The sequence below is a fragment of the Brachyspira hampsonii 30446 genome, from assembly GCF_000316195.1.
GTDB lineage: Bacteria > Spirochaetota > Brachyspiria > Brachyspirales > Brachyspiraceae > Brachyspira > Brachyspira hampsonii_C.
In genome coordinates this window covers 1-115,343 of the sequence record NZ_JH994110.1, presented here as the reverse complement: position 1 = coordinate 115,343, position 115,343 = coordinate 1, and the positions used below count along the sequence as shown (strand labels likewise).

General features: G+C 27.4%; 106 protein-coding genes, 3 tRNA genes and 3 pseudogenes. 67 read left to right on the top strand and 45 right to left on the bottom strand.

The features are described 5' to 3' along the window. Positions 1–205: 205 nt before the first annotated feature. The 4 genes from hpt to A966_RS00665 all read right to left on the bottom strand — a co-directional run bounded on the left by hpt (position 206) and on the right by A966_RS00665 (position 4,040). Positions 206–736, bottom strand: a complete 531-nt coding sequence (hpt, locus tag A966_RS00680) for a hypoxanthine phosphoribosyltransferase (RefSeq protein WP_008721434.1) — start codon at positions 734–736, stop codon at positions 206–208. Between the two features lie 274 nt (positions 737–1,010). Continuing rightward, positions 1,011–2,030: an electron transfer flavoprotein subunit alpha/FixB family protein gene (locus A966_RS00675; RefSeq protein ID WP_008721432.1), complete on the bottom strand. Its 1,020-nt coding sequence runs from the start codon at positions 2,028–2,030 to the stop codon at positions 1,011–1,013. 40 nt (positions 2,031–2,070) lie between these two features. Then, positions 2,071–2,856, bottom strand: coding sequence for an electron transfer flavoprotein subunit beta/FixA family protein (locus tag A966_RS00670; protein WP_008721430.1), 786 nt, complete (start codon positions 2,854–2,856; stop codon positions 2,071–2,073). A gap of 35 nt (positions 2,857–2,891) precedes the next feature. Then, on the bottom strand, positions 2,892–4,040 hold the full coding sequence (locus A966_RS00665) for an acyl-CoA dehydrogenase (RefSeq protein WP_008721428.1): 1,149 nt from the start codon (positions 4,038–4,040) through the stop codon (positions 2,892–2,894). Between the two features lie 938 nt (positions 4,041–4,978). Between A966_RS00665 and A966_RS00660 the strand changes: the two genes are divergently transcribed. The 18 genes from A966_RS00660 to A966_RS00580 all read left to right on the top strand — a co-directional run bounded on the left by A966_RS00660 (position 4,979) and on the right by A966_RS00580 (position 27,421). Then, complete coding sequence (locus tag A966_RS00660) at positions 4,979–5,593, top strand: hypothetical protein (RefSeq protein WP_008721426.1); 615 nt, start codon at positions 4,979–4,981, stop codon at positions 5,591–5,593. Positions 5,594–5,604: 11 nt separating this feature from the next. After that, positions 5,605–6,444: a DUF2764 family protein gene (locus A966_RS00655; RefSeq protein ID WP_008721424.1), complete on the top strand. Its 840-nt coding sequence runs from the start codon at positions 5,605–5,607 to the stop codon at positions 6,442–6,444. A 13-nt stretch (positions 6,445–6,457) separates the two neighbouring features. Beyond that, positions 6,458–8,221 carry a V-type ATP synthase subunit A gene (locus A966_RS00650; protein WP_008721422.1) on the top strand — a complete coding sequence of 588 codons (1,764 nt, stop codon included), beginning with the start codon at positions 6,458–6,460 and terminating at the stop codon, positions 8,219–8,221. Further along, on the top strand, positions 8,214–9,536 hold the full coding sequence (locus tag A966_RS00645; protein WP_008721420.1) for a V-type ATP synthase subunit B: 1,323 nt from the start codon (positions 8,214–8,216) through the stop codon (positions 9,534–9,536). Before A966_RS00650 ends, A966_RS00645 begins: the two co-directional genes overlap by 8 nt. Before the next feature lie 20 nt (positions 9,537–9,556). Next, positions 9,557–10,156: a V-type ATP synthase subunit D gene (locus A966_RS00640; protein ID WP_008721418.1), complete on the top strand. Its 600-nt coding sequence runs from the start codon at positions 9,557–9,559 to the stop codon at positions 10,154–10,156. Continuing rightward, positions 10,153–12,021 carry a V-type ATP synthase subunit I gene (locus A966_RS00635; RefSeq protein WP_008721416.1) on the top strand — a complete coding sequence of 623 codons (1,869 nt, stop codon included), beginning with the start codon at positions 10,153–10,155 and terminating at the stop codon, positions 12,019–12,021. Before A966_RS00640 ends, A966_RS00635 begins: the two co-directional genes overlap by 4 nt. Positions 12,022–12,079: 58 nt before the next feature. Then, positions 12,080–12,547: a V-type ATP synthase subunit K gene (locus A966_RS00630; RefSeq protein WP_008721414.1), complete on the top strand. Its 468-nt coding sequence runs from the start codon at positions 12,080–12,082 to the stop codon at positions 12,545–12,547. A 151-nt stretch (positions 12,548–12,698) separates the two neighbouring features. Next, a complete protein-coding gene (locus A966_RS00625; protein ID WP_008721401.1) occupies positions 12,699–14,309 on the top strand; it encodes a dynamin family protein in 1,611 nt (536 codons plus the stop codon). 85 nt (positions 14,310–14,394) lie between these two features. After that, positions 14,395–15,969: a dynamin family protein gene (locus A966_RS00620; protein WP_008721399.1), complete on the top strand. Its 1,575-nt coding sequence runs from the start codon at positions 14,395–14,397 to the stop codon at positions 15,967–15,969. After that, complete coding sequence (locus A966_RS00615) at positions 15,969–18,365, top strand: dynamin family protein (RefSeq protein WP_008721398.1); 2,397 nt, start codon at positions 15,969–15,971, stop codon at positions 18,363–18,365. The genes A966_RS00620 and A966_RS00615 overlap by 1 nt, the downstream gene beginning before the upstream one ends. A gap of 21 nt (positions 18,366–18,386) precedes the next feature. Beyond that, positions 18,387–18,857, top strand: a complete 471-nt coding sequence (locus A966_RS00610; protein WP_008721396.1) for a hypothetical protein — start codon at positions 18,387–18,389, stop codon at positions 18,855–18,857. 2 nt (positions 18,858–18,859) lie between these two features. Beyond that, positions 18,860–19,030 (top strand): hypothetical protein, encoded by a 171-nt coding sequence (locus A966_RS13340; RefSeq protein ID WP_155800002.1) that lies wholly within the window; start codon positions 18,860–18,862, stop codon positions 19,028–19,030. A gap of 2 nt (positions 19,031–19,032) precedes the next feature. Further along, positions 19,033–22,161: an ATP-binding protein gene (locus A966_RS00605; protein WP_008721393.1), complete on the top strand. Its 3,129-nt coding sequence runs from the start codon at positions 19,033–19,035 to the stop codon at positions 22,159–22,161. After that, entirely contained in the window at positions 22,158–23,156 is a 999-nt protein-coding gene (locus tag A966_RS13110) for a DNA/RNA non-specific endonuclease (RefSeq protein WP_008721392.1), read from the top strand. The genes A966_RS00605 and A966_RS13110 overlap by 4 nt, the downstream gene beginning before the upstream one ends. 14 nt (positions 23,157–23,170) lie before the next feature. Next, the gene (locus A966_RS00595) at positions 23,171–23,449 is read left to right on the top strand and encodes a hypothetical protein (RefSeq protein ID WP_008721389.1); all 279 of its coding nucleotides are present in this window, start codon (positions 23,171–23,173) and stop codon (positions 23,447–23,449) included. A gap of 536 nt (positions 23,450–23,985) precedes the next feature. Further along, complete coding sequence (locus tag A966_RS00590) at positions 23,986–24,579, top strand: DUF1349 domain-containing protein (protein WP_008721387.1); 594 nt, start codon at positions 23,986–23,988, stop codon at positions 24,577–24,579. Between the two features lie 78 nt (positions 24,580–24,657). After that, positions 24,658–26,241, top strand: coding sequence for a DNA polymerase III subunit gamma/tau (gene dnaX, locus A966_RS00585; RefSeq protein WP_008721385.1), 1,584 nt, complete (start codon positions 24,658–24,660; stop codon positions 26,239–26,241). A 139-nt stretch (positions 26,242–26,380) separates the two neighbouring features. Continuing rightward, complete coding sequence (locus tag A966_RS00580; RefSeq protein WP_008721381.1) at positions 26,381–27,421, top strand: pseudouridine synthase; 1,041 nt, start codon at positions 26,381–26,383, stop codon at positions 27,419–27,421. A 291-nt stretch (positions 27,422–27,712) separates the two neighbouring features. Here A966_RS00580 and A966_RS00575 read toward each other — a convergent pair whose 3' ends face one another. The 3 genes from A966_RS00575 to lspA form a co-directional block, all read right to left on the bottom strand. Beyond that, on the bottom strand, positions 27,713–28,312 hold the full coding sequence (locus A966_RS00575; protein ID WP_008721378.1) for a leucine-rich repeat domain-containing protein: 600 nt from the start codon (positions 28,310–28,312) through the stop codon (positions 27,713–27,715). A 95-nt stretch (positions 28,313–28,407) separates the two neighbouring features. After that, entirely contained in the window at positions 28,408–29,397 is a 990-nt protein-coding gene (locus A966_RS00570; RefSeq protein WP_008721376.1) for an RluA family pseudouridine synthase, read from the bottom strand. A 2-nt stretch (positions 29,398–29,399) separates the two neighbouring features. Continuing rightward, positions 29,400–29,969, bottom strand: coding sequence for a signal peptidase II (gene lspA / locus A966_RS00565; protein WP_008721375.1), 570 nt, complete (start codon positions 29,967–29,969; stop codon positions 29,400–29,402). 201 nt (positions 29,970–30,170) lie between these two features. Between lspA and rfaE1 the strand changes: the two genes are divergently transcribed. Next, positions 30,171–31,178, top strand: coding sequence for a D-glycero-beta-D-manno-heptose-7-phosphate kinase (rfaE1, locus tag A966_RS00560; RefSeq protein WP_008721372.1), 1,008 nt, complete (start codon positions 30,171–30,173; stop codon positions 31,176–31,178). A gap of 44 nt (positions 31,179–31,222) precedes the next feature. After that, positions 31,223–32,353, top strand: a complete 1,131-nt coding sequence (locus tag A966_RS00555) for a hypothetical protein (protein ID WP_039955476.1) — start codon at positions 31,223–31,225, stop codon at positions 32,351–32,353. 204 nt (positions 32,354–32,557) lie between these two features. On the opposite strand, the gene trmD is transcribed toward A966_RS00555, so the two are convergent. The 4 genes from trmD to A966_RS00535 all read right to left on the bottom strand — a co-directional run bounded on the left by trmD (position 32,558) and on the right by A966_RS00535 (position 35,781). Further along, on the bottom strand, positions 32,558–33,292 hold the full coding sequence (trmD, locus tag A966_RS00550; RefSeq protein ID WP_008721368.1) for a tRNA (guanosine(37)-N1)-methyltransferase TrmD: 735 nt from the start codon (positions 33,290–33,292) through the stop codon (positions 32,558–32,560). A 288-nt stretch (positions 33,293–33,580) separates the two neighbouring features. Continuing rightward, a tRNA-Gly gene (locus A966_RS00545) sits at positions 33,581–33,655 on the bottom strand. An 85-nt stretch (positions 33,656–33,740) separates the two neighbouring features. Further along, positions 33,741–34,652 carry a hypothetical protein gene (locus tag A966_RS00540; RefSeq protein WP_008721367.1) on the bottom strand — a complete coding sequence of 304 codons (912 nt, stop codon included), beginning with the start codon at positions 34,650–34,652 and terminating at the stop codon, positions 33,741–33,743. Positions 34,653–34,791: 139 nt separating this feature from the next. Further along, on the bottom strand, positions 34,792–35,781 hold the full coding sequence (locus tag A966_RS00535) for a hypothetical protein (RefSeq protein WP_008721365.1): 990 nt from the start codon (positions 35,779–35,781) through the stop codon (positions 34,792–34,794). A gap of 657 nt (positions 35,782–36,438) precedes the next feature. Between A966_RS00535 and A966_RS00530 the strand changes: the two genes are divergently transcribed. Further along, the gene (locus A966_RS00530) at positions 36,439–36,939 is read left to right on the top strand and encodes a type 1 glutamine amidotransferase domain-containing protein (protein WP_039955394.1); all 501 of its coding nucleotides are present in this window, start codon (positions 36,439–36,441) and stop codon (positions 36,937–36,939) included. Between the two features lie 57 nt (positions 36,940–36,996). On the opposite strand, the gene A966_RS00525 is transcribed toward A966_RS00530, so the two are convergent. From A966_RS00525 to A966_RS13670, 3 genes are all read right to left on the bottom strand, one after another. Continuing rightward, positions 36,997–37,299 carry a hypothetical protein gene (locus A966_RS00525; RefSeq protein ID WP_008721361.1) on the bottom strand — a complete coding sequence of 101 codons (303 nt, stop codon included), beginning with the start codon at positions 37,297–37,299 and terminating at the stop codon, positions 36,997–36,999. A gap of 46 nt (positions 37,300–37,345) precedes the next feature. Next, a complete protein-coding gene (locus A966_RS13905) occupies positions 37,346–37,477 on the bottom strand; it encodes a hypothetical protein (RefSeq protein ID WP_008721359.1) in 132 nt (43 codons plus the stop codon). 193 nt (positions 37,478–37,670) lie between these two features. Then, positions 37,671–37,946: a hypothetical protein gene (locus tag A966_RS13670; RefSeq protein WP_008721356.1), complete on the bottom strand. Its 276-nt coding sequence runs from the start codon at positions 37,944–37,946 to the stop codon at positions 37,671–37,673. A gap of 845 nt (positions 37,947–38,791) precedes the next feature. On the opposite strand from A966_RS13670, the gene A966_RS13665 reads away from it, so the two are divergent. The 4 genes and pseudogenes from A966_RS13665 (at position 38,792) to A966_RS00510 (ending at position 40,174) form a co-directional block, all read left to right on the top strand. Beyond that, the gene (locus A966_RS13665) at positions 38,792–39,007 is read left to right on the top strand and encodes a hypothetical protein (protein ID WP_008721355.1); all 216 of its coding nucleotides are present in this window, start codon (positions 38,792–38,794) and stop codon (positions 39,005–39,007) included. Next, positions 39,004–39,264 (top strand): annotated as a pseudogene (locus A966_RS13660) (class I SAM-dependent methyltransferase); the annotation flags it as partial. The gene A966_RS13665 and the pseudogene A966_RS13660, both read left to right, overlap by 4 nt. A 15-nt stretch (positions 39,265–39,279) precedes the next feature. Then, the gene (locus tag A966_RS13655; RefSeq protein ID WP_008721353.1) at positions 39,280–39,609 is read left to right on the top strand and encodes a hypothetical protein; all 330 of its coding nucleotides are present in this window, start codon (positions 39,280–39,282) and stop codon (positions 39,607–39,609) included. Between the two features lie 491 nt (positions 39,610–40,100). Beyond that, positions 40,101–40,174 (top strand) — tRNA-Ala (locus A966_RS00510). A gap of 91 nt (positions 40,175–40,265) precedes the next feature. On the opposite strand, the gene A966_RS00505 is transcribed toward A966_RS00510, so the two are convergent. The 3 genes from A966_RS00505 to A966_RS00495 form a co-directional block, all read right to left on the bottom strand. Continuing rightward, positions 40,266–40,703 carry a PepSY-like domain-containing protein gene (locus tag A966_RS00505; protein WP_008721351.1) on the bottom strand — a complete coding sequence of 146 codons (438 nt, stop codon included), beginning with the start codon at positions 40,701–40,703 and terminating at the stop codon, positions 40,266–40,268. 60 nt (positions 40,704–40,763) lie between these two features. After that, the gene (locus A966_RS00500) at positions 40,764–41,876 is read right to left on the bottom strand and encodes a hypothetical protein (protein ID WP_008721348.1); all 1,113 of its coding nucleotides are present in this window, start codon (positions 41,874–41,876) and stop codon (positions 40,764–40,766) included. 99 nt (positions 41,877–41,975) lie between these two features. After that, positions 41,976–43,823 (bottom strand): methyl-accepting chemotaxis protein, encoded by a 1,848-nt coding sequence (locus A966_RS00495; protein WP_008721346.1) that lies wholly within the window; start codon positions 43,821–43,823, stop codon positions 41,976–41,978. 376 nt (positions 43,824–44,199) lie between these two features. Here A966_RS00495 and A966_RS00490 point away from each other — a divergent pair, with 376 nt between their 5' ends. The 5 genes from A966_RS00490 to A966_RS00470 all read left to right on the top strand — a co-directional run bounded on the left by A966_RS00490 (position 44,200) and on the right by A966_RS00470 (position 51,317). Then, on the top strand, positions 44,200–45,234 hold the full coding sequence (locus A966_RS00490; RefSeq protein WP_008721345.1) for a 2-oxoacid:acceptor oxidoreductase family protein: 1,035 nt from the start codon (positions 44,200–44,202) through the stop codon (positions 45,232–45,234). 14 nt (positions 45,235–45,248) lie between these two features. Beyond that, entirely contained in the window at positions 45,249–47,513 is a 2,265-nt protein-coding gene (locus A966_RS00485; RefSeq protein ID WP_008721343.1) for a thiamine pyrophosphate-dependent enzyme, read from the top strand. Between the two features lie 167 nt (positions 47,514–47,680). After that, on the top strand, positions 47,681–49,102 hold the full coding sequence (locus A966_RS00480; protein ID WP_008721340.1) for an AAA family ATPase: 1,422 nt from the start codon (positions 47,681–47,683) through the stop codon (positions 49,100–49,102). A 3-nt stretch (positions 49,103–49,105) separates the two neighbouring features. Beyond that, complete coding sequence (locus A966_RS00475; RefSeq protein ID WP_008721337.1) at positions 49,106–49,612, top strand: hypothetical protein; 507 nt, start codon at positions 49,106–49,108, stop codon at positions 49,610–49,612. Between the two features lie 304 nt (positions 49,613–49,916). Beyond that, the gene (locus A966_RS00470) at positions 49,917–51,317 is read left to right on the top strand and encodes an L-cystine transporter (RefSeq protein WP_008721334.1); all 1,401 of its coding nucleotides are present in this window, start codon (positions 49,917–49,919) and stop codon (positions 51,315–51,317) included. A gap of 2,374 nt (positions 51,318–53,691) precedes the next feature. Here A966_RS00470 and A966_RS00465 read toward each other — a convergent pair. Beyond that, positions 53,692–56,094 (bottom strand): tetratricopeptide repeat protein, encoded by a 2,403-nt coding sequence (locus A966_RS00465; RefSeq protein WP_008721332.1) that lies wholly within the window; start codon positions 56,092–56,094, stop codon positions 53,692–53,694. A 227-nt stretch (positions 56,095–56,321) separates the two neighbouring features. Here A966_RS00465 and A966_RS00460 point away from each other — a divergent pair, with 227 nt between their 5' ends. The 5 genes from A966_RS00460 (at position 56,322) to A966_RS00440 (ending at position 60,879) form a co-directional block, all read left to right on the top strand. Further along, positions 56,322–56,555: a 4Fe-4S dicluster domain-containing protein gene (locus tag A966_RS00460; protein WP_008721330.1), complete on the top strand. Its 234-nt coding sequence runs from the start codon at positions 56,322–56,324 to the stop codon at positions 56,553–56,555. Further along, complete coding sequence (vorB, locus tag A966_RS00455) at positions 56,555–57,613, top strand: 3-methyl-2-oxobutanoate dehydrogenase subunit VorB (RefSeq protein ID WP_008721327.1); 1,059 nt, start codon at positions 56,555–56,557, stop codon at positions 57,611–57,613. Before A966_RS00460 ends, vorB begins: the two co-directional genes overlap by 1 nt. Then, entirely contained in the window at positions 57,610–58,344 is a 735-nt protein-coding gene (locus A966_RS00450; RefSeq protein ID WP_008721325.1) for a thiamine pyrophosphate-dependent enzyme, read from the top strand. Before vorB ends, A966_RS00450 begins: the two co-directional genes overlap by 4 nt. A gap of 12 nt (positions 58,345–58,356) precedes the next feature. Next, the gene (locus A966_RS00445) at positions 58,357–58,911 is read left to right on the top strand and encodes a 2-oxoacid:acceptor oxidoreductase family protein (protein ID WP_008721324.1); all 555 of its coding nucleotides are present in this window, start codon (positions 58,357–58,359) and stop codon (positions 58,909–58,911) included. Between the two features lie 1,326 nt (positions 58,912–60,237). Further along, a complete protein-coding gene (locus A966_RS00440; RefSeq protein ID WP_039955472.1) occupies positions 60,238–60,879 on the top strand; it encodes a hypothetical protein in 642 nt (213 codons plus the stop codon). Positions 60,880–60,931: 52 nt separating this feature from the next. Here A966_RS00440 and A966_RS00435 read toward each other — a convergent pair whose 3' ends face one another. From A966_RS00435 to A966_RS00425, 3 genes are all read right to left on the bottom strand, one after another. After that, a complete protein-coding gene (locus A966_RS00435; protein WP_008721320.1) occupies positions 60,932–61,552 on the bottom strand; it encodes a cyclase family protein in 621 nt (206 codons plus the stop codon). Positions 61,553–61,558: 6 nt separating this feature from the next. Further along, positions 61,559–62,557 (bottom strand): PIN/TRAM domain-containing protein, encoded by a 999-nt coding sequence (locus tag A966_RS00430; protein WP_008721318.1) that lies wholly within the window; start codon positions 62,555–62,557, stop codon positions 61,559–61,561. A 63-nt stretch (positions 62,558–62,620) separates the two neighbouring features. Then, positions 62,621–63,208, bottom strand: coding sequence for a CarD family transcriptional regulator (locus A966_RS00425; RefSeq protein WP_008721315.1), 588 nt, complete (start codon positions 63,206–63,208; stop codon positions 62,621–62,623). Positions 63,209–63,450: 242 nt separating this feature from the next. Here A966_RS00425 and A966_RS00420 point away from each other — a divergent pair, with 242 nt between their 5' ends. Then, positions 63,451–64,845, top strand: coding sequence for an MATE family efflux transporter (locus tag A966_RS00420; protein ID WP_008721312.1), 1,395 nt, complete (start codon positions 63,451–63,453; stop codon positions 64,843–64,845). A 450-nt stretch (positions 64,846–65,295) separates the two neighbouring features. Here the strand turns inward: A966_RS00420 and A966_RS00415 are convergent, their stop codons facing one another. The 8 genes from A966_RS00415 to A966_RS00380 form a co-directional block, all read right to left on the bottom strand. Further along, a complete protein-coding gene (locus A966_RS00415; protein ID WP_008721310.1) occupies positions 65,296–66,012 on the bottom strand; it encodes a DUF4241 domain-containing protein in 717 nt (238 codons plus the stop codon). A gap of 106 nt (positions 66,013–66,118) precedes the next feature. Beyond that, positions 66,119–66,478 carry a DUF1667 domain-containing protein gene (locus A966_RS00410; RefSeq protein ID WP_008721307.1) on the bottom strand — a complete coding sequence of 120 codons (360 nt, stop codon included), beginning with the start codon at positions 66,476–66,478 and terminating at the stop codon, positions 66,119–66,121. A 30-nt stretch (positions 66,479–66,508) separates the two neighbouring features. Then, entirely contained in the window at positions 66,509–67,783 is a 1,275-nt protein-coding gene (locus A966_RS00405) for an NAD(P)/FAD-dependent oxidoreductase (protein WP_008721305.1), read from the bottom strand. Positions 67,784–67,847: 64 nt separating this feature from the next. Then, positions 67,848–69,287, bottom strand: coding sequence for an NAD(P)/FAD-dependent oxidoreductase (locus tag A966_RS00400; RefSeq protein ID WP_008721303.1), 1,440 nt, complete (start codon positions 69,285–69,287; stop codon positions 67,848–67,850). A gap of 131 nt (positions 69,288–69,418) precedes the next feature. Next, on the bottom strand, positions 69,419–70,903 hold the full coding sequence (glpK, locus tag A966_RS00395) for a glycerol kinase GlpK (protein ID WP_008721301.1): 1,485 nt from the start codon (positions 70,901–70,903) through the stop codon (positions 69,419–69,421). Positions 70,904–70,954: 51 nt separating this feature from the next. Next, a complete protein-coding gene (locus A966_RS00390) occupies positions 70,955–71,695 on the bottom strand; it encodes an MIP/aquaporin family protein (protein WP_008721298.1) in 741 nt (246 codons plus the stop codon). Positions 71,696–71,763: 68 nt separating this feature from the next. Beyond that, on the bottom strand, positions 71,764–72,261 hold the full coding sequence (locus A966_RS00385; RefSeq protein WP_008721296.1) for a rubrerythrin family protein: 498 nt from the start codon (positions 72,259–72,261) through the stop codon (positions 71,764–71,766). A 301-nt stretch (positions 72,262–72,562) separates the two neighbouring features. After that, positions 72,563–73,765, bottom strand: coding sequence for an MFS transporter (locus A966_RS00380; protein ID WP_008721294.1), 1,203 nt, complete (start codon positions 73,763–73,765; stop codon positions 72,563–72,565). Positions 73,766–73,872: 107 nt separating this feature from the next. Here A966_RS00380 and A966_RS00375 point away from each other — a divergent pair, with 107 nt between their 5' ends. Continuing rightward, on the top strand, positions 73,873–74,118 hold the full coding sequence (locus A966_RS00375) for a hypothetical protein (protein ID WP_008721291.1): 246 nt from the start codon (positions 73,873–73,875) through the stop codon (positions 74,116–74,118). 17 nt (positions 74,119–74,135) lie between these two features. Here A966_RS00375 and A966_RS00370 read toward each other — a convergent pair whose 3' ends face one another. The 3 genes from A966_RS00370 to A966_RS00365 all read right to left on the bottom strand — a co-directional run bounded on the left by A966_RS00370 (position 74,136) and on the right by A966_RS00365 (position 75,636). Then, a complete protein-coding gene (locus tag A966_RS00370; RefSeq protein ID WP_008721290.1) occupies positions 74,136–74,852 on the bottom strand; it encodes a patatin-like phospholipase family protein in 717 nt (238 codons plus the stop codon). Next, on the bottom strand, positions 74,824–74,982 hold the full coding sequence (locus tag A966_RS13985; RefSeq protein ID WP_008721289.1) for a patatin-like phospholipase family protein: 159 nt from the start codon (positions 74,980–74,982) through the stop codon (positions 74,824–74,826). The genes A966_RS00370 and A966_RS13985 overlap by 29 nt, the downstream gene beginning before the upstream one ends. A 63-nt stretch (positions 74,983–75,045) precedes the next feature. Continuing rightward, the gene (locus A966_RS00365; RefSeq protein ID WP_008721286.1) at positions 75,046–75,636 is read right to left on the bottom strand and encodes a GDSL-type esterase/lipase family protein; all 591 of its coding nucleotides are present in this window, start codon (positions 75,634–75,636) and stop codon (positions 75,046–75,048) included. 97 nt (positions 75,637–75,733) lie between these two features. On the opposite strand from A966_RS00365, the gene A966_RS00360 reads away from it, so the two are divergent. Together A966_RS00360 and fsa are read left to right on the top strand one after the other, a co-directional pair. Continuing rightward, positions 75,734–76,591 (top strand): aldo/keto reductase, encoded by an 858-nt coding sequence (locus A966_RS00360; protein WP_008721284.1) that lies wholly within the window; start codon positions 75,734–75,736, stop codon positions 76,589–76,591. A 75-nt stretch (positions 76,592–76,666) separates the two neighbouring features. Beyond that, a complete protein-coding gene (gene fsa, locus A966_RS00355; RefSeq protein WP_008721282.1) occupies positions 76,667–77,320 on the top strand; it encodes a fructose-6-phosphate aldolase in 654 nt (217 codons plus the stop codon). A 413-nt stretch (positions 77,321–77,733) separates the two neighbouring features. Here fsa and A966_RS00350 read toward each other — a convergent pair whose 3' ends face one another. Continuing rightward, positions 77,734–79,104 (bottom strand): phage terminase large subunit, encoded by a 1,371-nt coding sequence (locus tag A966_RS00350; protein WP_008721280.1) that lies wholly within the window; start codon positions 79,102–79,104, stop codon positions 77,734–77,736. 298 nt (positions 79,105–79,402) lie between these two features. Between A966_RS00350 and A966_RS00345 the strand changes: the two genes are divergently transcribed. The 4 genes and pseudogenes from A966_RS00345 to A966_RS00335 all read left to right on the top strand — a co-directional run bounded on the left by A966_RS00345 (position 79,403) and on the right by A966_RS00335 (position 81,495). Continuing rightward, the gene (locus A966_RS00345) at positions 79,403–80,176 is read left to right on the top strand and encodes a DUF7021 domain-containing protein (RefSeq protein WP_008721278.1); all 774 of its coding nucleotides are present in this window, start codon (positions 79,403–79,405) and stop codon (positions 80,174–80,176) included. 445 nt (positions 80,177–80,621) lie between these two features. Beyond that, positions 80,622–80,948: a tetratricopeptide repeat protein gene (locus A966_RS13105; protein ID WP_008721275.1), complete on the top strand. Its 327-nt coding sequence runs from the start codon at positions 80,622–80,624 to the stop codon at positions 80,946–80,948. Between the two features lie 12 nt (positions 80,949–80,960). Further along, positions 80,961–81,191, top strand: a pseudogene (locus A966_RS13100) (tetratricopeptide repeat protein); the annotation flags it as partial. A gap of 16 nt (positions 81,192–81,207) precedes the next feature. Beyond that, the gene (locus A966_RS00335) at positions 81,208–81,495 is read left to right on the top strand and encodes a hypothetical protein (protein ID WP_008721270.1); all 288 of its coding nucleotides are present in this window, start codon (positions 81,208–81,210) and stop codon (positions 81,493–81,495) included. A 168-nt stretch (positions 81,496–81,663) separates the two neighbouring features. On the opposite strand, the gene A966_RS13900 is transcribed toward A966_RS00335, so the two are convergent. Beyond that, a complete protein-coding gene (locus A966_RS13900) occupies positions 81,664–81,789 on the bottom strand; it encodes a hypothetical protein (RefSeq protein ID WP_008721268.1) in 126 nt (41 codons plus the stop codon). A gap of 77 nt (positions 81,790–81,866) precedes the next feature. Between A966_RS13900 and A966_RS00325 the strand changes: the two genes are divergently transcribed. The 4 genes from A966_RS00325 to A966_RS00310 are packed head-to-tail and all read left to right on the top strand — an operon-like array spanning position 81,867 to position 85,165. Further along, positions 81,867–82,064, top strand: coding sequence for a hypothetical protein (locus tag A966_RS00325; protein WP_008721266.1), 198 nt, complete (start codon positions 81,867–81,869; stop codon positions 82,062–82,064). Between the two features lie 52 nt (positions 82,065–82,116). Then, positions 82,117–84,108 carry an NAD-dependent DNA ligase LigA gene (gene ligA, locus A966_RS00320; RefSeq protein ID WP_008721264.1) on the top strand — a complete coding sequence of 664 codons (1,992 nt, stop codon included), beginning with the start codon at positions 82,117–82,119 and terminating at the stop codon, positions 84,106–84,108. Between the two features lie 5 nt (positions 84,109–84,113). Beyond that, entirely contained in the window at positions 84,114–84,626 is a 513-nt protein-coding gene (locus A966_RS00315; protein WP_008721262.1) for an ASCH domain-containing protein, read from the top strand. Between the two features lie 14 nt (positions 84,627–84,640). Then, positions 84,641–85,165 (top strand): AAA family ATPase, encoded by a 525-nt coding sequence (locus A966_RS00310; protein ID WP_176719992.1) that lies wholly within the window; start codon positions 84,641–84,643, stop codon positions 85,163–85,165. Here A966_RS00310 and A966_RS00305 read toward each other — a convergent pair. Continuing rightward, positions 85,152–85,727, bottom strand: coding sequence for a GNAT family N-acetyltransferase (locus A966_RS00305; RefSeq protein ID WP_008721258.1), 576 nt, complete (start codon positions 85,725–85,727; stop codon positions 85,152–85,154). The two genes, A966_RS00310 and A966_RS00305, sit on opposite strands and share 14 nt — an antisense overlap. Position 85,728: 1 nt before the next feature. Further along, positions 85,729–86,637: a hypothetical protein gene (locus A966_RS00300; RefSeq protein ID WP_008721255.1), complete on the bottom strand. Its 909-nt coding sequence runs from the start codon at positions 86,635–86,637 to the stop codon at positions 85,729–85,731. A gap of 735 nt (positions 86,638–87,372) precedes the next feature. On the opposite strand from A966_RS00300, the gene A966_RS00295 reads away from it, so the two are divergent. Beyond that, the gene (locus A966_RS00295) at positions 87,373–89,784 is read left to right on the top strand and encodes an alkaline phosphatase family protein (RefSeq protein WP_039955391.1); all 2,412 of its coding nucleotides are present in this window, start codon (positions 87,373–87,375) and stop codon (positions 89,782–89,784) included. A 224-nt stretch (positions 89,785–90,008) separates the two neighbouring features. On the opposite strand, the gene A966_RS00290 is transcribed toward A966_RS00295, so the two are convergent. Beyond that, positions 90,009–90,482: a hypothetical protein gene (locus A966_RS00290; RefSeq protein WP_008721252.1), complete on the bottom strand. Its 474-nt coding sequence runs from the start codon at positions 90,480–90,482 to the stop codon at positions 90,009–90,011. Between the two features lie 134 nt (positions 90,483–90,616). On the opposite strand from A966_RS00290, the gene A966_RS00285 reads away from it, so the two are divergent. After that, complete coding sequence (locus tag A966_RS00285; RefSeq protein WP_008721250.1) at positions 90,617–90,991, top strand: hypothetical protein; 375 nt, start codon at positions 90,617–90,619, stop codon at positions 90,989–90,991. Between the two features lie 44 nt (positions 90,992–91,035). Here the strand turns inward: A966_RS00285 and A966_RS00280 are convergent, their stop codons facing one another. Then, positions 91,036–91,857, bottom strand: coding sequence for a hypothetical protein (locus tag A966_RS00280; protein ID WP_008721249.1), 822 nt, complete (start codon positions 91,855–91,857; stop codon positions 91,036–91,038). Between the two features lie 387 nt (positions 91,858–92,244). Further along, the gene (locus A966_RS00275; protein ID WP_008721247.1) at positions 92,245–93,426 is read right to left on the bottom strand and encodes an AGE family epimerase/isomerase; all 1,182 of its coding nucleotides are present in this window, start codon (positions 93,424–93,426) and stop codon (positions 92,245–92,247) included. A 179-nt stretch (positions 93,427–93,605) separates the two neighbouring features. On the opposite strand from A966_RS00275, the gene A966_RS00270 reads away from it, so the two are divergent. The 4 genes from A966_RS00270 to A966_RS00255 all read left to right on the top strand — a co-directional run bounded on the left by A966_RS00270 (position 93,606) and on the right by A966_RS00255 (position 96,113). Continuing rightward, positions 93,606–94,478, top strand: a complete 873-nt coding sequence (locus A966_RS00270) for a DUF438 domain-containing protein (RefSeq protein WP_008721245.1) — start codon at positions 93,606–93,608, stop codon at positions 94,476–94,478. 94 nt (positions 94,479–94,572) lie between these two features. Further along, complete coding sequence (locus tag A966_RS00265; protein ID WP_008721243.1) at positions 94,573–95,280, top strand: EcsC family protein; 708 nt, start codon at positions 94,573–94,575, stop codon at positions 95,278–95,280. A gap of 16 nt (positions 95,281–95,296) precedes the next feature. Continuing rightward, on the top strand, positions 95,297–95,683 hold the full coding sequence (locus A966_RS00260) for a DUF1232 domain-containing protein (RefSeq protein ID WP_008721241.1): 387 nt from the start codon (positions 95,297–95,299) through the stop codon (positions 95,681–95,683). A gap of 22 nt (positions 95,684–95,705) precedes the next feature. Next, entirely contained in the window at positions 95,706–96,113 is a 408-nt protein-coding gene (locus A966_RS00255) for an A1S_2505 family phage non-structural protein (RefSeq protein ID WP_008721238.1), read from the top strand. Between the two features lie 120 nt (positions 96,114–96,233). On the opposite strand, the gene A966_RS00250 is transcribed toward A966_RS00255, so the two are convergent. Together A966_RS00250 and A966_RS00245 are read right to left on the bottom strand one after the other, a co-directional pair. Further along, a complete protein-coding gene (locus A966_RS00250) occupies positions 96,234–97,028 on the bottom strand; it encodes a flagellar hook assembly protein FlgD (protein WP_008721235.1) in 795 nt (264 codons plus the stop codon). Positions 97,029–97,076: 48 nt separating this feature from the next. Further along, the gene (locus A966_RS00245) at positions 97,077–98,690 is read right to left on the bottom strand and encodes a flagellar hook-length control protein FliK (protein ID WP_008721234.1); all 1,614 of its coding nucleotides are present in this window, start codon (positions 98,688–98,690) and stop codon (positions 97,077–97,079) included. A 98-nt stretch (positions 98,691–98,788) separates the two neighbouring features. On the opposite strand from A966_RS00245, the gene A966_RS00240 reads away from it, so the two are divergent. The 13 genes from A966_RS00240 to A966_RS00190 all read left to right on the top strand — a co-directional run bounded on the left by A966_RS00240 (position 98,789) and on the right by A966_RS00190 (position 110,412). Continuing rightward, a complete protein-coding gene (locus A966_RS00240) occupies positions 98,789–99,883 on the top strand; it encodes a hypothetical protein (RefSeq protein ID WP_008721232.1) in 1,095 nt (364 codons plus the stop codon). 4 nt (positions 99,884–99,887) lie between these two features. Further along, positions 99,888–100,148 (top strand): EscU/YscU/HrcU family type III secretion system export apparatus switch protein, encoded by a 261-nt coding sequence (locus A966_RS00235; RefSeq protein WP_008721229.1) that lies wholly within the window; start codon positions 99,888–99,890, stop codon positions 100,146–100,148. A gap of 14 nt (positions 100,149–100,162) precedes the next feature. After that, positions 100,163–101,395, top strand: a complete 1,233-nt coding sequence (locus A966_RS00230; protein ID WP_008721226.1) for an HD-GYP domain-containing protein — start codon at positions 100,163–100,165, stop codon at positions 101,393–101,395. A gap of 9 nt (positions 101,396–101,404) precedes the next feature. Then, positions 101,405–101,770, top strand: a complete 366-nt coding sequence (locus A966_RS00225) for a YraN family protein (RefSeq protein ID WP_008721224.1) — start codon at positions 101,405–101,407, stop codon at positions 101,768–101,770. A gap of 10 nt (positions 101,771–101,780) precedes the next feature. Then, a complete protein-coding gene (locus tag A966_RS13895; RefSeq protein ID WP_008721223.1) occupies positions 101,781–101,909 on the top strand; it encodes a hypothetical protein in 129 nt (42 codons plus the stop codon). Positions 101,910–101,939: 30 nt separating this feature from the next. Then, a complete protein-coding gene (locus A966_RS00220; RefSeq protein WP_008721218.1) occupies positions 101,940–102,902 on the top strand; it encodes a KpsF/GutQ family sugar-phosphate isomerase in 963 nt (320 codons plus the stop codon). Between the two features lie 903 nt (positions 102,903–103,805). Continuing rightward, a complete protein-coding gene (locus tag A966_RS00215) occupies positions 103,806–105,206 on the top strand; it encodes an McrB family protein (protein WP_008721215.1) in 1,401 nt (466 codons plus the stop codon). A 67-nt stretch (positions 105,207–105,273) separates the two neighbouring features. Next, positions 105,274–106,608 (top strand): McrC family protein, encoded by a 1,335-nt coding sequence (locus tag A966_RS00210; RefSeq protein WP_008721212.1) that lies wholly within the window; start codon positions 105,274–105,276, stop codon positions 106,606–106,608. Positions 106,609–106,962: 354 nt separating this feature from the next. Then, on the top strand, positions 106,963–108,141 hold the full coding sequence (fabV, locus tag A966_RS00205) for an enoyl-ACP reductase FabV (protein ID WP_008721210.1): 1,179 nt from the start codon (positions 106,963–106,965) through the stop codon (positions 108,139–108,141). A 901-nt stretch (positions 108,142–109,042) separates the two neighbouring features. Beyond that, positions 109,043–109,117, top strand: a tRNA-Asp gene (locus A966_RS00200). Between the two features lie 29 nt (positions 109,118–109,146). Next, positions 109,147–109,410: a 30S ribosomal protein S20 gene (gene rpsT / locus A966_RS00195; RefSeq protein ID WP_008721208.1), complete on the top strand. Its 264-nt coding sequence runs from the start codon at positions 109,147–109,149 to the stop codon at positions 109,408–109,410. Positions 109,411–109,675: 265 nt separating this feature from the next. Next, a complete protein-coding gene (locus A966_RS13505; RefSeq protein WP_008721206.1) occupies positions 109,676–109,825 on the top strand; it encodes a hypothetical protein in 150 nt (49 codons plus the stop codon). Between the two features lie 128 nt (positions 109,826–109,953). Continuing rightward, positions 109,954–110,412, top strand: coding sequence for a PepSY-like domain-containing protein (locus tag A966_RS00190; protein WP_008721204.1), 459 nt, complete (start codon positions 109,954–109,956; stop codon positions 110,410–110,412). On the opposite strand, the gene A966_RS00185 is transcribed toward A966_RS00190, so the two are convergent. Then, positions 110,409–111,413 carry a tetratricopeptide repeat protein gene (locus tag A966_RS00185; protein ID WP_008721202.1) on the bottom strand — a complete coding sequence of 335 codons (1,005 nt, stop codon included), beginning with the start codon at positions 111,411–111,413 and terminating at the stop codon, positions 110,409–110,411. The genes A966_RS00190 and A966_RS00185 overlap by 4 nt on opposite strands. Before the next feature lie 492 nt (positions 111,414–111,905). Between A966_RS00185 and A966_RS00180 the strand changes: the two genes are divergently transcribed. Continuing rightward, entirely contained in the window at positions 111,906–113,246 is a 1,341-nt protein-coding gene (locus A966_RS00180; protein ID WP_008721200.1) for a CoA-disulfide reductase, read from the top strand. Positions 113,247–113,707: 461 nt separating this feature from the next. On the opposite strand, the gene A966_RS00175 is transcribed toward A966_RS00180, so the two are convergent. From A966_RS00175 to A966_RS14045, 3 genes and pseudogenes are all read right to left on the bottom strand, one after another. Then, positions 113,708–114,196, bottom strand: a complete 489-nt coding sequence (locus A966_RS00175; RefSeq protein WP_008721198.1) for a rubrerythrin family protein — start codon at positions 114,194–114,196, stop codon at positions 113,708–113,710. 178 nt (positions 114,197–114,374) lie between these two features. Beyond that, the gene (gene ribH / locus A966_RS00170) at positions 114,375–114,845 is read right to left on the bottom strand and encodes a 6,7-dimethyl-8-ribityllumazine synthase (RefSeq protein ID WP_008721196.1); all 471 of its coding nucleotides are present in this window, start codon (positions 114,843–114,845) and stop codon (positions 114,375–114,377) included. A gap of 386 nt (positions 114,846–115,231) precedes the next feature. Beyond that, positions 115,232–115,343: pseudogene (locus A966_RS14045) on the bottom strand (Rpn family recombination-promoting nuclease/putative transposase); the annotation flags it as partial.

The following is a 115,343-nucleotide window of genomic DNA, read 5'->3' as shown; positions in this document are numbered from 1 at the left end:
TTCTCATTCCCCACCCTTTAGAGTTTGTTATTTTACTTTGGATTTTAGTTTGATACTGTTTTAAGATTTAAATAACATCTATTAGCCCCCGCCCAAGTTTTTATTATATTTAAAATTTATTTAACGCACGGTAAGCAAAATTTATAATATAATAAAAATTTGAATTGCAAATAAGTTTATATTTTTAGTTTTATTCTGCGTGCGGTTATTCAACTACTCCAATGTATGGAAGATTTCTATATTTCTGAGCATAATCAATTCCGTAGCCTACAACGAACTCATCTTCTATATCAAAACCGTTATAATCTATTTTTATATCAACTTTTCTTCTTGAAGGCTTATTTAAAAGTGTGCATATTTTTAGCGAAGCAATATTTCTTGTTTTTAATATTTCACATATTTTTTCTAAAGTATATCCTGTATCTATGATGTCTTCTACTATGATAACATCTCTTCCGGTGAGAGGTATATCAACATCTTTGAGTATTTTAATTTCAGAACCTATTTTATTGTTTCCGTAACTTGATACTATCATAAAATCAATCTCTACAGGTACATCAATATACCTAGATAAATCAGCAATGAATATAAATGAACCTTTAAGAAGTCCTATAATGCATGGTATATTTTCTTTATTTTTAAGATCATTAGAAATTTGTTCTGCTAATTCCTTAACTTTATTATTTATATCTTCTTCTGAGATAAGTATCTTTGCTATATGATCATCTTTTTTCATGAATTATTCCTTATTAATTTTTTATATATTATCGTATATAAATAAGGATTTAATTAAAAATATATTTATACTATTACTATGCATTTTTTAATAATTATAATTTATATGCATTAATGATGATTTTTTAATTTATATTGTTTGTTAAAAATTATGTTATTTGATATAGTTTATAACTTGATAAATAGAAAAAATGTATATATAATTATAGAGCCAATAGATAAGCGATTTTTATCCATTGGCTCTATTCTTATAAAAAATAATCTAAGTTTTTAAATTAATTAGATTTTTTAGCTTCTATTGCTTTAGCTAATTCTTCAGCTAATAGAGGAAGTATTTTATTTACATCGCCTACTATTCCCAAATCAGCAATGCCAAACATAGGAGCATCTTTATCTTTATTTATTGCAATTATGAACTCTGATTCTTCCATACCAGCCATGTGCTGAATAGCCCCAGATATACCGCAAGCGAAGTATATATCAGGTCTTACAGTTTTACCAGTTTGTCCAACTTGTCTTGATTGTTCTATAAATCCAGCATCTACAGCAGCCCTTGAAGCAGAAACTTCAGCACCTATTTTTGAAGCTACAGCCTCAAGATTTTTGAAGTTTTCTTTAGAACCTACGCCTCTTCCTCCAGATACTAAGATTTTAGCTTCTGTAATATCAACTTTTTTAGAAGTTTCTTTTACTATATCTAGGATTTTTACTTTCATTTTAGAAGTATCTATATTTACAGGAAGTACTTCAATTTCACCTTTTCTTCCTTCTTCTTTAGGTAGTTTCTGCATAACCCCAGGTCTTACAGTAGCCATTTGCGGTCTGTGATCAGGACATACGATTGTAGCCATTAAGTTACCGCCGAAAGCAGGTCTAGTCATACCGAAAACATTTGTAGTTTCATCTATATCTAGTTTTGTACAGTCAGCAGTAAGTCCTGTATTCATTCTTGAAGATACTCTAGGAGCTAAGTCTCTTCCTAAAGTAGTTGCTCCCAATAGTACGATTTCAGGTTTTTTAGCTTCTATTACTACTTTAAATGCCTGAGCATAAGCTTCAGTATCATATTGTTTTAGATGTTCATTATCTATTACTACTACGATATCAGCACCATAGTCTATTAAAGTTTGAGCTAAATTTTGTATATTATATCCCATTAAAACTACTGTTACAGGTGTTTTTAATTGTGCTGCAAGTTTTTTTGCTTCTCCGATTAATTCCAAACCTACATTTTGAAGTACACCGTCTCTTTGCTCAGCAAATACTAATATTCCTTTATAATCACTTAAATTCATTATCTATCTCCTTTTTTCTAAGGTTCTTTGTTAATTAAAATTAAATAACAAATTTTTCTTTTAATTTTTCAATTATGATATTAACAGCTTCTTTTGTATCAACTTCAAATACTTTACCAGCTTGTTTAGCTCCTTTAGTAAATGATTTTTTTACTTTAGTAGGAGATCCAGGAAGTCCTATCAATGAAGGATCAATTTTTATAGTTTCAGAAGACCATATTTCAATTTCTTTATCATAAGCTTCTACTATTCCTTTAACTCTCATGTATCTAGGGCTGTTAGCTTCTGATAATACAGTAACTAAAGCAGGTAATTGAACATTTAATAGATAATATCCGTCTTCTACCATTCTTTTTACAGTTAATGATTTATCAGCTTCGTTGTATTGTATTTCTTTAGCATAAGAAATCTGAGGTATTTGTAAGTGTTCAGCTGTTTGCGGACCAACTTGAGCAGTATCACCGTCTATAGCTTGTCTTCCAGAGATAATAAGATCATATTCTAAAGTTCTTAAAGCAGCTGCTAATGTATTAGAAGTAGCTAGAGTATCAGCACCTCCGAATTTTCTATCAGTTATAAGAATAGCTCTGTCAGCACCCATAGCAAAAGCCTCTCTTAAGATAGCTTCAGCTTGAGGGGGACCCATTGTTATTACTGTAACATGAGCACCATATTTATCTTTTAATTTTAAAGCTTCTTCTAATCCACCTTTATCGTCAGGGTTCATTATACTAGGAACACCCTCTCTTATTAATGTACCTTTAACAGGGTCAAGTCTAATTTCAGTTGTATCTGGAACCTGTTTTACACAAACTACTATTTTCATTTCTATTCCTCCATAAATATTTATTTGCTAATTAATTATTTTTTAAAAAGGCTTCCTGCTATTACCATTCTTTGAACTTCTGAAGTACCTTCATAGATTTCTGTAATCTTAGCATCTCTCATCATTCTTTCAACAGGATATTCTCTAGTATATCCGTATCCGCCATGAAGCTGAACAGCTTTAGTTGTAACTTCCATAGCAGTTTCAGAAGCAAATAGTTTAGCTCTTGCAGCATCTACAGAGTATGGAAGATGATTGCTTTCTTTCCAAGCTGCTTTATATACTAGAAGTCTTGAAGCTTCTACTTTTACTTCAAGGTTAGCTAATTGGAATTGAGTGTTTTGGAAATTAGCTATAGCTCTTCCGAATTGTTTTCTTTCTTTTACATAAGCTACAGTTTCATCAAGAGCACCTTGAGCAATACCTAAAGCCTGAGAAGCAATACCTATTCTTCCTCCGTCAAGAGTCATCATAGCAATTTTAAATCCTTTGCCTAATTCTCCTAGTAAGTTGTCTTTTGGTATTCTTGCATTTTCAAATATTAATTCGCAAGTAGCAGAACCTCTAATACCTAATTTCTTCTCTTTTTTACCGATAGAAAATCCAGGAGCAGTTGATTCTACGATGAAAGCAGAAATACCTTTTAATCCTTTTGATTTATCAGTCATAGCAAATACAATATATACATTAGCATATCCAGAGTTTGTTATGAATATTTTAGAACCGTTAATAATCCATTCTTGACTAGCTTCGTCTAATACAGCAGTTGTTTGCTGACCTGCAGCATCAGTACCAGCATTTGGTTCAGTAAGACCGAAAGCACCTAACCATTCTCCGCTGGCTAGTTTAGGCAGATATTTTTGTTTTTGAGCATCAGTACCAAATTGTAATATAGGCCAAGTACCAAGTGAAGTGTGAGCAGAAAGTATAACACCAGTAGTACCGCACACTCTTGATAATTCTTCAACAGCCATAGCATACATTATATTGTCTCCACCTGCACCACCGTATTCTTTAGGAATAGGTATTCCCATAAGTCCGATTTCAGACATTTTTTTTACAGTTTCAACAGGGAATCTTTCTTCCTCGTCAACTTCTGCAGCTAAAGGTTTTACTTCTTTTTCAGCAAATTCTCTGATCATTTGTCTGAAAAGTTGATGTGTTTTAGACAAATTAAATTCCATTCTCTAAAATCCTCCTACTAATAATCTTTAAGTAAAATATAATATATTTTTTACTAAAAATCAAATCATAAACATAATATAATAAGATATAATATGATAAAAAATAACTTTTTCTTTAATATTAAAACTAAAAATACAAAAAATTGCTAAATAATGTATTCTTGCAGAGTTATATTTATCAAGTTTTTATAAGTTTTTTATAATACTAATCCAAGATTTAAGAAAGTTATAGAACTTTTTTATATATAGAATTATATATAGATTATTAAATTTGAACAGTTTGATATACTTATGAAGTTATTTTTATATGTTTTTTATACAATATATTTTAATATATATAATTTTAAGTGATAATTAAACTTTATAGTGTTGCTTATAATATTATAAAATAGTTTTTGTATAATATTGTTTCATTGCAGCTGAGAATAAATTTTTATTTTTATAATAGATTTATTATAAAAATAATAAATAATATACTAAGTATTTCCAATTGGGTTTTAATATTTTTTATGATTCATTATTTTTAAATAGTTTTGTATTTAATTTTACAAATATTTTATACATTTGAAATATTTCTATTAAAAAAATTAATTTTTTTATAAATTGTTAAAAAGATGTTGTATAAACAAGGTAATAATATAATAAAGAAATTTTTGTAAAATTATACTATTGATGTATTTTAAGTTTTAGTAATAGTTTTTAATGTTATTTGCAGTATTATTTTATTATTAGTTATTGTTAAAATATGTTTATAAATGTATTTTAACTAAAAAAAATAGTACCTATATATCCTATATGCCAAGAATAAGATATTGTGGTATATTTATATTTATTTTACTTGATTTTTTTAAAAATACTGATAGACTATAAAGATAGTGTTTTTGGAGAAAATTTTAAAATTTCTATAAATCAATTTATAAAAAAGTCAAGGAGTTATTATGGCTGAAGAGAAAAAATTAGACTCCCTTCTTGAACGCATATATCAAGACGGTGTTGAAAAATCCAACAAAAAAGCTGATGAAATAATCTCAAATGCTAAAAGCGAAGCTGACAGAATTATAAAAGAAGCAGAAGCAAAATCGGAAGAAATTATAAAAGAAGCAGAAAGAAAGTCAGAAGAGCTAAAGAAAAATACAATAACAGATGTTCGTATGGCAGGCGAGCAGTCAATCAGTGTTTTAAAGCAAAGAATAAAAGAATTAGTAACTGCTAAGGTATTAGAAGACGGCTTGAAAGGAGCTTTTGCAGATACTTCATTCTTAAAAGATTTAATTCTTGAAGTGGTAAAAAAATGGGATATTAATTCAACTGATTCAGATGTAACAGTATATTTCCCAGAATCAAAGAAATCTGATATAGATGCCTCATTTGAGAAATCTATAAAAGCAGCTATAAAAAATGCTGATATAAACTTTGATAAAAAATTATCTAATGGTTTTAAAATTGTTCCTGAAGGTGGTAATTATCAATTACAGTTTACAGATGAGGATTTCGTAGAGTTTTTCAGTGATTATATAAAAGCAAAAACGGAAGAAGTGATTTTTAGTAAATAAGAGGGGTGAGTATGGGATCATATTATTATCTTATCTCAGGTCTTCCAGAAGTGAAACTTTCTGATGCTAAGGCTAAGTATGATATTAATGAAATTACTCAAAGCATATTATCTAGTTTAAATGCTAAAGATTCTAAATTTTTTAAGTATCTTATTTATCAAAATGATAATAAAAATTTAGTAAGTGCTATAGCAAAGCAAAAGGGATTATTTACTCCTTATATAGGACATATAGAACCATCAATATTCTCTAAAGAAGAGATGCAGAAGTATGCAAGCATATCAAATTTACCATTGTATATGAGTAAGTTTTTAGAAGACAGTAAGAATATTGAATGGGAAAATGCCAGACATATAGAAAATACACTTTTAAATTTGTATTATGAAGAGATGATACAAAATGGTAATTCATTTATAAAAAATTATGCTTTATTTATGAGAGATATGAAAAATGTTCTTGCTGCTTTAAATGGAAGAGCTTTAGGTTTCTCAAGCGATGCTATAGCAAAAGAGCTTATAGGCGATTATTCTTTGATATCAGCATTGACAAAATCTACAGCTTCAGATTTCGGAGTAGGCAGAGAGATACCATATATCAATACTATTATTGAAACATTCAATTCATCAGATAAAGCAGATCCGTATAATATGGAAAACATAGAATGCTCTTTGGTAAGAGAATTTTTAGACAGATTAACTTCTATAAAATCTTTCACAACAGATAATGTTTTTGCTTATTATATAAATCTCACTTATGCTGTTAGTATAAACGGAAGGAATGAAGAGGAAGGTAAGAAACATTTAGAGACGCTAATAGGTTCTTTGAAAGAAAAGGCGTCTGTGTATAATTAATTAGGAGATAGAAATGACTAAAGGTAAAGTAACTGCTATTATATCAAACCTAATTTCAATAGAGGTAGACGGTCCTGTTTCACAAAACGAGATATGTTATGTATCTTGCGGTAATGCGAAACTTATGGCTGAGGTTATTAAAATATCTGGTACTAGTGCTAGTGCTCAGGTATTTGAATCTACTAGGGGTGTAAAATTAGGTGATGCCGTAGAGTTTACTGGTTCAATGTTAGAAATTGAATTAGGACCTGGACTTTTAGGTAAAAACTTTGACGGACTTCAAAATGACCTTGACAAATTACAAGGCGTATTCTTAGAAAGAGGTAAATATAATGATCTTTCTGAAGATAAAGAATCAGCTTATGACTTTACTCCGATAGCTAAAGTTGGAGATGAAGTACAAGCTGGAGATTGGATAGGTGCTGTTAAGGAAGGTTGGATTGACCATAAAATAATGGTTCCTTTCAAGTTTCAAGGAAAAGGCACTGTTGAAAGCGTAGCTTCAGCAGGAACTTATCATTTACAGGATACACTTGCTGTAATAAAATCAGCTAACGGTGAAAAAGTTAATGTAACTATGGTGCAAACTTGGCCTGTAAAACTTACTATTAAAGCATATAAAGAAAAACCAAGACCATTTAAATTATTGGAAACAGGTGTTAGAACTATAGATACATTCAACCCTATAACTGAAGGCGGTACAGGATTTATTCCGGGACCATTCGGTGCAGGTAAAACAGTATTACAGCACGCTTTGGCTACTAACGCAAACGCTGACTTGATTATAATGACAGCATGCGGTGAAAGAGCTAATGAGGTAGTAGAAATATTTACTGAGTTCCCAGAACTTATAGACCCAAGAACTGGAAGAAGTTTGATGGAAAGAACTACTATCATATGTAACACTTCAAACATGCCGGTAGCTGCCCGTGAAGCTTCAGTTTATGTAGGTATGACTATTGCTGAATATTACAGATCAATGGGACTTAAAGTTCTTCTTCTTGCTGACTCTACTTCTCGTTGGGCTCAGGCTTTAAGAGAGATGTCTAACCGTCTTGAAGAATTACCTGGTCCGGACGCGTTCCCTATTGACTTGCCTGCTATTATTTCTAGTTTCTATGCTAGAGCAGGTTTCGTATACTTAAATAACGGAGAAACAGGTTCTATTACATTCATAGGTACAGTATCTCCTGCAGGCGGTAACTTGAAAGAGCCTGTAACAGAATCTACTCGCAAAGCAGCTAGATGTTTCTACGCTTTATCACAAAAACGCGCAGACAGTAAAAGATATCCTGCTGTTGACCCATTAGATTCTTATTCTAAATATATTGAATATCCAGAGTTCATAGAATTCTCAGATACTAATATAGAAAAAGGCTGGTCAGAAAAAGTTATCAGAGCTAAAGATATTGCCAGAAGAGGACAGGAAGCTAATGACCAAATAAGCATTCTTGGTGATGACGCAGTACCTCTTGAATACCATCAGCGTTTATGGAAAGCTGAGCTTATAGACTTTGTATTATTACAGCAAGATGCTTTCGATAAAGTAGATAAAAACTGTCCTATAGAAAGACAAAAAGAATTATTAAATCAAGTTATGAAAGTTGTAGAAGCTGATTACAGATTTGATGATTACAGCGAAGTAGGTACTTATTTCAAAAGACTTATCAACGCTTTCAAACAGATGAACTATTCTGTATATCAGTCTGATGATCATAAAAAATACACAGCTGAGATGGAATCAATATTTGCTGAAAGGAGTATAACACATGCCTAAAGCATTTCAAAAAGTATATACAAAATTGGTACAGATTACTAAAGCAACTGTATCTTTAAGAGCAGAAAATGTCGGTAACGATGAGATGGCTCTTGTAGCAGGAAGACCTGCTCAGGTTGTAAAAATGATTGGAGATATTGTTACACTTCAGGTTTTCCAAGGTACTGAAGGCATACCTACTAATGCTGAAGTAGTATTTTTGGGAAGACCTCCTAGACTTAAAGTAAGCGAACTTCTTGCTGGAAGATTCTTTAATGCTTACGGCGAGCCTATTGACGGCGGTGCTGAAGTTGAAGGTAAAGAGGTAGAAATCGGAGGACCTTCTGTAAACCCTGTTAGAAGAAAACAGCCTTCTGAACTTATTGCTACTGGTATTGCTGGTATTGACCTTAACAATACTCTTGTAACTGGACAGAAAATACCGTTCTTCGCAGACCCAGACCAGCCTTATAACGCAGTTCTTGCTCAGGTAGCATTGAGAGCTGAAGCTGATAAAATCATACTTGGCGGTATGGGACTTTCTAACGATGACTATTTATCATTTAAAAATACATTTACTGAAGCCGGAGCTTTAGATAAAATTATATGTTTCATCAATACTACTGATGACCCTCCTGTAGAAAGACTTTTGGTTCCTGATATGGCTTGTACAGCTGCTGAATATTTCGCAGTTGAGAAAAAAGAGAAAGTGCTTGTTCTTCTTACAGACATGACTCTTTATGCCGATGCTTTGGCTATAGTATCCAACAAAATGGACCAAATTCCTTCTAAAGACTCTATGCCTGGTTCTTTATATTCTGACCTTGCTAAAATATACGAAAAAGCAGCTCAGTTCCCAGACGGAGGTTCTATTACTATTATTGCTGTTACTACTCTTAACGAAGGTGATATTACTCATGCTGTACCGGACAACACTGGTTACATCACTGAAGGTCAGCTTTATTTAAGAAGAGACTCTGATATAGGTAAAACAATCATCGACCCATTCAGAAGCCTTTCTCGTTTGAAACAGCTTGTTATAGGTAAGAAAACTAGAGAAGATCACCCTGCTGTAATGAACACTTTGGTTCGTCTTTATTCTGATGCTGCTAATGCTAAAATGAAAAAAGAAAACGGTTTCGACTTAACAGAATACGATGAAAGATGTTTGAAATATGCTGCTGAATATTCTGAAAGACTTCTTGCTATAGATATTAACATCAAAATTGATGAGATGTTAGAAACAGGCTGGGAATTAATGGGTAAATATTTTAGTAAAGCAGAAGTTGGTATTAAAGATTCTTTAGTAGAACAATTTGGAAAATGGAAAAACTAATTTAAAAAGTAGGTAAAAATATGGCATTAAAGTTTCAATACAATAAAACGGCTCTTCAAAACCTAAGACGTCAGCTTACTATTCGTGAGAAAGCATTGCCTACTTTGAAAAGTAAAGAGGCAGCTCTTCGTCTTGAGGTGAGAAAGATTACCGCTGAGATTGAATTACTTAAAGAAGAATATCAAAAATTAGTTAAAGAAAATCAAAACTACAATGGATTTTGGACTGATTTCCCAGAGATAGTAAAAATCAAAAAAATCAATTCAGAATTAAAAAACATTGCGGGTGTTAAAGTTTCTATACTATCTGATATAGACTTCGCTATCGAAAATGTCAGCCTTTTTAATATGCCTTCTTGGATTAGACTTGCTATCAGCATGTTTGAACGCCTTATGACTATTCAGGTAAAAATTGAAATGACTGAGGCTAGACTTAATGCTTTAGCTTATGCTAGGAAAAAAACTACTCAGAAAGTTAACCTTTATGAGAAAGTTCAAATCCCAGAATATAAAACTGCTATAATCAAGATTAAAAGGTATATGGAAGACGAAGATAATTTAAGTAAGTCTTCTCAAAAAATAGTTAAAGAAAGAAACAGAGCTAAGGAGGCGTCTTTATGATTAGAAAAATGAAGAAACTCTCTCTCTTTGTCTTTCATGAGGATAAGGAAAAAACTTTAAATGATTTAGCATCTCTTGGGCTTGTGCATATAGAAATTGCAAGCGGTGTTTCTAGTGAAAATATAGATAATATATCCGCTAAAAAGAATGATGCTTCAAGAGCTAAAACTATTATTAATAATGCTCTAGCTGATGCTAAAAAGGCTAAAAAAGATGTTTCCAATGTTAAAGCTGAAAATACTTCTAAAAAAGCATATGAAGTAATAGAAGATGTTATTAATATTTCTCAGGCTTCTGATAAGTTAAGAGCTGAAAGAGATAATTGTAAAAAAGAATTGGCTATAGTTGCTCCTTTCGGTAATTTCAGTTTTGATAAAGTTCATAGCTTAAAAGAAAAAATCGGATATGATGTTGTATTCTATAGTGCTAATGCTAAAGAATATAATGACTTTAATTTTTCTGAAGTTAAAGATATATTCACTTATCCTATTAAAGAGGAAGCTGGAAAACTTTATTTTGTTGCTTTCAAGAAAGACGGAAGTGAAGAGACTATTCCTTTTGATATTATTAATATGCCTAGTCAATCTTATGATGAGATAAATGAAAAAATAGCTGAACTTGATAAGAAAATCGAAAATAATGAAACAGCGATTATTAAAAATCAAGTATATATAGAAGCTATTAATAAAGAAATAGATAATCTCAATATAGAAAATAATTTTGAAGAGGCTAAAGAGAGTTTTATAGCTAGCGAAGGTACTGAAGGTAAAATACTTTATGTAGAAGCATATTTGCCTAAAGATAAAGAAAGCGAAGTAAAATCTTTATTAGACAGCAAAAAAATAGCTTATATATTAGAAGATCCTTCAAGAGATGATAAAGTACCTGTTGAACTTAAAAACAATAAATATTCAGGTGCTTATGAGCTTATTACTAAATTATTCCAATTACCGAATTATTTTGAGATAGATTTAACTCCTATGATAGCAGTTTTCTATCCTATATTCTTTGCTTATTGTTTCGGTGATGCGGGTTATGGTATAGTATTAACTATAGTGGCTCTAATTGGTTTATTTACTGTATTAAAAGGACAATTAAGAGGTGTCGGCATACTTGCCCTAACATTGGGTATATGTACTGTTATTATGGGTATTATTAACGGAGGAAGTTTCTTCGGTGTAAGCATACCTTCCAACACTCAAATACCTATATTTGCAACTTTAAGCAAGTATTTGATAATTACTGATATCAAAGAAAATTGGTTCTTAACTCCGTTTAATACAGCATTGCTTATAGGGGTTCTTCATATATGCTTTGCTTTATTAGTAGGCGTTATAGACAGAATCAAAACTAGCCCTATAGGAGATATACTTGGTGCTATTGGTAAACTTCTATTTATACCGGGACTTGTTTTATGGTTCTTGGGCGATATGCAGAAAATGGAAGTGATTAAACAATTCAGCACTGTATATTATGCTTTAATAGTTGTTGGTTTAGTATTCTTAGTAATACTTTCTAATGTAGGCAAAAAACCTGATGTACTAAACTCTATACTTGGTGTGTACTTTGCGGCAACTGGTATAATGGGTGATACGCTTTCTTATATTCGTTTGTTTGCTTTAGGTGCATCTGGTTCTATATTGGCATTGGTAATAAACCAAATAGGTATGAGTTTCAAAGCTATACCTGGTGTTGGCGTAGTGATAATGGTAGTATTCCTTGTAGTAGGTCATATTGCTATATTCTTACTAAACATACTTGGTGCTTTGGTACACCCTTTGAGATTGACATTTGTAGAGTTCTATAACAATGTTGGTTTTGAGGGCGGCGGTAAAGAGTATAAGCCTCTTAAAAAAGCGGCTTAATAGTTTATATAAAAAATAAAATTAAAAAAGAAAATAATCTAAAAAAGGAGATTTTATTATGGGTTTTACAATGAACACAGCACTTTTATTAGGATATTTAGGTGCGGGCTTAATGGTAGGTATGTCTGGTATTGGTAGTGCGGTTGGTACTTCTATTTCTGCTATGACTACAGTTGGTGCTTTAAAGAAAAATAAAGATGCTTTCGGTAGCTGTCTTGTTTTAAGTGCTTTGCCTGGTACACAAGGTCTTTATGGTTTTGCTGCTTTCTTTATTATGCAGCCTTATTTGACTGCTGATATAAGCATATTCCAAGGTGCTGCTATATTAGGTGCTGGTATTGCTGTTGGTTTAGCTTGTATGGTTTCTGCTATATTCCAAGGTAAAGTTTGTGCTAATGGTGTTGAAGCTATAGGTAATGGTTATGATGTATTTGGTAACACTATCATCGTTGCTGTATTCCCAGAACTTTACGCTATCGTTTCTTTCGCTACAGCATTCTTAATCAGCGGTGTTTTAGGTGCTTAATTAATAATTAATAAAAGTAAATAAATATAAATCCGTAGGAGTGATAATACTCTTACGGATTTTTTATTTTGAGTTTTTTTATTTGATTTTTTATGTATATATTGTATAATATTTGAACTATATTTTGACTGTTTAATTGTGAGTATTAATAATGAAAGAAATTTATTTTGAGTATAATCCTTTCACATTGGAGTTTATAGTAAAAGAGAACGGAGAAAAATTTGATCCTGAATCTAAAATTTATGAATATATAAACAATAAGAAGAGACTTCAGTTTTGGCTTGATCAATTAATTGCTATACTTTATGAAGAGATTAATGATAACTTTAATTTAACTTTTAAAGGTACTATACTAGATTATGAGGATTTACTGCTTGAAGTTAATAATTTTAATAAAGTTAATAATACAAATATTAATTTAGTACATGAACAAGTGCGTTCTGTAGGTAACAGATTAAAGGAATTAAAATATTTATTTAGCTATATGATAGATACAACTCCTTTTGAAGAATTAAAAGAAGAAAAAATTATTGAGCAGTTCAATGAAGATATAGGAAAGGAATTTGAACTTGCTGTAGTAGCTACTATGAGCAGCGGAAAATCTACACTTTTAAATGCATTTTTGGGCAGAGAATTAATGCCTTCAAAGAATTTGGCCTGCACTGCTACAATAGTAAGAATTAGAGATGTAGACGGTATGGAAGGGGCTTCTGTTATATGTAGAGATGCTGATGAAAATATTATAATTGATGAAGTTTCTAATGTTACAGTGAATGATATGAGTGAGTTTAATGATAATGAAAAAGTATCATATATAGATATAAAAACAGATATTCCATTTGTATCATCACATAATTTTGATGTTGTTTTAATTGATACCCCAGGACCAAATAACTCAAGAGATGAAAGGCATAAAGAAAAAACATATAAAGTTATAAATGAAGCAGATCCTTTAGTATTATATGTACTTAATGCTACACAGCTTTCTACCAATGATGATAATTTGCTTTTATCTTCAGTTTTAAGAGCAATGGAAAAGGCAGGTAAACAGGCAAAAGACAGATTTTTGTTTGTAGTAAATAAATTAGATAATTTTGATCCTTCTGAAGGTGAAAGTGTAGAGAGAGTATTAATAGATGTAAAAGACTATTTAAGAAGTCATGGAATAGTAAATCCTAATATATATTTAGTATCTGCTAGAACTGCTTTAGCTGCAAGGCTTATAAAAAATAATTATAAACCTACATCAAGACAAGAAAGGTACTTATATGAATTTAAAGAATCTTGTGAAGAATTTGATGAACTTCATCTCTCCAAATATGCGTCACTTTCAAAGAGCGGACATGATAAAATAAATGTTATGCTAAAAAATGCAGAAGATGAATTAGATATATTATTAGTTCATTCAGGCGTACCTGCAGTAGAAATTGCTATAAATGATTATTTAGAAAAGTATATAATGGTTGATAAAATAAGAAAAGGTGTAAATACTTTGATTGGTTATATTAAAGAAAGAAATATTGAAAATAATATTGCTGCATCTCTTCTAGAAAATGAGATTAAACTTAAAGAGTTTAATAGAAGAATATCAGATGAAGTTAAGTTAGTAGACAAATATGATGATATTTATGAAAAACTTAATGTACTTAGAGGTATTATCAGAAATGCAGAAAGTATAGAAAACCGTATAAAAGAAATTAAAATTAATAAAATTTGGCTTGATGATTTTATTAATAAAGTTATACATATAATAGAATTATAATTTTTTGTATGTAAAAATGTATAAAATAGCTTGTATTATTTATATTTTTATGTTATTATAATGGATATTTATTTTAAGGTGGTTTATGAATATAATCAATTCAATTATGCTCAATAATAAGTTGATGCTCTTTAGAATATCGCTTAGAAATTTAAAATTATTATATTTCAATGATAATATAAGATTTTCTTTTATTAATTTACTCTCATACTATTTAAAAGACATGGATATTTCAGAAAATAGTTCATTATATTTGTTTCTTCATTCTTATGCTAATCATTTAAATTTTAAAGATTATAATTTTCCTAATAATAATCAGATTGATAATTATTTAAATACCATTTTGAATGGTTATAAAGAGAAATTAAAAACTGGTAATTTCCTTATTGATATAATTCCATTTTTAGGTATTAAAAAATATGATTTTAGAATATTTTTTTTATTTGAATTATTATTTATAAGGTATTTGATTATAGCTATTGATGACAGAAAAAATATTAAAACTCATATTATAAATGAAGATATTAATAAACTTATCACTTATTTTAAATTAAATAAAGAAGAAAATATATTATTTGAAAAACTAAAAGATATTTTATGTACATGTAATTTTAAAGAACTAGGAACACAGTTAGAAAATTTGATAGTAAACTCTAATAATAAAAATCTAATAGAATTGTCTGATGATTTGCTTAAGAATGTGAAGATAATAACTAACTATATCTCTCTTCCGGTTTATAATGTAGGCGTATTTGCAACTATGAGTGCAGGAAAATCGACTTTTATCAATGCATTATTAAATAAAGATTTTATACCTTCAAAAAATGAAGCATGTACTGCTAAAATTACTTCTATAAGTGATAATGACAGTATGGAAGATAAAATATTCGGAGGCTGTTCATTAGATGATAATAAGTCTTATATATTCTCAAATGAAATCACAAAACAAGTAATAGAAGAGTGGAATAATAATGATGATATAGATCATATATTTTTAGAAACTGATATTAAGTATATACATTCAAAAAAAGGAATATTAGTTATTCATGATACACCCGGAGCCAATAATTCAAGAAATGAAAAACATGGAAATATAACAAATCAGTTTTTAGAAAGCAGTAAAATAGATTTATTTATATATTTAATTAATGCTCATAATCCTACTACAAATGATAATTATGCTATGATGAATAATGTGTATGAAGCATATAATAAAAACAAGAACACTAAAATATTATTTTTGATAAATAAAATTGATGATTGTGATTTTGACAGTGGAGAAACTATAGAAGAAATAATGGATACTGTAAAAAAAGATATTGAAAATGTTGGTTTTGATTCTCCTATAATAATACCTTTATCAGCTGATGCTGCAAGAGTATTTAGAAAAATATTGAAATCTGAAGAGCTTACTATTAAAGAGAGAGGAGCTTTTAATACATTTTATAATATTTTTGAAGATGAGAAAATGAATCTTCCTTCATATTATAAGGATTATAAATTACATTATAATATTGATAATAGTATAAACACTGAAGAAGAACATATTATCATAAAGAATAATAAATACAGCACTAAAAAAATAAATGATATGCTTAATAAGACATCTATTAATTTAATTAGGAATATAATAAATAAAGAAATAAATGGGAGTGAATAATGAAAGAAATTTATTTTGAGTATAATCCTTTCACATTGGAGTTTATAGTAAAAGAGAACGGAGAAAAATTTGATCCTGAATCTAAAATTTATGAATATATAAACAACAAGAAGAGACTTCAGTTTTGGCTTGATCAATTAATTGCTATACTTTATGAAGAGATTAATGATAACTTTAATTTAACTTTTAAAGGTAGTATACTAGATTATGAGGATTTACAGCTTGAGGTTGATAATTTTAACAAAGTTAATAATACAAATATTAATTTAGTACATGAACAAGTGCGTTCTGTAGATGACAGATTAAAAGAGTTAAAAGAGCTATTTGGCTACATGATAACTACTAGTCCTTTTGAAGAATTAAAAGAAGAAAAAGTTACTGAGCAGTTCAATGAAGCTATAGGAAAGGAATTTGAACTTGCTGTAATAGCTACTATGAGCAGCGGAAAATCTACCCTTTTAAATGCATTTTTGGGCAGAGAATTAATGCCTTCAAAGAATTTGGCCTGTACTGCTACAATAGCAAGAATTAGAGATGTAGACGGTATGGAAGGTACTTCTGTTATATGTAGAGATGCTGATGAAAATATTATAATTGATGAAGTTTCTAATGTTACAGTGAATGATATGAGTGAGTTTAATGATAATGAAAAAGTATCATATATAGATATAAAAACAGATATTCCATTTGTATCATCTCATAATTTGGAGCTTGTTCTTCTTGACACACCTGGACCAAATAATTCAAGAGATGAAAGGCATAAAGAAAAAACATATAAAGTTATAAATGAAGCAGATCCTTTAGTATTATATGTACTTAATGCTACACAGCTTTCTACCAATGATGATAATTTACTTTTATCTTCAGTTTCAAAGGCAATGGAGAAGGCGGGCAAACAGGCAAAAGACAGATTTTTATTTGTAGTAAATAAATTAGATACATTTGATTTAGAAGCTGGAGAGTCCATAAAAAAAGTATATAATGATGTTGTTTCATATTTAAAAAGTCATGGAATAGTAAATCCTAATATATATTTAGTATCTGCTAGAACTGCTTTAACTGCAAGGCTTATAAAAAATAATTATAAACCTACATCAAAACAAGAAAGGTACTTATATGAATTTAAAGAATCTTGTGAAGAATTTGATGAACTTCATCTTTCCAAATATGCGGCACTTTCAAAGAGCGGACATGATAAAATAAATGCAATGTTAAATCATGCCGAAGATGAGTTTGATACTTTATTAGTTCATTCAGGAATACCTGCTGTTGAGATTGCTATAAATGATTATTTAGAAAAGTATGCAATGGCTGAGAAAATATCAAAAGGTGTAAATACTTTCATTGGTTATATTAGAGAAAGAAATATGGAAAATAATATTGCTGATGTTCTTGCAGGCAATGAGGCTAAACTTAAAGAGTTTAATGAAAAAATAGCTTATGTAAGTAAGCAGATTGCAGACGGCAATAGAGGAAAAGAATATAAAAAAAGGATAGAGGAACTTGATATATCTAAAAAAATAAATAATGAATTAAATAGAATAGTTGGAGATGTTGGAGATAGATTGTATAATGAAGTGAATTATATTGTTGAATCTATTGTTGGTAAACCTTTACCTACTTTAGCTAAAGCAGCAGCTGCCATACCGGCTTTAGCTGCTATACCTGCTGCACTTGCTTTCGCTCCATTAGCAGCAGTGGGAGCAGCATTAGGTATAGGCGGTATTTTTGGGGCTTTGGCAGGAAATAATGATCCATATATTGTAAGTAAGTCAAAAGGTGAAGAATATGTGAGAAGATTTGAAGAAATAGTAAAAGAGATATTAATAAGCTTTTCTGCGGAAATTGAATCTCAAATATATTCTGATATAATAGAGTTTTCAAATACTATGATAGATGAATACAGAAAAGAAATAAATTCTTTATTAGAAGAAATCGATATAGATGGATTTGAAAGAGATAAATCTGATTTCCAGTTTAATGATTTATTTGATTCTTCAATTAATGATATTCGTTCTGGTATGGATAAGCATATCAAAGGCAAGGGTGTAAGTTTCAAAAAAATTGGTATAATTCCTTTTATTAATATAAGTATTACTGATAAATTTGATATATTAGAGTATAATAATGATATATTAACAAAAATATTTGATAATGTACAGAAAGAATGTGTTAGAATAGAGAAATATGCAAATGAAGAACTTGTAAATGAAATAAAGCAGAAGTTTTTATCACAGATTGATGAGCTTGAAATTGTAGTTTCAAAAAAGATTGATTCTTTGAAAAATATGACTTCTTCAAAGGAACAGGTAGAAAAATTTATAGCTGAAAACAAGAAGAATAAATTATGGCTTGAAGATTTTATTAATAAATTAAATTCTGTAATAGAATTATAAAAAATTAAGGAGGAAATAAATATGAGTAATTTTAAACCTAGTGATACTTTAAATGAATTTATAGCAAAAAGGGATGTAGAAGGAATAAAGAATGCATTGTATATAGCATTAAATACAGATAGATCTTTTTCTATAGATAATTTTGATAATATATTAAATTATGCTAAAGAAAGAGTGCCTGAATTTATATCAGCAGATAAAGGCGAAACATTTAAACCTGAAAGTGAATGGACTGAAAACTATTGGACAGAATTGGCTGTAAGTTTAAGAAATGAATTTACTATGGAAAAAGTAAGACAATTAAAGAAGATGAGTGCTAAACTTTATCCTCCTAGAAATACACAACATTATAGAGATGAAAGTACATTTACTAGAGGAAATCAATCATCAGGAGGAAGCAGTGAATCCCCAAAGATCAATCCTATCGCTATAGCAGTGGGGGCGGCAGTGGTGATAGGTATAATAATAATAGCAATAGCCGCTGGAAAATGAACATGGAAGATTATGAGAAAAAAGGAAAGTCGGCAGTAGAAAATGTTTTCAATTCATTTGGTGATTTTTTTGAAGGGCTTGAAGAATTTGGAAAAGGGTTTGTTAAAGCCACAGGAAAATATATTCATGAGGTGAATGAAATCCGCAAAAATAGTTTTAGTAAAAAGGATTAATAATGTCTGATATAATAACTCAAAATAAAACAGAGATGCTTGATAATAGAAATCAATCGGAATTAATAGAGGCTTTAGCAAAGGTTGATACCGTTGTAATGAAAAAGTATCTACCTAATTTGACTGCTTTAAATGTTGTTCCTTTGGATAACAATATAAGCAGAAAAGAAGCAGGGGAGTATTTAAGATTCTATAAAATTAACAGCATTGTATTTGAAAATAAAGAGAATAATCAAGTAAAATTATCTTCAGTATTTCATTCTATTTATAATACAAATTCATCTGTTATTACTATTATAGAAAGTGACGGTGAGAAAACAGATTTTTATATAGGGGTAAAATCATTTGAAAAAACTTTATCTAGTTCAAGCAAAGTGCTAGAAAGATCCATAAAAGGAAATTTCTTTGGAAGTGATATAGAAAATCTTGACAATACTAGGATAAAAGAATTAACTGATAAATATTACGGGGATAATAAAATAATTTCTTCATGTTCATCTATTGCAGGTGTAAAAAAGAGTGATTATGAAGACGGAAAAAATGATTTTGCTCAAGGTATAGAAAAGCTCATAGATTCTATGAAAGGGGAGAAATATTCTGTTATCATTATATCAGACCCTGTAAGCCCTAATGAAATATCTGTTATAAGAAACGGATATGAAAGTATTTACAGTCAGCTATCTCCTTTTAGAACAACGCAATTAAGTTTTTCAAGCAATGAAAGCGATGCTGTAACAAAAACTCTTACAGAGGGTATTTCTCATTCTGTATCAGAAAGTGTGTCGCATACAGAAACTAAATCAAGAACAACAACTTTTTCTGCAGGTACTTCTATTGGAGCCAATGTGGGAGCTTTTATTAGTGCAGGTGTCAGTGCTGGTATAAGTGCCTTTGTTACTGCCAGCACTTTTTTATCAGGCGGATTAAGTGCGGGTTTATTTGGTGCTTTGAATTTTGGATTGGCGCAGTCTTTCGGAAAATCTAAATCTGATACTACAGGACATAGCGATACTAACACTACAAGTTCTTCTACTTCCGAAGGTACTACAAAAACTATAGGCTCTGGTAAAACTTTACAGATTACTTCTGAAAATAAGATGATAACTAATATCTTAGCAGAGATAGACAAACAATTAGAGCGTCTTAATGAATGCGAAGATGTAGGTGTTTGGAAAAGTTCTGCTTATTTTATTACAGGAAATGCTCAGACTAACAGAGTTGTTTCAAGTATGTATCAGTCTTTAGTAAGAGGTGAGGGTTCTTCTGTTGAAACAGGAGCAATTAATTTATGGAATAATGATAATACTAATAAAAAAGAGGTTTTAAATTATGTAGCAAAGATGCATCATCCTCTTTTTCAGCTTACAAATGATTTGCCTCTAATTTCTCCTGCGGTTACAGTAAGCAGTCTTGAAATGGCTATACAGGCAGGACTTCCTCAAAAAAGTGTTGCTGGTGTTCCTGTTATTAAATATACTCCTTTTGCTAGAGAAATAGTTTCTTATGATAATATTGATAATTCTAACAGCATCAATTTAGGAAAAGTATTTCATTTGGGAGAAGAAGAAAATACAGAAGTTAATCTTAATGTAAAAAGTTTAGCTTCGCATACATTCATAACAGGTTCAACAGGTGCTGGAAAGAGTAATGCTGTTTATAAAATCATAGAAGGTTTCTATGCTAAAAATGTTAAATTTCTTGTAATAGAACCTGCTAAGGGTGAATATAAAAATGTATTCGGTCATAGAAAAGATGTTCATGTATTTGGTACGAACCCTTACTATACTGAGCTTTTAAGAATTAATCCTTTTAGTTTTCACAAAAGCATACATGTGCTTGAGCATATAGACAGACTTATAGATATATTTAATGTTTGCTGGCCTATGTATGCGGCTATGCCTGCAGTTTTAAAAGAAGCTGTTGAAAAATCTTATATTGATACTGGCTGGGATTTAGATATGTCTGTCAATAAATATGGAGATAATATATTTCCTAATTTTGTAGATGTTTTGAATAATTTAAGAAATGTTATAGACTCTTCTGATTATTCTCAGGAAGTAAAAAGTAATTATACTGGTTCATTGGTTACAAGGGTAAAATCTCTTACTAATGGTATAATAGGAAGAATATTTTCATCTAAAGAAATAGAAAATGAAATATTGTTTGATGAGAATGTTATAGTTGATTTAAGCAGAATAGGTTCATTAGAAACTAAATCAATGATAATGGGTATATTAATAATGAAGCTTTCTGAATACAGAACATCATCTCAGAAAATGAATCAGGAATTAAAACATGTTACTATATTAGAAGAGGCTCATAATATCTTGAAAAGAACTTCTACTGAACAAGTTAGTGAGGGTGCTAATTTAGTAGGAAAATCAGTTGAGATGCTTTCAAACTCTATTGCCGAAATGCGTACTTATGGAGAAGGATTTATTATAGCGGATCAATCACCTTCAGCAGTGGATATATCAGCCATAAGAAACACTAATACAAAAATTATTCTAAGACTTCCTGAATATTCAGATAGAGAAGCTGTAGGAAGAGCTGCCGGATTAGATGAGGATAAGATAGATGAGTTATCCAGACTTCATACAGGAGTTGCGGCAGTTTATCAGAATAATTGGACTGATAGTGTTTTGTGTAAGGTTGGTTATTATAATGTTATTGAAGATGGAAAATTATATAAAAGAGAAGATAAAAACTTTATAGAAAATAAATCTAGTAATGGTAATATACTCAAGTGTTTATTACAAAAATCATTGAATGAAAATTTTGATAAGAATATTATTGATTCTTTAAATGATGTTAATGTTGCCGAATCTACAAAAATTAAGATTAGAGATATTTTTAATGATAAAAGTGTAGATAATGCAGAAATATCATCTGTTATATTTGATATGATAAATGGTATGAACATATTAGAAACTCATAGAGGTGAGAATTTGGATATTTGGAACAATAATATAAAAAAAGATATTTATAGTATATATAATGAACTTGATGATAAATATTTGTTAGAAACTATGAATTTAGTTTTTATGCATGCAATTAATCATAGATTATTTAATGATAGTGTATATACTGATTGGAAAAATAATTTCTATAAAATAGGAAATATATTATGATTAATGAAACTTCTAAACCAGAATTATATGATAAAAAATCATTTGAAGATAAAGGTTTGGGTCCTAATACTGAGTATGATGGCAGATCATCTAAAGATAAAGGTTTGGGTCCTAATGCTGAGTATGATAGAAGATCATCTGAAGATAAAGGTTTAGGTCCTAATGCTGAGTATGATAGAAGATCATCTGAAGATAAAGGTTTAGGTCCTAATACTGAGTATGATGGCAGATCATCTAAAGATAAAGGTTTAGCTCCTTTTACAGATATGAATGAATATCTTACTAAAGATGAAAATAAAAATAGTCCCTATGGTATAAATGATATAACTCATAAGACTGACGATAATGGTGATGTATATTGTAAAGATGGAAAATTAAAACCAAATAATACTTACATTATTAATGGCAATAAATATACTACTGATCATAATGGCAGGATTATAAGTGTAGAAGCTAAACCTATTATTAATCCTGAAAATGCTCGTAATAACAGTGAACAGACTCAAGTTGGCGGAAAAGATAGAAGACCTAATGATCAAGGAGGGCATATAATTGGACGCGATATGAATGGAGATGGAGGTATTGGTAATCTATTGCCAATGGATGGTACAATTAATCAAAGCGATTATAAGCGTATGGAAAATGAAGTCAAGAAAAAATTAGAAAATGGAGAAGATGTAACTACAAATACAAAAGTTATCTATAACGGAGATTCTAGTAGACCAGATGAAATTATTACAACTATTGAAGTAGATGGTAAAAAGGATACAGTATGGAAGTTTGATAATAACATTGATGGGTCGCTTATGAAAGAAGTTCCTGAAAATGGAAAAGACATAGTTCAAGATAAGGCAAATGAAACAGGAGGAGAAATTTCTTCCATTAAAGAAAAATATGATGAAAAAGGTAATCTTGTAGAAACTACAGTTTATATAACATATAAAGATGAAAATGGAAATAATAATAAAGCTAGCGTTATTATAGAGAATAAGTAAGGAGTAAATATATAATGAAAGATTTAGAAAATTTTATATCGGAAAATATAAAGAAACTTGTTCCACATTATGATATTATTGATTTAAAGGCAACTGTAACTTCATCAAGTTTATCTGTGGAGTTTTTTGCTACAGTAAATGGTAAAAAAAATCAATGTTTTCAGATGATAGATGATGGTTTATTCACAGAAGAAGATTTCAATAAATTTTCAAAAGATATTGCAAATTATGCTAGAAAGTTACCTGATTTTAATAAAGAAGGTCTTAATAAATATAATATTATATTAAAATAATTATGTTTTTCTAATTTATATACTTTTTTATTAGATGAAATATCTAATAAAAATTATTTTTATTATTTCTATACTAGAATAATTAATAAAAATTATTCTAGTATATTATAGTATTAATAAGTATAAATTTATTTTGTAGAATTATTGTTTATATTTTTTATAATATTTAATTATTTATTTCTCATTAAAAATATTCAATATGGTATTAAAGAAGATGAAAAATTATTAGATAAATATTATAAAGATTTTTCTAAATAATTAATTTGTTTTATAAAATCCGTAGGAGTGATGATACTCTTACGGATTTTTATTTTAATTGTTTAATTTATTTTTTAAGTAAATCTATTATTTTTTTTAATGTATGTAAATTTTTTAGTATTTAAAAAACATAAATTTATGCACAATGTATTTATGAGATTATAAAGCTATATTAAAATAGTAAAAACGAAAAATATCTGATAGTTATTAATTATTGAATTCTAATAAAATAAGATATATAATAGTTCTATATTTTATTTTTATTTAGAGTATAAATCATGTATAAAGAATTTTTAAAAGAAAAGTTATTTTGGATTAGAGAACCTAAGAATATATTAATTGATGATAAAAAAGTAGAAATATATACAGAGCCTAATACAGATTTATGGCAGAGAACATATTACGGTTTTAGAAACGATAATGCACCAATACTTCAGATAAAAATAAAAGATAAATATTTTTCTTTCACAGTAAAAACTATATTTGAAAGCAAACGCCGTTTTGACCAATGCGGAGTAGCTATTTATATAGACAGTGAAAATTGGTTTAAGGCTTCTATAGAATATGAGAATGAAAATTATCAGCGTTTGGGAAGTGTTGTTACAAATAACGGATATTCTGATTGGGCTACTCAGGATATATCGGCTTCTATAAAAGAGATGTATTATAGATTAAGCAGAAGAGAAAGTGATTTTTTAATAGAATACAGCGAAGACGGAGAAAATTTCAAGCAAATGAGAATATTTCATTTATTTAAAGCTGATGATGAAATCCTATTTGGAATATATGCCTGCAGTCCAGAAGATTCATCTTTTAAGGCTGTATTTACCAATATGTATATAACAGAGTGCAAATGGCAGGAGCATAAATAAAAATTGACAAATAAATATAGTCTGTTAAAATAAATTAGTTAAAAATAATAAAAATAAATATAATGGAACACTATAAATATGGCAGAAAACTATAAAGTAATAGCAAGAAAATACCGCCCTCAAACCTTTGAAGAGGTTATAGGTCAGGAGCATATCACTAAAACTATATCAAAAAGTATAGCCCAAAAAAAGATAGCACATGCATATCTATTTTCTGGGGCTCATGGTGTGGGTAAAACTTCTCTTGCTAGAATTATAGCCAAAGCCTTAAACTGTGTTAATGGTCCTACTGATAAGCCTTGCGGAGTTTGTCCGTCATGCACTCAAATAGAAAACGGAACTCCTCTTGATGTTATAGAAATTGACGGTGCAAGCAATAGAGGTATAGAAAATATTAGAAGCATTATAGAAAATGTGCGTATATCTCCTGTAGCTGGAAAATACAAGGTATATATTATAGATGAGGTGCATCAGATAACTAATGAGGCTTTTAATGCACTTCTTAAAACTTTGGAAGAGCCTCCTGCACATGTTGTGTTTATACTTGCTACCACTGAGGCTGACAGGGTACTTCCTACTATAAGAAGCCGATGCCAGCAGTATACTTTTAAATCTTTAGGTATAGAAGATTTGGAGAAAATATTAAAAGGAATACTTGATAAAGAAAATATTAAATATGATGAAGAGGCAATATTTTTAATAGCAAAGCAGGCTAGGGGTTCTGTAAGAGACAGTGAAACTATATTAGAAAAGATGATAGCTTACACTACCGATAAAAAGTATATAACTAGTGCTGATGTTAATGCGGTTGTTGGCGGAAATAATTTTTCTTTTGTTAAAGAGTTTTTTGATATTATAATGTCTGAAAATAAAAAATCTTATTTTGAGTTTGTAAAGAAATTATTTGAAGATGCAGTAGACCCTAGAACATTTATAAACAGCGTAATAGAGTATATGCGTGTTGTTCTTATGATAAAAAGCGGTATTGATGATACAAAACTATTAGAGATTACTGAAAATGAGAGAGATGATTTAAAAATTTTTGCTAATCATTACAGTGATGATGAGATAGAGAGAATACTTGATTATGTATTACTTACAGAAGAGCGTATAAGAAATGCTTCTAATCCTAGAACTATATTTGAAATGCGTATGCTTCTTTTACTTAATACTGACAATTTGATTCGTCCTGTTGATATAATAGCTTCCAATATGCAGGCTGTTTCTTCTGTAAATGATGATTATGGTTTTGAAAGTGCAGCTAATAACAATATAACTAGTAATAATACCAATAATAATATTTCCGTAAATCAGACTAAACCTCAGTATGATGTGCCTTTAAATCCTAATGATAAAAGACGCATATTCTACAATAAAATACTTTCATTTATAGAGTCAGAAAGTCCTACTATATACTCTTTATTATCTCAGGGAAATCCTATAGAAAGCAAAGGAGCTGTTTTAATAGTTGCACTTCCTGATCATATATATGATATGACACAGACAGATAAAAGGATAAATGATTTGGTGGCTAAGGCTATACCTCATTTTACTAAAAATAAAGATGTGGCTATACAGTTTCAGAAAGCAGTTGAAGGAAACATGATAGATAAATTAAAGAGCAAACTGCAGGCTACAGAGGTAGATGAAAGTTCCTTATAATTTTTAATAGAATTTATCATTTTTGTATATAGTAAATAATTATATGCATAAATATACTAATAAATAATATGCGGTTGACAAACTTAGAAATTTTCAGTATAGTATAAAACTTATAAAATTCAAAGGCTAGTATTAAACTATGAAGAAGCAACAAAATGAAGAAGCTGTTAGGCTTGTAAAAGTGATATTAGAATCTGGTTTTGCAAGCAGGAGAAACTGCGAGAAGGCTATAATGTCAGGCAGAGTTAGGGTGAATAATCAGGTTATACTTGATCCTGCTTATAGGGTTAAAGAAGATGATTCTGTTTCCATAGACAGAGAATTAATAAAAAGACAGACTAAAAGGTATATGGCATTATATAAACCTATAGGCGTTGTAAGCACTACAAAATATTTACCGGGAAGGCGAATAATTACAGAGTTTTTCAAGGGCATTAAGGAAAGACTTTTTTATGCTGGAAGGCTTGATTCTGAATCAAGAGGCATAATGATAATTACTAATGACGGAGAGTTCGCTAATATTATTACGCATCCTTCTTATGAGATTTTAAAAGTTTATGATGTTACTGTTAATGGAAAAATAGATTCTGAAGCTCTTTTGAATGCAAGCAAGGGTATTACTATTAAAAATGTTTCATATTCGCCTTTTAAATTTAAAATATTATCAAAAGGAAGAATACAAAGCAAAATACGATTAACTATCAATGAAGGAAAAAACAGAGAGATAAGAAAAATATTCGATTATCTTGGATACAAAGTTATAGATTTGGAGAGAATATCTGTAGGATGTGTGAGCAAATATGATGAAGTTTCAGGAACTTTAGAGGCTGGTCATATAAGAGATTTAACCAAAAAAGAAATAGATTTCTTCTTTAAGCAAAAAGATAAAAAATTAAAAGATATTGAAACTATATTTGAAAATATTCCTGATGATATAGAAGATGAAATATCTAGTGAAAGTTATGAAGATAATATTTTAAATAGTGATAAAAAGGAAACTAAGGTTCATGATAAATCTAAATGGGCTAAAGCTAAGCCTAAGAAAAAAAGATTAGTTACAAAAAAGTCTTCTTCATATAAAGCTAAAATACAGAAAAAAAATAGTAAGTCTGAATTGTCTAAAAAATCTGCAGGTAAAAAAAGTATTAGGAAATCAGACTTTAAACCTAAAAAACGCTAGGGTGGGTATGCTTTTTCTAATTCAGCATACTATATAAATAAAATTTTTAATGCAGATATAGCTTTAAATATAAAAGGGCGGGGTATGTAATTAAATTTTAAAACTTTGATTACATTTTCCCACCCTTTATCTTTTTTATATAATTTGTCATTTTTATGCTGATTTTCTTTTTAGCTGTAATCAGTTATTTTTACTGCCCACCCAGGATTTTTTTAATTTATAATGCATTCACTGCCTACATAGCTAAGATGTAAGAATAGAGATACAGATTTAAACATAAAAGTGTGGGATTTAAAAAATTGATAATATTTTTAATTTTTTCAAATCATTTATTTCTTTAGGGATTCTTTTTAATTTATTTGAATCAATAATTAACTCCTCTAAATTTTCTAAATTCTTTATTTTTTTATCTATACTTTTTATTTTATTTACTGATATATCAAGAAATTGAATATTATATAATTTAAATATTCCCTTAGGAAGAGATGATATATTACAACTGCTTATATCTAATTCTTTTAAGTTTATAAGTTTTTCTATATCATTATTAATTTTATCAATATAATTATTGGACATATTTAAATATTCAAGCATTTCTAAATCAAATATTTCTTTAGGTATAAGTTTTATATTATTAGCAGATATATCAAGAACTTTTAATTTTTTTAAGTTTTTTATTTGTTTTGGTATTTTTTCTATGTAATTCAAAGATAAATAAAGTTTTTCTATATTTGTAAGTTTGAAAATTTCTAAAGGAACTTTTTCAATATCCAAGTTGCTTAAATTCAATTCTTTTATTGAAGTTATTTGTTTTTTATTCATACTTGCTATATGATATGCATCATTTTTTTTAGCCCATTTAATTAATTTATCAAAATCATTATCAGTCATTTCTTATATCCTCTATCATCATAACAATATATTAATATATAATGATGACAAAAACTGACATTTGTATGTATTTTTATATATATATTTGCATATTATTATATATTTTTAGAATATAAGAAATTTTTGAAATAATCAGGATAATCTATTTCAAAATCTAATATTTCTTTAGTGATTGGATGTAAAAACTCTATTTTTTTTGCTGCTAACATAAGACCAGAATATTTATTGAAACTTTTAGAATATATTTTATCTCCTGCTACAGGAAAACCTTTATATGATGAGTGAACTCTTATTTGATGAGTTCTTCCTGTTTTGAGATTAATTTCTATAAGAGTATGATTATTGAATCTTTTTAACACTTTTATATGAGTAAGAGCTTCTTTACCATCATCTCTTACGGTCATTTTTTTTCTGTATGTATGATGCCGTCCTATAGGAAGATTTATCTCTAAATAATTATCCTTTAAAACTCCTATAACGATGGCATGATAAATCTTTTTTATGCTTCTGTTTTTAAATTGCTCTTGAATGCTTGATACTATATTTGCATTTTTACCAATAATGATAAGTCCGGAAGTATCTTTATCAAGTCTATGTATAATTCCTGCTCTCTCTTTATTACCAACAAAATCAAAATCTTTTATTTTGTATAGAAGTGCATTAACTAAAGTGCCACTCATTTCAGAAGGAGAACAATGCACACTCATACCGGCAGGTTTGTTTATTACAAGTAAATATTTATCTTCATAAATTATATCTAAATCAATATTTTCAGGCAGAGGGTTTGATGTATCTTTTTTTTCTTTAAAAATATTATCTAAATTTATTATTATATTGTCATTTAATTTAAGCGAATATGATAATTTTTTTTCAGCATTATTAACTATTATAGAAGTTAAATAATTTTTTACTTGGCTTCTAGTGATATTTAATTTATCACTTATAAATGTATCTAATCTTTTTCCTATATCATCTTCAGATATAATGAATGATTTTTTATTGTTTGAATTATTATCAGAGCTTTCTAAATCTATTTCATCATCTTCTATTTCTTCTGTATCAATATTTTTATTATCTAAGTTCATAATTAATTATTTTCATCATTATTTGATTCTATATTTTTCTTTTTGTCGAAATCTTCTTTAAAAAAGAATACACCTATTGCTATGATACATATACCTATTGTAATAGAAGCATCAGCAATATTATAATTATATGGAAATCTTATAGTTTCATTAAATCCCATGCTTATAAAATCAGTAACATATCCTCTCATAATTCTATCAACTAAGTTTCCCATAGCCCCTCCTAGAACCATAGTAAAACCTATCATAGATAATCTTTGTTTTTTTACATTGATAGAAATCATTATAAAGAAAATGACAATCATAGCAATAAATACTATAACTTTTAATAATTCCGGTATTATATGCTGAATTGTTTCCGGTACATTATTTAGGAATCCGAAAGATACACCGTAATTTCTTGTATATATAAATATTAATATATCTCCTATTACTCTTTTAATAATAGTCTCCTGCAAATATTTATCTATAAAATATTTAGATACTGTATCTGCTATAAAAATTAATAGAGCTATTAAAAAATATATTTTTTTTTGTTTAATTTCTTCTTTAATTTTTTTTAATTTTATCATATTTATTTTCATCTTTTAAATTAATTGTTATATATAATAAGTTTGCATCTTTTGAGTTTCATAAAAAATAATAATAATTTATATTCGTAAAAATTACAAGCTATTTTAATATTCTAATAGTATGTAATTTAATATATTTACTTTTTTTTATAATTTATGTTATAATTAAGTAAATTTTAGTTTATAGGAATTAAAAGTTATATGGACTTAAAAGATAAAGCCAAAAAAATAATAGATGCTAAAGTTCTTGTTATAGGCGATTTAATGCTTGATAGGTTTACTTATGGAGATGTTATAAGAATATCTCCTGAAGCTCCTGTTCCCGTACTTCATGTAAATCATGAGGAAAATTATTTAGGTGGAGCTGGAAATGTTGCGAGAAATATATCAGCTTTACTTGGAAAAAACAATAATGATAACATATTTATGATAGGCGTTATAGGAAAAGATAAGTCTGCAGATATTATAATTGATAGTATGAATCATTCTAATATATCTGTTAAAGGAATAATAACAGATGATACAAGATCGACTATAACAAAAACAAGAATAGTAGCAGGTACTCAGCAGATAGTTAGAATAGATGAAGAAAATACTAGTCCTTTTTCTTCTGCTATTGTAAAAAATATAGAAAAAGTATTTATTGATAATGTAGATAATTATAATGTTGTTATAATAAGCGATTATGCAAAAGGTATAATTACAAAGCAGTTATCAAAAAAAATAATAGATACTTGCAATAAAAAAAATAGGCTTGTATTAGTTGATCCTGCTATAAAGCATTTTTCATTTTATAAAAAAGCTACACTTATGACTCCAAATTTGAAGGAGGCTGTAGAAGGTGCTGAAAGTAAATCTCCTTTTTATGAATTTGATGCAAAGGCTATAAATATTTTAGGAGAAAACATTATAAAAAAATTAAGTTTATCAAAATTAATGATAACTTTAGGTGCTAATGGAATGGCTTTATTTGATAATGAAATAAAAAACAAGTATAAAAATTCCCCTTATATAATACCTACAAAAGCAAAAAGTGTATTTGATGTTTCAGGTGCTGGGGACACTGTTATATCTGTACTTGCTATGTGTTTATCGGTGGGATTATCTTTTAAAGATTCTTCTGAGATTGCTAATGCAGCTGCTGGTGTTGTTGTCGGTAAAAGAGGAACTTCTACTTTAACTTTGAAAGAATTAATTGAAGTATTATAAAATAGGTAAGTGTTTTATATATGTCTAAAATTTTAGAAACTGTTATGAAGAGAAAAATATTTTTGTTATTATTTATATTGATGTTTTTAATTTCCTGTCTGCCAAAGCCTTTAATAGTTCCTGCTAAGGTGGTTACAGAGCTTTCTCTTGGTAATGATATAGGAATTTACAGCAATGAATTTGTAGATTTGGATAGCCCTAAAATATATAAAGTTGATAATGAATATTATTTCGGAGAATTTTATAGGGTAAAGAATGATACTGTTTATGCATTAGATTTATATAATTCCAGAATGGTAATAGCTTCAGGCAGTAATGTAAGATATTTTCCATTAGAATATAAGAATCTTGAAACTTCAAAAATATCTCTTATAGATTCCAACTCCAATATATACATAACAGGATATAATTTAAGATATGTAGGCGATGTTGTAGTAAGCAATGTGATGATGTCTTTACCTTCTGAAAGTCCTTCCACTGAAGGAGATGATGCACCTCAAATAGAGACATATACGGTTAAAGTAACAAATACTAATTATACTAAAGTGGGATTAGTATCTTTAAATAAAATATCTCCTGAAGGAAATACGCTTTATAGTATAGATACAATTATAGATAATGAGTATGAGTCTTTAGTAAAATTATTAACATTAACTAATCATAAATTTGCTGTACTTAAGAGAGATAAAGATAGAATACCTTTGCTTGATATATATGATATGAACAGCGGAAAAATGGAAAATAGATATTCACTTAAAGAAGTTGAGTATATGGATGCGGGTAAAATGTCATACAGAGAGATAGTTGATTGTGTTTATGTTGCTGAGAGAGAGGTTCTTGCTATACTTACTATGAATATAGTTGATGGCAAGCATCAGGAAGATATTGTATATACTTCAAAACTTGATAATTTTGAATTGAAAGAATCTTATAAAATACCATGCCGGGATAATTCTTTGGCGGTTGGCATATCTAGTACGGGAGGAGTTACATATACAGGCATGGACAATGGAATGTATTTTTTTATAAGGACTAATCCTTTTTTATCACAAAATCATATTAAAGAGTATTTAGGTACAGATGGTTTTAATAAATTAAGAGGAATACATATGTTTGATGATTCTGTTTATGGATTTATGGTAGAAAACGGAGTTATTAAATTTCATAATTATTAAACTTTTTAGAAATACTAGTATTTGTAGTGCGGCAATTTTTAATTAAATGCTGAACTATTTAAAACATTATTTTTGAAATATGATTACATTAGCATTATAGATATAAAGCCTGTATCACTGAAACAATAACAAAATAAGTTTGGTGTGTACTCATAGTTAATAAATAAAAAATTTAGTTTTAAAACAAGTATAAACTCTATTTTATTATTCTTTATTATTTTCTTTTAAATATTCAAAAATATTTTCTACATCTTTTTTATTAAGATTGATTTTTGAAAATAAATCTTCTCTATTTTTAAAAGTTTTTATAATGCTTCTTTTTCTTCTATATTCATTAATATTTTTATGATTTCCGGAAAGGAGTATTTCAGGAACTTTCATATTATCTATTTCAGGAGGTCTTGTATATTGCTCATATTCTAAAAGTCCGCTGCTGTTTTCTTCAAATGTGTCGCTTATTACAGATTCTTTATTATTCATAACATCTTTATATCTTGAAATAGCATCTAATAATAAAAGGGCAGGTATCTCTCCTCCGCTTAATACATAATCACCTATACTCAAAGCCTCATCTGCATATTTTTCTTCAACTCTATAATCTATTCCCTCATAATGCCCTAGTATCATTGTTATATGTTCTTTATTTGATAATTCTTTTATTTTTTTCTGAGTAAGAGTTTTTCCTGATGGTGAGAAAATAATCGTATATCCTTTTTTATGACTGTCAAAATATTTTTTAAATATATTATAAGTCATAATCATTCCAGGGCCTCCTCCGTAAGGATAGTCATCGCATTTTTTATAATTGCCTTCTCCGTATACTCTCATATCTTCAATATTTAAATCTATTTTTTTATTATTGACTGCCATTGATATAACACCAAAAGAAATTGTGCTTTCATAGAATTTGGGAAAAAGTGTAAGAATATCTATTATCATTTTAGCATTATACTTTATAAAAACTATATATCAAGTGATTTTAAAAATTTAATTACATTCCCCGCCCTTTAGGTTTTTTAATATTTTCTGTTAATCAAATTTTATTTTTCTTTTTTATTTTATTAAGTTATTTCAGCAGCCCACCCAAGATTTTTTCAAATTTACTGTTTATTTCTCCGCACGCTAAATGAAGTTAAATATAATAATATCTTTGAAATAAAAAAGTGTATCATATATTATATGAATTATCTAACCGTGCGTATAGAGGAATATCTTTAGAAAATAAAATGGAGCGGGCGAACGGAATCGAACCGTCATCTTTAGATTGGAAGTCTAAGGTAATAACCATTATACGACGCCCGCGATTGAAAAGAACTTACTTTTTAAGTGTTAGAATTATAGCATAATAAAATAAAAAAATCAATAGCTATATTATTTTTTTTGTTTATTAAATATTAAGCAGTTTTATTCCGTATTCATTAGAAAGATCTTCATATTTTTTTTCACATTCTTTATTATCACCTATAGCACTGCTGCAATTCATCATTATATTAATAGTTTCGGTTATACTTTTATCATTATTGTATATCTCACAAAACTGCTTCACGCTTTCATAAACGCAGTAGTCTTTAGCTTCTCCGCATATATATATCTTATCAGCATTTGTAATATCATAAACCCAAGAAGTATCATAATTTTTTGTATATTCTGTAGGCACTTCCGGTCTTATTACACCATACATCTCACTGAAAGAATCCTGACCTTTTAATATTTTATTTATATAGACTTTTCTTGAAGCTTCAAAGAATAAAAGCATATTTGCAAGCTGTTTATCTATAAGCCAGCCGTCTGTAGCATATATACAATGATAAGGCCATATCATTAAATTTTGAGCATTCTTTTCTTTTAATGCCTTCACATAATTGATTTGTATATCTTCATCATAGGTTGGTATTATTTCATCATTCTCTATCTTTTCTAAAGTGATTTCTGTAAAAGGAGCTACAGGCTTATCATTATAATCATTCCACATAATAGAATGAAATATAGAATCATATCTATGAGTATCTAAAGTAACATAAATACTTGAAATACTTTCCATATTATCATATATAAATCTTATTATATTTTTAATATCATTAACAGCACCATTTACAGGCAAAGCACCTTTCTCCATATCTATAAAGTCTCTTTGAGGATCTACTATAAGAAGATTGATGCTTTCATCTTTAAACTCTTTGATAACTTTGTTGCTATATTCTTCTGCTATTTTATAAATCTCCTGCTGATTAATAGGATTTACTTCTTTTCCAATAAAATCTTCATTTACTATTTTCTCGTATGGTATTTTTACTGACATAAAAAATCCTCATTTATTACTTTTAAGATATTATATAAAAATTTTATTTAAAGTAAATTATTTTTATGTAATTTTTATATAAATTATATAAAAAAAAGAGCCCCAAATAATTGGGACTCTTAATAAATATAAAATATGTTTAATAATCTGCTTTTTCTTGAAGGAAGTTGCCGTTTCTATCTATATAAAGCCTCATATTATTTGCCATTCTAACCTCATAAGTACCTATCTCTTTCATTTCTACATCCAATATCTGAACATTTGGATATTTTGAAGCAGCTGTATCTAAAACTATTTGAGGCACTTTGAAAGGAGTATAAAAGTTTTGAATATATAATGGTGCATTTTGAGTATTTTCTGCGGTGGCATTATTATTATTTAAATTAGCATTAGGAGTATAAGCATTATTTGAGTCTTGCATACCATTTGCTTTTTTAGTTAATTCTTCTGCTGCTTTTATTAAAGCTTCAGCAGCTAGCTGATAAGGATTATCTGAGATATTATTATTATTTGTCTGATTATAATTTTGAGAAGCATTATTATTGTAGTATTCACTTGGCATATCATAAGCATTATAATAGTCATTTTGATAAGCATTTTGAGCAGTATTATCATAATTATTATAATTTTCATAATATCCATTTTGATTTGCATTAGGGCTATAATAAGGACTATTAGGGTTTTGAGATTCTGTTTCCAACATTTTCATTAATTCTTCATACGGATTTGTGTAATTTACAGTATCATTATATCCTTGATTATTATAATTATTATAGCTGTTATTGTAATAAGGATCATTATTATAGCTTTGAGAAGCCCAATTCATAGCATTCATAGTATCCTGATACGGATTTCCCTGCATAGCATTATAATTGTTATATTGTTCGTAAAATCCCGGATTGTAATAAATACTATTAGGATTATTTGCCTCCTGAGATAAAGTTCTCATAAACTCCTGATAATAATTATTATAGTAATTGTTTGCTGGAACATTATAGTTTTGATATGCATTATAATTATTTTGATAATTATAATTGTTCTGATAATTATAGGAATCATAATATTGAGCAAACAACATACCTGAAGATATTATCAAGGCAGGTATTGCTTTAAAAAGTATTTTACTCATAAACATATCCTTTGTAAATATATTGTAAATTTATTATTTACTGTATTTACATTATAATACATTTATGATTTAATGTCAATTTTTTTTACAAGAAAATTTAAATAAATTTACATTTTTAAATTTAATTGTACTTGATTAATTGACCAGATGTTACTGAATTGTCCTCATTAACTATATTAAGTTATAATATATTATCTTTAAATGTAAATGTATATTTTTTTAAGCCGATAAAATTTTGTTCGGCACTATAACTGTTATCTGAAATTTTAGTGATATTTCCTTTTGATAATTCAATATTTTCTGACGGAGAGCCTCCATAGTAAGTTATTAATCCTGTTAAAGAGCCGTCATTATTAATTGTAAATGCAGCTTTTGCTAGCTCTATATTACCGTTTTGGTATTTTCTATTTATTTCTGCCGAATATTTTCCTGCATATTTTGTATCTATACCATCTCCTGTTTTTGTTACATCATTTGATCAAGATATAGATAACATGCAGAATATAATTGCAGAGATATAATAGATTGTTTTTAAAAAAGTTTTCATTTCTTATCCTATATTTTTTATTTGATCTTTATAAAGATAACAAAAAATATATAATATCAAAAAAAATATTATATTTATATATAGAAATTTATAATATAAAGGAGTATAAAATGAAAGCATTAATTATTACAGACAATTTATTTGAAGATTCAGAATTGTTTTATCCATATTTCAGACTTATAGAAGAGGGCATTGATGTTGATATAGCGGCTTTAAACAAAGGAGAGATTAAAGGAGAATATTTTTTCAAAGTAGAAGCAAAATTAAATTTCTCAGAGGTTGATCCTTCAAATTATAAAGCATTAATAATACCCGGAGGAAGAGCACCTGAAGCTATAAGAGGTAATGACGATGTAAAAAGAATCATAAAATATTTCGTTGATAATAACCTCACTATAGGTGCAATATGCCATGGACAGCAGACTTTGATATCAGCTAAAGTTTTGGAAGGCAAAGATGCTACATGCTATATAAGTATAAAAGATGATTTGATAAATGCTAAAGCTAATTATAAAGATGAAAAAGTAGTGGTATGCGGTAATATTGTAACTTCAAGATGCCCAGACGATTTGCCTTATTTTGCTAAAGAGATAATAAAGAAATTGAAATAATATTTTTATATTATAAATAAACCTCATGCTTAAAAAACATGAGGTTTTTTATAATAATTATTTTACTCTGGCTCCTTTTCCTCTTATTTTCATTTTTGTAGAAAAACCTGTTTTTACTATTTCATATCTAGGCATAATAATAAAATCATAATTTGTATCTTTTAAAGCCTCAGCTATTAACTGCTCTTTTAAAGTTTCATCTTTTGAATTATAAGGAAGTTCTGCAGTTAAAACTTCTCCCACTTCAATATCATCTCCTGTAAGCTGCAAACTTTGTGGAATACTTTCAACTGTTGCTATAGTAGAACAGCCCACCACGGCAAATATTGATATTATAATAACACCGATTATTTTTTTCATTTTTTCCCCATTTTTTATTTAACTAAAATGTTATTTATACTTTAAGTTATTTTTTTTGATTAGGATTTAATTGTTTTCCTCTATTACCTTGATTTTTATCATAAGTAATATTAGTTCCTTTGCTGCCTTTATTGGCATTGCTTATGTCTGCTTCATGATTATTTCTTTTATTACTCATATTTTACTCCTTTAAATTGTAATAATGTTTATTTAAGAATATGATTAAGTATACTAAAGAATATAAAAAATGCATTTGAAGTATGTAGTTTTTTAAATACCTCAATAAAATATATAAAAAACATCATACTATTTAAGCATGATGTTTTTATTGATTAATCTTTAATTAAAAAAAAGCTATTTTTATTGTCTTTTTAAAGTACCAGAACCGCATTAAAAGAATAAGGCATTATTAATAAATATATCCTCATACTTTTGACATCTCTAAAATCAAGATTTTTTAATTCATTTAAAAGTTTATAGTCTTTTTTATTTTCTTCTGCTGAGCGGTATAAATACATTAAAGATGAAAGCAAAGAATCAAGTATATCTTTGTAGCTTTTTAACGTATAAGGATTAAAAAAGTACATGCTCTCTGCTATATAGAAAAATGTATTTATATCATCTATAATAGAATCTATATTATGCATTTTTTTATTGCCGTACTCTTTACTTTTTATATTAGAAAATACAATATCTTCTCCATTTTCAACAATATCATAATCAGTTCTAAACCTTATAAATGAGCATAAAAATTTGAGAAAATCATAATTATTTAGAATTAAACTAACATAATGATGTCCCTAATTTAAAATGGATTTGAATTTATTTTCATTTTCAAAATAATTTTCTATGTCTTCCGAAAGACACTATTAATTTTTGTAATTTTTTTTAAAAAATCATTCCGCACGCAGAGCAGTATTAAAAATATAATATTTCACTTATAAATTAAAACTTTGTTAATAATTAAAAATATTCTAACCGTGCGGTTGTATGCATGAAATACCTAATAAAAACTTGGGTGGGTGCTGAAATTTCAGATTAAGCTATAAAGATAGTTAATATGAAAAATCAAAATATATTTATAAGGAATAAAGGGTGGGGTATGTAATAAAAGTTTTAAAAATTAATTACATCTGCCCGCCCACTAAATTTTTAGTATTATTTTGCAATTTCTGTATTATTTTTCTTTTCTGCTTTAATTTGTTATTTTTATTTCCTGCCCAATATTTTTTTAAATTTATTGTTTTTTATTACCGCACTTAGAATTAATTTAATTCTTCTTATTTAATTTGTTATTTAAATTTCATTTTATTATTAAAAATTTATAACAGTGCTTTAAATAAATTAAAAATTTAACTGATGATTTATTTGTATGTATAAACACAATCTTAAATGTATGGAAGTATAAATATATTTTAGGAATTTGACAAAAAATATAAAACATATATAATACCAAATATTAGAATAATCTAACATTTAAAGAGGCTATATTATGAATATTAATTTAAATGGAGTATCTGAGACTTTATTAATTACACTATGGGCGAAAGCAGAAGAAAGTAAAAGAGAAGATTCAATCATCAAAGATTATAAATCTATAGAAATATTAAAAGAAATAAATTATGATTTTTCAAAGTTTAAAAATTCTAATGGAACTCAAGTAGGAACCTGTGTAAGAACAAAAATAATAGATGATATAATGATATAATAAAAGATATTATTGAAAAAAGTGCAACAGAATTTTTTACCATTATAAATTTAGGAGCAGGTCTTGATACAAGAGTAAGCAGATTTATAAAAGATAATATTTATTGGTATGATATAGATTTTGAAGATGTTATTTTTTTAAGAAGACAATTTTTTAAAGAACTTGAAAATAATAAAAATTATGAATGCATATCATCATCTATACTAGATTATAGGTGGATAAAAAATATTAAAGTAAGAGGTACTATTATAATAATATCTGAGGGTGTATTGATGTATATAGAAGAAAGTTATATAAAAGAATTAATTGAAAAACTATCTGCCAATTTTATTAACTGTCATTTTATATTTGATACTATACCTACAATTTCAGCTAAAAATACAAAACTTCATGAAACTGTAAAAGAAACAAATGCGGTATTTAGATGGGGATTAGATATACCATCTGATATAGAAAAATTAAGCAGTCATATAAGATTTATAAACAGTTACAATTATTCTGATTATTTTAAAAATAGATGGGGATTCATAGGAATATTAAGACATTTACCTTTTGTAAAAAAGATTATAAATTTTAATACTCTTCATATAAGACTTGTTTAAAATATTTATGTATTTATAGTTATAAATGTATGAATGTCTATAGTAATAGTAATTTATTTTTAATAATATATATTAGATTTTTAGTATATGTATTTAAATATTTTTTATTTATTTTAAAAAATTAATTACATTTGCCCACCCACTAAATTTTTAGTATTATTTTGTAATTTCTGTATTATTTTTCTTTTCTGCTTTAATCTGTTATTTTTATTGCCCGCCCAAGTTTTGATTAGATTTTGAATCTTTATAACGCACGAAGAATTCATCTTTTAACATAGTAAAAATTAAATTTCTATTATAATTATGTTTTAAATTTATTCACCGTGCGGTTGATAGATTATATATAAAAAAGTTTAAATATTTTTTAGATTTTTAAATTTATTGTTTTTATTAGCAAGCATTAAATATTATTATAAAAGATTATTTTAAAGAGTAAAACAATACGATTGACTTTTCATTAAAAATAATTTAGAATGTGCAATATTAATTAAGGGGATATAGCTCAGCTTGGGAGAGCATCACAATGGCATTGTGAGGGTCGTGGGTTCGAGCCCCATTATCTCCAATTTCTAATAGTAAAGTTATAATAATAGTAAAAATGAAAAAGTACAAACATTATAATTATATGCTTGTACTTTTATATGTTTATTACAAAGTTAATCTCTCCATTTTTTAGTTATATTTCCTTCAAAATCTACAACTATTTTTCTTCTGCTTTTAAACTCTATGCTATAATCTTTTCTATTTTTTTGTATATTCACAACTTTTTCATCAGGGAATTCTTTTTTGATTGAATTTTTAACTTTATCTTCTATATAAGCTATAGGTATCTCTTCACCACCTCCGCTTACACTTCTCCATTCGCCATAAGAATTAACAAATATTTTAAGCCCACCTTTGAATATCAAAGTATAAGAACCGCCCAATTCAGTTGCTCTGTACAAATAATAATCAGAGAAATATTTATCAGCAAAAGCTATAGCCTCATCAGGCACTTCGCTTAAAGCTACAGAACCACCGTATGCATATATTGATAATATAGATAAGGTTAAGATTGTATATATTATTCTTTTTAGAATTCTTTTCATTTTCATAGAAGACCTCCTTAAATTATTATTTAATATTATATATTATAAGGAAAATACTACAAGTTATTAGAATTTCACATTTCCTGCAATATAATATCTTCCGTCTGTAGAACCTTGGAAACCAACATTAAATTCAGCAGGACCTGCTTTAAATTTACCAAATATAGCATATTCTAAATATAACTTAGCATTTTTATCTTTTATATGAACCATCTCTCTCAAAGCAATGTTTAGCATATACCATTCAAATCCCTGCTCTAAACGGACATAATGAGCATCATTTTCTCTCCAAGTATATTCAGCAATAGCATTAAGCCAAATAGTTTCATTCATAAGCGGGAATCTAAATGTTGCAGAAGCCTGAACCAATGATTCAAATAAACTTATATGATAATTCTGAGGCTCTATTCTGTTTTCATGTTCGTATAGGAATCTAAACTCAATATTAGGTATATTAAATCTGAATAAAAAAGCCTTAGGTATACTGTGTCTGAAATCTCCTTGAGAATAAGCTATCTCATAATGATTTCCTATAAATCCAACTCTGATACCTGGACCGTTTAATACTTGAGGTATATAATAATCAGGTGTATCAATATTTGCAGGATTCAATGTAGTATCATAATAATGCGGCATAAGCATAAAAGTAGTAGTATTAATATCAAAAGTAGCTCTTCCTCTGGCTGATACTAGTATTCTATCAATAAATATAGCCTGTACTCCTCCGTCATAAAGTCCTGCATTTCCTTTTATGTATGGATATTGTATATCTGGGTTATGAGTATCAAAATATCCGAATGCTGTTATAAATCCTGTAAATTGTATATATTCATTATGAAATGTCTGTCCAATAGTAGCAAAAGTATCTCTCAAATTAAAAGTATTGGTATGAGCAGCATAAGAAAAAGCAGCAGTTAAATGAAATTCTATAGGGTATTTTTGAAAGAAACTTAAATTTGTATCATTAGGATTTGGAAGTTTTCTTTTATAATCATCTCTAAAGTAATCAGGTTTTATATATTGCGGAAGTTCATTATTTCCTTCTCTTCCGATAAACATATCGAATGCATTTGGAAGTTCTGGCATTATTGCATTTGTATATTTTTCCTGAGCATTTAATAAATAAGGCAGCAGTAAGAATGTAATAGAGGTTATTACTATTTTTATATAGTTTTTCATAAATAATCCTAAGATGAAAATATCAGCTATGATAATTTAAATTATACAAAAAGTAAAGAATTTCGTAAATAAATTTCATAGCTGATAATAAAATAAATATTAATCCATTTTAAAGAAAGTCATAATACTTTTTAAGTTTTCTGACTGTTCTAATAATTCTTTTGCATAATTTGCAGTTTCATCAACTAAAGCAGCATTTTGCTGAGTTATTCCATCTATTTTAGATACCGCTACATTTACCTGATCTACACCTGTCTGCTGTTCTACTGCTGTTGTACTTATCTCCTGCATTATTTTTGCTGTTCCATCTATTTTTGATTGTATATCATTGAATATAGATTGTGATTCTCTTGCAGTTTCAGCTGATTTATTAATTTTTTCATATATATTTTCTATAAGCAATGTTATGTCTTTAGCAGATGACTGTGAATTTTGAGCCAAGTTTCTTACCTCAGAAGCTACAACAGCAAAACCTCTTCCCTGATCTCCAGCCCTAGCTGCCTCTACGGAAGCATTTAAAGCAAGTATATTAGTCTGAAAAGCTATATCTTCTATTGTCTTAGTAATGCTTTTTATTTTTTCGCTTGATTCATAAACTTCTTCTATGTTTCTAGTAGTTTCAGAAATTACTCCCGCTCCGTTTTCTACAGCCTTTTTAGAAGCTATCATCATATCATTTCCTTCCACAGAGTGCGAAGCAGAAGATTTTATAGTAGAAGCCATTTGCTCTATAGCGGAAGCAGTTTCTTCTAAACTAGATGCCTGAGCTTCTGTTCTAGCTGATAAATCATCGCTGCCATTTGTAAGATTCAAAGCGGCATTATTTATTTTTTCTGAAGTTTCATTAACTTCATTAATTATTTTTGATAAAGCATTTCTCATATCTTTAAAAGAGTATGCTATATCACCAATTTCATTATACTTATTAAACTTGAATTGTCTCAGTATAAACTTACCTTTAGACATCTCTTTAGCTTCTTCTACAAGAACTTTCAAAGGACTCATAATATTTTTTATATATAAGAATCCTATAATAGAACTCAATATTATTCCTATGACTCCTATCATAATTCCAATCTTTAATATTTTACTGCTTTGCTGTTCGATAAAACTCAAAGGCATAGAAAAAGCTACATGCCAAGGCTGATTTTTAATGCTTGTATATAGGCAAACTTTAGTCATACCGTCATTTTGGAATTCCAATTTTCCTTCAGTATTATTAACAATCGTTTTTACTTCAGCAGGAGCAAGTTTACCAACCTCACTAGGTACATTATGCATTACAAGTAAAGTATCTTTATTAAATACCCATAATCTTATCCAATGAGTAAGAACTTCGCCTGCAGTTGAAGATACTTCATCTATAACTTTCTGCCAATCTAATACTACCAGCAATGCTCCCAAATATGTATTATCAGTTCTTGAAGTTATTGGTGAAATTATAGCGGTAATCCACTTTCCGTCAGTTGTCTTATATATAGAGTCAGATAGAGTAGGTTTTTTAACAGCATCATATTTTCTCCAAAGATCCTGATAGAGCTGATTTACATTTTTTCCTACATCAGTATTATCTCCGTTTGAGTTATTTAGTATTGTACCGTCTTTTTCTACTAGTGCTAAACTTTTTACATACGGATTTTTAGCAGACATTAGCTTTAATACAGTAAGCATATTAGCTTCGCCTTCAGTATCTCTATTTTGCATATAATTTATAACAAATGTAAAAGATGAATATGTGTCCGATAATATTAATTGATTTTCAACTAAAGAGTCGAAAAAAGTTGCATATCCCTTTATTGTAGTTGCAAATCCGTCATAAGAGGCTTTATCTATAGCCTTTTTTGACATTTGTACCAAAGTAGATATTGAGACAATTAAAAGAACCGCTATAAATGTATTAACTACTATTGGTATTTGAACATTTAAACTATTGAACTTCTTTTTCATAAATATACCCCAAAAAATTATTTATAAAATTAATTTTTTATATAAAAATTTAATAGTATTCTTGGATAAGGCTCAATTCTTATTACTAATAGTGAAATTAATTATTATACTACATATAGTATAGTAATTAAAACATAGTATGTCAAATGTTTTATTAATCATACATTTGTTTATTAAGTTTTATAGAAATAGAACATACTTTTTTAAATAAAAATATACACATGATTTATTAAAATAATGATAATTAGTTTGACTTTTATCTTATTTATAGTACAATATATAAACATTGACAGTATATTAATTTAATAAAATTTTAGTATGCTTTTAATGTTTATTCCCAAAATCTCATTTTAATTAAATAAAGGAGAAGAAAATCGTGAAACTCCCAAAAGTCAATGATTTAGGCTTTTTCGAGATTCGTCTCGAAAGTATAGGCGGAATGGGTGCTAATAGTGCCGGTAAAATGCTTGCAGAAGTAGGCGTTTTATCACAAGGATTCTATGGTGCTGCATTCTCTAGTTATGGTTCAGAAAAAAAAGGTTCTCCAGTAAAATCTTTCGTAAGATTTTCTGAGAATGAAGTTAGAGTAAACTCTACAGTAGAAGAACCGCATGTTGTGGCAGTGTTCCACATGAATCTTCTTAAAAATCCTCTAACATTAGCAGGTGTTAAAGAAGATGCTATCGTTATTTTCAATACTAATAAAACTCCAGATGAAGCAAGAGACTTTGCTAAACTTCATGGCGGTAAAGTAGTTTGTGTTGATGCTATAAAAATCGCTAATGATTTAAAACTTCCTTCACAAGCAGCTAATACTATCATCATGGGTGCTATGGTTAATCAGCTTGATTTCATAGATTCAGCTAAATTTGAAGAGCAAATTAGAAAACAATTCGGCGGTAAAAAAGCTGAATTAGTAGAACCTAATATTGAAGCTTTCAGAAAAGGCGGAAGCGAATCTGTAGTTAAAGATTTCCCTGCAGACGGAAAATATCCTTATATACCTTATAAAAAACCAGAACCTGTATACGGTAAAAATAACCAATTAACAGGCGGTTATATAAGTGCAGCTGGTAACTCTACTTTAAAAGATTTACAAGTAACACGTACCGGTCATATTCCTGTATTCAATCCTAAAAACTGTATTGATTGTGCTCAATGTGAATTAGTTTGTCCAGATCTTTGTGTTGTTTGGGAAAAAGGTCCAGACAGAAAAGATCCTAATAAAATCGCTATGAACATGATGGGTATTGATTATCAATATTGTAAAGGCTGTTTGAAATGCGTTAGAGCTTGCCCTAAAGGACCTTATGCTCCTAAAGCTTTAGCTAAAGAAGATCAAGCTTTAAGAATAGAAGTAGAAGCAGAATGTAATGTTCCAGAACTTACATACAGTCGTTATAATAAATAATAAGGAGCGAATAAATGGCTAACAAATATAATCTTGCTGAACAAGAAAATATACTTGAAAGTGGTAATGAATTAGCAGCCATTGCAGCCGCTCAAATCAATTATCACGTTATGGGTTATTACCCAATTACTCCTTCTACTCAGATTGCTGAGTATTTGGATGAAATGAAAGCTAATGGAAGACATACTGTTTGCATGATCCCTGGTGATGGTGAACATGGTGCAGCTGGTATATGTTATGGTGCTACTACTGCAGGCGGTAGAGTATTCAATGCTACTTCTGCTAACGGTCTTCTTTATGCTATGGAACAATTACCTGTACAATCAGGTACTAGATTCCCTATGGTATTAAATGTTGTAAACAGAACAGTTTCTGGTCCATTAGATATTAAATGTGACCAATCTGACATAATGATGGCTCTTAACACTGGTTGGATTATCATTATGGCTCATACTACTCAGATGGTTTATGACTTCAATATCTTTGCTTTAAAAATCGCTGAAAGAGCTAAATTACCTATTATAGTTTCTTCTGACGGTTTCTTTACTTCTCACCAAAAGAAAAAAATTCACCTTTTCAAAAATGATAAAGATGTTCAAGACTTCTTAGGTACTTATACTCCTGAAGTTACTTCTATTGAACCAGGAAAAAATCCTGTTACAATAGGACCTTACATGAACGAAGATGAATTAACAGGAAGTAAATTACAACTTTCTCAGGCTTTAGAAGATTCTCGTGCTATTATATTAGATGTATTTGAAGAGTTTGCTTCTTTCTCTGGAAGAAAATACTCTCCTATAGAAACTTATAATATGGAAGATGCAGATGTAGCTGTAATGATCTGCGGATCTGCTTATGAAACTCTTACTTTAGCTGTTGATGAAATGAAAAAAGCTAATCCTAGTCTTAAAATAGGTGCTTTTGCTATTACTCAAATTCGTCCTTTCCCTGAAAAAGAATTACAAAAATTACTTACTAATGTTAAAGTTGTAGTAGTAGGTGATAGACAAGATACTTATTCTGGTATGGGCGGTAACATGTCTACTGAAATCAGAGCTGCTCTTAAAAATGATCCTAATAATAAAACTTCTATTATAGATAGAGTATTTGGTCTTGGCGGTACTGAGTTTACTTTAGAAAAAGCTAAAGAATTGTTTGATTTAGGTTTACAAGAATTAGCTAATCCTGGTTCTGTTGTAAAACACTCTTACTTAGAACAATATATGGGTGATCCTAATGTTCAAATGAAACCTATACATGAACCTCTTACTTTGGAAAGCCAAAAATCTGGTATCGTTGTTACTATGAATGAACAGACTCATAAACTTGATGTTAAAGTTCCGCCTCTTAGAGAATTAACTGGTAAAGCTTATCGTTATGCTCAAGGTCATGGTGCTTGTAACGGCTGCGGTATATTCTCTGGTATTAATACTTTCTTAAAAGGTATTGAAGGTGAAGTTGTTCTTTTAGTACATACAGGCTGTTCTATGGTTGTTACTACAGGTTATCCTTACAGCTCTTACAGAACTACTTATGTTCACAACTTATTCCAAAACGGTGCTGCTACTCTTTCTGGTATCGTAGAAATGTATCATGAGAGAAAAAGAAGAGGTGAAATCGAAGGACCAGAAGATCCTACTTTCATAATGATTACTGGTGACGGCGGTCATGACATAGGTATGGGACCTTCTATTGGTGCTGCTATTAGAAATCACAAAATGATTATATTAGAGTACGATAATGAAGGATATATGAACACTGGTAACCAATTATCTTTCTCTACTCCTATAGGACACAGAACTTCTACTTCTAATGTTGGTAAAGCTGAAGTGGGTAAACAATTCAATCACAAAGATGTAGCTCAAATATTTGCTGGATGTCATATCCCTTATGTTGCTACTGGATGTGAGGCTTATCCATTAGATTTGGTTAAAAAAGCTGCTAAAGCTCAATGGTACGCTAATCATCATGGTACTGCTTTTGTTAAACTTCTTATTGCTTGTCCATTAAACTGGAAATCTCCTGATGATATGGGTAAAGATGTTATTAAAGCTGCTGTTGACTGCTGTTTCTTCCCATTGTATGAATCTGAACATGGTATTACTACTATTACTAATATGGTAGCTGATGATAAAAAACAGCCTGTTAGCGAATGGCTTAAAATGATGGGTAAAACTAAACACCTTCTTAAACACCCAGACCTTCTTGAAGCATTCCAAAAAGAAGTTGATAGAAGATGGTATCGCTTAAAAGCTATGCATGAAAGTCCTCTTCTATAATAGTTAAAAGCTAGAAATAGAATAAGATTATATATGATAACGGTTGTTAATCTTTAAGGTTAGCAGCCGTTATTTTTTATCTTTTTATATTCCAATCATTGACAAAGTATTATTATATGATAAAATTTTTTATAAAATATTAATAATAAAATGTATTAAAAGTAATTATGTCTGAAAATATTAAATATCCAACTCTATATGTAAAAAATTTTGCGAAAATCAAAGAAGCTAAAATTGAATTATCTCCGTTTACTTTATTTATAGGTGATAACAATAGCGGAAAAAGTTATTTAATGACTTTAGTTTATGGGTTAATAAAATATACAGCAATAATAATTAATATAATATTTAAAGATAAGAAAAATGTTGAAGAATTATATGAATATAAAAAAGCAAAATCTATTATAGAAAATTATATTAAGAATTTAGATTTTGATAAAGAAGTTGAATTGCCATTTGAGGAAATAGAAATTTTTATAGAATTATTCAATTTACTTTTAAATAAATATTCTAATGAAGTAATAAATTATATATTTAATTCTGATAATGAAATAAAATTAGAAAATATAAAATTAGTATTTAATAATAATAAAATAAAATTTGTATTTGAAAAATCTAAAAAAATTCAGAACAATAAAGAAATTAATGAGTTTTATATACATGTACAAATACAAAATAATGTCAAATATGGAGTAGGATTTGAGCTTAATAATGATGATATTAATTATAATATGATAATTATTGGAATAATTAATTTTATAATAAATAATTATTTTTATAATGGTCTTATTCCATTTATTTTTAGTAATAGGGAAACATTTTTACCTGTATCAAGAACTGGTTTTTTATTATCAAGAAATGATATATCTGCTTCTGCAAGAGCTTCAAAGTATGATAGATATGCTGAAAAAAATAATCAGTATTTATCAAGACCTATTATGGACTTTTTAGATAATTTTGATGAATTATCAAAACAAAAAAACGATATTGAACATATGACAAAAAAGTTATATTTAATGTTAGATTTCATTGAGAAAAATATGCTCTTTGGTAAGATAATGATAAATGAAGAAACTAAGAATATATATTATAAACCTGATAATACAGAATTAGAGTTTCAAATGTATTTATCATCGGCTGTTGTAACAGAATTGACACCTTTATATTTATTTTTGAAATATGGATTTATAAAAAGAAAATTACTTATGGAAGAGCCTGAAATATCTCTGCATCCAAAGCTGCAGCAGCAATTAACTAGGCTTTTCATAAAGTTAATTAATTCTGGCATTAATGTAATGATAACTACTCATAGCGATATTATTATTCAGCATATAAATAATATGATTAAATTAAATAATAACAAAGAAGATGTGAAAAAAGAATTGATGGAAAAATATAATTATGATGAAGATGATTTAATTTCAGAAGATAAAGTGAGAATGTATCAGTTTGATGTAAAAGAAGATGGATTTACTGAAATAACAGAAATAAAAGGAAGTAAATACGGATTTCAAGCTCCTACCTTTCATAAATATTTAATGCAGTCATCAGAAGAATTTGAGGATTTTATTGAAGATTTGGACGATTAAAATATGATAGAGCTATACAAAAAAATAGAAGAGCTAAAGAAATATTATAATGATTTTTTTAATTTTGATATTGTAGATAGTAGGAAGTTTATTTATAATGAAAATATTGATAATATTGATGTAAGATATAATATTAATATTCCTTATAATGAATGTATTTTAATAAAAAATATTGAAGGAGATAATAAATTTAATCATTTATCATTTAGAAAATCATCGGATATTATTTTAATTTCTAAAAATATCAATGGATATAAACTAGATATAATAGAGATGAAATCTGCTATAACAGATAATAATATTAATAAATTAGCATATCAGTTAATAAATGGATATTTAAGAATAATGACAGTATTATCTCCATTACATTTAGATATTAATAAAATAGATTTATATGTTTCTTTTTATGATGACAGTAGTTTAACTAAAAATCTTTCAACACTTATTACTCCAAAGCAAAAACGGATGAAGTATGATATTGATAATTGGAAACAAAGTCAAATATATTAAAAAAATACCATTCCAAATAATTTTTTTAACAGTAATAAACTTAATATAATTAAATTAAAATATAATGATTATAGAAAAAATAATTATGAAACTACTATAAATATTGACTATTAATTTTTTATTATATATATTGCTTTATAAATTTTATTATAGCATTTTTATATCTTTAATAGTAAAGTCATCTGTTATTTTTTATCAATTAAAAAATAAATAAAATATATTCATAGTTAGTTTTATACTATCAATTTTTTTAAAACTATATTATATTAGAATGCATTAAAATATTAAAAGGAAGTAATCATATATGGGACTTTATGTTGTAATTAACATTGTAGTGCTATTGGTTTTAATAGGACTATTGTATTTTATGCAGAAAAAACATTTGAATTTTACTATCAGAGTATTATCTGCTTTAGTTTTAGGATTAGCTTTAGGATTTATACTTAGAACAGTTTATTCCTCAAATATGGAAATAGTAAATCAAAGTATTGTTTGGTATAATGTAGTTGGTAATGGTTATGTAAGACTTCTTCAAATGCTGGTTATGCCTTTAATTTTTGTTTCTATTACTATGGCACTACTTAATATAAAAGGCAGTAGCAGTAACTTGGGTAAAATGACTATTATAATTATAGGCATATTGATGATAACTACAGGAATATCTGCTTTGGTAGGATTTTTAACAGCTAAAGGTTTTGGGCTAGATGCTTCTAAACTTCAATCTATAGTAGGAGATATTTCTCAGGGTGCCTCTAACTATGAAGGTAAATTAGAGCAGTTTTCTTCAAGACCTGTGCCTCAGCAGCTATTGGAGATTATACCTACTAATCCTTTTGCTGCTTTAGCTGGTATGGGAGGTTCTCCTACACTTTCTGTTGTGTTTTTTGCAGCTTTGGTAGGAAGTGCAGCTTTAGGTATTAGAAAGAAAAAACCAGATGTTTTTGAGTTTTTCTTGAAAATTATGCAGGCTTTGCATGATGTTGTAATGAAGATAGTGGCATTTGTAATGAAATTGACTCCTTATGGAGTATTAGCACTTATGGCTAAATTTATGGCCACTAGTGATTTGAATGCATTTGCTCAATTAGGACAATTCTTATTGGCTTCTTATGTAGCCATAATAATTATGCTTATAGTACATAGTATAATACTTATAATATTCGGATATAACCCTATAAAATACTATACTAAAGCATTTACAACTTTGGCATTTGCATTTTCATCTAGAACAAGTGCTGGAACTTTACCTCTAACAGTTTCTACATTAAAAGATAAAATGGGAATATCTGAAGGCGTTTCAAATTTGTCTGCTTCGCTAGCTGTTACAATAGGGCAAAACGGATGTGCTGGTATTTATCCTGCAATGGTTATTGCTATGATAGCCCCTACTTTGGGAATAAATCCGCTCGAACCAGCTTTTCTTATAAAAGCAGTTGTAATAATTGCTATAGGAAGTTTTGGTATTGCTGGAGTTGGAGGAGGTGCTACCAATGCTGCTTTGATAACTCTTTCGGCTTTAGGTTTTCCTGTAGGATTAGTTGCTATACTCTTGGGAATAGAGCCGCTTATTGATATGGGCAGAACTATGCTTAATGTTAATGATGGAATGATTACCGCAGCAGCTACAGGTAAAATATGCAAAGAAGTAGATATGGACAAGTTCAATTCTAATGATAGAAACTCTTCTGAAGCTGAAGTTATGTAGAATAGTTTTTTTACAATATTTCAAATAATAGGTATTCCTTTTTTGGGATACCTATTTTAGTATAAATTATTTAAGTAAATAAAACTAAGATGGGAATTAGTAAAAGTCAAAAATTTAAAAACTTTTTCTTGCTTCCCTCCCTTTATTCTTTATTACTATATTTTGAATTTTAGTTTCAATTATATTTTGAGTCTAATTAAAAATTAAGATACCCGCCCAAACTAATTTAAATTTATAGTCTATCAGCCGCATGGTAAATGAAATTATAAAATATAAATTAATTAACAGTACAATTTTAATTAAGTTTCAAAATTTGTTCTGGAGGCGTTAAAGAAGTTCTAAACCTAATTACATTTTGGGTGGGAGTTAAAATACATAATAAAGTAAAAAGTCAAATAAAATTTTTATTACAGGATAAAACAATAAGCCTATAGGGTGGGAATTAGAATAAATCCAAAAAATTAAAACTTTTCTCGCTCCCCGACCTTTAAAGTTTATTATTTTATTTTGAATTTTAGCTTCATATTATTTTGTAATTTAAATAACATCTGTTAGCACCCGCCCAAGCTAATTTAAATTTTTAGTCTATCTACCGCACGGTAAACGAATTAAAAATTATAAAACGATTAACAATACAATTTTTTCTATGTTAAAAAATAAGTTATGCGTGCGCTGTGAAGGTTTTAAAGCTAATAAAAACTAGGGTGGGATTTAATAAATTAGAATAAAGTATAAAAACAAATAAAATCTTAATTTCAGAATTAAATAATAAACCTATAGGGTGGGAATTAAAATAAAACCACAAATTTAAAAACATTTTCTTTCTTCCCGCCCTTTATTCTTTATTACTATATTTTGAATTTTAGTTTCAATTATATTTTAAGTATAATTAAAAATTAAGATACCCGCCCAAGTGTTATATAAATTGAAAAACTATTTAACGCACGGTTAATAAAATTTATAATATAATGAAATTTGAATTACAAATAAATCTATATTGTTAATTCTATTTTGCGTGAGTTGTAAAGATTCAAAAACCTAATTAAAACTTGGGTGGGCAGCTAAAATTACAGAATAAAATAAAGAAGAAATAAAGTATAAAAATGACGGTATTAAATAAAAAGCCTATAGGGTTGGAATTAGGATAAAGCCAAAAAAATTAAAAACTTTTCTCGCTCCCCGCCCTTTAAACTTTATAGCTTTACTTTGAATTTAAGCTTTATATTATTTTGTTATTTAAACAACATCTATTAGCACCCGCCCAAGCGAATTTAAATTTATAGTACATTCACCACACGGTAAACGAAATTATAAAATATAAATTAATTAAAAGTACAATTTTTATTAAGTTTCAAAATTTGTTCTGCGTGCGGTAAAAAAATCATAAATATAATTAAAACTTGGGTGGGCAGCTAAAATAACATGTGAAAATTAAAAATAAATAAAGTACAAAAATGACAGTATTAAATAAAAAGCCTAGAGGGTGGGAATTAAAATAAAGCAAAAAAATTAAAAACTTTTTCTCGCTCCACGCCCCTTAGAGTTTAATACTTTACTTTGAATTTAAGCTTTATATTGTTTTGTTATTTAAACAACATCTATTAGTACCCGCCCAAGCATATTTTAAATTTATAGTCTATCCGCCGCACGGTAAAAGAATTAAAAACTATAAAACGATTAACAATACAATTTTTTCTATGTTTAAAAGTAAGTTCTGCGTGCGTTGTAAAGATTCAAAACCTAATTAAAACTTGAGTGGGCAGCTAAAATTACAGAATAAAATAAAAAAGAAATAAAGTACAAAAATGACAGTATTAAATAAAAAGCCTAGAGGGTGGGAATTAAAATAAAGCAAAAAAATTAAAAACTTTTTCTCGCTCCACGCCCCTTAGAGTTTAATACTTTAGTTTGAATTTAAGCTTTATATTATTTTGTTATTTAAACAACATCTATTAGCACCCGCCTAAGCATATTTTAAATTTATAGCCCATTCACCGCACGGTAAACGAAATTATAAAATATAAATTAATTAAAAGTACAATTTTTATTAAGTTTCAAAATTTGTTCTGCGTGCGGTAAAAAAAATCATAAATATAATTAAAACTTAGGTGGGAAGCTAAAATAACATGTGAAAATTAAAAAGAAAAATAATTTAGAAATTACGGATAATGTTTGAAAGCCTAAAGGGTGGGCAAATGTGATTAAAGTTTAAAACTTAATTTACATACCCCGCCCTTTTACTTTTATGATTATAATATGTAATTTTTAACTTATTTATGTTTAAAGATTAATTAGAAATTAAAGCACCCGCCCAAGTTTTTATTAGATTTTTAATTTATTTAACATAAGATTTAATTTATATTTTTAATACGAATTAAAACTCTATATTATTTTTAATACAAAACTCTTCAGCAGTTTTTATTTTTTCTTTAGCTAAGGACACAATACATTTTTTTATTAATTTTTTATCATCTTTTTTGGCAAAACTGTAAGCATTAGAAAAATATTCATACGCATCTTTATTAAAAATATTATACTTATTATTCATTTTATCTAATTGTATATATATGTATGCTATGCTGTTATTAGCTAAAGCATGCTTACTATTTAAATTTAAAGCCTCTCTAAAACATAATAAAGCATCATTATAATATTTATAAGCATTATCATAATCTTTCATTGACATATATATATTAGCTAATTTAGTTGTACTGTATCCCATACTGTCATAAATAGAAGCATTATTTAAATTATCATCTATTTTTAATGCCAATCCTTTTTCATAATATAGTAAAGCATCTCTAAGTAAATCTATAGCTCTCTGAATACTGCCGTTTTTAAATTCATTGTTAGAATATTTTGTCTTTGAAAAACCTATTCCATTATAAGCATTAGCATATTTAGGATTAATTTCCAAAGCTCTTATATAATCTTCATAAGCCTCATTATAAAGTTTTAACCCCACTTTACTTAATCCTCTGTTATAATAAGCATCAATAGAATAATTATCAGTTTCAATTACTTTAGTATAGCATTCAATAGCTTTTTGATATTCTTTTAAATAATCATAACATATACCTATATTGAAATAAGCATCTATTATATTACTATCGATATCAATTACTTTATAAAAATCTTCTATGGCTTCATGGTATAATTCCATTTCAATTTCTGCTAAAGCCCTATTATAAAATGCATCAGGAGTATTCGGCTCAAGTTCAATAACTCTTGCATAATATTTTAAAGCTGTTTCATATTCTTCTAAAGCATCATAAGATAAAGCTAAATGATAATTAGCGTATACATTTTCATTATCAAGCTCTATTACATTTTTGAAGTCTTCAATGGCTGAATTATAATTGCTATTTCTATAATTTATAAGCCCCCGTTCATTATATGCATTAATATACTTAGGATCTAATTCTATAGCTTTATTTATATATTTTAAAGCTTCATCTAATTCATTTAAATATGAGCTAGTAAGTCCTCTATAATAATAAAACTCACTGTCGCCTTCATATATTGAAATAGCTTTATCAAAATCTTCTATAGCCTCTTTATATAAATGCATTCTTCCTTTTAATAAAGCTCTATTATTGTATAAATAAGCATCATCTTTCTCAAGCTCTATAGCTTTATTATAATCTTCCAATGCCTCATCATACATCTGCATTTCATTTTTTATAAGCCCTCTATTATTATATGAATAAGTATCTTCAGGATTTAATTCTATAGCCTTATTATAATCTTCTAATGCATCTTCATATAATTGTAAAGATTCTTCAGCTAATGCTCTATTATAATATGAATAATATATATCATCATTAATTTCTATCATTTTAGTATAATAATTAATAGCATCTCTATAATTTCCTAATTTATATTCAAGAAGCCCCATATCATTATAAATATTGATAATATTTTCATCATCTGCATATTCTAATGCCTTTTTGTAATCGTCCATAGCATCTTTATATAATTCTAAACTGTTTTTAGTAAGCCCTCTAAAATAATAAGCATTAGAAAAATGATTATCCAATTCAATAGCCTTGTTAAAATCATTAATTGCATCTTCATATAATCCTAGAAAAAATTCTGTTAAAGCTTTGGAATAGTATGAATCACTGTCATCATATCTTAATTCTACAATTTTATTGAAATCAGATAATGCTTCTTCATACATATTGAGATATCTTTTAGAATGCCCTCTATAATAGTATGCATCATCAATTTCATCATCTAGCAGCAAAGCTATATCAAAGTTTTTTATAGCTTCCTGATATTTTCCGCAATAAAAATATCCTAATCCTATATAGTATATAGCTTCAGCATCATCTTCATTAAATTCAAGAACCTTTTTGAAATCTTTAATCCCTTCTTCATATCTTCCCAAATATGATTTCGAATGTCCTCTATTATAGTATGCATTAGATTTTTCCGGAGACAATTCTATAACTTTATCAAAATCTTTAATAGCCTCCTCATAGTTTTTCAAATTAAAATATGATAGTCCTCTATTATAGTATGCATCTACTAAAGTATCATGGGTATTGTTTATTTCTTCATCACTTATATTTTTGCCTTCTTCATCATCTTCATTATCATAAGAACTGCTGTATATGATAAATTCGCTGTCTGAATATGCAATAATATATTTATTGTATATATCTATAACTTCATTTAAATATTCTATTGATTTTTCATAATCTTTGCTTATGAAGGCATGATGTCCCAAATCAAATAATCTTTCTATATTCCTTTTATCATCTATATTCATTAACCATAACTCCAATAATACATTACTTTTATAATTATATACAAAAATACAATAATTACTATATATAATAGTTAATATTATTCATAAATAATAGTTAATATTACTCATTGATTTATTTTAGTTTTTATATTAAATTTTGACAAACGAATATTTTTGAATATAATATATACAATATTGTACCAATATTTTTTATTATATTAAAGTTTAATATCAATGAAGGAGGATATATGGCTAAAGGCAGAGTTACTATTGATAGAGAACAATGTAAAGGATGCTCTAACTGCATATCGGTTTGTCCGACTAAGATACTGTATTTAGATAAAGAAAATATGAATTCTTGGGGGTATTATCCAGCAGCTGTTACTGATATGGAAAAATGTATAGGCTGTTCTAATTGTGCAATGATGTGTCCGGATATATGTATAATGGTTGAAAGGCTAGACAAAGAGGAGAGTAAATAATGGCTAGAACATTGATGAAAGGAAATGAGGCTATGGCTAGTGCGGCTATTGCGGCAGGATGTAAATGTTTTTTTGGGTATCCTATTACACCGCAGAATGAGATACCTGAATTTATGTCAAAAGCTATGTATGAATCAGGAGGGGCATTTGTGCAGGCAGAAAGTGAGGTTGCAGCAATTAATATGGTTTATGGGGCAGGAGGAGCAGGAGTGAGAGCTATGACTTCTTCTTCTTCTCCGGGTATAGCTTTAAAACAGGAGGGTATATCATATCTTGCAGGATCTGAAGTGCCTGCGGTAATACTTAATGTTATGAGAGGCGGACCTGGACTTGGAAGTATACAGCCTTCTCAAAGTGATTATAATATGATGACTAGAGGAGGAGGAGATGGGGATTATAATTGCCCTGTTTTAGCACCTGCCAATTTACAGGAGGCTGCTGATATGATAATGGAAGCTTTTGATATAGCAGATCATTATAGAACTCCTGTTTATGTTGCTGCCGACGGATATATAGGTCAGATGATGGAGCCTGTTGAGATTATTTATAAGCCTAAATATGAGATAAAAGAAAAGACTTGGGCTGCTTGCGGAAAGAGAGGAAAAAGAGAAAAGAATAATATAATTAACTCTTTGTATTTAGAGCCTGAATTACTTTATGAGCATAATATACATTTACAGAAAAAATATGATGAAATAAAGGAAAAAGAAGCAAGAGCAGAAAAATACTTTACAGATGATGCTGAACTTATATTTGTTTCTTATGGCACTATGTCCAGAGTTGTAAGAGGGGTTGTTGATAAGTTTAGAGAAGAAGGCAAGAAAGTTGGTATGATTCGTCCTCAAACTTTATGGCCTTTTCCGGTTAAAGCATTTGATAATCCAAATTGCAAAATGTATGTAAGTATTGAGATGAGTATGGGTCAGATGATTGATGATATAAAGCTTGCAATAGAGTGTAAAGTTCCTGTTAAATTTTATGGAAAGGCTGGGGGATTAGTACCTACTGCTCATGAGATAATGGATAATGTTATAAGTTTGGCAGGAGGTTTAATATGATAGTATTTGAAAAGTCAAGAGGATTGAGCGATGCTAGGACACATTATTGTCCTGGCTGTATGCATGGTACTGCTCAGAGAATAATAGCTGAATGTGTAGAAGAACTTGGCGTATTGGAGAAAACAGTTGGTATAGCTTCTGTAGGATGTTCTGTACTTGCATATAAATATTTTTCATGCGATATGCAGCAGGCAGCACATGGAAGAGCTCCGGCTGTTGCTACTGGTATAAAGAGAGCCATTCCAGACAGTGTAGTTTTCACACTTCAAGGAGACGGAGATTTAGCTGCTATTGGTACGGCTGAAATAATACATGCAGCAGCACGTTCTGAAAATATCACTGTAATATTTTTGAATAATGCCATTTATGGTATGACAGGCGGTCAGATGGCTCCTACTACTTTGGAAGGTCAAAGAACTACAACAACTCAGGCTGGAAGAGATTTTCATAAAGCTGGCAAACCTATAAGAGTATGCGAGATGCTTGCTACTATAGAAGGTGCCACTTTTGTAGAGAGGGTTTCTTTAGATAGTCCTGCTAATATTAGAAAGGCTAAAATGGCCGCTAAAAAGGCTTTTGAAAATCAGATTGCTGGAAAAGGTTTTTCTATAGTAGAGATGCTTACTAGCTGTACTACCAACTGGGGTATATCTCCTACAGATTCGCATAAATGGATAAGAGATTATATGATACCTCATTATCCGCTCGGCAATTTTAGAAATGATGCTTAAAAAGGAGTATTTATGAGTACAGAGAGAATAATTTTTGCAGGTTTTGGCGGTCAGGGTGTTATGTCTATGGGACAGATGATAGCTTATGCTGGAATGATTGAAAATAAACATGTTACTTGGTGTCCTTCTTATGGTCCTGAAATGAGAGGAGGAACTGCTAACTGTTCTGTTGTCATAAGCGATGAACTTGTCGGATCTCCTATAATTTCTCATGATGCTAATTCTGCTGTAATAATGAATCTTCCTTCGCTTACTAAATTTGAAAAGGATATTTTACCTAATGGTATACTGCTTATAAACTCATCTCTTATAGATAAAAAGGCATCAAGAGACGATATAAAAGTAGCTTATGTTGAAGCTAATAAAATTGCAGGTGAAATAGGAAATCCAAAATCAGCAAATATGGTAATGCTTGGTGCTTTGCTTACGCTTCATAATGTGGTATCATTCGACAGTGTACAGCAGGCATTTTTAAAAGTATTCGGCGAACGAAAAAAAGAGTTTTTACCTAGTAATGAAAAGGCTCTTAATGCAGGACGAGATGCTGTTCAAAATTTAGTTTCTTAAATTATATAAATTAAAAAATAACAAACTTTAAATCTCTGTACTTATAAAAGTGCAGAGGTTTTTTATATAAATCAAGCATCGCATGTTTAATAAATCCTTTCAATGAATTTCACTATAATTAATAATCAAATTATATTATTTATATTCGCTTATCATGCGTTAAACTAATTTTTAAATCTAATCGACACTTGGTCGGGTGCTAACAGATGTTATTTAAATAACAAAACAATATGAAGCTAAAATTCAAAGTAAAGTATTAAACTCTAAAGGGCGGGGAGAGAGAAAAAAGTTTTTAAATTTTTTTGACTTTTACTAATTCCCATCCTATAGGCTTATTATTTTATTTTATTTTGTAATAAAAATTTTATTTGCCTTTATATTTTATTTTCATTTATTAACTTCCACCCAGGTTTTTATTAGGTTTTTAATCTTTACAACGCACGCAGAACAAATTTTGAAACTTAATAAAAATCGTATTGTTAATTAATTTATATTTTATAATTTCATTTACCGTGCGGTGGATAGACTACAAATTTAAAATAGACCTGTTGCAATTTTGTAAATTTATACAGTTAACTTAAAAATATAGGATATGATTTTATTTACAGTAATTTATATAGTATTTTTTGTTTTAAATGTAATATAACTTTATATAAATAAGATATAAAAATGCAGTCTTTTTGCTTCTTTGGGTCACCACCGAGTAGGTGCCTATTCGGCAAAAGAAGTGGGGTTTGGCACGAATGTGTACTTCGTAGGCAAAGCCCCAATTATTAAAACTATAAATATTATTTTTATATTTATTATGTATAATATCACTATATGTATGTACAAAATTGCAACAGGTCTAATATACTTTGGCGGGTTCTAACAGATGTTATTTAAATAACAAAACAATATGAAGCTAAAATTCAAAGTAAAGTATTAAACTCTAAAGGGCGGGTAGCGAGAAAAAGTTTTTAAATTTTTGGATTTATTCTAATTCCCACCCTCTAGGCTTTTTATTTAATACTGTCATTTTTATACTTTATTTCTTCTTTATTTTATTTTGCAATTTTAGCTGCCCACCCAAGTTTTTTTTTAATTTACAGCATATTTACCGCACGCAGAATAAAACTTAAAATATAAACCTATCTATAATGCAAATTTCATTATATTATAAATTTTATTAACCGTGCGTTAATTGAAATCTAAACTTGTTTTTATAATTTGATGTTACACTAAAAATTATTATCATTATTAAATAAATAATAGTTGAAAAAAAATAAAATATTTATATCTTATGAAGAGAATCAATTTTATTTTAATAAAGAGAGTATTAATAATATGAAAAAAAATTTATTGCTAACTGTAATATTAATAACAACTATCAGTGCAAATCTTATGGCAAAAAGCGGTTTTGGCGTTGATTTGACTGTTCCTTTGGGAGCTGGAATAGGTTTTTATCTTGAAGATGGAAAACAAAGCCAAACAATAAAGCCAGACGGAGGTTTTGAATTCGGAGTTCATCTTAAACCTAATTATTATTTTGATTTGAGTATTTTATCTCTTGGAATATCATTAGATTTAGGATATCAGAGAGATGTATTTGCTTATAAATCAGATTTGTCTAAGGGTAATGTTACTTTCGATAGTTTATTTGTAGGTATTATGCCTAAAATAGATATATTATTTATGTCTATAGGTGTCGGAGCAGGAGTGAAATTTCCTCTCGGAGGAAGCAGCTATTCTAAAGAAAACAGTGGCAGTGAAATTACAGAACAATATAATCTAAAACAATTACAGGATAAATTTTATAATTGCTATATACCTTATCTTAAAGCAAGTTTGGACTTTTTACTTCTTTATAATGTAACTTTAGGAGTTTATTTATCTTATGATTTTCCTCTGCTTGAATATAAAGAAAGTTCTCCTAAAATTAAGACAGGAGCTCTTGATATAGGCGGACAAATAGGAATAAGATTCTAGTGAAATTGAAAAAATAAAAACCATGCTTATTTATTAGTCATGGTTTTTTATATTAATCTATAATAGCATAAGCTCTTACAGGAGATCCTTCACAGTTTCTGATTTTTAAAGGTGCTGCACTAAAAAAGAATTTTTTATTAGTTAGTTTTTCTAAATTCGTAAGATTTTCTATAATACATATATCATTAGAAAATAGAGTATTATGTATTAAATTATTATTTGAAATTGAATCTACTGAAGGAGTATCTATTCCTATAGTTTTTATTTTTAAATCTATCAATTTATAAGCAAAACTTTCACTTAAATATGGAAAATTTTTATAATAGTTTTCTGTATTGATATTATTATGCCAATATGTATTAATAAGAAGTATACTGCATTCTTTTATTATATCAAAATTGAAATTATCATTAAAATTTATTTTATTATCTTTATCCGGTATTATATCAATACAATAGGCATTTCCAATAAAATAATTTAAATCTATACTAGCCGTAGAGTCTTTACTTTTTATGCAATGAAGAGGAGTATCAATATGAGTTGCAGTATGCACGCACATAGATATATTTGTGATATTAAAATATTTATAGTTTTCAGCTGAAATTTTCACATCAATATCATCAGGATAATGAGGCATATTGTTATATATTTCAGCTGAAAGGTCTATTATCATATTTTTTTAATTCTGTTTATTATCATGTCTTTTTTTATTATTATTTTTAGAGTTTGCAAGAGAGGCAAATATTACTCTTCCTGCTTCTTTAGGAAGTACATTATCTATTTCTATTTCAACATTTTTCCCTATTAGATGTTTGGCATTATCAACTACTATCATAGTTCCGTCTTCTAAATATCCTAAAGCCTGTTTATCTTTTCCTTCTCTTATAAGATCTATATTTATAGTCTCACCCGGCAAAACAACGACATGAAGAGAATTGGCTAAATCATTAATATTTAATATGTCCACTTCATGTATAGATGCCACTTTCATCAAATTAAAATCATTTGTTATTACTTTAGCATCCATTTTTTTTGCAAGTTCTATAAGTTTTAGATCCACCTCTTTTATATTAGGAAAATCTATATCAGTTATAGAAAGAAGTATATTCTTAGAAGATTTCATTTTATTTAATATCTCTAAAGCCCTTCTTCCTCTTATTCTTTTCTGAGGATCTCTTGCATCACTTAAAAACTGCACTTCTTTTATAACAAACTCAGGCAGTATAAGAAGTCCGTCAAAAAATTTTTTTTCAGCAATATCATATATTCTTCCGTCTACTATAACAGAAGTATCCAATATCTTTGAAGTTTTCATTTTATCTTTATTTGTAAGTTTAAACATATTTGATATGCTTGGTATAAAAGCTATAATAATACCAAAAATTAAATATCCCTCTATAAAAAGAATAATTAATTTTTCATTTAATGATAATGATATTCCTACAATATTAATAGTAGTTATAGTCAAAAGTACAGTAATTAATGTTAGAAAGAATGATATAAAAAAAGCTAATATAATTTTAGAAGATTTCTTTCTAATAAACATTAATTCAAATAAAAATACCAATACTGCACTTATTATAAATACTGTTAATGTCTTATAATTAAAATGTTTTAGTATAAAATAATCTAAAGCCAGCACTATACAAGATAACACAAAATATACTACTCTCCACATAATTTCCCCTTACTTTTATTTATACGCATATTATATTTTTAATGTAATAAACTAGATAAATTATTATTCTTTAGAAATATCTTTTTTCTTTCTTTTTCCGTTTTTAGCGGTTTCTTTTTCTTCTTTAACAACCTTCTCTTTTTCTAAAGGCTTAGTTTTGAATTTTTTTGCGGATTTTTCCAAAGCATTTGATACTATATCTTCTATTTCATCTCTATCTTTTTTTAAAGCGATACTAATTTCATTAACTATAAACATATATGCTTTTTCATATAGACGCTTTTCGCTTGCTGAAAGTTCTTTAAGTTTGTTTCTTGTGAATAAACTTCTTGCCACCTCTATTGTATCTTTGATATCTCCGCTTCTAAGTTTTTCCTCATTTTCCTGATATCTTATTTTCCAATTATTTTCTATATCATGAGGTTTTGTCTGCAATATATTTAAAAGATTATCAGCTTCTGATTTAGATATAATCTTTCTTATACGATATTCTTTAACTCTATTTATAGGCACTTTTAATGTAATATTTTCACTTTCGCATTCTAAAACATAACATTCTACAAGATTAGAATTAACTTTGTTATTTGATATACCCATAACTTTACATATACCATACATAGGGTATACAACATAAGTATTCAATTTATACATATCAGCCTTTTTATTAATAGTTTATTATGAAAAAATATAATAATATACCTCATCATATTATATGTTAAAATTATAAAAAATCAAGTATTTTATTACAGTAGTGATGTTGTGTTTGTATGATTAAATAAAAGATTTATTATATGCTCGATGAATAAACTGATAAAATTTACATATATATAGCTTGATATATTTAAATATATAGTATACTATATATTGATGATAATAAAAGGAGGTACTAACACATGACAGATCAAAAAATAGAATTGTTTGAAAATTATCCTGTACATAAAGCTCTAATGACGCTAGCACTTCCAACTATATTAGGAATGTTAGTAAATGTTTTTTATAATATGGTAGATACTTTTTTCGTAGGACAAACAGGAGATCCTAATCAGGTGGCTGCTGTATCACTTTGTATGCCTATATATTTACTTCTTATGGCTTTTGGTAACATTTTTGGTATAGGCGGAGGATCTTATATATCAAGAAAATTAGGATTAAAAGATTATGATAGTGTAAAAAAGATTTCTTCTTTTTCATTTTATGCAAGCATTATAATAGGATTTATTTCTATGGCTGTATATTTGATTTTTATGAAGGATATACTAAAAATATCAGGTGCAAGCCCTAATACTTATCAATTTTCTAAAGATTATTTAGTAATAGTAGCGTTTGGGGCACCTTTTGTAGTAAATCAAATGGCTATGGGACAGATTGTACGCTCTGAAGGAGCTTCAAAAGAGGCTATGATTGGTATGATGATAGGTACTGTAGTTAATATAGTATTAGATCCTATAATGATACTTTATATGGAGATGGGGGTTGCAGGTGCTGCTCTTGCTACAATAATAGGTAATGCATGCTCTACTTTCTACTATATATATCATATATTAAGAAAAAAATCTTTCCTATCAATACATTTTAAAGATTTTTCTTTGCATAAAGATATACTTTCTAATGTATTTGCTATAGGCATACCTGTTTCTATAAATAATATACTTATGAGTGCATCAAATGTTCTTATCAATAATTTTGCTGCAGGATACAGCGACAATGTAGTAGCAGGACTTGGAGTAGCTCAGAGGATATTTATGCTTGTTGTACTTGTATTTATAGGGCTTTCTCAAGGTCTTCAGCCTTTTGTAGGTTATAACTTTGCTTCTAAAAACTATAAAAGAATGAATGCCGCTATCAAGTTATCATGTGTTGTAAGTGTAATAATAGGATGTTTACTTTTAGGGCTTTCACTAATATTCGGAAGATTGTCTGTAGCAGTATTTATTAATAATGAAGAGGTTATTGATTACGGAGTGAAATTTTTAGTAGCAAGTTATGCTATAGCTCCTATTATAGGATTTCAATTTGTATTTATGTCTACATTCCAAGCATTAGGAAAATCTATACCTTCTCTTATACTTTCTTTAAGCAGACAAGGTATAGCATTTATACCAACAATACTTATAGGTACTAAATTATTTGGCATAAATGGTATTATATGGTCTCAGCCTATAGCGGATATTGTAAGTGTGGCATTGGCTACAGTTATGTATATTTATATTTATAAGAAAATGAAGAAAAAAGCATTGGAAGAAGAAAACAATAGAGATAATTCAGAACCTGCTTATGCAAATGTATAATATTTAAAAAATCATAAATCTAGCATGCATTTTTATCTTTTAAAAGTGCATGCTTTTTTATAATAATCTAATTGCATTTAGAATATATCTAAGCGCACGCTAAATGCATTTTTATTATAAATTTACTTCAAATTAATAATAAACTTTATATTTCTAATATCACTTTGCGTGCGTTTAATAGCATAATAAATTTAAATATAGCTTGGGTGGGTGCTTAAATATATAATAAAGCATTAAAGAAAGTAAAAACAGAATTATTTATATAAATAACAAAGAATAAAGGGTGGGGTATGTAATTTAAGTTTTAAAACCTAATTACATTTGCCCGCCCTCTATATTTATAGTTTTAATATGCAATATTAATTTTACTTTTTCTTGTTATCGAATTAGATTTTTTAGCTGCCCGCCCAATGTTTTTTTTATTTATTGCGTATATAGCGCATGATAAAATTATTCATCATCATTTAAGTCTATAAATATGGTATATAAAGCAGATATATTGTCATTTTCATCATAAGCAAAATAAGAAGGGTAATAACCATCACCATAACCGCTCGTAAATAATACTATATTGGAATCACTTTCAGGTATATTCCAATTAAGCCAATCACCATATTCAGATTGATACTTAGGATTCTTTTTTGCATTATCTTCTAATAAATCAGCGAATAAATCATCATATCTATTATCAAAATCACCATTACTTTCTTTTTCTAGTTTATCTTCATATTCAAAATATTTTTCAGCTGCCTCATAATCGCAAAAACAACCCATACCGGCATCCACAGGATATCCGAAAAACTCGCCTTCTTCTACTTCAGACAAATCCTCTTCTCCTGTAACAGCAAGTTCATATCTTTTAGGTTCATTATTAGAAAAAGAAATTTTAGACATAGCAATTCTCTCTTCATCTTTTATTATAAGAAGCGAAACTTTATATTTATCAGGTTTTACAGTTTGAATAAAAGGAGATACTTGATTCTCAAACATATATGCTAAAGGATCGCATGCTATTATTTTTCCTGTTTTTAAAAAAACTTCTCCTATATCTAAAATATCAAGCTCTATATCATTAAATGTTTTTTCTCTAAAAGGCTTATCCAAATCAAAACTAGGCACTAAAAGATGTTTTACTTTATCGAATTGTTTTTTGAAATTTTTGTCCATATACTGCTCCAAATAGTTTTTATTAATATACTATAAAATATAAATAAAAACAAATAAAAGGCACTGTTTATATAAACAATGCCTTTTTAAATTATTTAATATAATGTTAAAGAGCTTCTATATTTCTAGTAGCCACTATATCAACACCAGCAGCATTATGAAGCACAACATCTCCAATATGAACAGGAGCATTAACTTCTACAGTTTTTAAAGCCTCTAAACATTCATTAATTCTTGATTTGTCTACAGGATCTTTAGTTTTAACGGGAAGCATTTTTAATTTTCCATTTTTTATTTTTACTATAGAAGTAACCATTCTTACAGGACGAACAACCTCATCTCTGGCATAAGTGTCTCCTCTCTTGCAGGTATTACCGCTTATGCTTACAACTTGATTTCCTTCCATCTCCACAGACAAAGCACAGCCCATAGGGCAGCATATACAAGTTAATTCTTTTTTTTCCATATAATAATCCTTGAATAACACTTAATATTATTAATTATCCTCTATCTTAAACTCAATATTTTTAAGACCTTCTTTTGAAAGCATGGATTTATCTAGTTTAACAGTCTCCATTTCACCGGGAGCAAATATCAAATGCTTTTTATGTATTACTCTCTCTCCGTCAAAATATACATTTAAGAATTTGTTTTGGAATATATTGCTTACTCTGAATCTCACCATAACATGATCATCTACATTATGAGCATTAATCATAGAAGGCACAGTATATCTCACACCATTAGAGCCTTTTAGTAAAATAGAATTAGTATCATCTCTTCTTTTGTTTTTAAGTACATACTCAGCAGCACTTTTTCCAGCAGTTTCAGCCTCTTCAGAAACAAAGTCTACCAAGTCATGAACATGAAGAACATTACCGCAGGAGAATACTCCGTCAATATTAGTCTCCAAACTTTCATTAACTACAGCACCAGAAGTTATAGGGTTAATCTCAACACCAATCTCTTTTGAAAGCTCATTTTCTGGTATAAGCCCAACAGACAAAAGCAAAGTATCGCATGAATAATATTCTTCAGTACCTTTAATAGGCTTCATATTCTCATCAACTTTAGCTATTGTAACTCCTTCAAGTCTGTCTTTACCTTTTATGTCTATAACAGTATGACTTAATTTAAGAGGTATATTAAAATCGTCCAAACACTGAACTATATTTCTTTTAAGTCCTCCAGAAAAAGGAAGTATCTCAGCAACCACTTTAACTTTAGCCCCCTCAAAAGTCATTCTCCTAGCCATAATAAGCCCAATATCTCCAGAACCAAGTATAACAACTTCCTTACCAGGCATATACCCTTCAATATTTACTAAATGCTGAGCAGCACCCGCAGAAAATACTCCAGCAGGTCTGAAACCAGGTATATTCAAAGCCCCTCTTGAACGCTCACGGCAGCCCATAGCTAGTATCACAGCTTTAGAGCTAATCTGCACCAATCCTTCTTCTTTATTGATATAAGTAATTATTTTTTCTTTACTATCATTAAGTACAATATCAAGCACCATAGTATTGAGTTTATAATTAATATTTAAATCATAAACTTTTTCTATAAATCTGTAAGCATATTCAGGACCAGTAAGCTCTTCGCCAAATCTATGAAGCCCAAAACCATTATGTATACATTGATTGAGTATGCCTCCAAGCACCTCATCGCGTTCCAACATAAGCAAATTATCTATGCCGTTTTCTTTAGCAGAAACAGCAGCAGCAAGCCCAGCAGGACCTCCGCCTATAATAACAACATCATAAGACTGCATTTTTACTCCTTAAATAAAAACAAATGATTATATTGTTTTTAATTAAATACTAATAATCTCTAAATCAAAAAGTTTCCTTATCATATCCAATAACTATTTCAGAGCCTTTACCGCATTTAGTAATAGTTAGAGGAGAAACATTAAGTTCTCTTGCTAATATCTCTATTATCTTAGGAGAACAGAAACCGCCCTGACATCTTCCAAGCCCAGCACGTACTCTTCTTTTTACTCCGTCAATGGATTTAGCTCCTATAGGACTTTTTATAGCTTCTACAATCTCACCCTCAGTTACCTTTTCACATCTGCAAATTATATGTCCGTATAAAGGATTTTCTTTTATAAGTTTATTTTTCTCTTCATTAGAGAGTTTATTAAAATGAGTTATTCCTTTTCTTTTTTCTATAAAGTTTTCTTTTTTCTCGAAGTTTCCTTTTTTGCTTACAATATCGGCAACCATTACACCAATTGCAGGAGAAGAAACAAGACCAGGTGATTCTATACCAGCACAGTCGAAAAATCCTTCGCAGTCTTCTAGCTCTTTTATGATAAACTCATGATTATCTTCATGAGGACGAAGCCCGCAGAATGAAGTTATAACTTTGTTATACGGAATATTTTTTACTGTTAGTTTTGACTTTTCTATAATCTGAGCAAGTCCTTCTGCTGTGGTATTTAAGCCCTCTTTATCTTCTATATCAATAGCAGTAGGTCCAAGCATTATATTGCCATGAGCTGTAGGAGTAACTAATATACCTTTACCCAATTTTGTAGGAAGAGCAAATATTGTAGAAGTTACTAGATTGTCAACTTCTTTATCAAGCAATATATAGTCTCCTCTTCTTGGAGTAATATGTATTTTGTTTTGGCTCATCATATTATGAAACTTATCAGCATAAACTCCAGCGGCATTAACAATATATTTAGCTTTTATAGGTCCGTTATTAGTTTCTGCTTCAAAAGTACCGTCATCAAGTTTTTTTATATTGATAACTTCAGTATTGAACTTAAACTCTGCACCATTAGCATAAGCATTTTCAGCATAAGCAATATTTAATATAAAAGGGTCTACTATACCTCCTGTAGGAGCATACAAAGCACCGCATACATTGTCATTTAGATTAGGCTCTTTTTTATGAACTTCTTCTCGGTTTAATATTTGAAGTCCTTCTACTCCGTTTTTTATTCCTCTGTCATATATAGTCTGCAAATTAGGCATATCCTCTTCATTGGTACAAACTACCAAAGATCCATTCTGTTTAAAAGGCACATCAAGATCTTCTGTTATTTTAGGCATCATTTTATTGCCAAGAACATTTAACTTTGCCATAAGAGAACCATTTGCCGCATCAAAACCTGCATGCACTATTCCGCTGTTGGATTTTGAAGTGCCTGAGCAAACATCTTCGCCTCTCTCTACAACACATATACTAGCTTTATATCTCGATAATTCTCTAGCTGAAGAAGTACCAGACACACCTGCACCTATAATCAATATATCATACATAATATATATTTCCTTTATTTATAAATTTAAAACTATTTTGAAAACAATATAATAGATACTAGTTTATACATGCATATTAATATTCATTATATTTTTTATAGAATATTAATATGCATAATATAAATATTTTATTATAAAGCCCAGCCTCTTGATCTTTCAACCGCTTTTTTCCAGCCCATATATTTTTTATTTCTCTCTTCTTCAGAAATTGAAGGAGTAAACTCTCTCTCTAATTTCCATCTATTTGCTATCTCATCTTTATCCTTCCAGAATCCTACAGCAAGACCAGCTAAATAAGCAGCTCCTAAAGCAGTAGTTTCTATTATTTGAGGACGAAGAACTTTTGTATTAATAATATCAGCCTGAAACTGCATTAAGAAATTATCACGGCATGCTCCGCCGTCTACTTTTAATGAAGCTAATTTAACACCGCTGTCAGCAACCATAGCATCAATAACATCTTTACTTTGATAAGCTATAGCCTCTTCAGCTGCCCTTATTATATGACTTCTATTAACCCCTCTTGTAATACCTACTAAACAGCCTCTAGCATACATATCCCAATAAGGAGCACCAAGACCAACAAATGCAGGTACTAAATAAACTCCGTTAGTATCTTTTACTTTAGTAGCGAAATATTCAGTGTCTTTTGCATCATGAAGAAGTCTTAATTCATCGCGTACCCATTGTATAACAGCACCAGCTATAAATACAGAACCTTCCAAAGCATATTCTATTTTTCCATTATATCCTATACCTATAGTAGTAATAAGTCCGTTTTTACTTAATATAAAATTCTCTCCTATATTCATAAGAATGAAACTTCCAGTACCATAAGTATTTTTTGTGTCGCCCTTATTAAATCCAGCCTGACCGAATAATGCTGACTGCTGGTCTCCTGCTATTCCAGATATAGGTACTTCTTTACCGTTAATATTAGCATATCCGTAAACACAAGAAGAATCTTTTACCTCTGGAAGCATGCTCATAGGAATGTCTAATTCTCTTAAAATGTTTTCGTCCCATTTTAAATCTTTGATATTATAAATCATAGTCCTTGATGCATTAGTATAGTCTGTAACATGAACTTTACCGCCTGTAAGTTTCCATACAAGCCAAGTGTCTATTGTACCAAATAGTAATTCTCCTTTATTGGCTTTTTCTCTAGCACCAGGAACATTATCAAGTATCCATTTTATTTTTGTACCAGAAAAATAAGCATCAACAACTAAACCTGTATTTTCTCTTATATAAGTATCAAGTCCTTTTTTCTTTAAATCATCGCAAATAGGAGCAGTTCTTCTACATTGCCATACTATAGCATTATAAATAGGCTCTCCAGTATTTTTATCCCATACAACAGTAGTTTCCCTTTGATTTGTAATACCAATAGCAGCTATCTCTTCAGGCTTAACTCCAGCAATCTGTATAGCTTCCTGCAAAACTCCAAACTGAGTAGCCCAAATTTCAGCAGCATTATGTTCAACCCAGCCTTCATGAGGATAAATCTGTGTAAACTCCTTTTGAGCAACTGAAACCATGTTCTGATCATAATCAAATACTATAGCTCTGCTGCTTGTTGTTCCTTGATCTATTGCAACTACATATTTTGACATACTAAAACTCCTTAAATTTTTATTTTTTATACCTTTGTTTATTGCCTTTTATTATTTCTTTGCAAATATTTTACCTATAGTAAAATCATAAAGAACAGCTCCTAAAACTCCTCCTATTATAGGTCCTATTATAGGAACTATCCATACATTGCTTCCATCAGTAAGTCCGTTATTTTTAAAGCCTGCAATGACAGCAAAAAGTCTAGGTGCTAAATCTCTTGCTGGGTTTATAGCATAACCATGCATAAATCCAAATGATGTACCTATAACAACTATTATAAGTCCTACTATTATAGGTCCTAAATTAGCACCTGCAGGAGTATTATTAGCATCTCCTGTAGCAAGAATTAAAAATACTAAAAGAAATGTACCTACTACTTGATCTATAAATCCAGGCCAAAATCCAGGTACTGCAGGAAAAGTAGTAAATACTCCGGCTGTAGTTTCAAAGTTAGGATCAACTTCTATCCACTTTCCATAATAAACAGCAAATACTATAGCAGCCCCAATAAAGAAACCTATCATCTGAGCTACTATATAATACCAAACTTTAGACCATTGAAATCTTCCTGTAACAGCTAATGCTAAAGTAACAGCAGGATTAAGATGAGCACCGCTTATCTTTCCAGATGCATATATACCAAAAGTAACAGCAAGCCCCCAAGCTATATGTATATTAATAGCTGTTCCATTATTACCTATAAGAACAGAAGCAACTACTCCGCATCCAAATAAAGCTATCATCATAGAACCTATTACTTCTGCTAAAAACTCTGATTTCTTACTATACATTAATTACCCCCATAAATAAATTATTTTCTTGATTTTTTAATATAATGTTTTTATATAATTTTAATTTTTTAATTTACTCCGCCTACTCTATACTGCTCGCATACAGGGCATCTTTTAGGTGCCTCAGAATCTGTATGTATATAACCGCATTTACTGCATTGCCATTTGTCTATACCTGCAACATTGCTGCCTAAGTATTTTTCAAACATCTTTTTATGTCCATCTTCTATTTTGGCAACATGCTCAAAAAGTATGGCTATATCATTAAAGCCTTCCTTTCTTGCAGTTTCAGCAAATTTTAAATACATATCTTCAGATTCGTAAGTCTCACCCTTAATAGCGTCCTTTAAATTCTCATCTTTTGATAATATACCATGGTATCTTTCAAACCATAATTTGCCATGTTCCTGCTCATTTCTGGAGGCTTTTTCGTACGCCAATGCCAAATTCTCCATACCCTCTTCCCTAGCTCTCTCAGCATAGTACATGTATTTGCACCTTGCTATTGCCTCCCCAATGAAAGCTGTTTTTAAATTTTCATTTGTTTTTGAATCTTTTAAATCCATATTCTATTACCTCCATATTTTTTTATTCGTATATTAACTAGTATAGAAAATTTATTACTGAAATATACAAAAATAAAAAAAAAAGAGATTTTCACTATTATTTTAAATAAAAAATTATAATATTAATTATCTATTTTTTTGACTATTTAAAGATATATACATATACCCGGTAATCCTATAATTATGTTTTTTATATGAAAAATAAATGATTCTAATAAAAAATATAATTATTATAAACAAAGTACAAATACCATGTATATGTATTTTTAACATAAAGATTCTGTTTATAGTATTTTACATATTATACATTATTATTCGTCTTATAAAGATTCACTATGCAGATAAAAGCTAAAACAGAAAGAACAGCACCGCCAAATCCAACCCATCTTATTCCAAAATTATCAAATATACTGCTTCCTACAAATGATCCCAAAGCTATACCAAAGTTAAATGAAAATGAATTATTTGATGATGCCAAGGTTAAACAAGAAGGATACTCTTTTTCTGTAAAATCTAATATATTTAATTGAACAGGAGAATTCATTAAATACATTAAAAAACCTATTATTAATATGACGATAGAAGAACTTACAGCATTAAGAAGAGCAAAAGGCAAAACTATCATACATAAAAACTGCATCATAAATACATATCTTAATCTATAAATTCCATTATGTTCAGCTAATTTTCCTGAAAGAAGATTACTGAAAAGAACAGTAACTCCAAATACTAATAATGCAACACTGATATATTTATTAGGTATATGAATATAATTAAGAAAAATAGGCTTTAAATATGTATAAAGTACATAAGAAGAAGCAGCACCGAAAAGTATTGTAAAAGTGCTTAATAAAAATCTAGTATCTCTAAATAATATAAATTGTCCGAATATTTTAACCTTATGAGAAGGTGTATTTTTTGGAAGCGTAATAAACATTAAGATAAGCATAACAGCACTGAATACGCATATAAATATAAAAGAAGCTCTCCAGCCGAAATAATAACTTATACTAGTGCCTATAGGTACTCCGAAAATGGAGGCTATACTAAATCCTGAATAAATCCAAGCTACTGCCATAGGTCTTTTTTCTTTTGAAGATACATAAGGGGTGAATGATATTGAAACTGATATTAATGCTCCTGAAATTACAGCTATAAGCATTCTAATTATAAGCAAAAATATATAATTTGAAGCTAGAGAACATAAAAAATTAAGAATGATAAATATTATGCTTGCAAATATTATAAAATTAAATCTATTGAATTTACCGGCAAAAGCTGCAGAAAAAGGCGTACATACGGAATAGGATAAAGCAAACATAGATACAAGTCCGCCAGCTTTGACTTCCGTAATATTAAAACCTTCTGCTATATCTGTTAATACTCCTATAACTATAAATTCGCTTGTACCTAAGGCAAAACTTAAAAGAACCAAGGATATTATAGCTAATAATTTATTTTCTTCTTTTTTTACTTCAGATATACTGCTTTCTAACACTGACATATTTTTTTCTCTAAAAAAATTACTATTAATGATATATTATGTTTTAAAAAATTCAATTGCAATGTATTATTTTTTAATAATTTTTTATATTTTTATAGGATACTTATATGAAACCTAAATATAGATTATATTTTGATAAGGCAAAAGAAAAAGAAGAGGCTGGTCTTTATGAAGAAGCATTAGAATATTATGAAAAGGCATTGGAAGAAGATGATGAGAATATAGAAGCATACTTTAGTATTAACCTTATAAAATCGTATATTGAAATTGAAAAAAATACTCAAGACAGAGAAAAACAAAATAAACATACTAAACTTTTTAATATATTTAATGAATTTTTAGATGAAAAATAAAAAACAAAAAACGAAACTTATTTTAATAAACTTAAAGCATCAATATAGCCTTGATGCATACATTTTTTTATAAAATTACTAGAGAAATTTAAAGTACCGTCAAAAAAATTCCCTAAATCTTTTCTGGGATAAAGTTCATATACATTGGTATTATTATCTAATTTATTTTTTAAAATATTTGAATTACTATTGCTAGTTAAATGTACAACTATTATATCCGTAAATTTACAATTTTTTAAAGCTGTTATTGGGGAATTATCACTTATGCCTCCGTCAATATATAATGTACCTTTTATATTTTCAGGCGGAAATACTGCAGGTATTGCAGATGAAGCTAAAAGTATTTTTTTAATTGTCTTTAATGAATAATTGTTTAATTTGAAATAATGTGGTTTTAAATTATAAATACTAGTACATGAAACATATATATTTATTTTTTTGATAGTTTCTTCATGTAAATATTTATCCATTATTTCTATGATACCGTCTCTTGAAAATATGGCTGAAGTTGATAAAAAATTAATAAATGGAATCAATAAAATATTATCATCATCTAAAAAATCAGATATTATTGCATTTACAGCATTCTTAATATAGTTTTTTCTTATTTTTAATAAAGAGTTTATAACTTTATTAGGATTTAAAGTTAATATTTTATCTTCAACTTCATTAATCCATATATTTTCTACTATTTGAGAGTTTAAATTATATATTGGAAATAGACATGCATTCACCTGATATAGCAGTGATGTATTTGATTATATCAAGTTCTTTTAAAGCTTTAAAAACTCCTATATGATATGCTCCTTTAGCTCCGCCTCCGTCTAATACTAAAGCTATTTTTTTATTATTATTTTTATTCATAATTAGTACCCAATAATTAAGATACTATTAATTTAACATGTCCTTATGACAGATTTTGTCCGATTAGATATATTTTTTTAATTCTTTATAAATTTCAGAGGCAAATACATTATGTCCGTTTTCGCTTAAATGTACCCCATCAAAAAATATATCATAATAATTATTTTTCTTTAATATTTTACTTACAAATAAATTATACACATCTATACTTTTTATATTATTTGTTTTTGTATAATCATTTATAAAATTAACATACTCCTTTAGAACACTATCAAACTCTTCTATATTATTTGATTCAAAAAAATCAAATGCCTCCTTAACAAAAGCAATAGGAGTAAATACTATTATATCAATATTATTTTCCAAAGATTTATTTACTATGCTTATTAAATTATTTTTTATCTTTTCTAAAGGTTTGCAGGTAAATATATCATTAACTCCTCCCATTAAAATGACAGTGTCAGCATTTTCTCTTATACAATCCATATCAAAACGAATAAGCATGCCTGAAATCATATCTCCATTAATACCTTTATTTATAAAAGTAAAATTTTTATCTTTAAATTTATCGTTTAATATTTCAGTCCAAACCTTATCCCTTGACACCATATATCCGTAAGTGGTGCTGTCGCCTAAACAAACTATTCTTTTCATAAAATTAATTTCCAAAATTTTTTTATGTATAATATTTTTATTTATTATATAATAATAGTATAAATATTTAAACAAAAATTATTACGGAGTATATATAATGAACGATTTTAAAAGTCTAAAAGATACATTCACATTAAGCAATGGATATAAAATTCCATGCATAGGATTTGGTACTTGGCAGGCTCCGGACGGAGAAACTGCTGTAAATGCTGTAAAAGAAGCAATAAAATTAGGATACAAACATATTGATACAGCTGCAATTTACGGCAATGAAAAAAGTATTGGTAAAGCTATTAAAGAAAGCGGCATTAATAGAGAAGAACTTTTCATCACAAGCAAGGTATGGAATAAGGATAGAGGATATAAAACAACATTAGCTGCTTTTGAAAAAACTCTTAATGATTTGTCTCTTGATTATCTTGACTTATATCTTATTCATTGGCCTGCCTCAGTAAACAAATTTAACGATTGGGATAATATTAATTTGGAGACTTGGAGAGCTATGACCGAACTTTATAAAGCAGGTAAAATAAAATCTATAGGAGTTTCCAACTTTATGCCTCATCATTTAAAATCATTAATGGAAACAGAAATTAAACCTATGGTTAATCAGATAGAGTTTCATCCTGGGTTTATGCAGGAAGAAACTTATAAATACTGCAATGATAATAATATATTAATAGAGGCTTGGAGTCCTTTGGGTACAGGCAAAATGCTTGATAATGATACGCTAAAACAAATAGCTAAAAAATATAATAAATCAGCAGCTCAGATTTGCATAAGATGGTGTATTCAAAATAATACGCTTCCTTTGCCTAAATCTGTAACTCCTTCCCGTATAAAAGAGAATACTGAAATATTTGATTTTGTTATAAGCGATGAAGATATGAAAACAATAAATGCTATGGAATACTTTGGAGGATCCGGACATCACCCTGATAAGGTTAATTTCTGATTATATTATTTATATATTGATAAAATATGTTTTAAGGTATATAATAACGCAAAAATTTATTAAGGGGATTTTTTAATGAAATTTTTTATAGATACAGCAAATGTTGATGAAATTAGAAAAGCTAATGATATGGGTGTAATTTGCGGAGTTACAACAAATCCGTCTCTAATAGCTAAAGAAGGAAGAGATTTTAAAAAGACTATAGAAGAAATTACTACTATAGTTGATGGTCCTATATCAGGAGAGGTAAAGGCTACTACTGTTAAAGCGGAAGATATGATTGCTGAGGCAAGAGAAATAGCTAAAATACATAAAAATATGGTAGTAAAAATTCCTATGACAGCAGAAGGTCTAAAAGCAGTTAAAGTACTTTCCAAAGAAGGAATTAAAACTAATGTTACTTTGATATTCTCTGCCAATCAGGCTCTTTTAGCAGCAAGAGCAGGGGCTACTTATGTTTCTCCTTTCATAGGAAGACTTGATGATATATCTTCTGATGGTCTTGAACTTATTAGAACTATATCAGAAATATTTGCTACACATGCAATAGAAACAGAAATAATATCTGCAAGCGTAAGACACCCTATACATGTTACAGAATGTGCATTAGCCGGTGCTGATATTGCTACAGTGCCTTATAATGTTATAGAGCAGATGACTAAACATCCATTAACTGATCAAGGTATAGAAAAATTCAAAAAAGATTACGAGGCTGTTTTCGGAAAATAATTAATAATTTATTTTTATAAAAGGGCAGTGTTTTATTAATACTTCCCTTTTATAATTTCTTATATAATCCCGCCCTATATGCTTTCAGTATTATCCGAATTTATAAATGATTTTTTTATTTATAGTTTTAACTGATATTAAAGCATCCACCCAATATTTTTTTAAATTCATAGTTTATCTGCCGCACGCAGAATAAAATTAAAAATATAAATTTATTTTCAATTATAATTTTATTATATTTTTAAATTTTATTTACCGTGCGTTAAAAAAAATTTAATTTTAAATTAAAACTTGGGTGGGTGCTTATATTTATAAATGAGCTTTAAATGTAATTAATAATTTAAAATTATAATATTGCTGTAAAAATAAAAGGGCGGGGATTAGATGAAAGTTTTAAATATTTAAATAAATTTTTATTCTCCAAAAATAGCATTAACTAAATTTAATTTATCATCATTTTCTTCATAAACAATATCTTCAATGCCAAATAATATTAAACTAGATAAAGCATCTGGAAAATCTAAATAACTAAATACATCTCCTTTAATGCTGCTTCCAGAAAGAGAATCATCAAAATTAAGCAGCTGCCTTAAAGCTATATAACCCCGTCCATTATTTGTTTTAAGCCATTTATCAGTATCTGAGCCGTCCGGTACTTTCTGCCAGCTTTTCGGAAAATAAACTTTATCATATATCAAATAACTTGCACTAACTATTCTCTCGGCTTTATTCTTATGTACATAAAAAGGCGTTACTTCAAAATGTTTTTCTAATCTTTTTACCAATTCTTTTTGAGCAAAGTTGCTTTCGCATAATATTTTTTTTATATTTTTATTTGATAAAAAATTTATTATGCTTTCATCTGTTGTAGAGTTAGAATCATTTCTTATAAGTCCTGAATCTATTAAATAAATATCTTCGCCTATTTGTGTATATATTATTGCTGAAGTAAAACAATTATATTCTCCGAATGCAGGATCAACTATTGCTTTATGTTCTGAAGAATAAATTTTTTCTTTTATAGTATTTAAATTATCATCATAGAATTTTAATTTTGAATATATAAATATTTTTCCTTGTTTATTTTTGATTTTACCAAGCCAAATATGATCATACATTTTTGGCATGAGTTTTAAAGTGGAAAGTCTTGATTTATTTAATATATCGCTGAAATAATAATTGCCGTCATAATTAATAAAAGTTATTAAAATGCTGCTGTCTTCGTATTCTTTATAATTGTATTTATTATTATTTTTATCTGTATAAAATTTATTTTCTAAGTTAAATTTTATTACTGTTTTATAAATGAAATCCGTTTCAAATCTAGGATTAAATGCAATCCATATTTCACTTTTTTCTGCTCTTATTGAAGGCTCTAATATTTCATAGCTTCTTTGAGTTAGAGTTTGAGCTTCTTCTATAAAACATATTCGCACATTATAAATAGACTTAATTTCCTCAATAGAACATTCTCTAATACCTAAAAATATGAATTTGCAGTTTGTAGCTTTATTAATGATTTCATTTCTTTTTATATTAAAAAAATTTTCTAGGTGAAGTTCTTTTATAATACTTATTAAAAGAGGGTATGTTGAATATGAAATTGATTTTTGTATTTCTCTTGAGCATAGTATTACTCCGCTTTTTTCAAAACTTTTAGCTATTAAAATTCTTGCTATTGATTCACTTTTTCCTCCTCCGCGTCCTCCGAATGCTATTTTTAATCTCTTTTCAGTATTAGCCCATTTTTCAAATGGTTTTAAAATATTAAAGTCAATAGTCATAATTTTTTCTCATAATTTATTTTAGTAATATCTCCATATAAAAAAGCAAAAATTATAAGTTATTATAAGTGAAATTCATTTTATGAACATTAATTACTTAACCGTTTTTTAAATAAATTTTTAAACATTATAAAAACATGTGTGTAATACTATATTTTCTCTACTAAACATTAAAATAAGTAATACTATCAATTCAAAATAAATCAGAAAATATATAGGTCTGGGTATGTAAATTAAGTTTTAAAATTTATTATTGATATTTTATCTTAGCATATTAAAATATTAATAGGATATAAAAATGGATAAAGAAATTAGAGACTTTAATAAAGATTTTGATGATGAAATTTTTGACATAGCATTCATACTTAAAAGATCATGCTGCAAATACGGTAAATTACCTTGGGACAAATATGATACTTTATTCGTTTCTGCTATAGCTTTAAAAAATATTGCTGCTAATGAAATTATAGAAAATACTCATATTATAATTCATAAAAAGATTGAAAAAGTTCAAGAATATGTAAAAATATTCAAAGATGAAAGCATAGTAAGATTAAATGTTAGAAAAGAAAAAGATCCTGATGACTTTTATATTAATTTTTTACTTGAAGATATAGTTGATAATGATTATAAAGATGATGATTTAAATATCATATTAGAAAAATATTCGGATGTTATTTATTATAAAGATGAAGAATTAGGCGATGTTGAACTTAATAAGGATATAAACAGTTTTAAGAAAGAGATGCCTTGGACTAACAATAATATTTTAATCTTTTTTGATAATATTGATGAAGAGTTTAATAAAAGAAGTGTTAATATAATCAAAAAAATATTTGCTAATAAAAAAGATATTGATAGAAGATTAAAAGAGTGTGCGGCAGAGAGTATATTTAAGCCTTGTAATATAGAAAGAGAAGAATTCATAAAATCAATAAGTTTAGAATCTATAAGTATATATTGTGAAAACTGTATAACATTTTATTTTAATGACGGTGATAGAGTAACAATACCAGTAAATAGTGATTGGGATTTTAATTTTAAACAGATTACTCAATTAATGTTTTTTTAAATTTATATCATACTCACCGCACGCTAAATAAAGCTTAAAATATAAGTTTATATATAAATTCAAATTTTATTGTATTATATAAATTTGTTTACCGTGCGTTAAATAAATTCCAAACTTAATAAAAACTAGTGTGGGTGCTGAAATTTCTAATTAAGTTATGAAGATATTTAATATTAAAATTTAAAAGTTAGTTATAAATAATAAAGGGTGGGTAATGTAATAAAGTTTTAAAATTTAATTACACTTGCCCACCCTCTAGGTTTTTTATTGCATTTTAAGTTTAATTTGTTCTGTTATTCTAGCTGCCCACCCAAATTATTTTTATAATTTACAATCTATTTTTTAGCTAATATATAATTAATAAAAATAATATTTAATAATTTTTATAATACTATATAATTGATAATTAAGTTTATATTTATAATAATATAGGATTAATTAAAATATGTCTGATTATGTTATTATAGAATTATACAATAAATCAAAAGAAGCATTTTATGATAATAATTTTGAATTATCTATTGAATATCTTGAAAAAATTTTATTTTATCAAGGAGATAATTATGAAATATATCATTTTATAGCAATAAATCGAAATCATTTAAAACAATATAAAAAAGCTATAATAAATTTGAATAAAGCCATAGAATTAAATAGTACTGACTGCCTTATTTATTCTGAAAGAGCTTTTTCAAAATATCGTTTAGGATTATATGAAGAATCTATAAAAGATTTGGATAATGCTATAAAATTGAATAATAATTATTTATGAGCTTACTTTAATAGAGGAAATGCTAAATTAGATTTGAAACAGTATGAAGAAGCAATAAAAGATTATAATAGAGTTATAGAATTAGATAATAATAATTTATTGGCTTATTTTAATAGAGGAAATACTAAATTAAAATTAAAACAATATGAATGGGCTATTGAAGACGCTTGTAAATGTATAGAAATAGATAAAAACTATATAGATGCTTATAATCAAATAGGTAAATATAGAAAAATCTATTGAAATATGTAATGAATGTTTGGAAGATTTTTATAAAACTATAGAATTAAATAAAGAACATGATTATGCTTTAAACAGTATAGTCTACATTAAAAATATGCTTGCCAATATTCAAAAAGAAAGTATTTCTGAAGAAGAACATAAAAAATTAAAATCTGAAGCTTTAGAAAATTTTGAAAAAGCGTATAAAATAGCTAATGATAAATTAAAACCAAAAATGGAAAAATACTTAATAAAGCTTGCAAAAGAAAATGACAGTATGGGTATAGAGTTATGTACTAAAAATGGTATTGATTATAGTAAATAAGTTTATATGTTATTTTTATAAAAAATTAATCATCATAAATATTTTTTCTATGTACAATTTGAAATAATATTTTTGACAAAATAAAATGATATCATAGTATATTTAAATCTTTTTTTACTTCATCAATAGAATATAATTCTTCGCATTTTTGTAATCTTTTTTCTGCTTCTAATCATAATAATCTTCCAAATATTCTATAATGGCATTTTCTATCAATTTACTTTCAGATATATTTTTTTCTTTAGCAATATTTTCTATATTTTTTTTGAGTGTTGGAGAAAGTTCTAATAACATATTTATCTCCTAAATTTAAGTATTGAATTCAATATATTTTATATTATAATAGTATAAATTACAATATAGAGGTTTTAATGGACAAAGATTATAAATTTAAAGTAGATGAATTATTAAAAGACGGCAAAGTTAAATTAGTAGAAGTTACAAAATCAGATGATGGAAAATCTTTTGAAGAGAATGATATAAATTTGAATGAACGAGATACAGATGGATATAAACTTTTAAAATTAATGCTCGAAGATTTAATAATAAGATACGGAGTAAAAAAATAAATTTATATAAATTAAATATTTTTGTTTATTTAATGAAAAATAAGGAATAATTATGAATAAAGAAGAAGCTAAACAAAAAATAGAACAATTAACAGAAACTATTAATTATCATAATAAACTTTATTATACAGATGACAATCCCGAAATAGAAGACTATGAATATGATAAACTTTTTAGAGAATTAGAAAATCTTGAAAGAGAGTTTCCAGAATTAAAAAAAGAGGACAGCCCTACAAATAAAGTGGGAGGCACCATATTAGAAAAGTTTGAAAAGTTTGAGCACCCAATTGCAATGTATTCGCTTTCTAATGTTATGAATGAAGAGGAGTTTTTGGATTTTGATAATAGAATGCAAAGAGAACTTGATGCTAGTAATATAAAATACACTGTTGAAAATAAATTTGACGGACTTGCTTTAGAGCTTATTTACGAAAAAGGAAAACTCACAGTTGCAAGCACAAGAGGAGACGGACAAGTTGGAGAGAATGTTACTAATAATGTTAAGATGATGAGCAATGTTCCTAAAAGCATAAAAGAGAAAAATAAACTCATTGTAAGAGGAGAAGCATTAATAACAAAAAAAGATTTTGAGGCCTTAAATAAAGAAAGAGAAGAACTTGAAGAGATACCTTTTGCCAATGCAAGAAATGCTGCTTCCGGAGGATTAAGACAATTAGACAGTGCAGAAAGTAAAAAGAGAAGATTAAAATTCTTTGCATATCAAATAGCTAATTATAAAGATTTTGATTTAACTAATGAATATAAATCAATGGAGTTTTTATCCGATTTAGGATTTACAGTGGAAGGAGTGCATCAAAATATTGATGCTAAAAAAGTATTAGAAACTTACTACGATATACAAGAAAAAAGAAGCAAAATGGATTATGAGATTGACGGTCTTGTAATAAAAGTTGATGATGTGAAATATCAGGAGAAATTAGGATTTTTATCTCGTGCTCCAAGATTTGCAGTAGCTTTTAAATTCAAACCAGAAGAGAAAGAAACGGTTTTAAAAAATATAGAAGTACAGGTTGGACGCACTGGAGCATTAACTCCTGTTGCTAAATTAGAGCCTGTTCAAGTTGGAGGCGTTACTGTTTCAAATGTTACACTTCATAATCCTAATGAAATAAAATCAAAAGATATAAGAATCGGAGATACTGTTGTAGTTATACGTTCAGGTGATGTTATACCAAAGATTACAAGAGTGGTATTAGAAAAGCGTCCTAAAGACAGCAAGCCTTTTGAGTTTCCTAAAAAATGTCCAGTATGCGGAGGCGATACTGCTGTAACGGATGGCGATGTAATAGTAAGATGTATTAATGAAGAGTGTCCAAGTAAGATTACAAGATATATAGAGTATTTTGTTTCAAAGCCTGCTATGAATATGGAGCGAATAGGTAAAGAATGGATTGCTGTATTTACAAAAAGCGGACTTGTAAAAACTCCGGCAGATCTTTATAAAATAACAAGAGATGATTTATTTAAGTTTGAAAGAATGGGCGAAAAATTAACAAGCTACATGCTTGAATCCATTGAGAACAGTAAAAACACTACATTAAAAAGATTTATATATGCATTGGGTATTCGTCAGGTTGGAGAAACTACTGCAGACTTACTAGCAAAATATTTCACTTCTATAGACAATTTCAAAAAAGCAACTATTGAAGATTTACAAAATATTGAAGGAATAGGAGAAATTAGTGCTAAAAGTATTTATGATTTTCTTCATAATGAAAAGACATTAAAGTTAATAGACGATTTACTTGCAGCAGGAGTTAATCCGGTATTTGAAAAAGTAGTAACAGTAGAATCCCCTCTCACTGGAAAGAATGTTGTAATAACAGGCTCAATAGAAGGTTTTACAAGGACTTCAGCAAAAGAGACCGCAGAGAGATTAGGAGCAAATGTTCAGTCTGCGGTATCAAAAAACACTGATATTTTAATAGTAGGAGAAAAGGCTGGAAGCAAACTTAAAAAAGCTCAGGATTTAGGCATTCAGATAATGGAAGCCGATGAGTTTATAAAGCTTGCTAATGGATAAAAGGTATGAAAGTATTGACTGTTAAAAATCCATTTGGATATTTAATTTGTTATGGTATAAAAGATGTAGAAAATAGAACTTGGAATACTAAATATAGGGGCACTATCCTTATACATACAAGTTCTAAAGAATACTGTAGTATTTTTAGTATTAAAGAACAATTACCAATAATAAATTATATGTATGAAATTATATATAATAGGAATTATTATATAAAATCAGAATATGTTGATTTTATTGGTAATAATTTTATTCTTAATGAAATATATAAAGAAGATAAAAATGTTTTATCAGAGTTTAGATTACTTAATGATTTATACAATAAATACATTAAAAAAGAACCTTTGTTATTGACAAGTTCTATAATTGGTAAGGTAGATGTTGTAGATGTAATTGTTGATAGTAAATCAAAATGGGCTCATAATAATTCATTTCATTGGATTTTAGATAATCCTACATTATTTAACACTAGTATTAATAATATAAAAGGTAATTTGGGATTATGGAATTATAATTAATAATGGAAATTGTAATGAATAAAATAATTTTTATTTCGGGAATACATGGCGTTGGAAAAGATTATATTGCTAATATTTTAAAGAAATATTCAAAAATTAATGTGTATTCTGCCAGTGATTTAATAAAGAAATATTCAGAAATGGATACAGATATTGATAAAAAAGTATTAAATATTGAGTCAAATCAGCAAAATTTAATTACTTCTATAGATACATTTGTAAAAGATGAATTATTTATATTGTTAGGACATTTTTGTTTATTTGATAAGCATTATTATATAAAAAAAATTGATAAAGAAATATTTTTTAAATTAAATTTAAAAAAAATTATTTTGATTGTTGATAATACATATAATATACAGTCTAGATTAAAAAAAAGAGATAATATATTTTTTAATCTAGCATTACTTGATAAATTTCAAAATACAGAAATAGAATATGCCAATGAAATTGCTTCTATATTAAATATCCCTATATTAAAGATTAATAATGATGATAATAATAACTATGATGATATTATAAATTTTATAAAAAGGTAGAATATACTAACTTATTTGTTTCTTTTAACAAAATTTTTGTATCGTATTTTTTATAATTTATATTATAATATAAATTATTAGTATTTATATTATAAATAATATTCATATTGGTATTTATAAATTTATATCTCTCATAAGATAAATTATCAGTAATACTATTAAAAAATAATTCTTTTGAATATTTATTATAACAATTTATTTGATCTTTTAATTTGAATCCAAAATAGTTAAATAAATATTTAAATTGATATATTTTGTTTTCATTTACAGTTATCAATGGTTTATCGTCTTCAAGCCATTCAATACCTAATTTTATTAGAGATTTTCCTATACCATTATTTCTATATCTTTTATCAACTCTTAATGTAGATATTTTTTTTTCTGAATTTGATTTCTTTAATATAATTATACCTGCTATATCATTTTTATGTGTGCATATAAAAATTTTTCTATTATTGTTTAGTTTTAAGTTTTTATCAAACAAATTCCTATACCAATATGAAAAATTTGGATATTCATTATTAAGAAAGTATAAATAATTATATAATTTATAATAAAACATTTTATATATCCCTAAAAAATAAAGAAGAAATTAATTTAATGATTTTGGGTATAGAAGTTGATATTATACCTGAAATAATTCCTATTGATATAGTTATAATTAAATATCTTATTGTGAGAATAAAATCAACTTTATTCCTTAATATTTTTATTAATATACTTAATTCATTTCCATCTATTTTAAAATGATAAGCTATTAGTTTGGATAAATCTATATTATATGGTTCTAAATATTTTTTCCAATTTTCTTCTAATACTCTTGATTCATATTTAGAAGTTGATAAAAAATTTATATTACTGTATATATTATCCATTAATAAAAAATGTATTTTATTAAAATCTAATAATTTTCTATCATCATGGTTATCTATTAAATTAATATAATCAAAATTTCTTTTTTTATTTACTTTTAAATCTATTAAATTATATATTTTGTAATATGGGTTAAATATGTTATTTAAATTATTCTCCTCACGTATAATATTATCTTTTAAACTATTGGCATTTAACCTAAATCTCAAATATATATTATCTAATTTTTTATATTTTTTAGATATTGTTATTTCTAGTAAATTATTTTTTATATTTTTATTATCTTCATCTACATTTATAATTTTATAATTTGTATTATTAATTTCTATATTATTTTCTGATATTTTGCAGTTTTCATTAAATATTAAATTAGTTATATTTAAATTATCTAATAATATATTTGATAAATTTGATACTCTATTTATTTGAAAGGGAAAATATACATATATGGTATCAATAGATTCTGCTTTTTCTATTTTTATACCTATATCAATTAATATGGTTGAATTTAGAAACCATAAATTTATATGTAAATCTGCCTTATTATAAACATTGGTTAATGTATTATCAGTTTTATAGAAAAAAGCAAAACTTTCCATAATTTTCCTACCTATGTAAATTATAAGATTTTAGAATATATTATACTATATATCTATAAAGTACACAATATATACTTCAATTTGTTAGAATTTACATGTCAATTATCATTAATTATGACATATAAAAAAATGAAGCTTTTAAATCTAAAATTGAGGGAATGTAAATTAAGTTTTAAAATTTATTCTCACTTCCCGCCCTATAAATTTTTTAATATTATCTGTTATTTATAGCTTGTTTTTACTTTTTTACCATAACTGTAATTTAAGCACCCACCCAAGCTTTTTTTAATTTATAATATTTTTAACGCACGGTGAACTTTATTCTTATACATAATAAAATTAGAATCATCAATTAAGCTGTGTTAAAAAATACATACTGCGTGCGTAGAGGAAAGTGCAAATTTAAATATATTTTAACTCCCACCCCCTAAATTTTTTAATATTATCTGTTATTTATAGCTTATTTTTTCTTTATTTACATTAACAGTCATTGAAGTACCCACCCAAGCTTTTTTTAATTTATAATATTTTTAACGCACGGTGAACTTTATTCTTATACATAATAAAATTAGAATTATTAATAAATCAGTATTAAAAAATCTGCTCTGCGTGCGTATATGACTGCTTTTGAGTTTTGTATATTTTTTATTAAATATAGTGTGCTATTATATCATCAATTTAACTTAAATTAATAATTTTTGTTATAATATTAAAATTAAAATATAAAAAATATAGATGAAACAAAATAAAAAAATATTCTTATTATCATATTTAGTATTTATATCAGCAGTAATTCTATTTATTGTAATTTTTTCTATTTTAGGAAATATGGAGAGAGTAGGGTATTTATCAAATTTCAATCATATATTAGAAAATAAATATTATTTCACATTAAAATTTAAAAGCAAAATTTTTAAGAATAATAAAATATATAGAGTATACCCAAATACAAATGAAATACCTGATAATGTTACAAATATAAGATGGAGCGGAAGTTATTACGGTAATTTAGTTCTTGATGATTCAAGTATACAATTAAAAGAAAATGATAAAATAGAAAATGTTAAATATAAACTTAAAATACAAAAGAATGTATTCTTATTTTTATTATTTATAATAATAGTTTTTCCTGCAATTTATTTTTATGTTATACCTAATATATATTATCATTATAAATCTTATATTTTCTTTTTTGTGCTGAATTCTTTTTTGTATTTAATAACTTCAAATTTAATAATGCCTTTGTTTTCTATGATGAAGCTTGATTTTAATATATATGATTTTTTATATACTTATATATTTGTAATGACAGCTTATAATTTGCTTTTATATTATCCATTTAATTTAGGCAATATAAAAAATATTAGAATAATACTTACAGCTTTATTTTCTGTTATATCAATATTTTCATTTATTGTTATAGAGTCAATAAGTTTAACTGTACTTAATATGGTTATATTATTTTCAGATATGCCGAACCTTTATTCATCACTTATTACAGTTCTTCCTATGCATCTAAAAATTATAACTATCATTGTGAGTATAATATATTTTTCTTCTTTGTTGGTTTTTTCTATATTATTTATTTTTAATATATATAAAATGTTTATGGAGAGAGGTAAAGTATCATCTGCCGCGATGACAGCTTTTATAATATTTGCTGTATTTTATTTATTTTTAAAGCCTAAGAATATAGATATATGGAGCATAGACTTTTTAAGAAATGCTAAAAGAAATGGAATCATAAATACACTCAATTACAGGATAAATTATGACCGATTAAATGAAATAAAACCAAGTTCAGAATTAGTATCGGACTCTATAAAAATATTAAAAGAATATGAATCTAAAAGAGATATTTCAAAACTTTATTTGAAATCTACAAAAAATATTTTTGATAATATAAAGAAATTAGATGATAGTATGCATTCTATATTGATTGAAGCACCTAGTAAAAATAGTAACTTTATATACAATAATGAAAATATAGATTATGAATATATAGAACTATTAAAAAGCAATTATCATGATATATATACTAATTTAGAAATATCAATTACAAATGATTTATTAAAAATAGAAGAATTAAAAAAATCTTTAAAAAGAGATGTGTATTTAATATTCTTAGAATCTTTTTATGATTATTCACATTTTAAAAAATTATTTAATAAAGATCCTTTCCCTAAAGAATACAGAAAATGGGCAGACTCATCAAGAAAAATAGCTCCTAATGTTAATAACGGAAGTTTTTATGCAAGACTTTCCGGACTTACAGGCTCAAGTCCTCTTTATCCTAAGACACAATCGGAAAAAATAGAAAATACTTTGCCGGATCTACTTTCAAAAAATGGATATAATACAATAGCTTTGGAAGAGGCATTGAATACTTATAATTTAAAAACTTTTTATCCTTCAATAGGTTTTAAATCTCAGGTATTTGGATTAGGTACTACAAATATTAATACATATTTAAGTACGAATATTGGTAATTTAGGAACTCCTGTATTTGCTGCGGGTTTTACTATTTTAGGGCATACAGATTCTCATTTATCTAATGATTTGAACTTCGCTGGAAATAATAAAAACTTTTTGGATAATTTTGAGGGTAATGATAAACTTCATATAATAGAAACTATTGATAATTCTGCAATGACTGCAATAAACATTATAGAGATAAGAGACACCATTTTAAAACATTCACCTAATGCAATTATAATATTTAAGCATGATCATCTTTATCCCTATTTGAAAGCCATAATAGAACGTTCTAGCATAGATGAGAATATAAAAACTAATTTTTTGAATGATTATAAACCTTCTCCTATACTCATTTGGGACGGTACTAACGGAGCATACAAAGCACCTGAAAATTTTACCCCTGAAAATATACCATTATTTATAGCTGTTAATTTGAATATAGATTATACAAATAGTGTTATATCTCTTTTGTACAAAGAAGAAATTGATGATACTATCAGTACTTATAATAGGTTTTATTATACAACAAATGATTCTATTATCGATAATAGCGAAGTTTCAAATATGACAATATTTAAATATGAAAATGCTCAAAGAATATTATCGCAGGATATTTTTCAGGGAAAGAAACATTATTATAATTTGATAAAAGGATTAACTAATAATTAAAATTATTTTTATTAATTATCAAAGCGACTCTGATATTTATTTTTTTTATTATTGCTAAGCAATAAACTCGCTTATAATTATCTAACAACTAAAGTTATCATCTGCTCGTTTATTGCTTTAATTATCAAAGCCCACTCTGATATTTATTTTATTTATTATTGCTAAGCAATAAACTCGCTTATAATTAGCTGACAACTAAAGTTATCAGCTGCTCGTTTATTGCTTTAATTATCAAAACCCACTCTGATATTTATTTTATTCTCTTCTTCTTGAATCTTTCTTTTTAATTCCCTATTTTCCAATTTTTTATTATTTCTGATTTTTAAAATTTCAAAGAATACTATAATAGCCCTTTCACTTGGAGGATTATATTTATGTATTATTCTTCTAGTTTTTGACTCTTTGCCTTCCTTATCAGTTTTTATTTCACTTATGATTTCCTTACTGTAATAGCCTAATGCTTTTTTTATCAAGGCATTTTCTATTTTTATTTTGGCATCTTTAAAATATTCTTCTTTTGCTTTTCTTATTTTTTTTACTAAGCTCTTTTTATATTTTTTACTTGATTTATTAATATAGTCTTTTAAGTCATTATAGTTTATATTTAGTTTTTTACTTATTTCTTCAAATGTAGGATTATATTCTTTTACAATTTCGTATATTTGTTTTTCTGTTTCTTTATTATATTTTTTATTCATAAAAATATCCTTTATAAATTTATGCTATAAAATAATCAAAAAATATAAGTTATTATGAGCATTTTATAAAAAACTATTGCTATAAATAATAATTACTATATAATAAAAAATATCAATATATTATGGGTTATATGATGATTAAAAAAATTGCAGTATTATATTTATTTTTATTATTTTTAATATCTTGTAATGCTGATAGTGATGCTTATACATCTGCATCTTCAAAATACAAAGAAGCTCCAAGAGAAAGTAAAGGCTTAACTAATTTTACAGGTATTTGGCAGGCGAAATTTCCAAATAATAATTGCAGTATTATAGTAGAAAGTACAGGAAATGTATTATATAATGATTTTTTAGCTTCATCTATAGAAGATTTAGGAAATGATAGATATAAAATGAATATATCTGCAGATAAAAATTTTTCTATTACATTGAAATTTAAATCTGATACAGAAGGAACAGTTGAAGATGATAATTTTGGAATTGGAGTATTAACAAAATCAGAATGATAAAAAAGTTTATTTTAGTATTGAATCTTTTACACTAAATATTTTTATTTTTCTATATTGTTTTCATCATTTTCTTCTTCATTATTATATTCATCATCATCATCTTCTTCTAGCATATTGCTTGATACATAATCTCTATTTAAGAAAAACAATGTTATAATAATCTGAAAATATGTGTTGAATATATATAGAACTATCATAGCAATAAAATATGATAATAATCCCTCTCTGTTTTCTGTAGAAGCTGGAAAAATAGTCATGGCGAATACTTGCTGAAATAAAAATATAAATCCCAATAAAAATAAAGTTTTAAAGAATTTAGGTTTTACTAAATAAAAAGAATATTTTAAAGCATCTATTCCCCAAGTATGTCTTAAAGTACAAATATTTTTAATGAAAACAAAAAATACTATAAAAGCAATACCAGGAACAATGAAAAAAGTAGCCCCTAAAAATACCAATATAAAATATATAAAAGTTGTAAATATAGTAGGCAATAAAAATTTAAAACTTCTTATTATAGCCCAATTAGCACTTTTAATATTTCCATAAATTAATCTTTCTACCAATAATGATACGGATATGGCAGAAATAGTGTCTAACAATAAAGAAAGAAATATATTTACATAGAATCCTATAGTAACATCATTTTTGAACCAATTAATGAGATCCTCATAGGTTTTTAACTTTTCCGGATCAAATGTGCTTATCGGCAAATAGATTCCTGTCAATATCAAAGGCAGGCAGCATATTAAAGAAAGTATAATAAAATTAGTAAAATTGTGTTTAAATAAAGAAAAAGAAATAGTAAATAAATCTAAAGTTTCAAAATCTCTTTTCTTTAATTCATTTCTTAATGAAAACATATATTTCCTTATAAAATTAAAAATGTACTTCTTATTATCGTATAATTATATATAAATTAAAATTGTAACATGATTTTAACCTATAGTAATTTAAATTACAAATATATTTTGGAATAATAATACGCATAGCATCGGCAAAGAAGTGGGTGCGGAAAGATGGTGTACTTCACAGGGCTAGTCCCCATAAAATTATAAAAAAATTAGTTTTGAAAGGAATCTATTATATAAAATTAAAAGTTTAGTTATAAATAGATATATAACCTTTTATTTTTTATAGCTATATTACCCCGCCCGCCCGCCCCTAAGTTTATTTAAAAAAGCATGCAGATAAAAAGACTAGGCTTCATTTAGAAAACCTAGCCTTTATTAACAATAATATTTTAAGAATTATTTTGCATTAATAGCATCTATTATTTCAACACATTTCATGTACATTCTAGGAATATGAAAAGGTCCTTTATACATATTTCCTTTTAAGTCGGTGGATATTCTTCCGTCTCTATGAAGATATCCGAACCATTCACCGTATTCTGTATCAATGAATTTTTTAGTATATTCTTTTACTGTATCATGCTTTTCTAAATATTTATCATCTTTAGTAAAGTAGTAGCAGTATAAAGCGGCAATAGCAGCTTCAGTCTGAGGCCACCAGAATTTCATGTCATGATGATATTCGCTTTTAGGCTTTCCAAGTACATCCATATACTGAATAATACCGCCGTACTCTTTATCCCAGCCCCATTCCCACATCCAGTCAAATATTTTTAGTCCTAGGGCTTTTAATTTTTCATCATGTCCTCTTTCTATAGATTCTCTTAATATAAACCAAGATGATTCTATAGCATGTCCAGGGTTCAATAGTCTTCCTTCAAAGTGATCCTGCAAAGTACCATCTGGATTGCATTGTTCTAATACTGCTTTTTTCTCTTCATATAAGAATAATTGTATATTAGAAAGAAGATTATCTATATATTTATTGTAATAATCCTTATTTTCCGGATCAGCTTTTCTCAATTCCTGAACAGTAGCAAGCATTATCATAGGAGGTCCGAAAGCTATAGTAGGTCTGTTTATAGGGTTTACTTTAGGAATTAAAAGTCCTTCTTTCTGATATCTGTCTATATTATCAAGTATTTCTCTAGCCTTTTTAGCATAGCTTTTATCTCCGCTTGCTCTTGAGTATGCTGCCATAGCTATAAGACAGAATGTTTCTGAGTAGTAATATCTTAATCTTTTTATGATAGGCTTACCATCTTCAGTAACTCTGAAAAACATTCTTCCGTCGCCTTCTTTATCAAAGCAGTATTTTTCCAAAAAGTCTATTCCCAATTTTGCCGCTTCTAAATACTCATCTTTTTTTTCAAAATCAGCATAAAGAGTAGATAATACCCAAGCAAATCTTCCCTGAAACCATACGGATTTATCACTTTCTATTAAATTTCCTTTTCTGTCTAAAGCAGTGTAGTATCCGCCATGCTTTTTATCAAGACCGTTTTTAAGCCAAAATGGTATAACATTGTCTTTGAGCATGTGAAGATACTCATTTTTTACTTCGTTTAAATTGCTCATAAAAAATTCCTTAAAATCAAAATAAGATTTTCTTAAAAATAATATGTTAATATTAACAGATTGGTATTATAAAATCAATAATAAAAAACATTTTTATTTGATAAAAGTTGACTATTTTTTAGATATAATATACAATAAGTTAGATTTATCTAACAATATAAAAATAGGAGTAAACATATATGACAACTTTAGAATATATTAATACAAATGAAACTATATATAATTTATGCACTAAATATCCGCAAATTAAGGAAATTTTATTTGATTTAGGTTTTGATAAGATAAAAAATCCAATAATGTTTAATACGGTGTCCAAGGTTATGACTTTGGATAAAGCTATCAAAATGAAGAGTATTGACATAGAGAAATTAAGAAAAAAATTTAATGAGCATGGTTTTGATTTTGAAAATGATAGGAATGAGATATTGAAATCACTTATAGTAAAACTTCATTGCGGTGAAAATATAGAAAAAATTAAGAGAGAATTTGAAAATAAGTTAGTTAAAGTATCTGCTGAAGAGGTACATAATGCTATGCATGAACTTGTCAATAATGGCATGAGTATAGATGAGGCTAAAAGATTTTTTTATATAAGAACACTTGTGTTAAAAGATGCTATGGATAATAATACCGAAATTGATTATAAGGCTATAGATATATTGAAAGAAGAAAATAGATATATAGAAAAACTATTAGATGAAATTATAGTGAATGATAATATTAATTTATTAGAAGAGCTTTATAATAATCTTAATAGACATTATATCAAAAAAGAAAGTTTATTTTTTACAGCTTTGAAAAAACATGGCAATGATGAGCCTTCAAAGGTAATGAGTAAAGTTGATAGAGATATATTAAATGAGTTAAAAGATATTATTTCTTATTATCAAAAAAATAATAATCAAATTAATTTTGAAAGTATCAAATTATTAAAAGAGCATATTTCAGATATGATTTTCAAAGAAGAAAATATATTAATACCTCTTTCAGTTTCTGTACTTACAAAAGAAGATTTTGATGATATAGAAATTAAGTACGGTAGAAATAGTTAATATTTTTTGTATATTCTTTTTTTATGAATAATAAATATTTAATTGACTATTAATATATATACTATATAATTTGAACAGTTGGAGTTTATTATTTATGGAAGAGAAAAGTATTTTATCATTTATAAAAACAGTATCTAATATGCCTCTTGTAAAAATAGATAAGCATAAATATTTGGTTAGTACATTTGCTTCAGAATATCCTTCTCTTCTTAAGGACATCTTGGAGAAAGGAGCTTATGATGCTGGGGTGCCATTAAATATAATAGAGGAAAAATCAAGAGAAGCTATTAATTATGAAATAGGTAAATCAGCAGCTATATCATTTGTTTCAGGGCTTCCAGGAGGTATTATCGGTATAGGAGCAGTTCCTGCAGATACGGTACAATTTTTGATGCATGCTTTAAGGATAGTACAGAAGCTATGCTATATATCAGGTCTTCCAAGTTTTACTTTAGGCGATTCAATGACAGATGATGATGCTTGTCTTGCTGCCGTATATATTGGGGCAATGTTTGAAGATAAAGAGGCTATACTTGCTTTAAACAGTATATGGAAAGCTATAGCTGAAAAGAGTATGAGAATAGGTTTTAGAGTAACTTCTGTGGTTGGATATGCTGTTGTTTCTAGTATATTAAAATCTATAGGTATAAAAATAAGTTCTAAAGGGTTTATGAAATCTGTTTCAAAGGCTTTACCTCTAATCGGCGGAGCAGTATCGGCAGGTTTTACATATACTAGTTTGCAGAAAATGTCTAACAGACTTTATAATAAAATTAAAGAAAGCAAGCATTCAATAAGCTGATTTTAACGGATAATTTATGATAAATGATAAAAATAAGAAAGAAGATTATATAGAAATAAATGAAGAAGATATAGAAATATTGGGTGAAGACGGAATATACAGAAAGTATGAGGTATATAAAAGGCATCAAAATAAAGATAAGATTAAATTAAGATATTGGCTTCCTTTTATTGCAGCGGTTATTTATACTTTATCTCCAATAGACTTAATTCCCGATAGAATACCAATAGGAAAATTAGATGATATACTGCTTTTGGTGATATCATTTATTTACGGCATAAAAAAGGCTAATTTCTCTTACAATCCTATAATAAATGTAATTATTAAAAATATTATATTATCAATAACTATTACGGGATTTGTTATGATGATTGTCATATATATTCTTGCTGTATTATTATAATTAAATTAAGGAGTTCTATATTATGAATAGAATATCATCAAGTAATATAACAAAATTAGATGATAATGAAGTATTTGTATTTGGAAGCAATACTCAGGGGGCACATGGAGGAGGTGCTGCGAGATTTGCTATGAATTTTGGTGCTGTATACGGACAGGCATTTGGACTTCAGGGTAAAACATTTGCTATACCTACAGTTGATTATACAAAAAGCGGAAAGATGTCTGTTTCTGAAATAAAAAAGTATGTTGATAAGTTTTTAGCTTTTACATTAGAGCATAAGGAGTTAAAATTCTTAGTAACAGAAATAGGATGCGGCATAGCTGGATTTAAAGTTGAGGAAATGGCAGATCTTTTCAGAGAGGCTTTAAAAGATGAGTATAGTAATGTTTATCTTCCCAAAAGGTTTGCAGAATATTTAAATTCATAATAATATATATTACTTTAGTTTTGAAACAGTTAATATACAAAAATAAAGCCCACAGAATATAATTAAATATTATGATTCCATAGGCTTTTATTTATCAACAATCTTATTTCTTTAAATGTATTATTTCTTAATACTTTTGTTTCCGCCTTCTTTACTATTCATCAATGCTTCTTCTGCTTTAAGCATTCCCTGTGTTTTTTCAATTTTATTAAGATTGGCATTATCAGTTTTTGAAACTTCGCTTTGAACAGCAGAATTTATTTCAGCTTCAATAGCAGATCTCATATCTCCAAATTCATTATTAATACCGTCAGCATTATCTTCATCACCTGAAGGTCTTATAATCTGAGCTTTATTAATCAAAGAAGATTCAAATACTTTAGCAGCCTCATCTTCGCTTTGTGCCTCTCTAACCTGAGAAACAGCAGCAGCCTCAGAAGCCATTAAATCACTGCTGGAATGTACTATCATAACATCTTCAGGACGAACAGTTATAAGTCCGCTTTCAGTTCTAACAGCAAGTGCCACTCCTGTATCATTTTCCATAACCATTTCAACAGGTCCTAAGAATCTGTTTCCAGCCTCATCCATAACTTCAACACTCTTTCCAAGCATAGAATATCCTGTTTGGCTTGAATAAAATGTTTTCATAGAATCAAGATTTTTATTAACCTCAGTCATTTGTTCAACAGATGAGAATTGTGCTAATTGTGCAATCATATCTCTGTTGTCCATTGGAGAAAGAGGATCCTGATGGCTCATTTGTACTGTAAGGAGTTTCAAGAAAGCATCTTTACCCAAAGAATTTTGTGTAGGATCTCTTTGAAAATTATTCTGCAAATTGAATGCTCCTACCTCTTGTTTTAATATTTTTATTTCTCTCTCTGACATTTTTAATGCATCTGCTGATATCATTTATACACTCCTTGCAAAATTATTTCTCACATTTATTTTTAGAAACTATTAAATAAGTAAATTCAATTTTCTTTCAGGCACTATATATGCTTTTATATCGGCTTTTACCTCTTCTACATTATCAATATTTTCAGAAGCAAATCTGTTTCCAATATTTTCTAATTCTTCTCCAAAGCCTCCGTCATTAGGCATATCCTGTCTAAGCATTACATCAAAACCTTCTATATTAATTCCTATTTCACTTAATGAAGTTATAACAGTATCTAAATTTTTAGTGAAAATATCTTTAACATCTGCATTATCTACAAATATTTTACCTATTAAATTGTCTCCGTCCATACTGATTTTTAATCTTACTTTTCCAAGATATTCAGGATTAAGACTCATTAATACTTCGCTTTTACCGTTATTAACAGCAACTTGGGCTTTTTCTACCAATTTTCCCATTAAGTCTTGGAATTTTATCATATTATCAGTAAGATTTGTGCTGTTATGAGTTTTGGATACATTATTGTTATAATGATTATATCCTTTTAAGTTAGTACCATCAGCAGAATCTTTCATATTGATAATAGTAAGTTCTGCTCCTTTATCGTCTGATATAGTATTATTTACAGTGCTGTTATTATTTTTCATTTCAGCAGCATCTTTTTTATCTGCATATTTATTTTCTATATTGTTCATATCAATATTAGCATCTGCCATAACATTATTATCAATCTGCATAGCATTGTCTTCAATACTGATATCATTAATATCTTTTGTTTCTATATTCTTATCATTATCTTTATTGGAAGCTATTTTTATTTCTTTGATATCATCTGAATTATCAATATCTTTTACTTCAATATTGTCTTCATTATTTTCAGTTAAAACCTCTTTTTTATCTTCGCCGCTGTCATTTTCTATCATAGCCTTTAATGCTTCCAAAGAATCAATTAAGTCTTCTAATTCTTTTTTATCTTCTTCGCTTAATTCTTCAGCATTCAAAGATTCTATTTGTTTTTTTATATTTTCTATTTCTTCAGTCTTTTTTGTATTTTCTTTTTTATCAGCTTTAGCTAGGATATTTTCTTTAGCATCAGCTGTATTAATATCTTTTGCATCAGCTTTTTTATCATTAGAAGTATTTTGTAAAAGGAGTTTTGCTTTTTCTTTTGTTAGAGCCAATTTTTCTTTAGATGATGCATTTTCATTGCCTGCAGCTAATTTTTCTGCTTTTTCTTCTATTATATCATCTTTATTAGATGAAGCATTTAATTCTTCTGCTTTATTTTCTGCTTGTTCTTCTTTCGCATCATTTACTTGTTTTGAATCTTCTGCCTTATGATTATCTGAAGCGGTATCTGTCTTTTTTAAGGTACTTTCATCAGATGAAGAAGACTTTTCAGTATTTAAATTATCATTAGCATCGTATTCATTATAATCATTATAATAATCATCATAACTATTATAATTATTTTCTTTATAATTTTCTTCAGTATTTAAATGTCTTTCTATTTTATTAGAAACACTTGAAGGAGCAGAATAATCTGTCTGCGTTTTATTCAGCATATTAGCAAAAGAATCATCGTAGCTGTAATTATTCAAATTATAATGGCTATTGTTAGATGATACATTAGTATCAACAAAAGATAATAAATTGCCTAATCCATTTACCATAATTTACTTCCTAATTATTAGTTTATTACTATATTAATATTCGGAAGTATAAAAATTTACTTTATAAAAAATAACATAATATTTGAAAAATTATTTTTATGTTTTATAATATTAATATGCTTAATATAAATAATAAATATTTAAATCTCATAACAAATAAAAACAATACTCAAATCAAAGATGGAGATGTAGTAAGATACTCTATAATGAGAAAATTGGATAATGATAAAGCATTAATAAATGTTATGGGCAATAAATTAGTAGCATTATTTAAAAACGGTATGACAGATAAAGGATTCGCCTTGGTCAGTAAAAAAAATGGCGAAGTAACTTTAACAATACTTAAAAATGCTGAAAGTTTGAAAGAAGCAAGAGAAAGCATACAGAACAAGAACAGCTCTAATGTTTTACTTAACATAACAGAGAATAATTCTGAAATTTCATCTATGCTGTCTCAAAAAGGTATAAAGCCTAGTTATGAAAATATAAGATATTTTGAAACTCTGCTTAAATACCTTCCGGATTTAGACAGCGATAAAAAAAAGTTCATATTAAATGCAATGTCTAACGGAGTATATTTAACGGTAGAAGAAATAAACTCTTTAGGAAATATTTTTAAGCAGTTTAATGATATAATACGCTCTATAAAAAACTCTAACAAAAATACTGAAATAACCGAAATATTACTAATGCTTGCTAATAGTGTTATTCAGGGGTATAATAATGACCCTAATCATTCTATTGCAGAAAATTTAAATAACTATATAAATACAAATGCAGGTTTTAATATATGGTTTATGCTCTTTGATATGCTTCAGGGCGAATTGTCTTCAGATAATTTTAATATGATGATGCTTATGCTGAAAATCCTATCTGCAAATAGAAAAAACAGAAATTTTCAGGAAAATGCATTTATGATTCCTATACCATTTATTATAGACCAAGAAATTAAAGATGTATTATTATATATAAGCAAAGATGAAAATAATAAAAATAGATTAACATTTGTTATTTATGATGATAATAAAGAACTATGTAAAATAGATATAATTAAAGATGAGTATGATAATAAATATTTGATTACGGTGAAATTATTTGATAAGAAGTTGTTTAATAAATTAAATAGTGTGAAAGAGAATATAGATAAAGAGTTAAGTATTTTTGACAATATAAAAATAAATTATGAAGGCTAAGTAAATGAATAAAAATAATAAGGATATAAAAAATGCGGCTGCTTTATTATACAATAAAGAAATGCATAATGCTCCTATACTCATATCGAAAGGCAGCAATTACTTAGCAAAAAGAATGGTTGATATTGCAAGAAAGCATAAAGTACCTGTGGTTTCCAATGAGGATACTGCTAAGCATTTGATGCAGTTGGAAATAGGGGAGGAGATACCTTATTCGCTTTATGAAGCTGTGAGTATAATATTAAAATATATATATATAAATTAAAGGCAGAATAAATAATGGCAAAATTAACTAAAATAAATACTCAGGATATAAAAGCAAAAGCTGAAAAGAAAGATATATATTTGTATAATGATTTTCTTGCTTCTACAGGGTATGTGGATTTCAAAGAAGATGATATGCAAAGGCTTAAGAAATGGGATATTAATGAAGTATTTATAGAAGATAATACTTCTTTAGATATGGAAGTATCTGCAGATTTCGATAAATTTTTAAGGGAATATAAAGTATTTAAAAAAATATATTTCAATGTCATCAAAAAAGTTAGAAATAATTTAGGCGGATACAAAAATAATAATTTAGTTAATATTAACGAACTAAATGAAATTTTAGATGAAGTATTGGATATAGCTAATAGAAATTTGAGTAGTGTACTTCAGCTTTTTAATTTAACAAATTTTCCTAAATCTGATGAGTATTATGTGAGATCATTAAATGTTTCTTTAATATCAATGATTATTGGCCGTGCTATGAAGTTTTCTGAAAATAGAGTAAAAAAATTAGGAATAGGTGCTATACTTTATGATATAGGACTTGTAAAAGTTCCGGATAAGATTTTGGGTAAAATAGGTAAATTTACTTCAGAAGAATATGCTGAGGTAAAAAAACATACTGTATACGGATATAAAATTCTTAAATCTAGTTTCCGATTTGAGGAAGATTTGGCTATGATATCTCTTATGCATCATGAGTTTTATAATGGTAAAGGATATCCTAGAGGACTTTCCGGCAATCAGATAAATTTATATTCAAAAATAGTTGCTATAGCTCATGCAGTTGAAAAAATGCTTAAACCTATGAGAATAGCATCTTCTAGTTCTAAATCAAAAGATAATAAATCTACATTTAGTTTAATGCTTGAAAAGAGCAATGAAAATAAAAAGAAATATGTAACTTTATATGATGCAGTTAAAGAGATTATACATGGTGCTAATACAAAGTATGATCCAAATATATCAAAAACTTTTGTAAGTATATTTACAGTATATCCTATAGGGTCTATAGTTTTATTGAATGATAAAAGAAAAGGATTTGTTTTTGCTGCTAATCCGAATTTTCCTATCAGACCTATAATTAAAATAGTATCAAATGAAAACGGTGAGTTTATAGAAGACGGAGAAACTATCAATTTATTAGAAACTAATCAATTGTTTATAGCTGGTGTTGATAAAGATAATAATTTTTTAGAGGAGGTAAGAACTAGAATATTAGATGCTGAAGAAAAAAAGTAATATTAAAAAATGGCTAACAAAAAAGATATAGGCAATCTAGGAGAGGATATTGCCTTAAAATATCTCGAGGAACTCGGTTTTACTCTTTTAGAGCGTAACTTTAGAGGAAAAAAAACAAGAGGCGAGATAGATTTAGTAATGACAAAAGGAGTTGTTATTGTGTTTATAGAAGTAAAATATCGAAGACAAGGAAGTTTTGGATATGCAGCTTACTCAATATCTGAACGTAAGAAAAGAAAATTATATGAAACAGCTGAAGAATACTTAATCGAAAAAGGATTAAGTTTTAATCAAAAATGTTCCTTTGGGGCAGTTTTAATAGACGATACCCATTATAATCGAGAAATATCATTTATAGAAGATATATTTATTTAGGGGTATCGACATGAAAACAGCAGTAAAAATTAACCCTGAAAAAATAGATCTCTATAAGAAAAAATTAAAAGATGAGAAGTATATAGATAAGGCTATAGAAAGTATGGCTGGACACTTGATAAGTTATGTAATAGATTAATGATATAATTAAAGGCAGCGGTATATTTGTATGAATATAATAGAACGAGGAAAGACTACTCTTTTACTGGAGAGTGAGAATCTGAGAGATTTATCTGACAAACTTGATAGTAATTTTGAAAATGCGGTAAAAGAGTTATTTAATATCAAAGGCAGAGTAATAACTTCAGGAGTTGGAAAGAGCGGTCATATAGCAAGAAAGGCGGCTGCTACTTTTGCTTCTACGGGTACTCCGAGTTTTTTTGTTGATCCTAATGAATGTATGCATGGCGATTTCGGTATGATTACTAAAGAGGATTACTGCCTTTTATATTCTAAAGGCGGTGAATCCCGTGAGATTATAGAGCTTGTAAATTGGCTTTGCCGTCAGAATATACCATATATTGCTATTACAAATGATATTAATTCTACGCTTTCTAAGAATGCTAAAATTACATTGCTTACGCATGTTAAAGAAGAAGCTTGTCCGCTTAAATTAGCTCCTACTGTAAGCACTACTGCTTCTTTAGCTTTATCTGATGCTTTGGCTACTGCTTTAATGGAGCTTAGAGGATTCAGAGCAGAAGATTTCGCAATATTCCATCCGGGAGGAAGTTTGGGAAGACAGCTTGCTAAGGTTAAATCTATTATGCATACTGAAAATTTACCTATAATTAAGACAGATACTTCATTGCAGGACGCTTTATTTAAAATTATAGAATGCAAATTAGGCATAGCTATCGTTGTTGATGATAATAATATTTTAAAAGGAATAATTGTAGACGGAGATTTAAAAAGGCTTCTTGTTAAAGACAATGATATAAAAAACATACTTTCAAAAGAAGTGAAATATATTATGAATACTTCTCCTAAGGTCATTTATGAAGATACTCTTATCGGAGAGGCTTTGCATATCATGGAAGGAAAGATTACTAATTTAGTAGTTGTAAACAATAACAATAACCCTATTGGTATAGTTCATATACATGATATTTTGAAGATAAAGGCTTTTTAAAAATAGTTAAAACAAAACGCATGGTAAATAATATTCTAAATATAAGTCTATGAACAATCTAATTCAAATTTCATAAAATAATAACTTAAATCATGCGTTAAATAGATTGAAAATCTAATCAGCACTTGGGCGGGTGCTAATAAATTATAATTAAGCTATAAAGATAATTAATATTAAAATCCAAAGTAAAGCAGTAAACTTTAGAGGGCGGAGTATGAAAATAGGTTTTAAAGTTTATTTACACTTCCCACCATTTAGGTTTTCAATTATTTCTGTTATTTTTGTATTTTTATTATTTAAAAATTTAAACAGTCATTTTAGCCTCCCACCCAATATTTTTTTAATTTATAGTATATACACCGCACGCAGAGTAAAACTAAAAATATAAAATTATTTGCAGTTGAAATTTTTATTATATTGATGATTTAACTAACCGTGCGTTAAATGATTTTAAATTTAATTCAAAGCGAGTATGATTTTTAAATTAAATAAAAAATAAATGAAACTTGAATTTATAATTAGTATCAATGTAAGTTTGTAAATTTTAACCCTTCTTATGATTACACTGATTTTGTTTATGGATTAAGACCAATTAAAAAGAGTAATGGCAATATTGTATTTGAAAGACAGAATTTTTAAATAATTTTGTAAAAGAGCATTGAAGAATTTAATTAATAGTCAAAAAGATGTTTCATAATTAAATGAATATACTATTATCAAAAATAATTTAATTAAATTTATAGATGATATTTCTAATACAATAAATGAAAAAGGATATTTTGAAATTTATGGTATTTATAATAAGTTTATATATGTCATTAAAAAATATTAATATAAAAAAATACATTGATTTTATATTTGTTTTTTATATACTTACAAAATATAAAATGTTAGGGTATTTTTATGTCATATATTTATTTTGGAAGCAGATGGGGAGATAAATCGCTTTTAGATGAAATATTTCTCAAATATAATATAGCATTTGTAGGATTTAAAGATAATGATGCAGATTATGAAAAGGCTTTAGAAAAAACTAAAAATACATACATCAAAAAAGGAACAAAAATAGTCATTGCTGAAGGTATAAAAATAAAAGCTGTAGGTATAGCTCTTTCAGATTCTATCACATTAGATAAATTAATAGAAGAATATGACAATAAAGATAAAGAACAAATCAAAAATTATCTCTCTTATATTGATGATACTATATTATGTGTTAAAGCCAAATTATACAAATTAAGTTTAGAAGATGAATTTAATTTCAGCTCTCAGGCAAGAAGGTTTTGCAATATCAAAGACAGTATCACCAAATCTAATATAGACAAATTATTAAAAAAATATTCAGGAAATATGGATATGAAAAACTTAAAAGAAAACTGTATTAAACTTCTTAAAGAAAATTATAATATTGTACTTACAGGTGCCCCTGGTACAGGAAAAACCTATTTGGCTAAACAGGTTGCAGCTAAAATGATTTTTGGCAATAATAAGGAATATACAGAAGATTTGGAATATGATGATAATTTCAAAAATCAATGCAAGTTTGTGCAGTTTCACCCTTCTTATGATTACACAGATTTTGTTGAAGGATTAAGACCTATTAAAGACATTAATGGAAATATTGGATTTGAAAGAAAGGACGGAGTTTTTAAAGAGTTCTGCAAGAATGCTTTGCAAAACAGAAGCAGTAAATTCGTATTTATAATAGATGAGATTAACAGAGGAGAGATTTCAAAAATTTTTGGAGAATTATTTTTTGCTATTGATACTGGATACAGAGGAGAAATTGGAAGAGTAAAAACACAATATAATAATTTAATTAGTAATGATGAAACAGATGATGAATTTGAAGACGGATTTTTTGTTCCAGAGAATGTTTATATAATAGGCACTATGAATGATATTGACAGAAGCGTTGAGAGTATGGATTTTGCTATGCGTAGGAGATTTGCTTGGAAAGAAATTAAGGCTAAAGATACACAAAATATGCTTGATAATATTTTAGATAATGCGATATTATTTGAAGCTAAAGAAAGAATGGATAAGTTAAATGAGGCGATAGAGAAAATTGAAGGCTTTAATTCTTCATATCATATAGGGGCTTCTTATTTTCTAAAACTAAAAAATTATTATGACAATTCAATAGATAATAAAGAAGAGGCATTTAATAATTTATGGGAGAATCATTTGAAAGGACTTTTATATGAGTATTTAAGAGGCATGCCTGATGATGAAAGTGAACTTGATGAATTAAAAAATGCTTATAATTTAATTTCTACTAATGTAAATGTACAAGTAATATAGAACAATATACCAATATAAATGATAATATAGATAATTAATTTAAAATTAATATGGTTTTAAATAATAAATGAATATAAATAATAAAATTATTAAATTAAAAGATAACAGTAAGAAAAAATTATTAGAAAATGATGTTAATTCTCTTAAAGAAATAGCAGGAAAAACTATTTCTAATGTTAAAAATAATATTATAATATTTCCTAACTCTATAAAAGAAAGTAAAGACTTGGAAGAAGAAAATAAGATATTTGATATTATTAATGACAGTATATGCACTAATAATATAATGGGATTTATAAGCTATAAAAATATTCAAATAAAAATATCTTCAAGATTTGCAAATGATGATAATGATTATTTTCTGCACTACATGCTTATGAAAGTGCTTAATCTTAATATTATTAATTTGGAGCATAGTAAGGATTATGACGATTCATTTGATTTTTTGATTTATATGTTTATAAGTTTTTTTAAGAAAGCATTAAGACAGGGGCTTTTCAAACAGTATAAATCAGTAAAACATAATGATGCCAATATAAAAGGAATTATTGATATTAACAGATACATCAAAAATAATATTCCTTTCAATGGTAAAATTTCGTACAATACCAGAGAATACAGTTATGATAATAATATTACACAATTAATAAGGCACACCATAGAATATATAAACATAAAAAACAGATATATTTTAAATTATGACAATGAAATAAAAAATTATGTTCAGCAGATATTTTATTCTGCTTCTAATTATGATAGAAATAAAAGAGAAAGCATTATAAACAAAAACTTAAAAAAATTATCTCACCCCTACTATTATGAATATGAGCCTTTAAGGAAAATATGCATTCAGATATTAAGGCATGAAAAATTAAAATATGGAAGCGATGATAACACTGTATACGGACTATTATTTGACGGGGCTTGGCTTTTTGAAGAATATTTAAATACTTTTTTAAGCAAAATAAATTTTATTCATGCAGAAAATAGAAAATCAAAGAATGGTATAAACCTACTTAATAATGCTTGGAGAGTTTATCCGGACTTCTATAAATTATCAGATGACAATAAAAATAATATAGTGCTTGATGCTAAATATAAAAGGCTTGATAATTACAGCAGCGAAAATATAGATAGAAACGATAAACATCAAATAGTCTCTTACGCTTATACACTTAATGCAAAAAATGCTGGATTTATTTATCCATTGGAAGAAACTAATTATACTGATAAAAATAAAATTATAAAAATAGGTATTTTAAATAATGTTTATAACAGTTATGCTAATTGTACTATATATAAATATGCTTTGAAAATTCCTAATCAAAATTTCAATAATATAAAAGAATTTTCTGAAGCTATGAAAAGTATCGAAAATGAATTAAAAGAATATTTAAAATAAATTTTGATTAACGCACGGTAAATGAAATTTTAAATTTTATTACTATTTATAATCATGGTAAATCAATATTTTTAATTTTGTTTAGCGTGCGGTACATTTGCTGTAAAAATTAAAAAATATTGGGTGGGGAGCATAAATTACATAATAGAATAAAAAAGAAAAATAGCACAAAAATGACAGTTTTTATGAATAGGCTAGAGGGCGGGCAGGTGTAATTAATTTTTTATTAATGAATAATATGCTATCATCTATTTTTAAGAGAGTTTGTTGCTTTTTCATTGAAAAAAAAACAATTTTATTATAAAGTATTATAAAATTAGTTTGTAATAAAAAAATAATAGGAGAATAAACAATATGGTAGTAGAGCCAAAAATATTAAATAATATATGTATAACAGCTCATCCATTAGGCTGTGCCAAAGAGGTAGAAAATCAAATTAATTATGTGAAATCACAGCCTAAAGTGAAATCTAATGTAAAGAATGCACTTATATTAGGTGGCTCAGGCGGATATGGACTTGCAAGCAGAATAGCTATAGCTTATGGATTAGGTGCTAAAACAATGAGTGTGTCATTTGAAAAAGAAGCTACAGCAAGAAGAACAGCTACACCTGGTTGGTATAATAATGAGGCTTTTGGTTCTTTCGCTAAAAAAGATGGAATAGAGGATAAAAATTTAATATTGGATGCATTTTTAAATGCTTCAAAAGAAGAAGTTATTAAAGAAGCTAAAACATTTTTCAATGGCGAAAAAATAGATTTAGTTATATATAGCTTGGCGGCTCCTGTGAGAATGGATGAATCAACAGGAACACTTTACCGTTCATCTTTAAAGCCTATAGGAAAAAAATATAATGGAATAGGTGTAGATTTTCTTACAGAGGAGTTATTGGAGGTATCTATTGATCCTGCCAATGAAGATGATATAAAATCTACTGTAAAAGTTATGGGCGGAGAAGATTGGAAATTATGGACAGATGCTTTGCTTAATGCTGATTTATTAGCTGAAAATGCTATTAATATAGCTTATTCTTATATAGGACCAGAAATGACAAAAGCCGTATACAGAGAAGGAACTATTGGAAAAGCTAAGGATCATTTAGAGGCAACAGCACATGATCTAGATAAAGAGATGCAAGATAAAGTAAAAGGACATGCTTATGTATCAGTAAATAAAGCAGTAGTAACTAGATCTTCAGCAGTTATTCCTACAGTTCCTCTTTACATAGGTATATTATTTAAAGTGATGAAAAATAAAGGTATTCATGAGGGCTGTATAGAGCAAATGTACAGGCTTTTAAATGAGAAACTTTTTAATGGAGACGAAATACCTGTTGACAGTGAAAATAGAATAAGATTAGATGATTGGGAATTAAGAGAAGATGTTCAAAAAGAAGTATTAGATTCTTGGAATAAATTAACAAAGGATAATTTGAAAGAAATAGCAGATCTGGCATTATTCAGAAAAGATTATATGAATATGCATGGCTTTGATGAGGAAGGTATTGACTATAGCCAAGATGTGCAGATATAATTTAATGCTGTAAATTAATATTGATTGTTAGTGAGATTTGAATATATTTCATATTTGGATCTCACTTTTTTATATTTGGCTTTCTAATAATTATTATATTATATATTCTAAAGTCATTTTATATAATATTTATGAGCAGATTATTATGGTATAATAACGAAATAAGAATTAAGTAATTAATATTGTAGAAATGTAGTATTAATTATATTTTTTAATGAAATTCTTTTCAATAAGTAGATTTGTTTTAAAAATACTTGATAATATTATATATAAACTTTTCATGGTTTTATTATTAAAAAATGTTTTATATGTTACATAAATTATTATAGTGTATAAATATATATTATTTCGCTCAATCATAAATAAAATTATTTTTTAAACAAGCCAATATATTAATCAAATATTATTTTGTTGTTTAATTAAAATTAGAAGAATTAGTATTTTAATTACTTTTCTTTTTTGTGCTATTTTAAATCCCACCCTTTATTCTTATTGTGTATTTTGCAATTCATATTTTCTATTTTTTTATGTCTAATTAAGAATTTTTAGCTTCCCACACAATTTTTTTTAATTTTAAATTTAATACACCGCACGTTTTATTTAATTTATATAAATTGTTTATTATGATTGATAATCTATATATGTTTATATAAAACATTCAACGTGCGTGTATTAAAAATTAAAAAATCAATTTTTATAATATAAATTTAGTTAAGCTGTTAATGTTTACTAATTCTATATTTTTTATTATATGCTTCTAATATTGATTATTTATATATTAAATATACAAAAAAAATAATAATAGTGATAATTTTAATATATATTTTTAAATTTTTTTTAATTATAGTAGTTGACAAAAAATATAATTAGTATATAATACAAAACATTCCTTAACTGATTTGGAGTTGTAGCTCAGTTTGGTTAGAGCGCCTGCCTGTCACGCAGGAGGCCGCGGGTTCGAGCCCCGTCAACTCCGCATTTTATTTTAACTTGGAGTAAATTACAATGCCTAATATAGCTTCCGCATCTAAAAGATTAAGACAGAATGAAGTTAGAAATCTTTATAATAGAAAAATTAAAAGTTTCTTAAATACTCAAAAAAAGAAAGTAATTAAAGCGGTAGATAGTAATGATAAAAATCTTGCTTCAGAAGAATTTAAAAAATATGCAAGTGCTTTAGATAAAGCTGCTAGAAAATCTGTTATTCATGCTAATAGAGCAGCTGCTAAAAAATCTGATATGATTAAAAAAATTAATGCTATGAATTAATTTTGTTTTTAATTGGAAATACAAAGACCTATACATATAAATGTGTAGGTCTTTTTTATCGCTTTATTTTTTTTTAATATGTTTTTTATAAAAAATATATATTTTTTATTTCTTAAAATAAATTTTTGTTATTATTATAATATAAGATTTAAGTTGTTTGATAGTATATAGTTTTTATAATACTTAATGGTAATTAATCTATATTTTTTATTATAATATATTGCTTCTAAATATGATTAAGCCTTATAGAAAAGGAGGAACCATTATGATTAATAACTTAAATTTTCTTAATAATAATTATGATGATTCTATTATATTTAATGATGAAGATTATAATTCCTTAATTCAAGAATATAATGATATTATTAAGAATAACATATCAGAACAAGAAACTAATGTTCTTCAAAAATATTGAAAACATTATAAAAATACCGGTTATTTTATATAGCTGGTATTTTTAAATGTATTTGTTAGAATTAGTTTTAAAGAAGTATAATATAAAAAATTCTAACATTATAATTATAAAATACGAAAATAAATATTATGAAATATTTAAAATTAATTTTGCTTGTATTTATATTTAATTTAAATATATATTCTCAAACTATAACAGAAAATTCTCTGCCTTTGAAAGCAAAAAATTTTTTAAATCTTAATTTCCCTGGAAATAATATAGAGTCAGTTTCATTATATCAAAATGGCGGAGGATATGAAGTTGATATAGATTTTGGATATAAAGTTATTTTTTATAATACAGGACTCTGGAAAAAAATATCTATAATCAATGATGAAACTAAAAATATTGGAATACCAAGAAGCTGCATACATAAATCTATGGTTAATGTTATAGATAATGAATATCCTCATTCTAAAATAACTGAGATAGAGCGTAAAGATAAAAATTTTATTATCAAATTAGACGACAAATATTCGATGGAAATAACAGGATACGGTATTATAATCAGTCAGGAAAATTTAGATAAAGAAGATACTGATAATTAGGATGTTATTTCTTTGGCTTTATTGAATGCTATTATAGATTTATCTCTATCACCCATAGCATTATAAGTATTAGCAAGTAATATATAAACTTCTTTATTGCTATTATCTAATTTAATACATTCTTCCAATGCATTTACAGCATTATCATAAAGTCCGGCTGAATAATATGAAAGAGCCAAATAATAATAAGAAGATGAATGTCTGTTATTCATTTCTATAGCTTTATTTAAATATGATATAGCATTTATGTAATCTTTAGTTTCATATAAAGAAATCCCAAGATAATAGCATAGCAAATAATCTTTATTATCTATATTCAAAGCACTATTAAAAGAAGATACAGCATTATCAAAATCATTAAGCATAAAGAAACATAGTCCCATATTAAAATATGCATAATAGTTATTTTTTTCTATCTCTATTACTTTTTTTAATATATCTATAGCCTTTTTATATTCGTATTTATCTTTATATGAAATGGCAAGCATATATAAACTAGTATAATCATATTTATTAAGTTCTATAGCTCTTTCAAAAGATTCTATAGCCTCATCTGTTCTTTTTAGATTATATAATGCTATACCAAAAGTACGCCAATTAAGATATTCTTTTGGTGCTATCATAAAAGATCTATTTAAAACATTTACTGCATCTTCATATCTTCCTACTTCTACATAGCATTTTCCAAGCCAATTAAGACTTATATAATCATTATTTTCCATTTCATAAGCTTTTTCAAGATGAGCTATAGCATTATAATAATCATTTATTTTAGTGTATGATATTCCTATAAGACGCCATATAGAGTAATCACTATTATTTATGACTAATGCCTCTTTAAAAAGTTCAATGGCTTTTTTATTATTACCTAATTGGGTATAAAATACGCCGAAATCTATTCTAGCTTTATGATTGTTTGGTTCTCTATTACATATTTCTTTATAATGAGATATCATATCATCTATTTTATTTTGAAGGCTGTAATCTGATGAATTGTCCATAGCTGATTTTATTTCCTAAAAAAATAATTATATATAATAGTATATCTTTAAGTTAATTTTTTTCAACTTTTAATTTTAATATATATTAAACTTATTTTAAAAGTACCTGAGAAGATTATATATAAAATTTTTATAAATTATAAAAACAAGGTTTTACATGTTGTATAATTTATTATTTATAGTATATAAATACTCAGTTTTTTGCCTGCCTACACCTGCCAAAGGCACGCTTCGCGAGGCGGACTTCGTCAGGCTGTCTGGCGGATAGTTACACAAAATAAGTGCAGGTTTGCGAAGTACGCAGAGTGATTCTCAGGACTAGTCCACTCAATTAATAATAAAATCAGTTTTGAAACAACTCTATTATGTAAAAAATAAAATGTCATTGTAATTTGACAAAATTTTATTATATTACTTAAATAAGCAATAAAAATTGACAAACCTATTATTTTTGAATATACTACATATAGGTATATAAAAAAGGAGTAAAAAATGAAAAAAGTTATAATAATAGGAGGCGTTGCTGCCGGAATGAGTGCGGCTGCCAAGGCTAGAAGATTAGATAAAGAGGCTGTTATTACAGTTTATGAAAAAACGGATGTTGTATCTTGGGGGGCATGCGGTATGCCTTATTATGTAGGCGGTTTTTATGAAAGCCCTAATACTATGATAGCAAGAACTGCTGAGGCTACTATAAAGTCGGGAATAGACTTAAAAGTGAAGCATGAAGTGTTGAAAATAGATGCTGAAAATAAAAAAGTATTAGTTAAAGACATAATAAATAATAAAGAATTTGAAGATAATTATGATTCGCTTCTTATAGCTACAGGGGCAAAATCAATAATACCTAATATAGCAAATATCAATATAGGAAATGTATCTACTTTAAAAGAGTTTAGTGATTCTATTAACATGAGAGAAAAAATGAAAGACTCTAGTATAAAAAATGTTGTTATATTAGGTGCAGGATTTATAGCTATTGAGGCAGCTCATGCTTTGAAGCATATAGGAAAAAATGTTACTATTATACAGCGTTCAGACAGAGTATTCGGAAAGAAATTTGATAAAGAATTTTCTGATATGGTGATAGAGCATATAAAAGAAAATGTTGACTTACATCTAAATGAAAAAGTGCAGGGTTTAGAAGCTGATAGTAACAATAATGTAAAAGCAGTTGTTACAGATAAGGGAAAATATGATGCTGATTATGTTGTTGTTGCTATAGGAGTTACACCTAATACTGATTTAGCTAAGAATGCCGGCATAAAATTAATGGATAATGGTGCTATATTAGTTGATAGGGAAGGAAAAACAAATATTGATTCTATATATGCAGCTGGGGACTGTGCTAGTATATATGATAAAGTATTGAATGATCAAACTTATGCTGCACTTGCTACAGGGGCAAATAAATTGGGTAGAATGGTTGCTAGCAATTTAGTAGGAGGGCATGAAAAGTTTATAGGAAGTTTAACTAGTGCATGCATACTTGCTTTTGAACTTGAAGCTGCAAGAACAGGAATAACAGAGGAAGAAGCTAAAAAAAGAAATATTAACTATAAAACTGTTACGGTAAAAGATTTAGATCATACTCATTATTATCCTGGTTATCAGGACTTGCATATAAAACTTGTATATTTAGCTGACAGCAGAAAGATAATAGGAGGTCAGATATTAGGAAAAAGAGGTGCTGTATTGAGGGCTGATGTTATAGCTGCTTGTATATATGCCGGGCTTACTGTAGATGAATTAGGAATGCTTGACTTATGTTATGCTCCTCCTTTTGCAAGGACTTGGGACTCTTTGAATGTGGTTGGAAATGCAGCTAAATAAATAATTTTAAACCATACTGCATAATTATTAATGCAGTATGGTTTTTTGATTTATTTTCACTCCCCACCCTCTATATTTTCTGCTTTATTTTGTTATTTCTAAATTATTATTCTTTTTTATCTCAAAAGAAAATATAGAGTCCCACCCAAGTTTTTTTTTGTATTTATGATTCTTTAACCGCACGCAGAATGAAGCTATCAATATATACTCATTAATAATAACATGTTAATTATATAAAAAATTTTGTTTACAGTGCGTGAAATAGATTTAAAATTTAAAGAACACTTGGGCGGGCATGCTTTTTCTATATAGACTTTAAACATATATAAAGCCTAAATTTTATATTAAAACCCTTGAAGTAAAAAGGGCGGGGTATGTAAATAAAGTTTTAATATCCTATTGCAAGTAATTCTATATTAGACAATAGTATAACTTACAATAGGATATTAATAATTGATTATTTATTTTTTTATACAATTCTGACATAGCGGACATATTGCAGGATTTTCATTTTGAGAATCTATATAACCGCATATATCGCATTGCCAATTTGGTATATCTAATTTAGTATCTCGAAGCAAACTTTGAAACTTTTTTTTATGTCCGTCTTCTATTCTAGCAACATTCATAAAAGCCATAGCTAAATCATCAAAGCCTTCCTCTTGTGCTGTTTTAGCATAAGAAAGATACATATCTATAGATTCATAATTTTCATTCATTATAGACTCTTTTAAATTTTCTTCAGTGCTAAGTATACCATGAAAGTTTTTAAACCATATCTTAGCATGTTCCTGTTCATTTCTGGCAAATTTCTCATATACAGCTGCTACATCCTCTCTACCTTCTTCACGGGCTTTTTCAGCATAATACATATACCTGCATCTAGCCATAGCCTCACCTATAAAAGCATTTCTCAAATTAACTTCAGTTTTAGATCCTTTTAATTTCATAGGGCTCTCCTTTATTAGTAATATTTATTAATAAGTATTATATACTAATATAATAAAAAGTCTATATGTTTAATATTATTAAATATAACAAATAATACAAATAAGGACAATAAAAAAACAAGAGCTATAAAAAATAATTTAAACCCTTGTTTTTTTATGATATAGTATTAATATAATATTATTTTTCTATTTCTCTTATAAGGTTTACCATTTCAATAGCACCCATAGCAGAATCAAATCCTTTGTTTCCAGCTTTAGTTCCAGCTCTTTCAATAGCCTGCTCAATGTTTTCAGTAGTTAAAACTCCAAACATTACAGGCACATCAGAATTAAGCGAAACATTAGCAATACCTTTAGATACTTCAGCACAAACATAATCATAGTGGGTAGTAGAGCCTCTTATAACAGCACCAAGACATATAACAGCATCATATTTTTTGGATTTAGCCATTTTAGAAGCTATTAGAGGTATCTCAAAAGCACCAGGCACCCAAGCTACAGTAATATCATCGTCTTTAATATTATGACGAGATAAAGCGTCCAAAGCACCGCCCAAAAGTTTAGAAACAATAAATTCATTGAATCTGGCACATACTATACCAATTTTAATTGGTTTTTCACTAACGAGTTTTCCTTCAAAAGTTTTCATCTTAACTATCCTTTATTATTGTTATTATTAGGTCTTAATATTTTTATTGGGGTTTCACCCCAAACCCCAGTTCTTTTGGTGACCCAAAGAACCAAAAAGACTGCAGTTTTTATATTTGACTTTTTTTCATAAAACTTAATAATTTTCTTACACTGTCTTATTGTCGTTTCAAAATATTTATAAGTCCTCAGCTATTATAAGCTAGCAACCAAAGCACTGACTTTTATGCAAAGATACCTTACTGCATATTTTATGAGATAGACTTCGTCAACTCGTTTGTTATTATTTGCTTGGCAGTAGTCTAGCTTTTTTTATTTATTATATCTAATATTATTTATTATATCTAATATTATTTATTATATGAGAAAACTTGTTATTTAATAAACTCACAAGTTTTCCACTTCCTCTATACTCAAACCTGTATTCTCACTTATTATTTTTATATCTATACCAGCTTTTTTAAAATTTCTAGCTATAGATATTGCTTTATTTTTTTCA

What these genes read in the sequence shown, in the direction of transcription:
- A966_RS00345 (WP_008721278.1), top strand. Translation starts at nt 79,403, where the DNA reads ATGGATAAAGAAATTAGAGACTTTAATAAAGATTTTGATGATGAAATT.
- A966_RS00440 (WP_039955472.1), top strand. Translation starts at nt 60,238, where the DNA reads ATGAAAAAAAATTTATTGCTAACTGTAATATTAATAACAACTATCAGT.
- A966_RS00590 (WP_008721387.1), top strand. Translation starts at nt 23,986, where the DNA reads ATGTATAAAGAATTTTTAAAAGAAAAGTTATTTTGGATTAGAGAACCT.
- A966_RS00605 (WP_008721393.1), top strand. Translation starts at nt 19,033, where the DNA reads ATGTCTGATATAATAACTCAAAATAAAACAGAGATGCTTGATAATAGA.
- A966_RS00405 (WP_008721305.1), bottom strand. Translation starts at nt 67,783, where the DNA reads ATGCAGTCTTATGATGTTGTTATTATAGGCGGAGGTCCTGCTGGGCTT.
- A966_RS00610 (WP_008721396.1), top strand. Translation starts at nt 18,387, where the DNA reads ATGAGTAATTTTAAACCTAGTGATACTTTAAATGAATTTATAGCAAAA.
- A966_RS00240 (WP_008721232.1), top strand. Translation starts at nt 98,789, where the DNA reads ATGTTTTATAATATTAATATGCTTAATATAAATAATAAATATTTAAAT.
- A966_RS00480 (WP_008721340.1), top strand. Translation starts at nt 47,681, where the DNA reads ATGTCTGAAAATATTAAATATCCAACTCTATATGTAAAAAATTTTGCG.
- A966_RS00575 (WP_008721378.1), bottom strand. Translation starts at nt 28,312, where the DNA reads ATGACTGATAATGATTTTGATAAATTAATTAAATGGGCTAAAAAAAAT.
- A966_RS00245 (WP_008721234.1), bottom strand. Translation starts at nt 98,690, where the DNA reads ATGGTAAATGGATTAGGCAATTTATTATCTTTTGTTGATACTAATGTA.
- A966_RS00180 (WP_008721200.1), top strand. Translation starts at nt 111,906, where the DNA reads ATGAAAAAAGTTATAATAATAGGAGGCGTTGCTGCCGGAATGAGTGCG.
- A966_RS00290 (WP_008721252.1), bottom strand. Translation starts at nt 90,482, where the DNA reads ATGAATAAAAAATATAATAAAGAAACAGAAAAACAAATATACGAAATT.
- A966_RS00655 (WP_008721424.1), top strand. Translation starts at nt 5,605, where the DNA reads ATGGGATCATATTATTATCTTATCTCAGGTCTTCCAGAAGTGAAACTT.
- A966_RS13895 (WP_008721223.1), top strand. Translation starts at nt 101,781, where the DNA reads ATGAAAACAGCAGTAAAAATTAACCCTGAAAAAATAGATCTCTATAAG.
- A966_RS00385 (WP_008721296.1), bottom strand. Translation starts at nt 72,261, where the DNA reads ATGGATTTAAAAGATTCAAAAACAAATGAAAATTTAAAAACAGCTTTC.
- A966_RS00525 (WP_008721361.1), bottom strand. Translation starts at nt 37,299, where the DNA reads ATGAAAAAAATAATCGGTGTTATTATAATATCAATATTTGCCGTGGTG.
- A966_RS00365 (WP_008721286.1), bottom strand. Translation starts at nt 75,636, where the DNA reads ATGAAAAGAATAGTTTGTTTAGGCGACAGCACCACTTACGGATATATG.
- A966_RS00390 (WP_008721298.1), bottom strand. Translation starts at nt 71,695, where the DNA reads ATGTATAGTAAGAAATCAGAGTTTTTAGCAGAAGTAATAGGTTCTATG.
- A966_RS00185 (WP_008721202.1), bottom strand. Translation starts at nt 111,413, where the DNA reads ATGGACAATTCATCAGATTACAGCCTTCAAAATAAAATAGATGATATG.
- A966_RS00315 (WP_008721262.1), top strand. Translation starts at nt 84,114, where the DNA reads ATGAAAGTATTGACTGTTAAAAATCCATTTGGATATTTAATTTGTTAT.
- A966_RS13655 (WP_008721353.1), top strand. Translation starts at nt 39,280, where the DNA reads ATGTATATAGAAGAAAGTTATATAAAAGAATTAATTGAAAAACTATCT.
- A966_RS00265 (WP_008721243.1), top strand. Translation starts at nt 94,573, where the DNA reads ATGGAAGAGAAAAGTATTTTATCATTTATAAAAACAGTATCTAATATG.
- ribH (WP_008721196.1), bottom strand. Translation starts at nt 114,845, where the DNA reads ATGAAAACTTTTGAAGGAAAACTCGTTAGTGAAAAACCAATTAAAATT.
- A966_RS00375 (WP_008721291.1), top strand. Translation starts at nt 73,873, where the DNA reads ATGAAACCTAAATATAGATTATATTTTGATAAGGCAAAAGAAAAAGAA.
- fabV (WP_008721210.1), top strand. Translation starts at nt 106,963, where the DNA reads ATGGTAGTAGAGCCAAAAATATTAAATAATATATGTATAACAGCTCAT.
- A966_RS00445 (WP_008721324.1), top strand. Translation starts at nt 58,357, where the DNA reads ATGAGTACAGAGAGAATAATTTTTGCAGGTTTTGGCGGTCAGGGTGTT.
- A966_RS00665 (WP_008721428.1), bottom strand. Translation starts at nt 4,040, where the DNA reads ATGGAATTTAATTTGTCTAAAACACATCAACTTTTCAGACAAATGATC.
- hpt (WP_008721434.1), bottom strand. Translation starts at nt 736, where the DNA reads ATGAAAAAAGATGATCATATAGCAAAGATACTTATCTCAGAAGAAGAT.
- A966_RS13110 (WP_008721392.1), top strand. Translation starts at nt 22,158, where the DNA reads ATGATTAATGAAACTTCTAAACCAGAATTATATGATAAAAAATCATTT.
- A966_RS00625 (WP_008721401.1), top strand. Translation starts at nt 12,699, where the DNA reads ATGAAAGAAATTTATTTTGAGTATAATCCTTTCACATTGGAGTTTATA.
- A966_RS00410 (WP_008721307.1), bottom strand. Translation starts at nt 66,478, where the DNA reads ATGGAAAAAAAAGAATTAACTTGTATATGCTGCCCTATGGGCTGTGCT.
- A966_RS00530 (WP_039955394.1), top strand. Translation starts at nt 36,439, where the DNA reads ATGAAAGCATTAATTATTACAGACAATTTATTTGAAGATTCAGAATTG.
- A966_RS00400 (WP_008721303.1), bottom strand. Translation starts at nt 69,287, where the DNA reads ATGTATGATATATTGATTATAGGTGCAGGTGTGTCTGGTACTTCTTCA.
- A966_RS00555 (WP_039955476.1), top strand. Translation starts at nt 31,223, where the DNA reads ATGAAGAGAAAAATATTTTTGTTATTATTTATATTGATGTTTTTAATT.
- A966_RS00470 (WP_008721334.1), top strand. Translation starts at nt 49,917, where the DNA reads ATGGGACTTTATGTTGTAATTAACATTGTAGTGCTATTGGTTTTAATA.
- A966_RS00210 (WP_008721212.1), top strand. Translation starts at nt 105,274, where the DNA reads ATGAATATAAATAATAAAATTATTAAATTAAAAGATAACAGTAAGAAA.
- A966_RS00295 (WP_039955391.1), top strand. Translation starts at nt 87,373, where the DNA reads ATGAAACAAAATAAAAAAATATTCTTATTATCATATTTAGTATTTATA.
- A966_RS00310 (WP_176719992.1), top strand. Translation starts at nt 84,641, where the DNA reads ATGAATAAAATAATTTTTATTTCGGGAATACATGGCGTTGGAAAAGAT.
- A966_RS13900 (WP_008721268.1), bottom strand. Translation starts at nt 81,789, where the DNA reads ATGTTATTAGAACTTTCTCCAACACTCAAAAAAAATATAGAAAATATT.
- rfaE1 (WP_008721372.1), top strand. Translation starts at nt 30,171, where the DNA reads ATGGACTTAAAAGATAAAGCCAAAAAAATAATAGATGCTAAAGTTCTT.
- ligA (WP_008721264.1), top strand. Translation starts at nt 82,117, where the DNA reads ATGAATAAAGAAGAAGCTAAACAAAAAATAGAACAATTAACAGAAACT.
- A966_RS00540 (WP_008721367.1), bottom strand. Translation starts at nt 34,652, where the DNA reads ATGTCAGTAAAAATACCATACGAGAAAATAGTAAATGAAGATTTTATT.
- A966_RS00495 (WP_008721346.1), bottom strand. Translation starts at nt 43,823, where the DNA reads ATGAAAAAGAAGTTCAATAGTTTAAATGTTCAAATACCAATAGTAGTT.
- A966_RS00285 (WP_008721250.1), top strand. Translation starts at nt 90,617, where the DNA reads ATGATTAAAAAAATTGCAGTATTATATTTATTTTTATTATTTTTAATA.
- A966_RS00220 (WP_008721218.1), top strand. Translation starts at nt 101,940, where the DNA reads ATGAATATAATAGAACGAGGAAAGACTACTCTTTTACTGGAGAGTGAG.
- A966_RS00570 (WP_008721376.1), bottom strand. Translation starts at nt 29,397, where the DNA reads ATGAACTTAGATAATAAAAATATTGATACAGAAGAAATAGAAGATGAT.
- A966_RS00280 (WP_008721249.1), bottom strand. Translation starts at nt 91,857, where the DNA reads ATGTTTTCATTAAGAAATGAATTAAAGAAAAGAGATTTTGAAACTTTA.
- A966_RS00475 (WP_008721337.1), top strand. Translation starts at nt 49,106, where the DNA reads ATGATAGAGCTATACAAAAAAATAGAAGAGCTAAAGAAATATTATAAT.
- dnaX (WP_008721385.1), top strand. Translation starts at nt 24,658, where the DNA reads ATGGCAGAAAACTATAAAGTAATAGCAAGAAAATACCGCCCTCAAACC.
- A966_RS00580 (WP_008721381.1), top strand. Translation starts at nt 26,381, where the DNA reads ATGAAGAAGCAACAAAATGAAGAAGCTGTTAGGCTTGTAAAAGTGATA.
- A966_RS00670 (WP_008721430.1), bottom strand. Translation starts at nt 2,856, where the DNA reads ATGAAAATAGTAGTTTGTGTAAAACAGGTTCCAGATACAACTGAAATT.
- vorB (WP_008721327.1), top strand. Translation starts at nt 56,555, where the DNA reads ATGGCTAGAACATTGATGAAAGGAAATGAGGCTATGGCTAGTGCGGCT.
- A966_RS00325 (WP_008721266.1), top strand. Translation starts at nt 81,867, where the DNA reads ATGGACAAAGATTATAAATTTAAAGTAGATGAATTATTAAAAGACGGC.
- glpK (WP_008721301.1), bottom strand. Translation starts at nt 70,903, where the DNA reads ATGTCAAAATATGTAGTTGCAATAGATCAAGGAACAACAAGCAGCAGA.
- trmD (WP_008721368.1), bottom strand. Translation starts at nt 33,292, where the DNA reads ATGATAATAGATATTCTTACACTTTTTCCCAAATTCTATGAAAGCACA.
- A966_RS00595 (WP_008721389.1), top strand. Translation starts at nt 23,171, where the DNA reads ATGAAAGATTTAGAAAATTTTATATCGGAAAATATAAAGAAACTTGTT.
- A966_RS00215 (WP_008721215.1), top strand. Translation starts at nt 103,806, where the DNA reads ATGTCATATATTTATTTTGGAAGCAGATGGGGAGATAAATCGCTTTTA.
- A966_RS00350 (WP_008721280.1), bottom strand. Translation starts at nt 79,104, where the DNA reads ATGACTATTGACTTTAATATTTTAAAACCATTTGAAAAATGGGCTAAT.
- A966_RS13905 (WP_008721359.1), bottom strand. Translation starts at nt 37,477, where the DNA reads ATGAGTAATAAAAGAAATAATCATGAAGCAGACATAAGCAATGCCAAT.
- A966_RS00360 (WP_008721284.1), top strand. Translation starts at nt 75,734, where the DNA reads ATGAACGATTTTAAAAGTCTAAAAGATACATTCACATTAAGCAATGGA.
- A966_RS00500 (WP_008721348.1), bottom strand. Translation starts at nt 41,876, where the DNA reads ATGAAAAACTATATAAAAATAGTAATAACCTCTATTACATTCTTACTG.
- A966_RS00260 (WP_008721241.1), top strand. Translation starts at nt 95,297, where the DNA reads ATGATAAATGATAAAAATAAGAAAGAAGATTATATAGAAATAAATGAA.
- A966_RS13105 (WP_008721275.1), top strand. Translation starts at nt 80,622, where the DNA reads ATGTCTGATTATGTTATTATAGAATTATACAATAAATCAAAAGAAGCA.
- fsa (WP_008721282.1), top strand. Translation starts at nt 76,667, where the DNA reads ATGAAATTTTTTATAGATACAGCAAATGTTGATGAAATTAGAAAAGCT.
- A966_RS00615 (WP_008721398.1), top strand. Translation starts at nt 15,969, where the DNA reads ATGAAAGAAATTTATTTTGAGTATAATCCTTTCACATTGGAGTTTATA.
- A966_RS00535 (WP_008721365.1), bottom strand. Translation starts at nt 35,781, where the DNA reads ATGAGTAAAATACTTTTTAAAGCAATACCTGCCTTGATAATATCTTCA.
- A966_RS00640 (WP_008721418.1), top strand. Translation starts at nt 9,557, where the DNA reads ATGGCATTAAAGTTTCAATACAATAAAACGGCTCTTCAAAACCTAAGA.
- A966_RS00380 (WP_008721294.1), bottom strand. Translation starts at nt 73,765, where the DNA reads ATGTCAGTGTTAGAAAGCAGTATATCTGAAGTAAAAAAAGAAGAAAAT.
- A966_RS13665 (WP_008721355.1), top strand. Translation starts at nt 38,792, where the DNA reads ATGAATATTAATTTAAATGGAGTATCTGAGACTTTATTAATTACACTA.
- A966_RS00505 (WP_008721351.1), bottom strand. Translation starts at nt 40,703, where the DNA reads ATGAAAATGAAAAGAATTCTAAAAAGAATAATATATACAATCTTAACC.
- A966_RS00635 (WP_008721416.1), top strand. Translation starts at nt 10,153, where the DNA reads ATGATTAGAAAAATGAAGAAACTCTCTCTCTTTGTCTTTCATGAGGAT.
- A966_RS00190 (WP_008721204.1), top strand. Translation starts at nt 109,954, where the DNA reads ATGAAATATTTAAAATTAATTTTGCTTGTATTTATATTTAATTTAAAT.
- A966_RS00435 (WP_008721320.1), bottom strand. Translation starts at nt 61,552, where the DNA reads ATGATAATAGACCTTTCAGCTGAAATATATAACAATATGCCTCATTAT.
- A966_RS13985 (WP_008721289.1), bottom strand. Translation starts at nt 74,982, where the DNA reads ATGAATAAAAATAATAATAAAAAAATAGCTTTAGTATTAGACGGAGGC.
- A966_RS00230 (WP_008721226.1), top strand. Translation starts at nt 100,163, where the DNA reads ATGGCAAAATTAACTAAAATAAATACTCAGGATATAAAAGCAAAAGCT.
- A966_RS00620 (WP_008721399.1), top strand. Translation starts at nt 14,395, where the DNA reads ATGAATATAATCAATTCAATTATGCTCAATAATAAGTTGATGCTCTTT.
- A966_RS00415 (WP_008721310.1), bottom strand. Translation starts at nt 66,012, where the DNA reads ATGGACAAAAATTTCAAAAAACAATTCGATAAAGTAAAACATCTTTTA.
- A966_RS00430 (WP_008721318.1), bottom strand. Translation starts at nt 62,557, where the DNA reads ATGTGGAGAGTAGTATATTTTGTGTTATCTTGTATAGTGCTGGCTTTA.
- A966_RS00175 (WP_008721198.1), bottom strand. Translation starts at nt 114,196, where the DNA reads ATGAAATTAAAAGGATCTAAAACTGAAGTTAATTTGAGAAATGCTTTT.
- A966_RS13505 (WP_008721206.1), top strand. Translation starts at nt 109,676, where the DNA reads ATGATTAATAACTTAAATTTTCTTAATAATAATTATGATGATTCTATT.
- A966_RS00630 (WP_008721414.1), top strand. Translation starts at nt 12,080, where the DNA reads ATGGGTTTTACAATGAACACAGCACTTTTATTAGGATATTTAGGTGCG.
- A966_RS00225 (WP_008721224.1), top strand. Translation starts at nt 101,405, where the DNA reads ATGGCTAACAAAAAAGATATAGGCAATCTAGGAGAGGATATTGCCTTA.
- A966_RS13670 (WP_008721356.1), bottom strand. Translation starts at nt 37,946, where the DNA reads ATGCATAATATAGATTCTATTATAGATGATATAAATACATTTTTCTAT.
- A966_RS00675 (WP_008721432.1), bottom strand. Translation starts at nt 2,030, where the DNA reads ATGAATTTAAGTGATTATAAAGGAATATTAGTATTTGCTGAGCAAAGA.
- A966_RS00650 (WP_008721422.1), top strand. Translation starts at nt 6,458, where the DNA reads ATGACTAAAGGTAAAGTAACTGCTATTATATCAAACCTAATTTCAATA.
- A966_RS13340 (WP_155800002.1), top strand. Translation starts at nt 18,860, where the DNA reads ATGGAAGATTATGAGAAAAAAGGAAAGTCGGCAGTAGAAAATGTTTTC.
- A966_RS00465 (WP_008721332.1), bottom strand. Translation starts at nt 56,094, where the DNA reads ATGAATATAGATGATAAAAGGAATATAGAAAGATTATTTGATTTGGGA.
- A966_RS00645 (WP_008721420.1), top strand. Translation starts at nt 8,214, where the DNA reads ATGCCTAAAGCATTTCAAAAAGTATATACAAAATTGGTACAGATTACT.
- A966_RS00450 (WP_008721325.1), top strand. Translation starts at nt 57,610, where the DNA reads ATGATAGTATTTGAAAAGTCAAGAGGATTGAGCGATGCTAGGACACAT.
- A966_RS00305 (WP_008721258.1), bottom strand. Translation starts at nt 85,727, where the DNA reads ATGTTTTATTATAAATTATATAATTATTTATACTTTCTTAATAATGAA.
- A966_RS00275 (WP_008721247.1), bottom strand. Translation starts at nt 93,426, where the DNA reads ATGAGCAATTTAAACGAAGTAAAAAATGAGTATCTTCACATGCTCAAA.
- A966_RS00300 (WP_008721255.1), bottom strand. Translation starts at nt 86,637, where the DNA reads ATGGAAAGTTTTGCTTTTTTCTATAAAACTGATAATACATTAACCAAT.
- A966_RS00420 (WP_008721312.1), top strand. Translation starts at nt 63,451, where the DNA reads ATGACAGATCAAAAAATAGAATTGTTTGAAAATTATCCTGTACATAAA.
- A966_RS00460 (WP_008721330.1), top strand. Translation starts at nt 56,322, where the DNA reads ATGGCTAAAGGCAGAGTTACTATTGATAGAGAACAATGTAAAGGATGC.
- rpsT (WP_008721208.1), top strand. Translation starts at nt 109,147, where the DNA reads ATGCCTAATATAGCTTCCGCATCTAAAAGATTAAGACAGAATGAAGTT.
- lspA (WP_008721375.1), bottom strand. Translation starts at nt 29,969, where the DNA reads ATGATAAAATTAAAAAAAATTAAAGAAGAAATTAAACAAAAAAAAATA.
- A966_RS00660 (WP_008721426.1), top strand. Translation starts at nt 4,979, where the DNA reads ATGGCTGAAGAGAAAAAATTAGACTCCCTTCTTGAACGCATATATCAA.
- A966_RS00250 (WP_008721235.1), bottom strand. Translation starts at nt 97,028, where the DNA reads ATGATATCAGCAGATGCATTAAAAATGTCAGAGAGAGAAATAAAAATA.
- A966_RS00270 (WP_008721245.1), top strand. Translation starts at nt 93,606, where the DNA reads ATGACAACTTTAGAATATATTAATACAAATGAAACTATATATAATTTA.
- A966_RS00485 (WP_008721343.1), top strand. Translation starts at nt 45,249, where the DNA reads ATGGCTAACAAATATAATCTTGCTGAACAAGAAAATATACTTGAAAGT.
- A966_RS00425 (WP_008721315.1), bottom strand. Translation starts at nt 63,208, where the DNA reads ATGTATAAATTGAATACTTATGTTGTATACCCTATGTATGGTATATGT.
- A966_RS00235 (WP_008721229.1), top strand. Translation starts at nt 99,888, where the DNA reads ATGAATAAAAATAATAAGGATATAAAAAATGCGGCTGCTTTATTATAC.
- A966_RS00255 (WP_008721238.1), top strand. Translation starts at nt 95,706, where the DNA reads ATGAATAGAATATCATCAAGTAATATAACAAAATTAGATGATAATGAA.